Source organism: Amycolatopsis sp. NPDC004772, from assembly GCF_053601215.1.
Genome location: NZ_JBSGBK010000005.1, coordinates 110,850 through 210,092, shown reverse-complemented (window position 1 = coordinate 210,092; position 99,243 = coordinate 110,850). Strand labels below are relative to the sequence as shown.

General features: G+C 71.5%; 77 protein-coding genes and 1 tRNA gene (1 of these 78 cut by a window edge). 44 read left to right on the top strand and 34 right to left on the bottom strand.

Annotation, left to right across the window (positions count from 1 at the left end):
* Window positions 1-221: 221 nt before the first annotated feature.
* Both ACWEF6_RS05525 and ACWEF6_RS05520 read left to right on the top strand, forming a co-directional pair.
* Complete coding sequence (locus tag ACWEF6_RS05525; protein ID WP_449681796.1) at window positions 222-2,351, top strand: DUF6351 family protein; 2,130 nt, start codon at window positions 222-224, stop codon at window positions 2,349-2,351.
* Window positions 2,352-2,370: 19 nt separating this feature from the next.
* Entirely contained in the window at window positions 2,371-8,742 is a 6,372-nt protein-coding gene (locus tag ACWEF6_RS05520; RefSeq protein ID WP_449681795.1) for a beta-ketoacyl synthase N-terminal-like domain-containing protein, read from the top strand.
* Window positions 8,743-8,879: 137 nt separating this feature from the next.
* Here the strand turns inward: ACWEF6_RS05520 and ACWEF6_RS05515 are convergent, their stop codons facing one another.
* The 3 genes from ACWEF6_RS05515 to ACWEF6_RS05505 all read right to left on the bottom strand — a co-directional run bounded on the left by ACWEF6_RS05515 (window position 8,880) and on the right by ACWEF6_RS05505 (window position 12,327).
* The gene (locus tag ACWEF6_RS05515; RefSeq protein ID WP_449681794.1) at window positions 8,880-9,977 is read right to left on the bottom strand and encodes an ANTAR domain-containing protein; all 1,098 of its coding nucleotides are present in this window, start codon (window positions 9,975-9,977) and stop codon (window positions 8,880-8,882) included.
* A complete protein-coding gene (locus tag ACWEF6_RS05510) occupies window positions 9,974-10,741 on the bottom strand; it encodes an ATP-binding protein (protein WP_449681793.1) in 768 nt (255 codons plus the stop codon). Before ACWEF6_RS05510 ends, ACWEF6_RS05515 begins: the two co-directional genes overlap by 4 nt.
* Window positions 10,742-10,860: 119 nt before the next feature.
* Complete coding sequence (locus tag ACWEF6_RS05505; RefSeq protein ID WP_449681792.1) at window positions 10,861-12,327, bottom strand: multicopper oxidase family protein; 1,467 nt, start codon at window positions 12,325-12,327, stop codon at window positions 10,861-10,863.
* 1,114 nt (window positions 12,328-13,441) lie between these two features.
* Between ACWEF6_RS05505 and ACWEF6_RS05500 the strand changes: the two genes are divergently transcribed.
* From ACWEF6_RS05500 to ACWEF6_RS05435, 14 genes are all read left to right on the top strand, one after another.
* The gene (locus tag ACWEF6_RS05500; protein WP_449681791.1) at window positions 13,442-14,002 is read left to right on the top strand and encodes a hypothetical protein; all 561 of its coding nucleotides are present in this window, start codon (window positions 13,442-13,444) and stop codon (window positions 14,000-14,002) included.
* Window positions 13,999-14,634, top strand: coding sequence for a hypothetical protein (locus ACWEF6_RS05495; protein ID WP_449681790.1), 636 nt, complete (start codon window positions 13,999-14,001; stop codon window positions 14,632-14,634). Before ACWEF6_RS05500 ends, ACWEF6_RS05495 begins: the two co-directional genes overlap by 4 nt.
* A 79-nt stretch (window positions 14,635-14,713) precedes the next feature.
* Window positions 14,714-15,949, top strand: a complete 1,236-nt coding sequence (locus ACWEF6_RS05490) for a helix-turn-helix domain-containing protein (RefSeq protein WP_449681789.1) — start codon at window positions 14,714-14,716, stop codon at window positions 15,947-15,949.
* A gap of 4 nt (window positions 15,950-15,953) precedes the next feature.
* The gene (locus ACWEF6_RS05485; RefSeq protein WP_449681788.1) at window positions 15,954-16,511 is read left to right on the top strand and encodes a flavoprotein; all 558 of its coding nucleotides are present in this window, start codon (window positions 15,954-15,956) and stop codon (window positions 16,509-16,511) included.
* Window positions 16,512-16,614: 103 nt separating this feature from the next.
* Window positions 16,615-16,887 carry a hypothetical protein gene (locus tag ACWEF6_RS05480; RefSeq protein ID WP_449681787.1) on the top strand — a complete coding sequence of 91 codons (273 nt, stop codon included), beginning with the start codon at window positions 16,615-16,617 and terminating at the stop codon, window positions 16,885-16,887.
* A gap of 35 nt (window positions 16,888-16,922) precedes the next feature.
* Window positions 16,923-17,369, top strand: coding sequence for a hypothetical protein (locus ACWEF6_RS05475; protein WP_449681786.1), 447 nt, complete (start codon window positions 16,923-16,925; stop codon window positions 17,367-17,369).
* A 246-nt stretch (window positions 17,370-17,615) separates the two neighbouring features.
* The gene (locus tag ACWEF6_RS05470) at window positions 17,616-17,882 is read left to right on the top strand and encodes a hypothetical protein (protein WP_449681785.1); all 267 of its coding nucleotides are present in this window, start codon (window positions 17,616-17,618) and stop codon (window positions 17,880-17,882) included.
* Window positions 17,863-18,114, top strand: coding sequence for an AMED_5909 family protein (locus ACWEF6_RS05465; RefSeq protein ID WP_449681784.1), 252 nt, complete (start codon window positions 17,863-17,865; stop codon window positions 18,112-18,114). Before ACWEF6_RS05470 ends, ACWEF6_RS05465 begins: the two co-directional genes overlap by 20 nt.
* A 335-nt stretch (window positions 18,115-18,449) precedes the next feature.
* Window positions 18,450-20,003: an FtsK/SpoIIIE domain-containing protein gene (locus tag ACWEF6_RS05460; protein WP_449681783.1), complete on the top strand. Its 1,554-nt coding sequence runs from the start codon at window positions 18,450-18,452 to the stop codon at window positions 20,001-20,003.
* Window positions 20,000-20,386, top strand: a complete 387-nt coding sequence (locus ACWEF6_RS05455) for a hypothetical protein (protein ID WP_449681782.1) — start codon at window positions 20,000-20,002, stop codon at window positions 20,384-20,386. The genes ACWEF6_RS05460 and ACWEF6_RS05455 overlap by 4 nt, the downstream gene beginning before the upstream one ends.
* The gene (locus ACWEF6_RS05450; RefSeq protein ID WP_449681781.1) at window positions 20,386-21,981 is read left to right on the top strand and encodes a replication initiator; all 1,596 of its coding nucleotides are present in this window, start codon (window positions 20,386-20,388) and stop codon (window positions 21,979-21,981) included. Before ACWEF6_RS05455 ends, ACWEF6_RS05450 begins: the two co-directional genes overlap by 1 nt.
* A 13-nt stretch (window positions 21,982-21,994) precedes the next feature.
* On the top strand, window positions 21,995-22,213 hold the full coding sequence (locus ACWEF6_RS05445) for a helix-turn-helix transcriptional regulator (RefSeq protein WP_326949832.1): 219 nt from the start codon (window positions 21,995-21,997) through the stop codon (window positions 22,211-22,213).
* Window positions 22,214-22,302: 89 nt separating this feature from the next.
* Window positions 22,303-23,418 (top strand): tyrosine-type recombinase/integrase, encoded by a 1,116-nt coding sequence (locus ACWEF6_RS05440; RefSeq protein ID WP_449681780.1) that lies wholly within the window; start codon window positions 22,303-22,305, stop codon window positions 23,416-23,418.
* Between the two features lie 100 nt (window positions 23,419-23,518).
* Window positions 23,519-24,160 carry a hypothetical protein gene (locus ACWEF6_RS05435; RefSeq protein ID WP_449681779.1) on the top strand — a complete coding sequence of 214 codons (642 nt, stop codon included), beginning with the start codon at window positions 23,519-23,521 and terminating at the stop codon, window positions 24,158-24,160.
* Between the two features lie 638 nt (window positions 24,161-24,798).
* Here the strand turns inward: ACWEF6_RS05435 and ACWEF6_RS05430 are convergent.
* From ACWEF6_RS05430 to ACWEF6_RS05410, 5 genes are all read right to left on the bottom strand, one after another.
* A tRNA-Pro gene (locus ACWEF6_RS05430) sits at window positions 24,799-24,872 on the bottom strand.
* Window positions 24,873-24,982: 110 nt separating this feature from the next.
* Window positions 24,983-26,146 carry an alginate lyase family protein gene (locus ACWEF6_RS05425; RefSeq protein WP_449681778.1) on the bottom strand — a complete coding sequence of 388 codons (1,164 nt, stop codon included), beginning with the start codon at window positions 26,144-26,146 and terminating at the stop codon, window positions 24,983-24,985.
* Between the two features lie 144 nt (window positions 26,147-26,290).
* Window positions 26,291-28,504 carry a glycosyl hydrolase family 18 protein gene (locus tag ACWEF6_RS05420; RefSeq protein ID WP_449681803.1) on the bottom strand — a complete coding sequence of 738 codons (2,214 nt, stop codon included), beginning with the start codon at window positions 28,502-28,504 and terminating at the stop codon, window positions 26,291-26,293.
* A 160-nt stretch (window positions 28,505-28,664) separates the two neighbouring features.
* Window positions 28,665-29,444: an enoyl-CoA hydratase/isomerase family protein gene (locus ACWEF6_RS05415; RefSeq protein WP_449681777.1), complete on the bottom strand. Its 780-nt coding sequence runs from the start codon at window positions 29,442-29,444 to the stop codon at window positions 28,665-28,667.
* Between the two features lie 2 nt (window positions 29,445-29,446).
* Window positions 29,447-30,358, bottom strand: a complete 912-nt coding sequence (locus ACWEF6_RS05410; protein ID WP_449681776.1) for a PaaX family transcriptional regulator — start codon at window positions 30,356-30,358, stop codon at window positions 29,447-29,449.
* A 146-nt stretch (window positions 30,359-30,504) separates the two neighbouring features.
* Between ACWEF6_RS05410 and ACWEF6_RS05405 the strand changes: the two genes are divergently transcribed.
* Entirely contained in the window at window positions 30,505-32,142 is a 1,638-nt protein-coding gene (locus ACWEF6_RS05405) for an ABC-F family ATP-binding cassette domain-containing protein (RefSeq protein WP_449681775.1), read from the top strand.
* Window positions 32,143-32,904: 762 nt separating this feature from the next.
* Here the strand turns inward: ACWEF6_RS05405 and ACWEF6_RS05400 are convergent.
* The 5 genes from ACWEF6_RS05400 to ACWEF6_RS05380 form a co-directional block, all read right to left on the bottom strand.
* Window positions 32,905-33,732 (bottom strand): carbohydrate ABC transporter permease, encoded by an 828-nt coding sequence (locus tag ACWEF6_RS05400; protein WP_449681774.1) that lies wholly within the window; start codon window positions 33,730-33,732, stop codon window positions 32,905-32,907.
* A complete protein-coding gene (locus ACWEF6_RS05395) occupies window positions 33,729-34,694 on the bottom strand; it encodes a carbohydrate ABC transporter permease (RefSeq protein ID WP_449681773.1) in 966 nt (321 codons plus the stop codon). The genes ACWEF6_RS05400 and ACWEF6_RS05395 overlap by 4 nt, the downstream gene beginning before the upstream one ends.
* Entirely contained in the window at window positions 34,676-35,944 is a 1,269-nt protein-coding gene (locus tag ACWEF6_RS05390; protein ID WP_449681772.1) for an extracellular solute-binding protein, read from the bottom strand. The genes ACWEF6_RS05395 and ACWEF6_RS05390 overlap by 19 nt, the downstream gene beginning before the upstream one ends.
* Window positions 35,945-36,050: 106 nt before the next feature.
* Window positions 36,051-38,141, bottom strand: a complete 2,091-nt coding sequence (locus tag ACWEF6_RS05385; protein ID WP_449681771.1) for an alpha-galactosidase — start codon at window positions 38,139-38,141, stop codon at window positions 36,051-36,053.
* Between the two features lie 55 nt (window positions 38,142-38,196).
* Window positions 38,197-39,141: a methionyl-tRNA formyltransferase gene (locus tag ACWEF6_RS05380; protein ID WP_449681770.1), complete on the bottom strand. Its 945-nt coding sequence runs from the start codon at window positions 39,139-39,141 to the stop codon at window positions 38,197-38,199.
* 114 nt (window positions 39,142-39,255) lie between these two features.
* On the opposite strand from ACWEF6_RS05380, the gene ACWEF6_RS05375 reads away from it, so the two are divergent.
* Window positions 39,256-40,554, top strand: coding sequence for a lysine N(6)-hydroxylase/L-ornithine N(5)-oxygenase family protein (locus ACWEF6_RS05375; RefSeq protein WP_449681769.1), 1,299 nt, complete (start codon window positions 39,256-39,258; stop codon window positions 40,552-40,554).
* Here the strand turns inward: ACWEF6_RS05375 and ACWEF6_RS05370 are convergent.
* Genes ACWEF6_RS05370 through ACWEF6_RS05355 form a run of 4 tightly spaced genes read right to left on the bottom strand, consistent with a single transcriptional unit; the run spans window position 40,541 to window position 43,957 of the window.
* Window positions 40,541-41,026, bottom strand: a complete 486-nt coding sequence (locus ACWEF6_RS05370) for a DinB family protein (protein WP_449681768.1) — start codon at window positions 41,024-41,026, stop codon at window positions 40,541-40,543. The genes ACWEF6_RS05375 and ACWEF6_RS05370 overlap by 14 nt on opposite strands.
* A 21-nt stretch (window positions 41,027-41,047) precedes the next feature.
* Window positions 41,048-41,857: an ABC transporter ATP-binding protein gene (locus ACWEF6_RS05365; RefSeq protein WP_449681767.1), complete on the bottom strand. Its 810-nt coding sequence runs from the start codon at window positions 41,855-41,857 to the stop codon at window positions 41,048-41,050.
* 4 nt (window positions 41,858-41,861) lie between these two features.
* Window positions 41,862-42,920: a FecCD family ABC transporter permease gene (locus ACWEF6_RS05360; protein WP_449681766.1), complete on the bottom strand. Its 1,059-nt coding sequence runs from the start codon at window positions 42,918-42,920 to the stop codon at window positions 41,862-41,864.
* On the bottom strand, window positions 42,920-43,957 hold the full coding sequence (locus ACWEF6_RS05355; RefSeq protein ID WP_449681765.1) for a FecCD family ABC transporter permease: 1,038 nt from the start codon (window positions 43,955-43,957) through the stop codon (window positions 42,920-42,922). The genes ACWEF6_RS05360 and ACWEF6_RS05355 overlap by 1 nt, the downstream gene beginning before the upstream one ends.
* A gap of 154 nt (window positions 43,958-44,111) precedes the next feature.
* On the opposite strand from ACWEF6_RS05355, the gene ACWEF6_RS05350 reads away from it, so the two are divergent.
* The 5 genes from ACWEF6_RS05350 to ACWEF6_RS05330 all read left to right on the top strand — a co-directional run bounded on the left by ACWEF6_RS05350 (window position 44,112) and on the right by ACWEF6_RS05330 (window position 64,962).
* On the top strand, window positions 44,112-62,240 hold the full coding sequence (locus ACWEF6_RS05350; RefSeq protein WP_449681764.1) for an amino acid adenylation domain-containing protein: 18,129 nt from the start codon (window positions 44,112-44,114) through the stop codon (window positions 62,238-62,240).
* A 2-nt stretch (window positions 62,241-62,242) separates the two neighbouring features.
* Window positions 62,243-62,656, top strand: a complete 414-nt coding sequence (gene panD / locus ACWEF6_RS05345) for an aspartate 1-decarboxylase (RefSeq protein WP_449681763.1) — start codon at window positions 62,243-62,245, stop codon at window positions 62,654-62,656.
* A 67-nt stretch (window positions 62,657-62,723) separates the two neighbouring features.
* A complete protein-coding gene (locus ACWEF6_RS05340) occupies window positions 62,724-63,746 on the top strand; it encodes an ABC transporter substrate-binding protein (RefSeq protein ID WP_449681762.1) in 1,023 nt (340 codons plus the stop codon).
* A gap of 11 nt (window positions 63,747-63,757) precedes the next feature.
* Window positions 63,758-63,967 (top strand): MbtH family protein, encoded by a 210-nt coding sequence (locus ACWEF6_RS05335; RefSeq protein ID WP_191306322.1) that lies wholly within the window; start codon window positions 63,758-63,760, stop codon window positions 63,965-63,967.
* Between the two features lie 44 nt (window positions 63,968-64,011).
* Window positions 64,012-64,962, top strand: a complete 951-nt coding sequence (locus ACWEF6_RS05330) for an RICIN domain-containing protein (RefSeq protein ID WP_449681761.1) — start codon at window positions 64,012-64,014, stop codon at window positions 64,960-64,962.
* A gap of 40 nt (window positions 64,963-65,002) precedes the next feature.
* Here ACWEF6_RS05330 and ACWEF6_RS05325 read toward each other — a convergent pair whose 3' ends face one another.
* The 3 genes from ACWEF6_RS05325 to ACWEF6_RS05315 are packed head-to-tail and all read right to left on the bottom strand — an operon-like array spanning window position 65,003 to window position 69,335.
* Complete coding sequence (locus ACWEF6_RS05325) at window positions 65,003-66,754, bottom strand: ABC transporter ATP-binding protein (protein WP_449681760.1); 1,752 nt, start codon at window positions 66,752-66,754, stop codon at window positions 65,003-65,005.
* Window positions 66,751-68,421 (bottom strand): ABC transporter ATP-binding protein, encoded by a 1,671-nt coding sequence (locus tag ACWEF6_RS05320; protein ID WP_449681759.1) that lies wholly within the window; start codon window positions 68,419-68,421, stop codon window positions 66,751-66,753. Before ACWEF6_RS05320 ends, ACWEF6_RS05325 begins: the two co-directional genes overlap by 4 nt.
* Window positions 68,422-68,474: 53 nt before the next feature.
* Entirely contained in the window at window positions 68,475-69,335 is an 861-nt protein-coding gene (locus tag ACWEF6_RS05315) for a hypothetical protein (protein WP_449681758.1), read from the bottom strand.
* A gap of 44 nt (window positions 69,336-69,379) precedes the next feature.
* On the opposite strand from ACWEF6_RS05315, the gene ACWEF6_RS05310 reads away from it, so the two are divergent.
* Both ACWEF6_RS05310 and srmL read left to right on the top strand, forming a co-directional pair.
* Window positions 69,380-69,892 carry a DinB family protein gene (locus tag ACWEF6_RS05310; protein ID WP_449681757.1) on the top strand — a complete coding sequence of 171 codons (513 nt, stop codon included), beginning with the start codon at window positions 69,380-69,382 and terminating at the stop codon, window positions 69,890-69,892.
* 225 nt (window positions 69,893-70,117) lie between these two features.
* On the top strand, window positions 70,118-71,245 hold the full coding sequence (gene srmL / locus ACWEF6_RS05305; protein WP_449681756.1) for a PheS-related mystery ligase SrmL: 1,128 nt from the start codon (window positions 70,118-70,120) through the stop codon (window positions 71,243-71,245).
* Here srmL and ACWEF6_RS05300 read toward each other — a convergent pair.
* Window positions 71,214-71,825, bottom strand: coding sequence for a dihydrofolate reductase family protein (locus tag ACWEF6_RS05300; protein WP_449681755.1), 612 nt, complete (start codon window positions 71,823-71,825; stop codon window positions 71,214-71,216). The genes srmL and ACWEF6_RS05300 overlap by 32 nt on opposite strands.
* Window positions 71,826-71,929: 104 nt before the next feature.
* On the opposite strand from ACWEF6_RS05300, the gene ACWEF6_RS05295 reads away from it, so the two are divergent.
* The 6 genes from ACWEF6_RS05295 (at window position 71,930) to ACWEF6_RS05270 (ending at window position 77,297) form a co-directional block, all read left to right on the top strand.
* On the top strand, window positions 71,930-72,817 hold the full coding sequence (locus ACWEF6_RS05295) for a LysR family transcriptional regulator (protein WP_449681754.1): 888 nt from the start codon (window positions 71,930-71,932) through the stop codon (window positions 72,815-72,817).
* Entirely contained in the window at window positions 72,814-73,524 is a 711-nt protein-coding gene (locus ACWEF6_RS05290) for an MBL fold metallo-hydrolase (RefSeq protein ID WP_449681753.1), read from the top strand. The genes ACWEF6_RS05295 and ACWEF6_RS05290 overlap by 4 nt, the downstream gene beginning before the upstream one ends.
* Window positions 73,525-73,644: 120 nt before the next feature.
* Window positions 73,645-74,466, top strand: coding sequence for an ABC transporter permease (locus ACWEF6_RS05285; protein WP_449681752.1), 822 nt, complete (start codon window positions 73,645-73,647; stop codon window positions 74,464-74,466).
* Entirely contained in the window at window positions 74,451-75,155 is a 705-nt protein-coding gene (locus ACWEF6_RS05280) for an ABC transporter ATP-binding protein (protein ID WP_449681751.1), read from the top strand. The genes ACWEF6_RS05285 and ACWEF6_RS05280 overlap by 16 nt, the downstream gene beginning before the upstream one ends.
* Window positions 75,142-76,149, top strand: a complete 1,008-nt coding sequence (locus ACWEF6_RS05275) for an ABC transporter substrate-binding protein (RefSeq protein ID WP_449681750.1) — start codon at window positions 75,142-75,144, stop codon at window positions 76,147-76,149. Before ACWEF6_RS05280 ends, ACWEF6_RS05275 begins: the two co-directional genes overlap by 14 nt.
* Window positions 76,146-77,297: an LLM class flavin-dependent oxidoreductase gene (locus ACWEF6_RS05270; protein WP_449681749.1), complete on the top strand. Its 1,152-nt coding sequence runs from the start codon at window positions 76,146-76,148 to the stop codon at window positions 77,295-77,297. Before ACWEF6_RS05275 ends, ACWEF6_RS05270 begins: the two co-directional genes overlap by 4 nt.
* A 31-nt stretch (window positions 77,298-77,328) precedes the next feature.
* On the opposite strand, the gene ACWEF6_RS05265 is transcribed toward ACWEF6_RS05270, so the two are convergent.
* The 3 genes from ACWEF6_RS05265 to ACWEF6_RS05255 form a co-directional block, all read right to left on the bottom strand.
* Complete coding sequence (locus ACWEF6_RS05265) at window positions 77,329-79,377, bottom strand: glycosyl transferase (protein WP_449681748.1); 2,049 nt, start codon at window positions 79,375-79,377, stop codon at window positions 77,329-77,331.
* Between the two features lie 76 nt (window positions 79,378-79,453).
* Window positions 79,454-80,239, bottom strand: coding sequence for an IclR family transcriptional regulator (locus ACWEF6_RS05260; protein WP_310973052.1), 786 nt, complete (start codon window positions 80,237-80,239; stop codon window positions 79,454-79,456).
* A gap of 50 nt (window positions 80,240-80,289) precedes the next feature.
* Window positions 80,290-80,880: a TetR/AcrR family transcriptional regulator gene (locus ACWEF6_RS05255; protein WP_449681747.1), complete on the bottom strand. Its 591-nt coding sequence runs from the start codon at window positions 80,878-80,880 to the stop codon at window positions 80,290-80,292.
* A gap of 86 nt (window positions 80,881-80,966) precedes the next feature.
* Between ACWEF6_RS05255 and ACWEF6_RS05250 the strand changes: the two genes are divergently transcribed.
* From ACWEF6_RS05250 to ACWEF6_RS05230, 5 genes are all read left to right on the top strand, one after another.
* Entirely contained in the window at window positions 80,967-81,896 is a 930-nt protein-coding gene (locus tag ACWEF6_RS05250) for an oxygenase MpaB family protein (RefSeq protein ID WP_449681746.1), read from the top strand.
* Window positions 81,897-81,905: 9 nt separating this feature from the next.
* Window positions 81,906-82,931: an LLM class F420-dependent oxidoreductase gene (locus ACWEF6_RS05245; RefSeq protein WP_449681745.1), complete on the top strand. Its 1,026-nt coding sequence runs from the start codon at window positions 81,906-81,908 to the stop codon at window positions 82,929-82,931.
* A gap of 118 nt (window positions 82,932-83,049) precedes the next feature.
* The gene (locus ACWEF6_RS05240; protein WP_449681744.1) at window positions 83,050-84,363 is read left to right on the top strand and encodes an MFS transporter; all 1,314 of its coding nucleotides are present in this window, start codon (window positions 83,050-83,052) and stop codon (window positions 84,361-84,363) included.
* Window positions 84,350-85,765, top strand: a complete 1,416-nt coding sequence (locus ACWEF6_RS05235; protein WP_449681743.1) for a pyridoxal phosphate-dependent decarboxylase family protein — start codon at window positions 84,350-84,352, stop codon at window positions 85,763-85,765. Before ACWEF6_RS05240 ends, ACWEF6_RS05235 begins: the two co-directional genes overlap by 14 nt.
* Before the next feature lie 12 nt (window positions 85,766-85,777).
* Window positions 85,778-86,245, top strand: a complete 468-nt coding sequence (locus tag ACWEF6_RS05230) for a hypothetical protein (RefSeq protein WP_449681742.1) — start codon at window positions 85,778-85,780, stop codon at window positions 86,243-86,245.
* 9 nt (window positions 86,246-86,254) lie between these two features.
* Here the strand turns inward: ACWEF6_RS05230 and ACWEF6_RS05225 are convergent, their stop codons facing one another.
* Genes ACWEF6_RS05225 through ACWEF6_RS05210 form a run of 4 tightly spaced genes read right to left on the bottom strand, consistent with a single transcriptional unit; the run spans window position 86,255 to window position 89,379 of the window.
* Window positions 86,255-86,527: a DUF6295 family protein gene (locus ACWEF6_RS05225; RefSeq protein WP_013226838.1), complete on the bottom strand. Its 273-nt coding sequence runs from the start codon at window positions 86,525-86,527 to the stop codon at window positions 86,255-86,257.
* 13 nt (window positions 86,528-86,540) lie between these two features.
* The gene (locus ACWEF6_RS05220) at window positions 86,541-87,281 is read right to left on the bottom strand and encodes a dienelactone hydrolase family protein (RefSeq protein ID WP_449681741.1); all 741 of its coding nucleotides are present in this window, start codon (window positions 87,279-87,281) and stop codon (window positions 86,541-86,543) included.
* Window positions 87,278-88,948, bottom strand: coding sequence for an MFS transporter (locus tag ACWEF6_RS05215; protein ID WP_449681740.1), 1,671 nt, complete (start codon window positions 88,946-88,948; stop codon window positions 87,278-87,280). The genes ACWEF6_RS05220 and ACWEF6_RS05215 overlap by 4 nt, the downstream gene beginning before the upstream one ends.
* On the bottom strand, window positions 88,945-89,379 hold the full coding sequence (locus ACWEF6_RS05210) for a MarR family winged helix-turn-helix transcriptional regulator (RefSeq protein WP_310973044.1): 435 nt from the start codon (window positions 89,377-89,379) through the stop codon (window positions 88,945-88,947). The genes ACWEF6_RS05215 and ACWEF6_RS05210 overlap by 4 nt, the downstream gene beginning before the upstream one ends.
* A 131-nt stretch (window positions 89,380-89,510) precedes the next feature.
* Between ACWEF6_RS05210 and ACWEF6_RS05205 the strand changes: the two genes are divergently transcribed.
* A complete protein-coding gene (locus tag ACWEF6_RS05205; RefSeq protein ID WP_449681804.1) occupies window positions 89,511-89,660 on the top strand; it encodes a hypothetical protein in 150 nt (49 codons plus the stop codon).
* Between the two features lie 110 nt (window positions 89,661-89,770).
* Here ACWEF6_RS05205 and ACWEF6_RS05200 read toward each other — a convergent pair whose 3' ends face one another.
* Genes ACWEF6_RS05200 through mrf form a run of 4 tightly spaced genes read right to left on the bottom strand, consistent with a single transcriptional unit; the run spans window position 89,771 to window position 92,464 of the window.
* Window positions 89,771-90,820 (bottom strand): GTP-binding protein, encoded by a 1,050-nt coding sequence (locus ACWEF6_RS05200; RefSeq protein WP_449681739.1) that lies wholly within the window; start codon window positions 90,818-90,820, stop codon window positions 89,771-89,773.
* On the bottom strand, window positions 90,817-90,969 hold the full coding sequence (rpmF, locus tag ACWEF6_RS05195; protein ID WP_449681738.1) for a 50S ribosomal protein L32: 153 nt from the start codon (window positions 90,967-90,969) through the stop codon (window positions 90,817-90,819). The genes ACWEF6_RS05200 and rpmF overlap by 4 nt, the downstream gene beginning before the upstream one ends.
* Window positions 90,969-91,223 carry a type B 50S ribosomal protein L31 gene (locus ACWEF6_RS05190; protein WP_449681737.1) on the bottom strand — a complete coding sequence of 85 codons (255 nt, stop codon included), beginning with the start codon at window positions 91,221-91,223 and terminating at the stop codon, window positions 90,969-90,971. Before ACWEF6_RS05190 ends, rpmF begins: the two co-directional genes overlap by 1 nt.
* Complete coding sequence (mrf, locus tag ACWEF6_RS05185; RefSeq protein ID WP_449681736.1) at window positions 91,220-92,464, bottom strand: ribosome hibernation factor-recruiting GTPase MRF; 1,245 nt, start codon at window positions 92,462-92,464, stop codon at window positions 91,220-91,222. The genes ACWEF6_RS05190 and mrf overlap by 4 nt, the downstream gene beginning before the upstream one ends.
* A gap of 79 nt (window positions 92,465-92,543) precedes the next feature.
* Between mrf and rpmB the strand changes: the two genes are divergently transcribed.
* The 7 genes from rpmB (at window position 92,544) to cobA (ending at window position 97,791) form a co-directional block, all read left to right on the top strand.
* Window positions 92,544-92,780 carry a 50S ribosomal protein L28 gene (gene rpmB / locus ACWEF6_RS05180; protein WP_003091680.1) on the top strand — a complete coding sequence of 79 codons (237 nt, stop codon included), beginning with the start codon at window positions 92,544-92,546 and terminating at the stop codon, window positions 92,778-92,780.
* Window positions 92,780-92,947, top strand: a complete 168-nt coding sequence (gene rpmG / locus ACWEF6_RS05175) for a 50S ribosomal protein L33 (RefSeq protein WP_003091682.1) — start codon at window positions 92,780-92,782, stop codon at window positions 92,945-92,947. The genes rpmB and rpmG overlap by 1 nt, the downstream gene beginning before the upstream one ends.
* Window positions 92,947-93,252: a 30S ribosomal protein S14 gene (gene rpsN, locus ACWEF6_RS05170; RefSeq protein WP_449681735.1), complete on the top strand. Its 306-nt coding sequence runs from the start codon at window positions 92,947-92,949 to the stop codon at window positions 93,250-93,252. Before rpmG ends, rpsN begins: the two co-directional genes overlap by 1 nt.
* Complete coding sequence (rpsR, locus tag ACWEF6_RS05165) at window positions 93,249-93,503, top strand: 30S ribosomal protein S18 (RefSeq protein ID WP_449681734.1); 255 nt, start codon at window positions 93,249-93,251, stop codon at window positions 93,501-93,503. The genes rpsN and rpsR overlap by 4 nt, the downstream gene beginning before the upstream one ends.
* Before the next feature lie 90 nt (window positions 93,504-93,593).
* A complete protein-coding gene (locus ACWEF6_RS05160) occupies window positions 93,594-94,655 on the top strand; it encodes an ATP-binding protein (protein WP_449681733.1) in 1,062 nt (353 codons plus the stop codon).
* Window positions 94,652-96,523 (top strand): vWA domain-containing protein, encoded by a 1,872-nt coding sequence (locus ACWEF6_RS05155; protein ID WP_449681732.1) that lies wholly within the window; start codon window positions 94,652-94,654, stop codon window positions 96,521-96,523. Before ACWEF6_RS05160 ends, ACWEF6_RS05155 begins: the two co-directional genes overlap by 4 nt.
* A 47-nt stretch (window positions 96,524-96,570) precedes the next feature.
* On the top strand, window positions 96,571-97,791 hold the full coding sequence (gene cobA, locus ACWEF6_RS05150) for a uroporphyrinogen-III C-methyltransferase (protein ID WP_449681731.1): 1,221 nt from the start codon (window positions 96,571-96,573) through the stop codon (window positions 97,789-97,791).
* Window positions 97,792-97,944: 153 nt separating this feature from the next.
* Here the strand turns inward: cobA and ACWEF6_RS05145 are convergent, their stop codons facing one another.
* Together ACWEF6_RS05145 and ACWEF6_RS05140 are read right to left on the bottom strand one after the other, a co-directional pair.
* Window positions 97,945-98,472, bottom strand: a complete 528-nt coding sequence (locus ACWEF6_RS05145; RefSeq protein WP_449681730.1) for an AAA family ATPase — start codon at window positions 98,470-98,472, stop codon at window positions 97,945-97,947.
* 1 nt (window position 98,473) lies between these two features.
* A protein-coding gene (locus ACWEF6_RS05140) for an alpha/beta fold hydrolase (protein ID WP_449681729.1) crosses the window boundary here: on the bottom strand, window positions 98,474-99,243 show its 3' portion. It continues 106 nt past the right edge of the window; the window shows 770 of its 876 coding nt (coding positions 107-876); the start codon falls outside the window, past its right edge; the stop codon is at window positions 98,474-98,476.

Genomic DNA, 99,243 nt, shown 5'->3' with positions numbered 1-99,243 from the left:
GGGGACAACCTCGGCCCTTCCCCACAGGCGGGGGGGTGGGGGGACCCAGCGGGGGGGGAAGTGTGCTTGTGGTGGGGCGCCGGCGGGCGCGGCCCGCCGGCCGCGCCCCCCGCGCGCCGCCCCCCCCCCGCCGGCCGTTGTTCCGGCCGGGCCGCAGGTGCTATACCGGGCAGCAGCCCGGTGTCGCGACGACGCGATGCCACGAACGACCGGAGGGTCTGGTGGCACACCGTGCTGTGCGTTCGTCCGCCGTGGTCGCGGCCCTGACCGTGCCCGTCCTCCTGCTGGGGGCCGCCACCGCCGTGGCCGCTCCGCCGGGGCGGCAGCTGACGATCGAGACCGTGTCGAACCCGCGGCCCGCCCTCGTCAGCGGGGGACAGGTGCTGGTCAAGGTGGCCCCGGCGGACAAGCGGGTCACCGTCAGCCTCAACGGCCACGACGTCACCTCGAGCTTCCGCGCCCAGCCGGACGGCAGCCTGCTCGGCCTGGTCACCGGCCTGCGCGCCGGCGGCAACGACCTCAGCGCCCGGACGCGGGACCGGCGGGCGAACCTGCGCGTCACCGACCACCCGAGCACCGGGCCCGTCTTCTCCGGCGCGCAGCAGCTCCCGTTCTACTGCGAAACCCAGGCGTTCGGCCTCCCCGCGGCGCAGCAGCCGCTGTGCAGCGCGCCGACCCAGGTCAGCTACCAGTACCGGACCACCGCCGGGACGTTCGCGCCGCTCGCGGACCCGGCGGCCCGGCCCGCGGACCTCGCGACGGCCACGGTCGGCGGGCACACGCTGCCCTACGTCGTCCGCGTCGAGCGGGGCACGATCGACCGCGCCGTCTACGAGATCGCGGCGCTGTACGACGGCACGCCGTCGCCCGTCGCGCCGGAGGCCGGCTGGAACGGGAAGCTGGTCTACACCTTCGGCGGCGGCTGCAACGCGGGCTACCACCAGGGCACTTCGACCGGCGGGGTGGTCAACGACCTGTTCCTGGCCCGGGGCTACGCGGTCGCGTCCTCGACGCTCAACGTGCTCGACAACAACTGCAGCCCGATCATCTCGGCCGAGGCCGCGATGATGGTCAAGGAGCACTTCGCCGAGACCTACGGCCCGATCGCCCACACCATCGGCTGGGGCGGCTCGGGCGGGGCGATCCAGCAGTACGACATCGCGGAGAACTACCCCGGGATCGTCGACGGCATCATCCCCGGCGTCTCGTTCCCGGACCCGCTGAGCACCGGTGGCCCGGTGTCGGACTGCCGTCTGCTGGAGCGGTACTTCGCCGGGCCGGGCGCGTCGTTCACCGCGGCGCAGAAGCAGGCCGTCGCGGGCTTCGGCAGCTACGACACCTGCGTGTCCTGGGACAAGACGTTCGCCAGCCGCGCCACGGCAATCGGCAGCTGCAACGCGGCCATCCCGGTCGCGGCGCGGTGGGATCCGGTCACCAACCCGCGCGGGGTGAAGTGCAACTCGAATGAGCAGCTGGTCAACCAGCTCGGGCGGGATCCGCGGACCGGGTTCGTGCGCAGCCCGCTGGACACCGTCGGCGTGCAGTACGGCCTGAACGCGCTGAAGGCCGGCGCGATCACCGCGGCCCAGTTCGTGGACCTCAACGCGGCCATCGGCGGCCTCGATTTCACCGGAACACCGGTGCCGCAACGGATCGCGGCCGACCCGAAGGCCCTGGCCACGGTGTACGCCGAGGACATCCTGAACTCCGCGTCGCAAGGCCTGCGGGAGACGCCGATCATCGACCAGCGCACCGACCTCGACTTCGCCGGGTTCGGCAACGACATCCACACCACCGAGTGGTCCTACGTGCTGCGGCAACGGCTTCTGCGCGCCAACGGCACCGCGGGCAACCAGGTCATCATCGAAAACCACGCCACCCCGGCCGAAGCGGCGGCCGCCAGCGCCTACGAACTCGACGCCATGGACCGCTGGCTCACCGCGATCGACGCCGACGGCTCACACCGCAGCCGCCGGCAGAAGGTGCTGGCGAACCGCCCGGCCGACCTCGGCGACGGCTGCTACCTGGCACCCGCGTCGCGGATCACCGAGAAGCTGACCTACCCGGCGAGCGGTCAGTGCGGCGCGCAGTACCCGGTCGCGGCCAACACCCGGATGGTCGCGGGGGAGAGCCTGGCCCTCGACGTGCTGAAGTGCCGGCTGAAGCCCGTGGACTTCCGCGACTACCCGGTCACCTTCACCGCGGCGGAGCGGCAGCGGCTGCGGACGGCGTTCCCCGACGGCGTCTGCGACTACCGCCGTCCCGGCGTCGGGCAGCGCGCCCCGATCGGGACCTGGCTGAGCTACGGCGACGAACGGACCGGCACCACCCCGCCGACACAGCCGCGGTGATTGCGGTATACCCGAAGCGGTGGAGGAAATCCGGACCGAATTCATCCAGCCGCTGCTGACGTCGTTGTCCGCGCACCCCGCGGACCGCCCCGCCTACTCCGACGGGCGGCGGACGCTGACCCACGGCGAGCTGGCCCGCGCCAGTGCCGAGCTCGCCGCCGGGCTCGGCGTCTCCCGGGGCGATCGCGTGCTGATCCACGTCGGCAGCCGGGTCGAGTTCGTCGTCGCCCTGCTGGCGGTGCTGCGGGCGGCGGCGATCGGGGTGCCGGTGAGCGCGCGGTCGACCGAGGCCGAGCTCGCCCGCCTGGCCGACGACTCGGGGGCGACGCTCCTGATCACCGAGGCACGGCACGCCCCGGCGGCGGAACGGCTGGGGCTGCGGGTGCTCTTCGTCGAGGACCCGCCACCGGCGGAGGCGGGGCCGCCGCGCGACGACCTCGGGCTGGACGAGCCGGCTTGGCTGCTCTACACCTCCGGCACCACCGGCCGGCCGAAAGGCGTTCTCCTTTCGCAGCGGGCGATGCTGTGGTCGACGGCCGCCTGCTACGTCCCCGTCTTCGGGATCGAGGCCGCGGACACCGTGGTGTGGCCGCTGCCGCTCCACCACGCCTACGCCCTTTCGCTCGCCTTCACCGCGACGATCGCGCTCGGCGCCCACACCCGCCTCGCCGACGGCTGCTCGCCGGAGTTGCTCGCCGAGTACCCGGGCTGCGTGCTCGCGGGGGTGCCGGCCACCTACCACCGGCTCCACCAGGAGGCCGACGGCCCGGTCGTCCCGCCGAGGCTGTGCCTGACCGGCGGAGCGCCGTGCACGCCGGCGACCCGCGCCGCGGTCCGGGACCTGTTCGGCCTGCCCCTCGTCGACGGCTACGGGAGCACCGAAACGGGCGGCAAGGTCGCGGTGGAGCGACCGGGGGTACCGGGACTGGTCCCAGTACCCGGTATGGACGTCCGGATCGACGCGGGGGAGGTGCTCGTCCGCGGCCCGGGACTGCTGCTGGGCTACCACGGGCGAACCGGATCGCCGCTGCAGGACGGCTGGTACCGCACCGGCGACGCCGGCCGGTTCGAAGACGGCCGCCTGGTGCTGGCCGGCCGGGTCGACGACGTGATCGTCTGCGGCGGCCAGAACGTCCACCCGACCGAAATCGAAGCGGTGCTGGAGGAAGCGCCGTCGGTGCGGGAGGTCCTGGTGACCGGGCGCCCCGACGACGTCGTCGGGCAGGTGCCGGTGGCGTTCGTGGTCGCCGGGCTCGGCGGCTTCGACGCCGAGGAGCTGCGGCGCCTCTGCCTGAGCCGGCTGTCGCTGCACAAGGTTCCGGTGGCCTACCTCGAAATCGAAGCGATCCCGCGGACGGCGTCGGGCAAACCGAAGCGGAACGCGCTGAAGCAGCCGGATCTCGCCGCGGTGGTGCGGGCCGAGCTGACGGCCCTCTGCGGCCACGACGGCGGCGACGGGTGGCGGGACCGGCCGTTCACCGACCTCGGGTTGTCCTCCCTCGCGGGGGTGCAGTTCCGGCACCGGATCACCGCGCTGACCGGCGTGCCCGTCCCGCACTCGCTGATCTACGACTTCCCCACGCCGGGCGCGGTGATCGCCGAGCTGACCCGGCTCGGCTCGGCCCGCCCCGAGGAACCCGTGCGGACGGCCCCGCCGCCGTCCGCGGAGCCGATCGCCGTCGTGGCCATGGCCTGCCGGTTCCCCGGCGGGGTGCGCTCGCCGGAGGACCTGTGGCGGCTGGTGGCGGACCGGGTGGACGCGACCGGGGAGTTCCCCGCCGACCGCGGCTGGGACGTGGCCGGGTTGTACGACCCGGACCCGGACCGGATCGGCCACTCGGTGACCCGCCGCGGTGGGTTCCTCGACGGGTTCGCGGACTTCGACCCCGGGATGTTCGGCATCTCCCCGCGGGAGGCCCTGGCCACCGACCCGCAGCACCGGGTGCTCCTGGAGACGTCGTGGGAGGCGTTCGAGCGGGCCGGTCTCGACGTCCCGGCGCTGCGCGGCAGCGACACCGGCGTGTTCGTCGGCGTGATGAACGAGGACTACGCGAGCCGGTTCACCACCGCCCACGAACTCGAGGCGTGGCTGGGCATCGGCTCTTCGCACGCGGTGGCCTCGGGCCGGATCTCCTACACCTTCGGGCTCACCGGGCCGACGCTCACCGTCGACACGGCCTGCTCGTCTTCGCTGGTCGCCCTGCACCTGGCCGTGAAAGCGCTGCGCGAGGGGGAGTGTTCGCTCGCCCTTGCCGGCGGCGCCACGGTGATGGCCACCCCGCGGACGTTCCTGGCCTTCAGCCGGCAGCGCGGCCTCTCCCCGGACGGCCGCTGCCGGTCCTACGCGGCCGGAGCGGACGGCACGGCGTGGTCGGAGGGCGCCGGGGTGGTCCTGCTGGAACGGCTGTCCGACGCCCGCCGGCACGGGCACCCGGTGCTGGCCGTGCTGCGCGGCACCGCGGTGAACGCCGACGGCGCGTCGAACGGCCTGACCGCGCCCAGCGGCCGGGCCCAGCAGGCGCTGATCGCGGCGGCGCTCGCGGACGCGGGGCTGACCGCGGCGGACGTCGACGCCGTCGAAGGGCACGGGACGGGAACGCCGCTGGGCGACCCGATCGAGGCGGACGCGCTGATCGCGGCCTACGGGCGTGCCCCGCGCCGGGATCCGCTCCGGGAGCCGCTCCGGCTCGGCTCGGTGAAGTCGAACATCGGCCACACCCAGGCCGCGGCCGGGATCGCCGGCGTGATCAAGATGGTGACGGCGTTGCAGCACGGGGAATTGCCGCCGTCGCTGCACGCGGACGAGCCGAGCCCGCACGTCGACTGGTCGGCCGGCGGGGTGGCGCTGCTGGCGGAGGCCCGGCCGTGGCCGCGTTCGGACCGGGTGCGCCGGGCGGGGGTGTCGGCCTTCGGCATCGGCGGCACCAACGCGCACGTGATCGTCGAGGAGGCACCGCCGCCGGATTCTCCCGCCCGCCGGCCGTTTCCCGCGGCGCCCTGGCTGCTCAGCGCCGCGGACCCCGACGCACTCCGGCTCGTTGCGGCCGGTCTGGCCGACGCGCCCGACACCGTCGACGTCGCCTACACCCTCGCCCGGCGGACCCCCCTTGCCCACCGTGTACTGGTGCCCGCGGCGAACCGGGAGGCCTTGCGTGCCGTCGCCGACGGGCGCGTGCCCGGCCGGACCGTCCGGGCGGGAACCCGGCTGGCCGTCGTGTTCGGCGGGCAGGGCGCGCAGCGGGCCGGGATGGGCCGGGAGCTGGCCGGGCGGTTCCCGGTGTTCGCCGACGCCTTCGCCGAGGCGTGCGACGCCCTGAACGTCGACATCGCCTTCACCGGAGAAGCCCTGGACCGCACCGATCACGCGCAGGCCGCGCTGTTCGCCTTCGGCGTCGCGCAGTACCGCTTGTTCGAATCGTGGGGACTGCGCCCCGATGTCCTGCTGGGCCATTCGATCGGGGAGATCACCGCCGCGCACGTCGCCGGAGTGCTGTCGCTGGCGGACGCGGCGACGCTCGTGGCGGCGCGCGGCCGGCTCATGGCCGCGCTGCCCGGCGACGGGGTGATGATCGCCGTCGAGGCCACCGAAGCCGACGTGGCGCCCTTCGTGGGCGACACCGTTGCCATCGCCGCCGTCAACGGCCCGCGTTCGGTGGTGCTCTCCGGGGAAAGAGCCGCGACGACGGCGCTCGCCGATCGCTTCGGTGGCGGGACGCGGCTGCGCGTCAGCCACGCCTTCCATTCGCCGTTGCTGGAACCGATGCTGGCGGAGTTCCACGAGGTCGCGGCCGGGCTGCCGCACCGCCGCCCGGCCCTCCCGCTCGTCTCGTGCGTGACCGGGGAACCGGTCGAGGAGATCGAGCCCGGCCACTGGCGCCGGCACGCCCGTTCGACCGTGCGGTTCGCCGACGCGCTCGCCACGGCGGCGGCCCCCGGGCCGGCCGCCGGCCTCGAGATCGGGCCGGCGCCGACGCTCGGCCGCCTGGCCGCGGACGTCCTGCCGCTGGCGCCGGCGACGATGTCGGGCACCGGGGTGCTGGCCGCGGCGGGCGTGGTGCACACCGCGGGTGTCCGCGTGGACTGGCCCGCGGTGTTCGCCGGCTCGGGCGCGCGGATCACCCCGCTGCCCACCTACCCGTTCAAGCGCACGCGGTACTGGCTGGACCAGCCGTCCCCGGAGCAGGACAGCGGTGACCACGCGGTGCTCGGCCCGGCGCTGGAGGCGCCCGACTCGCCGCGGGTCGTGCACGGCGGCTCGCTCGGCGTCCGCCGCCACCGGTGGCTCGCCGACCACGTCGTCGGCGGATCCGTGCTGGTGCCCGGGACGGTGTTCGCTGAGCTGGCCCTGCACGCCGGCGGCGCGGGCGTCGAGGAACTCACCATCGAAGCCCCGCTGCGCCTGGACACCGAGGACGTCCACGTCCAGGTCGTCGTGGACGAGCCGAGGATCGACGTCTACGCCCGGGCCCGCGACGGCAAGCAGTGGCGGAAGCACGCCGGCGGGAAGCTGCGCCCTCGCGGCCCGCTCCCGCCCGCCTGGAGCGGGCCGTGGCCACCGGCCGGGGCCGCGGAAGCCGACGTCGCCGAGGCCTACCGCGCGCACGCCTACGGGCCCGCCTTCCAAGCGGTGCACCGGTTGTGGCTGCGCGATGCGGAGTTCTTCGCCGAGGTCGAGGTGCCGCCGGGCGTCGGGGGCCGGTTCGAGCTGCACCCGGTCCTGCTGGACGCGGCCGTGCACGCGACCGCGCTGGCCGAGGGACCGGCGGCCGAGCAGCGGGTGCCGTTCCTCTGGAACGGTGTCGAGGTCTACGCGCCGGGCATTCGCCGAGCCCGGGTGCACGGCGTCCGTCTCGGCGCCGGCTCCGTCCGCGTCACGCTGTACGACGAAGCCGGGAACCCGGCGGCCGGGATCGAATCGCTGACGACCCGGCCGATGGCGGCCCCCGACACGATGCTCTACCGTCCACAGTGGATTCCGATCCCGCCGGCGGCGGCGACGGAACCGGTCCGGACCGTCGAAATCGCCGGGACACCGGGTGACGTGCGGGCGGCGGCCGGACACGCCCTGTCGGTGCTCCACGACTGGCAGGGCAGCGGCGACCGGTTGCTGCTGGTCACCCGCAACGCGACCGGTCCCGATCCCGACCCGGCCGCCGCGGCGGCCTGGGGACTGGGCTGCGCGGCCGCGGCGGAACACCCGGGCCGGATCGGCCTGGTCGACCTCGAGCCGGGGTTCCCGGTGACGCGGGTGGCCGACCTCGTGGGCGGCAGCGCGGAACCGCAGATCGCCCTCCGCGACGGCGTGCCGCACGTCCTGCGCATCACCCGCGCCGCCCCGGCCCCGGCGCGGCCGATCGACCCGGCCGGGACGGTGCTGATCACCGGCGGGACGGGCGCGCTCGGCGCGCTGCTGGCCCGGCACCTGGTGGTCGCGCACGACGTCCGGCACCTCCTGCTGGTGAGCCGTCGCGGGCCGGAGGCGCCCGGCGCCTCGGAACTGCTCGCGTCCCTGCGGGACCTCGGCGCGCAGGTCCGGATCGTCGCGGCCGACGTCGCGGACCGCGCGACCGTGGCCGGCCTGGTCGCCGGCTGCGAGCCGCCGTTGACGGCGGTGGTGCACAGCGCGGCCGTGGTCGACGACGGGGTACTGGCGGCCCAGACCCCGGAGCGCCTCGACGTCGTGCTGCGCCCCAAGGCGGACGCGGCCCTGGTCCTCGACGAGGTGACCCGCGACCTGCCGCTGACGGCGTTCGTCCTGTTCTCCTCGGTCGCCGGCGTGTTCGGCAAGGCGGGCCAGGCCAACTACGCGGCGGCGAACCGGACGCTGGACGCCCTGGCCTGCCGCCGGCACGCGGCCGGGCGCCTGGCGTTGTCCCTGGCGTGGGGGCTGTGGGAGCTGGGCACCGGCCTCGGCGACCGCATCTCGGCCACGGCCCGGCGGCGCATCCAGGCGTCCGGCGTCGAAGGATTGACCGCCGAGCAGGGCCTGGCCCTGTTCGACGCGGCCCTCGGCTCGCCCGAACCCGTGCTGGTCCCGGTCCGCTTCGACCCGTCGGCGCCACTGGCCCCGCTCACCGGCGGTGCGGCCGCCCGCCCGGCGCCGGTGCGGTCGAGCTGGCCGGCGAACCCGGCCGAGCCGGAGTTGCGCGACCTGCTGCGCGCGGAGGTCGCGGCGGTCCTGGGCCACCCGGACGCCGCCGTGATCGCCGACGACCGCCCGTTCCCGGAGCTCGGGTTCGATTCGCTCACCGTGATCGAGCTGCGCACCCGCCTCACGGAATTGTCGGGCCTGGACTTGCCGGCCACGGTCGTCTTCGACCGGCCGACCGTCGCCGAGCTGGCGCGGTACCTGCTGGATGCCCGGGTCCCGGCGGAAGGAGCGCGGACGTGACACCGGTCGCGCTCGCCGGGAATCACCGACGAATGCGGCGGCGGCGTGATCTTCCGGCCGCCGACCTCTCGGCTCCGTTCTCCCGGTGAGCACCATGGCCGTCACCGGGCGCGCGAGTTTCCCGCGCCGGCCGATCGTCAAGGGCGCCGGTCTTCGGCCGACAGCGCGGAATGGTTGCCGACCAGGCCGGCCGCGATGTCGGCCAGCTTGACGTTGAGCTGCTGCGAGGTGCGCCGCAGCAGGTCGAACGCCGCGTCGGCGTCGAGGCCCTGCCGGGCCATCAGGATGCCCTTCGCCTGCCCGATGACGTCCCGGGAGGCGATGGCCCGCCGCAGGCTGGCCCGTTCCAGTTCGGCGACCTCGATGCTGCGTGCGTGCTGCAAGGCCAGGGAAGCGTGCGTGGCCAGCAGCAGGGCGCGGTGGCGGTCGGCGTCGGTGATGCCCCCGCGGTGGGCGTAGATGTTGAGCGCGCCGCTCACGGCGGCCGGGCCGGACGGAGGCAGGAGCGCGGTCGAGAGCACCGCGCCGAGGCCGTGTGCGGTGGCCACGGCCGCGAACTGCGGCCACGACGTCGTGCGGGCCAGGTCCTGTTCGAGCGCGAAGGCGGGGCCGTCCGGGGTGGCCGCGTCGAGGCACGGGCCCTCCCCGGTGCGGTACTGCACGTCATCGAGGTCGATGGCGACTTCGGGCGCCTCGATCGGGGTGAAGAACCGCCCACCCGGGTCACACAGGGTGATGCTGACCAGCCGTGCGTGCGGGACGACCACGGTGGTGGCCGCCACGACCTGGGACAGCGCCTGGCCGACGCTCCGGGCGTCCAGCAGGACGCGGGTCAGCGCGGCGAGCTGGTCGCCGAGCCGCTCGACCTCGGGGTGCTCGGGAAGCGCCGCGGTGATCGCCTCGTCCACACTCGTGTGCAGGGGCAGCGTGTCCGCGGGTGCCGCGGTGCGCAGGATGCGGGCGTTCACACTGGCCGGGTCGAGCAGCACCGCGGTCCGGACGCCGTGGCCGGCCCGCTCGAGGGCGAAGGACACGAGGACCCGCGCGCCGGCGGCCGACAGCAGTTCCAGGTCCCGCAGGTCCAGCACGATCAGCGACGGCGGGGGCAGCACCACGGTGGCGTCGGTCAGTTTGCCCGACGCGACCTCCGCCGTGCCCGAGTTCAGCGTCCCGGTCAGCCGCAGCACGAAGGCCTGCTCGGCGGTCACCGGCACGACTTCGATGGCACCGCTCATGATCCCGCCCTCCACGGAACCGGTTTCCGGGCCCGGGGCCGCCGGTCCAGGACCGCCCAGACGACCTTGCCACCCAGCCAGGAGCGGCTGCAGCCCCAGCGTCTCGCCGTCTGCGCGACCACCTGCAGCCCCAGGCCGGGTTCGGTCAGCGTCGAACGTTCGTGCAGCACCGCCGGCCGCGGGTCGTCGTCGGCGACGGCCACCCGGAACAGCTCGCGGCGCAGCTCCAGCCGCAGCCGGGCCGCCGATGCCGTGTGCACGACGGTGTTCTCGACCAGTTCGGTCGCGACGATCTGGGCGTCGCCGGCGAACTCCGGCACCGTCCACCGGGTGCAGACCTCGTTGACGAACCGCCGCGCCATGGTCGAGGCGAACGTCGACGGCGGGAATTCCCGCACGGCCCGCTGGCGGGGAGCCCGGTCGCCCGCCCGCTCGGCGCCGGCCACGTCCGGGTGCACGGCGACGAACTCGTCGATCGAGCGGGCATGCAGGCCGGCGAGGTGGTCGGCCCGGTCGGTCACCACCGCGAACGACACGCCCGGCCAGTCACCGATCCGCGTGGCGATCACCGAGAACAGGCTGAACAGGCGGTCGTGCTCGACGGCGAGGCCGCGGATGTCGGCGATCACGCAGCCGGGGGCGTCCGTGGCGACCTTGAGCACGCCGTCGCGCAGGCCGGACGCGCTCGCCGGGGTAAGCGCCCCGGTGGCGGTCACCACCGTGCAATCGGCCTGGAACACCGATTCGAGGTGCACCTCCGCCACCAGCTCCCACCTCCGTCATCCGCCGGCCGGGACAAGCCAAAAAGGATGACTACCCCACCTGCGGGTGGGCAAACGTGCACCGCCGGGCGGACCCGCTGCCCGCCCCGCGGCACCGTCCGTCAGGGCACGATCTCCATTTCCGCCATCATGCCGATGCTCGAGTGTTCCAGGAAGTGGCAGTGGTAGACGTACCGGCCGACGTAGTCGGTGAAGGTGGTCTGCACCCGGATCCACTCGCCCGGATCGAGGTTCACCGTGTCCTTGCGGCCCGCGTCGTCTGGTGCCGGCGGCCCGCCGTTGCGGTCGAGCACGCGGAACTGCTCGAGGTGAAGGTGGAACGAGTGGGGTATACCCCGGACGGTGTCGGTGTTGCGGACGGTCCAGATCTCGGTCGCGCCGCGCTTGACCTTCAGGTCCACCCGGTTGGGGTCGTAGGCCTGGTCGTTGACCAGACCGACGGTGCCCGTGTCGTCGAACCGCAGGGTGATTTCCCGCTGGACGGTCGCCGGGGCCAGCGCGGGCAGCGGCCGCAGGACGGCGGGCACGCGGCTGGTGTCGACCGCGAGGCGCGTCACGTCGAACCGCATCACCGGGCCGTAGATGTCCTGGAGCACCAGGTGCGAACCTAGGGGCACGCGCGAGAAGTCGACCACGATGTCCGCGCGTTCCGCGGACCCGAGCAGGATCTCCGTCCGCTGCACCGGCGCCGGCAGCAACCCGCCGTCGGAGCCGATCTGCGTCATCTGGAGGCCGCCCAGGGTGAGCCGGAACTGCCGATCGTTGGCGCTGTTGAGCAGCCGGAACCGGTACTTGCGGGCCGCGACCTGGAAGTAGGGGGTCTCGACGCCGTTGACGAGGGTGGTGGTGCGGTCCGGCGGGAAGTTCGGGTAGACCATGGCGCCGTTGGCGTCGAGCTGGATGTCGCGGATCATGAGCGGCACGTCGTACTGCCCCGAAGGCAGGTTCAGGCCGCGTTCCGCGTCGTCGTCGATGATGTAGAGGCCGTGCAGTCCCCGGTAGACGTTCTCGGCCTCGAGGTGGTGGGCGTGGTCGTGGTACCAGAGCGTCGCGCCCTGCTGGCGGTTCGGGTAGTGGTAGGTCCGGCTCTGCCCGGGGTTGAGCACGTCCATCGGGTAGCCGTCGTCGGCATGGGCGTTGTGCCCGCCGTGCAGGTGGACATTGGACGGCACGTCCAGCTGGTTGGTGAAGGTCACCTCCACCGGCGTGCCGGTCTTGGCGCGGATGGTGGGCCCGACGAACAGGCCGCCGAACGAGCGCACCGTCGTCGGCTTGCCGGGCTGGAACGCGTGCTGGGCCGTCTTGATCGGGATCTTGTAGACGTCGACGCCGTCGCGGCGGCGCACCGGCGTCAGCTGCTGCGGTATCGGCAAGCGTTGCGAGAACAAAGCCCCCAGCCCCGCCGCCGGACGGCCCCCGCCGGCCGCGGCACCGTCGGCCGGGGCGTGCCCGGTGTGGTCCGCCCCGCCGGGCGAAGGTTCCCGGGTCAGCACGGAAGGCAGCAGCGCCGCCCCGCCCACCACGCCCCCGGCCGTCGCCCACCCCAGCAGTCGTCTTCGGTTCAACATCACCCGCTCCTCGGAGCTCATTGTTTGTTTCCGGCACCGATTCCGGCGCCACTCCCCGCAGCGATACTCTGCCCGCCGGCGAGTGGGCGGACATCTCCGGAAATGCGAAATTCTTCAAAGCGGGAGCGGGTAACCCCAAAGAAGGAATAGTGATTTTCCACCAGTGCGATCCGTCACCGACCCGGTACGGCGGGTGGACCTACCACGCCTGATGATCGTCGAAAAGGGTAATTCATGCAAACAGGCAAAACGGATGAATGTCAACTCGGGACCTGATCCGGTATCCGGGCGGGCGACAACACAAAGGGCCCGTGAGCGGCGGTGGTGCCGCTCACGGGCCCTGCAAGTGTGTCCGTCGGGCTGACAGGATTTGAACCTGCGACCCCTTGACCCCCAGGACGGGGGAGTCGAGGTTTTCGCAGCTCAGGGTCCGTGCGCGTGATCAACTGGCGTGTCAGAAATGCCTGGTCGTTCACCGGCGCGCACGACGTGTGGTCCCCTGGTGGTCCCCACGGCTGGCCTGAGCGACCAGATCGAAGTGATCTGCTCCGGGCGTCTGCTTGACCTGGGCTTGGGTGCCTTATAGGTACGCTGAGCAGCGGTTTTGTCTGTCATCAGTTCTCGCGGGTGCTTGCCTCTTCCTGACCTCTGACGGCCTGGAGACGGCTTGGCGGACCCCGCCACACCCTGCCCTGCATCCCGATACGAAGCCTCCACGCGGCCGGTGGTGCCGGGTCAAGACACGCTTCATCGTCTTGACGCGGTGCTACCGGCCGTTGTCACGATCAGGCGTCGGGATGGAGGTTCCCAACGACGGTGCGTAACAGAGATCGACTCCCAAGCGACCCGATTGTCACCACCGCTCGTAGCTCGCCGAGGAGGCCGATGGCTCAGGGGACTCGTGTGCCGCCGCCGCGCGGCGCTGCGCCAGGTGACCCGCTGGCGGCCGCACCGCCCGGCCGGCGGGCGAAGCGGAGCGGCAGCCCGCCGTGTCGGAAGCGGATGCGGTCGCCCAGGCGAGGGGTTACGTAGGCGACACGCGCGCCGCCAGCGGCGGCGCGCCCTTGATCCAATAGAGCCAAGTTCGGCAAGCGGTAATTTGAGGAGTTGGCAAGTGACAGACGGCAGGAAGCGACGATGGATCTTCATTGTCGCCGCTTTTCTTAGTAGTGCTGTTGTAACCGTCGCCGTTTTACTTCAGCTTTTTTCGTTTGCTGATGCCGACAAAATTGCCTCTGTAAGTAGTATCCTTGCGGCTTTGGTCGGCCTCGTCGTTGCCTTCATTTCGGCAACTGCTGGAAGGCGTTCAAAGGAGCGCGAAAAGAATGCGCCACTTGCTCGAATAGAAAAAGTAGTCTCAGAAGAGCCGGACGGCAAGCATTTGGTTTACTACACCCCGGCGATTGTTTGGCGACGTGAAACGGATGATGAGAGATCGGGAAACCTGCATCTTCTCACGGCCGCCCAGGTTGAAATACTGAATGCCATGCCTAAGGGCGTAAAGCTTTCTATTCAGCAGATTGCCAGTCTTGCAATTGTTACGCTTGACGAGAGCGAAACCGCTTTGCGGTCTTTGATCGAAGAGGGAATCGTAAAAAGTGAAGTAGAAGAGAAGACTGGAGAGCGATTATTCGCAAAGAAGTATAGGATTGAGCTTCCGGGGGAGGAGTCGTGAGCACTGGTCTAGCTCTTGCATTGGCCGCAGTGCTGGCCTCCCTTCTGTCCTATGCGGAACTTGCAGCTTCGCATCGAAAACGCCTTTCTTTGAAGGCTTTTCACTATATCGCTGGCAAGATTTCTCTGGATGCGTTGATGGCAATCCTGGCATTCCCGTTGATCGCAAAAGCGTATCCGAACTTCCAGCTTACGCAGGAGCCGATAATGCAACTGCTTCTAGCTGCGGTCATAGGCCCTGGTTTCATACGTGCGAAGCTTACCTTAATGGCAAGCAAGGTTGAGCCGAAGAATTTTGGACCCGCAGAGGTCTTCAAATATTACACAAAATGGCTAGATGACTCAATTGATCAAATTAGTTCGATTGAGCAAACGCTTTGGTTTAGTCGACAAGTTACGCCCGTTCTTTCGCGGTATCCGATCGAGCGTTTGAAAGAAGATGCAACAGGATATATTGAAGGTCTCGAAAAGCTGGAAACAAAGACAAAAATTAGAATTCTGAAGGTTATCGAGGATGACGCAAGAGCTGCCAGTGTTGAGGGAGAGGAGAAGGCTAAAAAAGCAATACTTCAGCATGTTCTTGATAATCAAGGTAGAAGGTTCATTGAGAGGCTAATGCGCCAGGCCGGCTGATGGTGGGGCCAGTGTGATGGAATCAGTATCCAGTGCTGTTTGCAGTCGAGGCCTGGAGGCGGCCTGTTAACCTAAGATCATGCGTGGCGCGGGTGACCAGCTCAGCATCGGTGAGCGGATCGCGTTCTACCGGCGGCGGCGTGGGCTGTCGCAGGCAGTTCTTGCTGACCTGGTGGGCCGTACCGAGGACTGGTTGAGCAAGATTGAGCGCGGTGAGCGGGACATCCGCAGACTGGATGTCCTGGCTGACCTCGCGCGGGCGTTGCGGGTGACGCTGGGTGACCTGCTCGGCGAGCCCGTGCTGATGGAGGAGCAGGACAAGCATGATGACGTCCCGGCGATCCGGGACGCGTTGATGGCTCCCCGTCGGTTGTCGCGGACGCTGTTCTCCTCCGCCATGTCGCCCGAGTACATCGACCCGCAGCCTGTTCGGCAACTGGTGGAAGGTGCATGGTCGAGCTACCAGAAGGGCGACCTGGGACGGGTCGTCACCGCGCTGCCTGGGCTGATCAAGACCACGCAGGCGATGGAAGCAGCCTCGGCCGACGATGCCGGGTACAAGCGGGCCTGCGCGGCCATCTCGGCGCGAGTGCACCACCTGGCCGCGACCACGCTGAGCAAGATCGGTGAGGCTGACCTCGCCTGGATCGCGGCCGAACGTGCGATGCAGGCGGCGGACGACTCCGATGATCCGCTAGTTCTGGCCTCGGCCGCCCGCTCCGGCACGCATGCACTCCTGGCCGTAGGCCGGTTCGACGACGCGCTTGAGCTGGGCGACGTCGCGGCGAAGTGGCTGCTGCCGAGGATGGCCGAGGGCGATCCGGCCGCGCTGAGCCTTTACGGGATGCTCTACCTCCGTACTGCTGTCGCGGCGGCGCGACACCAGGACCGGACCACGGCGAACGACCTCCTTGGGCACGCGAAAACTGCCGCTGACCAGCTGGGCGTGGACGCGAACTACTGGCAGACCGGGTTCGGGCCGGCCAACGTGGAACTCCACCGGCTGTCGGCTGCCCTAGATCTCGGAGACGTGAGCCAGGTGATCGAGACCGCGCCGCGTGTCAACGTCGGCCACTTGCCCGTGGAACGCCAGGTCACGCACCTGATCGACTTCGCCCGCGCGCTGAGCCTGCTCGCGAAGGACGACGACGCGCTTCAAGTCCTCCTGGAGGCTGAGCAGAAGTCGCCCACGATCGTCCGGCACAACACCATGGTGCGGGAGGTCGTGCGGTCGATGTACCGGCGTGCCCCGGCGACGGCGGGCAAGTCCTCGGCGCTGCTCGCGCTGGCTGAGCGCTGCGGCGCGGTGAGGTAGTCGCATGTCGCGAGTTCTTGGGCTGGTCGCATCTGGGGCTGGCGGGGTCGAAGAGCTGCTTCCGCGCCTGATCAAGCCTGCACAGGACGCGGGCTGGACGGTCGCGGTCACTCTGACGCCCACCGCTGGCCGCTGGCTGGCCGAGACCGGGCAGCTCGACGAGATCGAGCAGGCCACCGGTTACCCGGTGCGGGTCGAGCCGCGCTCGCCGTCGCAGAAAAGTCCACACCGCCCGCCAAGCTGCTACCTGGTGGCGCCGGCCTCGGCGAACTTCGTCGCGAAGATGTCTCTCGGCATCGCCGACAACCAGGCATTGACGCAGGTCAACGAGGCAATCGGGACGCTCAACGTGCCGGTGATCGTGTTCCCGCGCGTCAACGCGGCCCACGCACGTCAACCGTTGTGGACCATGCACATCGAGAACCTGCGACGCGTCGGCGTGGACCTGCTCTACGGTGACGACGTCTGGCCGCTGCACGAACCGCGGTCCGCTCCTGGCCGGGATCTGCCCTGGTCAGCCTTGCTGGACGCGATCGAGAAGGCCGTTCCGGCCGACCGCTAGAACCGACCCGGACAATTTGTCCGGGTGATCTCTCCCACCCGGGCGTCTCCTGATAACAGCGCGCCCAATCGGACGCGCGGAAGCCGAGACATCGGGAGAGCACATGGGCATTCACGTGGTGATTCAGCCCCTCGTCGGATACGGCGCTGCCGTCGTATCGCCTTCCCCGGGAGTCCGCCAGCTGGTGGCCGGGGGCGATGAAACCGCGATCATGATCCAGGTACCGGCTCGGATCGGTGGCCTGATGGACACCGCGCGCTTCGCGCGGAGCCTCGCCGTGGCCGCGACCGAGTTCGGCGAGTGGTGCGAGACGCAGAACCGCACGCGCACCTACTCCTCTCCTCTCGGCGACCAGTGGTCGGAAGAGCGCGACTGAGCGCCAGAAACCCATACGAGCAAAGGGAATTCAGCATGGCTATCGACAAGGGACACCGGTTCGGCATCGACTTTGACGACGCGTTCACGCTGGGCCTGGTGATGGTGGGCGAAGTGTCGCCGGACAACGAGTACCAGTCGCGGGAGGACCGGGCCGCCAATCGCCCGGTGCGGCAGCGGGTCGACGAGGTGACGGGTAAGCGGCAGTGGAAGGTGATGGTCACTGACCCGGCCGAGACACGCGCGAAGCGGGCCTCGTTCGAGATCACCCTTCTCGCCGACGTCCAGCCTGTGCCGACGACGTCGGAGGCGTTGCCGGGGATGCGGCCGATCGAGCTGGACGGCCTGACGGCTGAGCCGCGCGTTGCTGGGCAGGGTGAGTTCAAGTACCAGTCCTACGTGTTCCGGGCGACCGGGTTCAAGCAGGCCGCGAGCAAGCCGTCTCGGTCCGGTGCGTCCGGTGAGACGGCGAAGGCCGCGTGACAGGCATGGGCTTCCGCGAGCGGGTCGAGGCGTGGGAGCAGGCGTATCGGGACTACATGGCCGCGTGGGAGCACGGCCGTGCGGTGCTGTCGCCGGTAAGTGCGACGAACACGGCGAACGCTGCTCGGCGGGTCTCCCGGGCTTGGCACGAGCTCGCGCAATCGCGCGGGTTGCCGTGGTGGTGCGTGGCGGCGCTGGAGTCGGCGGCCGAGGGGTTCGCCGACCTGGCCCGGGAATGGGAACGACATGACGGCGACGTGGGACGGGCTGGGGCTGCGCTGGACGGTGGGCGCGGGTACCGAGGTGACGGTGGAGGAGACCGGGACGGGCGCGTCACAGCCGCCGGTCCTGGTGCTGGCCGGTGGGCTGTGCGTGGTGACGCTGGTGCCGCCGGAGGACCAGGCAGCGTGGACGGGCTGCGCGGTGTTCCTTCGCCGGCTCGGCGACCACGCCGAGGAACTGGCGGCGCTGTTGGAAGCCCGCGCGGGGAGGCGTGACGGTGCGCACGGGTGAGCCGAAGACGCTGCGGGATGCCCACGAGGTCGTGATGGATCGCCGGCCACCCAACGACGCAAACCCGTCAGTGTGGCTGGCGTTCCGCCTCAGCAACGCGCGGCTGTATAAGGCTGTTGCGGACGTCGACCGGGGTCATCACCACGAGGCGCTGTACTGGGCAGGATACGAGGAACGGCAGGCGGGTGAGATCTCGGCGGAACTTCAAGCGGAAGGCAAGCCTGCTCACTAGTCGCATGTAGACGACGGAAAAGTCAACAGTATAAGCGAAAAACGCACGCGATGACGTGTGGCGCTGAAGCACGTCCTGTTGCGGGTGCGTGTGATCCGTTAAGGCGCAGAAGCGGTTCCTGGCTACCAACCTTGCCGCTCCTGCGCTGTCCACAACCAGCGGAAGTGAACAATGACAACGCTAAACGATGACAACGGGCGAGCGTCAACGGGGGTCACCCGAACGCGCTGCGCCTCGTGCAAACGATTCGCGAAACTGTTGCCCGGCGAGACCCAGTGTGCTCCCTGTTTGGGGATGCTGCCGCTGGACCTCGACGTGAAGCGGGGTGGTCGGTGATGTCTCCCGGCTTCGCGGTAGTGGCCCTGGCCGGGCTGGGGCTCGGTGTGTGGGTGCTGCACAAGATCGGTCGCGCTCTGGCTTCGGTGGTCGAAGGTCTGGCTGCGGCGGCCGTGGTGTTCGTGGCTTTGTGGTGGCTGTGCAAGGCCGTGGTCTGGATGCTTGCGCAGGTGGTGACGCGGTGGCGGACCAGCCTCGCCGTGGTCGCGGTCTACGCCTGGTGCGAACTGCTGGGCTGGCTGTCGCTCGCGCTGGTATTGGGCGGAGTCGCAATGGCCCTCACGACCTGGTGGTTGATCGACGCCGTCTCCTTCGACCAGTGGTGCTGGCGGTTCCTGCGTTCGTGGTGGGCCCGGTGGGTGGTCTACGGGCGGAAGCTGCCGGAGTGGCTGCACGCCTGCGGTCTGTCGGTGCGGGACGAGGCGCTGCCGGTCGTGGTGAACGTGAACCTCGTCGGCCGTCGACGTGCGCTGTCCCGGTCGACGTCGAACCGGCTGAACGCGCGGCTGCCGAAGGTGCTCGGTGTCCGTTCCGGTGCTTCGTGGGATGAGGTGCGAGTGGAGCTGGTGGCGGGCCAGAAGCCGGAGGACTTCGATGAGGCTGCCCGGGCGCTGGCTGTTGCGCGGAAGGTTGCTCGCTGCCAGGTTCGTGAGCTGGCCCCCAACGTTGTGTCGATCGACTTTCAGCGCCGTGACCTGCTCGGTGGCGGGGTGGCCGGCCCGCAGGTTCCCGACGGCGTCGACTCATCCGGTGTGGATCTGCGCAACGTCTGGGCGGGGCGGACCGAGTACGGGCGGGACTGGCGCGTCCCGCTGCTGGGCTCCGGCGCGCACTGCCTGACAGCCGGTGCCTCCGGGGCGGGCAAGAACTCGGTGATGTGGTGCCCTCTCGTCGCGGCCGCGTCGGCGATCCGGGCTGGGGTAGTACGGATGTCCGGGATCGACCCGAAGGGCATGGAACTCGCGTATGGGCGCGGGATCTTCGCCCGTTACGCGGTGGGTGGCAAGGACGCGGTCGAGCTGCTCGACGGCCTGGCGGAGGAGATGGAATCGCGCAAGCGCGCGTTCGCCGGTCGGCTCCGGACTATTCCGGTGTCGGCGGAGTATCCGTTGGAGCTGTTGGAGTTCGACGAGATCGGCGCGCTGACGAAGTACACCGACCGCAAGACCCGTGAGGCCATTGTGGAGCGCGTTGCGCTGCTCACCACCCAAGGCCGGGCACTAGGGATCTCGGTCCGTGGCTACGTCCAGGAGCCCACTAAGGACACCGTCCCGGTGCGGGAGCTGTTCACCCGGCGGGTGTGCCTGCGCGTCACCTCGAAGACGCACGTCGGGATGGTCCTCGGCGACGGCGCCTACGAACGCGGTGCGTGGGCGAACCGCATCGGCGACTCGGAGGCCGGCGTCGGGTACGTCTGGGGCGAAGGCATCCGCGAACCTCTGCGCATCCGCGCAGGCTGGGTCTCCGACAGCACGGTCAAGGCGCTGGAGGCGTACGTGACCAACGGTGGTGTCGCAGATCTGCGACACGGCGGTGAGGGGGTGGCCGCGTGAACCGTCTGATGATCTTCCTCGACGCCATCCGTGACCACCTGGACTCCCACCAGCTGCCGCCAGCCGCGTCGGTCGACGTCAACGCCTGGTCCAGCCCGATCACCGTTCAGCTCGACGTGGACGGGCTGCCGGAGGTCGCGCGCGCGTTGCTGGTGTGGACGCAGACGCTCGAGGACGTCTCGGCTCGGCTGTGGCGGCTGGTCGACGGGACGCAGGTGCACCTGTCGATCACCGGCCGGACGCCGTGCGGCATCCCCGTCGTGGTGTTCGGCTTGGTGCGGTTTGAGCCGAGCACGTTCCCGGATCTCCCGGCCGGAGCGAAGCAGGACATGCCGGTGTTCCTTCTGCGGGGTTGGTCCTCGCCGGGGGAGGTGGCGGCCTGATGGGTGAGACACGTGCAGAGCGGATGCGGACACCGCTGGCTGCTGATGTCATCCGGGCGACGGCGGAGAAGCACGGGGTCTGTGTCCGGCCGTTCACGATGGAGGTCGGGGACACCACGACTGGCGAACTTCGGTACGTCCCGGTGCCCTGCGGGGCCACTATCGAGTCGGTCTGTCTGCCCTGCGCCAGGAAGGCAAAGTCTCTTCGGCAGGTCCAATGCCGCGAAGGCTGGCACATGACCGAAGAACCGAGCCTCACCCCTGCTCCTCCGTCGGAGGACCACAAGGAGCTACTGACGTACCGGGCGGACTTGGTGGCGGCGTATCGGGAGGTGGTCGAGCACGACCAGGCGGAGGCCGAGGAGCTGCGGGAGGAGGTCGCCGGGGTTGATGCGGAACTTCGGCAACTCGGGATGCGGGGCCGACTGCCCGCCCTTGATGTCTCGGCCAAGAGGGCGGTGAAGCGGTCGACCAAGCGTAGGCAGGACACGCCGAACCTCCCTCGGCGAAAGGTCGCAAAGACCACTGTGGGCCGGGAGTACGCGGGGAAGTTCCGGCCGTCGATGTTCGTGACGCTGACCTGCGACACCTACGGGCCAGTCCGCGGTGACGGTGCTCCGGTCGACCCATCCCGGTACGACTACCGGCGGGCCGCCCGGGACGCGGTGCACTTCTCCGCGCTGGTGGACCGGTGGTGGCAGAACCTGCGGCGGGTTGTCGGCTGGGATGCGCAGTACTTCGCCACCGTCGAGCCGCAGCGCCGGGCCGCGCCGCACCTGCACGCCGCTATCCGGGGCTCGGTGCCGCACGACGTGATCCGCCAGGTCACCGAAGCCACCTACCATCAGGTCTGGTGGCCGACGCACGACGAGATCCTCTACACCGATCGCCTGCCGGTCTGGGATGGTCCGGAGGCTGGCTTCGTCGACCCGGAGACGCGTCGGCCGCTGACCCGGTGGGACGACGCGGTGGAGGCCGTCGAGCACCCGGCGCACGTCGTCACGTTCGGGCGGCAGGTGCACTCGAAGGGCATCCTCGGCGGCACCGAAGAAGCCGGCCGCCACATCGGCTACCTGACCAAGTATCTGACGAAGTCCACCGGGGAAGTGGTCGAGGCGGACAGCGCTGCCCAGGCCGATCATCACGACCGGCTTCACGCGGAGCTGTCGGTGACGCCGTGTTCGCCGCGCTGCGCGGTCTGGCTGCTTTACGGCGTTCAGCCCGCGGGCGTCACGGGCAAGACCACCCCGGGGCACTGCAAGGGTCGGGCTCACCGCCGGACCACGCTCGGGCTGCCCGGCCGCCGTGTCCTGGTGTCGCGGAAGTGGTCGGGCAAGACGCTCGTCGATCACAAAGCCGCCCGGCGGGCGTTCGTGCTCCAGGCGCTCGCGGCGGTCGGGATCGAGAAGCCGGAGGCCGACCGATCACAGCAGGTCTGGCGCAAGGTTGAGCCCGGAGACCCGCAGGTCCCGCCTCGGCCGCACCTGGTGATGCGCGCGATCGCGGAGCGGATCACGTGGAAGGCCGAGTACGACCGGGCGCTGCTGGCGGGGGAGAGACCTCCAGAAACTTCGGCAACTGAGCTCGCGGCCTAAGAGGGGAGTGGACATGGAACTGCGACTGGTGGATGGGCGGTGGCTCACGACTGAGGAGTTGGGTGCCCTGCTCGGCGTTGATCCGTCGACGGTGCGGAGGTGGCGAACGTCCCGGCCGCCGCAGGGACCGCCCTTCGTTCAGCTCTCCGAGCGGGTGACAGTGTACAGCGCGTCGGACATCGAAGCGTGGCTACGGAGTAGGCGCGTTGATCCAGGTCAGGCGGCTGCGTGATGGCTGGTGATGTGCGTCTGCCGCTCGGCGTCTCGTTGTCGTCTGATGTCGAGTACCGGCCTGGGCGGCCGAGTCCGTACCGCGCTCGGGTGCGGTGGATCGACCCAGTGACGAAGAGGCGTCCGAGCAAGTCGGAGGCGTTCGCGTCCGAGGATGAGGCTCGCGACTGGATTACCCGGATGGAGCGTGCCGCCGCTCAGGGCATCGACCCGAACACGGCGACGATGAAGCTGGCCGACTACGGGACGACGAACATGACGTTCGCCCTGCGGGGGCTGGAGGCCAAGACCACCGATCCGTACTTGGCCGGCTGGCGGAAGCGGGTCATCCCGACGCTTGGGCACCTGCCGGTCAGCATGATCACGAACGGGGCCGTCGATCGGGCTGTGCATGCCTGGATCGCGGATGAGTGCAGCCGGTCGACGGTGAAGAACAGCATCGCGGTGCTGGTCAGGGTGATGGAGCAGGCCCTTCGGGACGGCATCATCGACCGGAATCCGGCTCGGGTGACCGGCTGGCAGCAGGAGTACAAGCGCGCCGAGGATGAGTTGGACGATCCGCGGTCGTTGGCGCTGCCTGACTGGGTCTCGCTCACGACGCTGGCGGACGCCCTGGTGGCGCGGTCGTCGGGGGAGTACCGGGGTTGGGGTGACGTGGTTCTGTTCGCTGCTTGTACGGCGGCCCGGATTGGGGAAGTCTCGGGCTGCCGGGTGGGGGACATCGACACCTCGTCGTGGACTTGGACGGTTCGCCGGCAGACGACGCCGTCACCTGGCGGGCTGGTGGACAAGGGGACGAAGGGGAAGAGGGCTCGGACGGTCCCGCTGATCGAGGACATCCGAGAGTTGGTTCAGCGACGCATAGCGCTCGCTGGCAATGAGCCGGAAGACCGGCTTTTCAAGGGGCCTCGTGGGGGTCGGATCACGACAGCGGTACTTCGGGATGCGACCGTATGGGACGAAGTGGTGGCGAACCTCGGGCACGATCACCTGAGGCGGCACGACTTACGGCATACGGGCCTGACCTGGATGGCAGATGCGGGGGTACCAGTGCATCACCTTCGAAAGATCGCTGGCCATGGCTCATTGTCGACAACTCAACGTTATCTGCATCCAGATCGACGTTCGGTTACCGCGGCTGGTGAGCTTCTTACGAGACACCTGAGGTCGCCGAAAGTAGAGGGCGGCCAGTTCCGGGCCGTCTAGTGAAGATGCATAGCTTCAAGGGATGCAGTCGGGTCTAAGGGTCGTCTCGTTTTGGTAAATGAGTTGACACGATTGAGGGTGGTTGACCTACTGTGTAAAGATGGAGGAATCCGATTCAGTCGTCATAAGTCTTGACTATGCGTATATCCCGTCTGAATTCGCTATTAATGCGATAAGCGTTCAGATGTCCCCCTGGGGAACGCCTCTCAGGACGTCCTTTATTGGGAAGAGCGGCGGGGTCGATGCAAATCTTTTAATTCAAGAAGTTCCTTCATCCTTCTTTCCGATGCCAGCGCGTTTGCCTAAGAATTTCGTCGAATTACTTCAGTTGAACAAGTTTGATACCGATCATCGCTTCTTTTCAGGGCTGCCGTTCCTGGACTCCATAGGGGTCGGCTCTGATCCGCCAGACTTTGTGGCGATGATTGCAGGGCGACAAGTTGGCGTTGAATGCACTCTCCTCAATACGCCTGGCAGGCGAGAGGTCAACGCACTCTTCATGGCTGTTCGGGAAGCGATCCTGGCACAACCTTTGGACGCCTTCTCGGCTCTGCGCGGTCTCATGGTTACCGTGCAGTTTCATGACGAGAGCGGTCAGGCGGTGAAGCCGTTTAGGCGCAATGACTATCCGAGTATTGAACGACTGCTTGAGGCGCTGAACAACTTCAGCTTCTCGCAAGCTGCTCCGGTTCCGGGAAGCAGAGGTGAACGTCTGGATCTCACTAATGTTGTGGATGAGTAGGCGGGTCTAGCCAAAATCCACGCATCGCAGATGCTAGGCGCAGTCCCCGAGACTGCGTTCTTCGCTGCTCGAGGGTTTGAATTAACTGTGAGTTATCCGACTATAATTACGGTCGATGACGTTGAGCGCGAGTTGCTTCGCCTGGTCAAGTCGCACGATCAGCCAGGAGTCGACATCTTGCTTATTTCTTGCGGCGCCCCAGGGAGTGATGGATTTAGCTACCTCTCCGAAGAGAATATTGCAGAATTATACATCGAAAAGGGCTCCCCAATATCAAATGCCGAGCATATATCAAGTATATTAGTTCATTTCTGGTCTACCGGTGAGGCGTATGAGGTATTTAAGGAAAAAAAGCAAGTAATTGGTGGTCTTTACGAGGGTGTAGTTCCTAGGCATCGGGTCCTGCTGAGGCCGTCATGATCGTCGCTGGCACCTTCGGTACGTGGGATGCTCCTGTGGCGGCACGAGGTGTAGTCCGAAGCATCGGCCCGCTTCTAGTTAGAGTGCGTCGCGGTCGGCATCTGGTCCCCACGTGGTCCCCGAAGCTTTGGCTGCGGGGATTCACGAAGCTTCAAGTCTGTGCGCCAAAAAACCGCCTGACCTGGGCTTTCACCCAAGTCAAGCGGCTTCTGCGTCCGTCGGGCTGACAGGATTTGAACCTGCGACCCCTTGACCCCCAGTCAAGTGCGCTACCAAACTGCGCCACAGCCCGGACTCGCACTCCCTGAGTGCGTGAGAAGTACTCTAGCGTGCCCTCCGAACGGCCCCGCAAGCAGGGTCGGTAGTCGCCCTGACCTGGGGAAACAGGTCAGGGCGACCGGGTCACGCCGGGTTGGCGGCGTGGGTCAGGGTCTGCCACGCCACGAACAGGCCGTTCGAGCCCGCCGGGCGCTGGCGCTCGGTCAACGTCTGCGTGTTCGTCATCGCGATGCCCAAGCGCGTGTTCAGCGCGTTGAAGCCCACCTCCGTCACCGGGCCGAGGCCGAGGTTCAGGTGTCCCGAACACAACCAGGACGGCACCGCCGCGCCCAGCTGGTACTTCGCCTGGAAGCCCAGGGCCTGGCGCAGGCGCGTGCCGATCTCCGTCGGGTAGACGTCCTCGCCCTGGATGCGGAGCGTTTCCGCCACGTCCGCGATCGCCGCTATTCCGTAGCCCGTGTGGGTGAAATCGCGGCAGGTTTCCTGGGTCAGGCCGTCCACGAACGTCGACTGGCCCTGCCAGTAGCCGACGATCTGGTCGCGCGAAGACAGCCCGCTGCCCGGGACGGTCTTCGGGAGCGCGCCGTCGGACGACAAATACACGTAAGCCGCGACGCGGTTGCGGTAGCGGGTCACCGCCTTGTCGTAACTCGCCTTGTCCTCCAGGAACACCGAGATGCCGACCGCGGCCTCCATCATGGACAGTTCCCAGTTCCCGTTACTGTTGCTGCCGTTGATCACCTTGTTCAGGTACACGTTGCGCAGCATCGTCGCGAACCGGCCCGCATTCGGCCAGCTCGAATACGTGTACTTGATGATCTCCGCCGCGCGCGGCCACGACGAGCCCGCCCAGCCCGTCTGCAGCGGGGCGTTGCTGTTCGTGTGGCTCGTGATCACCGCCGACCACGCGTCCATCAGCGCGATCGACTTCTGCGCGTACCGCGCGTCGCCCGTGATGTACCAGATCAGCGCGTCCGTGTACGCCGCGATCGCGTCTTCGCGTTCGTCCGTGCAGCCGTAGTTCGGGTTGGAATACGAACCGCATTCGACCACCGCGCGCGGTTTCGGAGTCCGCGAGAGCGAGGCGTACGAGCTGGCCCGAGCCTGGTCGTACGCCGCCTTCCACGGCTGGGCGCCGGCGTTCACCTTGGCCTTGACGAAGTCCAGCTGCGGACGGCTCACCAGCACGCCCGGATGGGTGAACGCCGCCGGGGCGGCCGGAGCCGGGGTGGCCAGCACCCCCAGGAGCAGGGGGACCAGCGCGAGGACCTTGCGAAAGCGGGACATGGCTCTCCTCGAGACGACGGTGTCTTGGGGGCGCGCGCCGGCTCAGTGTCATGGTCCAGACCACCGCGGGTCAAGCTTTTCTTTGTGTCCCAAAGAAAGTGTTCAGCCCGCTGAACAGGAGTGTTCAGCGGGCTGAACGGAACCTCAGCCGAGCCCGGCGCTCACCGCGTTCAGCAACGCGCCGGTGTCGCCCGACATCTCCCACGCCATCACGCCGAGCAGCCCGCGCGACTTGAGCCACGTCGTCTTCAGCCCGATCGACCAGGCGTCGTCGAACGTCCACCACTGCCCGCCGTTGCCCGTGTAGCACGACGTCGCGACGGCGGCCGTGTCGTGGTGGACCGTGCAGCCCGGCACGCTCGCCACCAGGTTTGCGTACCCGCGGGTGCCCGCTTCCTCGGCGAACTGGCCCGGCGCCGCGCCGGTCGCGGACTGCCACTCGCCGCTCTTGCCGCCGTCGGCGACGCCCTGCCAGCCGCGGCCGTAGAAGGCCAGGCCGAGCGTCAGCCGCCGCGGATCGACCCCCGCGTTCGTGTACGCATTGATCGCGCTTTCCGCACTGAAGTGGAAGTTGTACGGGTCGTCCGCGTCGGCGTACAGGTTGCCCTGGTGGCCGGTGCGGTTCGGCTCCCACGAATTGTCGCTGCCCGACCCGTGGAAGTCGTAACCCTGCACGTTCGCGACATCCAGGTAATTGAAGATCTTGGAAACGTCCCAGCCCGAAGCGACCTTCGCCGGGTCGGCCGGCGTGAACGCGTGCAGCTGGTACCGCTTGCCGGTGGTCGCGCCGTAGGCGTCCATCTGCGTGCGGAATTCCGCCAGCAACGCGGTCAGATTCGCTTTGTCGTTCGGGCTCCAGTGGTTCCCGGGGTGACCGTCGGCGCTGCCGGGCCATTCCCAGTCGACGTCGATGCCGTCGAAGATGCCCGCCGCGGTGCCCGGCCCGCCCGCGCCGCCGTAGGGCGCGATGTTGCCCTTGAGCCAGGTGTCCACACAGGACGAGACGAACTTCTTGCGCGACGCGTCGGTGGCCGCGACGTCCGAGAAGTACTTCGAATACGTCCAGCCGCCGAGCGAAACCAGCACCTTCAGGTTCGGGTGCTTCGCCTTGAGCTTCTTGAGCTGGTTGAAGTTGCCGCGCAGCGACTCCCAGCCGGTGTCGGCCACGCCGTCGACGGACTGCGCCGCCGCGAACGGCCGCGAGTAGTCGGCCTCGGCGTCACCGGCGCCGTCACCCTGGTTGGGGTCCTGCGGATTGGCCGTCGTGCCCTTCGTGACCCCGGACAGGCAGGTCAGGTTCACCGGATCGATGTTCTCGAACGCGTACAGCAGGTGCGTCAGCTTCGAAGCCGCGCCCGAAGTTTCCAGGTTCTTCACGAAGTACTGGCGCCCGTAGATGCCCCACTGCACGAAGTACCCGACCTTCGCATAACCCGAGACGATGTCGCCGGTCCGGGCGGTCACCGCGGCACTCGGCGCCGACACGTTGTCGTAGCCGTCGCGAGCGCGGACGGTGAACGTGTACGAAGTGGACGGTGCCAGCCCGGTCACGACGGCCGCCGTGGTGGTCACCGTCGTGGCCAACGCAGAACCGCGGTAGACGTCGTAGCTGACCACGCCGGTGTTGTCCGTCGACGCCGTCCAGGCCAGGGAGATGCTTCCGGAGTCGGCGGCCGTCGAGCGCACCCCGCTCGGCGTGGACGGCGCTTGCGTGTCGTCGGCCGGGTTGTTCGTCGTCACGGCCAGCGGCGCGCTCGCCGGGGACGTGTTCCCCTTGGCGTCCTTGGCTTTCACCGTGAACGAATACGCGGTGCCCGGGGTGAGCCCGGAGATCGTGGCGCTCGTCCCGGTCACCGACGCGGCCAGGGAGGCCCCCTGGTAGACGTCGTACCCGGTCACCGGGAGGGAGCCGGCCGCGGAAGCGTTCCACGCCAGCGCGACGGTTTTGGTCGTCTTCGCGACCAGCCGCAGGTTCGCCGGCGCGCCCGGCGGGGTGTCCGGTGAACCGTCGCAGTTGGCGTTGTCGACGCGGCACTGCGTGGGCGTTGCGGCGGCACTGAGCCGGAACGTCGGGCTGTACGGGTAGGTGTTGCGGCCCGGCGCCAGCGTGGCGATGTAGTACGCCGGCGTCAGCGTGACCTGGGTGCCGTTCTGGGTCACCGTGCCGTTTTCGCCGGTCGAGGCGGTGATCCCGGCGGGCAGCGTGAAGGTGATCGCCCAGTTGCTCACCGACGCGGTACCGGTGTTCGCGACGGTGTACGTGCCGGTGGTGCCGCTCATCGCCAGGGTGGCGGTGAGCGAACCGGCTGCGGCGGCGGGTGGCGCGAGCGCCGCGGTGCCGCCGAGCGCGATGAGCAAGGCGGCGAGTGCGGAGCGTAGTCGTGCGGGAGTGCGTCTCATGGCGGTTCTCCAAGCGGCACGAGGCGGGGACGACGTGGTCTAGACCACATCGAATGTAACCCGGTGCAAGGGGAACCGCGCACGCCCGAACGGCGGCAACCGCTGTCCGAACGGACGGTTAACGCCCGGAGAAGGTCGCTTTCCCCGGTCCGTCGGCGAGGAACGACTTCACGGCGTTGCGGAGGTCCTCGGTCTCGAACAGTTCGGCCGCGATCGTGGTGATGTGCGCGTTCGCCTCGGGGACACCGCCGGCGGAGAAGTGGTCGAGGACGCGCTTGGTCGCTGCGTGGGCGCGCGTCGGTCCGTCGGCCAGCCGCCGGGCGAACGCCCGCGCCGCGTCGTCGAAGCCCTCGCTCGGCAGGACGCGGTTGACGACGTTCCAACGCTCCAGCGTCGCGGCGTCGTAGGTGTCACCGGTCATCACGAACTCCTTGGCGCGCCCGACGCCGGCCCGCGCGGCGAGCCGCTGGGTGCCGCCCATGGTCGGCGTCAGGCCGACGACCTTCTCGACCAGCCCGAACTTCGCGCGATCGGCGGCGAGGACGATGTCGCAGGCCACGGCCACCTCGAACGCCCAGGTCAGGCACAGGCCGTGCGCGGCGAAGACGGTCGGGAACGGCAGCGCCGCGATCCGGTCCGGCACCGCGAGCATCTCGTCGAAGAGGACCTTCGCCTCGGCGGGCGAGCCCTGGGCGTCGAACAGCGAGACGTCGACCCCGCCGCTGACGATCTTGCCTTCGGCGCGGATCAGCAGGGCCCGCGCGGGCGCGGCCTCCAGCTCGCCGATCATCGAGGAGAGTTCGGACTGCAGCGAAGCCGTGTAGAGGTTCAACGGCGGAGCGTCGACGGTCAGGACGGCGAGCCCGCCGTCACGATCGAGGCGGACCTGCTGAGTCATGTTCACCCTGCTTCTTCGGCTTCGACGATGTCGTCCCAATACTGCTGGGCCTCGGGACGCCAGTCGACGTGTTTGTGATGGAACAGTTCCGCCGCTTTCGTCCCGCTCCACTTCGCCGGCAGCAGCTCGGCCGGCAGCTGCGGGTCGAGGAAGGGGAACCGCCGCCACTCGTGGACGAGCTCGGTCTGCGCGCGCAGCACCGCGCGGCCGCCGGTCGGGTGGAGGCCGGTGAAGCGGTCGATGAAGTCCTCGTAGCGGTCCTTCAGCTCGGTCAGGTCCCAGGAACGGGCGACCATCGACTCCTGCTCGCCGACCTCGCCGTACGCGGCGGTGAACGACATCGCCTGCGCGTCGAGGCCGAGGTCGTTGACGATCTGCTGGGCCTCCCGCTGGCGGGTCAGGTCCGGGCTGACCCACACGCCGGCGACCGGCGAGCCGAAGCCCGCCCAGGTCAGCCGCGTGCGCAGCCGGTGCCGCAGGTCGCGCTTGGCCTCCGGGACGGAGACGATCAGCATCAGCCACTGGCTGTTCCAGGGGCGTTCCTCGCGGCCGAACGCGTAGATCCGGTCGGCGCCCTCGGTCAGCAGACGGCGGCCCGGCGGCGTCAGCGACCAGCGCACGCGGCGCCCGACGCGCTCGGAGACCACCCAGCCCTCGGCGGCGGAGCGGGCCAGCGCCTGCCGCGCCGACTTCTCCTCGATGTCAAGGATGCCCAGGACCTCGACGAGCATCGACGTCCAGACCGGCTTGTCGCGCGGCAGCGCGTACTCGCCGAGGACGGTCATCAGCAGCGACCGCGCGCTGGCGTGACTGACCTCGCGCCGCCGGCTCACCGTGGGCCGGGGCGCGGACGGACGGCCTTCCCTCGGCTTCGGCCTGCGGCCGAGGGTGACCGGGGGAGCGGGCTCGCCCATGCTGTTCACCGACCTCACTGCGCTGGGGGACTGACAACCGAACAGGGTACCCACAGTGAGTGATCAAAGCGCCACGGGACACACACTGTCGGTGGTTTTGACCTTGATCTGACAGTTCACCACGAGGTCGTAGACTCGGCTACCTCATGAGCGCAACTCTCGTCGCGAAGGACCTGGCCGCGGGCCACGGTGACCGCATCCTCTTTTCCGGCCTCGATCTCGTGGTGGCCCCCGGCGACGTCGTCGGCCTGGTCGGGGTCAACGGCGCCGGCAAGTCGACGCTCCTGCGGACCCTCGCCGGCCTCGCGAAGCCGGACAGCGGTGAAGTCCGCCTGAACCCGCCGACCGCGACGGTCGGCCACCTGCCGCAGGAGCCGGAACGGCGCGAAGGCGAGTCGGTGCGGGCCTTCCTGGCGCGCCGCACCGGCGTCTCGGCGGCCCAAGCGGACCTCGACGCGGCGACGTCGGCCCTCACCGACGGCGCGGCGGGCGCGGACGACCTGTACGCGGCGGCGCTGGACCGCTGGCTGGCTCTCGGCGGCGCCGACCTCGACGACCGGGCGGCCGAAGTGGCCGCCGACCTCGGCCTGGCCGTGGACCTGGACCAGCCGATGACGTCCCTGTCGGGCGGCCAGGCGGCCCGCGCGGGGCTGGCGTCGCTGCTGCTCAGCCGCTACGACGTCTTCCTGCTCGACGAGCCGACGAACGACCTCGACCTCGACGGCCTGGCCCGCCTGGAGCAGTTCGTGTCCGGCCTCCGGGCGGCGACGGTGCTGGTGAGCCACGACCGCGAGTTCCTGGCCCGCACGGTCGACCGCGTCGTCGAGCTGGACCTGGCCCAGCAGCAGGTGAACGTCTACGGCGGCGGGTACGAGGCGTACCTGGAGGAGCGCGAGGTCGCGCGCCGGCACGCGCGTGAGGAGTACGAGGAGTACGCCGACACGAAGGCGTCCTTGGAGGCACGCGGGCGGATGCAGCGGGCGTGGATGGAGAAGGGCGTGAAGAACGCCCGCCGGAAGCAGCCCGACAACGACAAGGCGGCGCGCAAGTTCCGCACCGAGGCCACGGAGAAGCAGGCGTCCAAGGCGCGGCAGACCGACCGCATGATCGAGCGGCTGGAGGTCGTCGAGGAGCCGCGCAAGGAGTGGGAGTTGCGGATGGAGATCGCCGCGGCCCCGCGGGCGGGAGCGGTGGTCGCAACGCTGCGGGGCGCGGTGGTCCAGCGCGGCGGATTCACCCTCGGCCCGGTCGACCTGCAGATCGACTGGGCGGACAAGGTCGCCATCACGGGCGCGAACGGATCCGGCAAGTCCACGCTCCTGGCGGCAATGCTGGGCCGGGTGGCGTTGTCCGAAGGCGCCGCGTCCCTGGGTCCGGGTGTGGTGGTCGGCGAGGTCGACCAGGCCCGGCGGTTGTTCCTGGGCGATGTGCCGCTGGCTTCGGCGTTCGCCCGCGAGGTGCCCGAGTTCGCCGACGCCGAGGTCCGGACGCTGCTGGCCAAATACGGCCTTAAGGCCGCGCACGTGCTTCGATCCGCCGCAACGCTTTCGCCGGGCGAACGGACACGGGCCGCGCTGGCGTTGTTGCAAGCCCGTGGGGTGAACCTCCTGGTCCTGGACGAGCCGACCAACCACCTGGACCTCCCCGCCATCGAGCAACTCGAGGCGGCGCTGGACAAGTACCCGGGAACGCTGCTCCTGGTGACACACGACCGCCGCATGCTCGACGCGGTGCACGTGACGCGCCGGCTGGTGGTCGAGGAGGGCAAGGTCGGCGAGCAGTAATCTGCGGCGCTGCTAGTGCTCTCGTTTGAGAGCAGTGCTCTCGCTTCGGGGCACTGCTCTGGTCGCGGTGGTGAGCGGTGCTCTCGTTTTGGAGCGCCGCTTCGGTGCTGGGCGTGAGCAGTGCTCTCACGCGTGAGCAGTGCTCTCTTATAGAGGAGAGCGCCTGCCGTTGCGTGAGCAGTGCTCTCGAATCTGAGCGGTGCTCTTGCGTCGTGTGTGAGCAGTGCTCTCGAACGTGAGTACCGCTTTGCCCCTACCTGTGAGCGGTGCTCTCGACGTGAGCAGTGCTCTTGTTGTGTGTCGCCAGCGCCCTCGAACTCGAGTGTGGCGTGAGATGGTTTCGGGGTCGCCGCCTCCTGATCGGGCTGCTGCGGAGATGGTTGACGCCCCGCTCTCAACCGTGGGCACCGCTCCTTTCTTTAAGGCGATCACCGCTCTTTAAGGTGAGCATCGCTCTTCAAGGTGGGCACCGCTCTCGAATGAGAGCACTGCTCTCGAATGAGGGCGCCGTCGTTGCCGGATCGAGAGCGGTGTTCTCGAACCGGAGCTGTGCCCGCGTTTGTGAGTGAGTGGTGCTCTCATTGGTGAGCGGTGTTGTCGCGACCTCGGTGCGGTGCGGTGCGATGTGGGGTGCGAGCCGGGCCCTCATTGGCGATCGGTGCTCTTGATGGTGAGCGGCGCTCACATCCGAGAGCGGTGCTCTCGGATGTGAGCAGGCGTCACACCTTGGATGTGAGCGGTGCTCTCGTGCGAGAGCGGTGCTCACCCCTTCGTTGCCCCGCCGGTCAGGCCCTTGACGAACTGTTTCTGCAACGTCAGGTAAAAAAACAGCACCGGCAGCGTCGCCAGGAACATCAGGGCGAACACGCTCCCGAGGTCCGCCTGGTACTGGCCGATCGAACGGTAGATGCCCGTCGTGATCGTGGTGCCCTGGCTGGGGCCGAGGATGATCAGCGGGTCGATGAAGTCGTTCCAGATCCAGACGCCCAGGAAGATCAAGACCGAAGCCGTGGCCGGGCGTAGCAGCGGGAATACCACCCGCCAGAACACCTGCATGCGGCTTGCTCCGTCGAGCCGGGCCGCCTCCTCCAGTTCCACCGGGACGCCGCGGATGAAACCCGTGAACACGAACACCCCGAAGGGCACGTAGTACCCGACGTTGAACAGGATCAAGCCCTGCAGGGTCGCCATCAGGTGGGTCACGCGCAGGACGTCGGTGATCGGGATCAGGATCACCTGGGGCGGGATCATCAAGCCGGCCAGCAGAACCAGCGTCAGGACCTTTGTCCAGCGCTTGACCGAGCGGGCCAGGTAGTGACCCAGCATGGCCGACAGCACCGTCAGGACCAGGATCGACAGCACCGTCACCACGATGCTGTTCGTCAAGCTGACCCAGAACAGGCCGTCCGGTCGGGTCAGGACCGCGTGGATGTTCGACAGCGTCGGCGGGACCGGCAGGGACGCCGGCTCCTTGGCGATCAGGTCGCCCTGCTTGAACACGTTCGCCAGCACCAAGTACAACGGGATGAAGAACACCGCGCTGACGAGCAAGGCCACCGTGGGGCGCACCAACGACCGGGAGCGGGTCACAGGTCCACCTCCCGGCGGCGCAGGAAGTTCAGCACCACCGTCGTCACGAGGGCCACGATCACCAGCATCAGCACGGCCATCGCGGACGCGTAACCGACGTGGTTCGAATCGAAACCCGTCTGCAGGACGTCGAAGGCGATCGTTGCCGTGGCGCCGGAACCCGGGCCGCCGTTGGTGATCACCTTGACGTAGTCGTACGTCTTGAACGCCGAAATCAACAGCACCACCGTGTTGATCGTCAACGACGGGGCCAACAGCGGCCAGGTGACCGCGCGGAAGCGACGTACCGGCCCCGCGCCGTCGATCTCCGCCGCCTCCAGCAGTTCCGCCGGCACGCCCTGGAGACCCGCCAAATACACCACGACGCAGAACCCGAGCATCTGCCAGCACACGATCGACGCCACCGAATACAGGGCCACGTCCGGGTCGGACAGCCAGCCCGGCGGGTGCGCGACACCCAGCGCGCGCAGCAGGGAATTCAGCGGGCCGCGGTCGTCGAGCAAGCGGGACCAGACGATCGACACCACCACCGAACTGAGGATCACCGGTGTGAAGAACACGCTGCGCAAAGCGTTGTACAGCCAGCCCTTCCGGTCCAGCAGCAACGCCACGCCCAACCCCAGCACGTTGGGCACGATCACCACGACCAGCGTCAGGATCGTGGTCACCTGCAGCGCCGTGAGGAATTGCGAATCGGTGAACAACAGGCGGTAATTGTCGAAACCGACGAACTTCACCGGGGGGTTGAACGGGTTGTAGTTCGTCAGGCTGTAGCCGAAGCTGATCAGGATCGGCGCCATCACGAAACACAAGTACACGAGCACACCCGGCGCGCCGAACGACGCGAAGTGCGCCAGCCGCGGCAGGACCGGGCGGCGCCGGCGGCGGGGCCGGGCCGTAGCCGAGGGCGGGGACGGGCGGGAAATGACGGCGGTCAAGGACGTCAGCCCGCCTTCGCCCACTCGGTGTCCAGGAACGCGCACGCGTCGGCCACCGGCTTGCGGCCGGTGATGACGTCCTGGGCGGCCTGGTCGACCTTGTCCTTCATCCCGGGCAGCAACCCGTCGTCGGCGGTCTCCCAGCGGAACGCGTGCACCACGGCGTTCTGCTGCACCGCCTGCGCGTACAGGTCGTAGCCGGCCTTGAACGTCGGCCCGACGCCGGGCGGCGGCGTGTAGCCCTTGACCGCCGGGAACAGGCCGTCGGCCTTCACCGAGGCGTCCAGCTGGTCCTTGTCGAGCTGAAAACCCAGCGCGAACTTGCGGGCGGCGTCGAGGTTCGCGGCCTTGGCGTTGACGATCATCCCGCCGCCGGTGTACGCCGGGACGACGAGCTTGCCGTCCTCGGTGGGGAAGTTGAACACCCCTACCTCGAAGTCGTGCTTCTTCGAGTCGGCGTTGGCGGCGAACCAGTTGCCCATCGGGTACATCGCGCTCTGGCCGTCCAGGAACGCCTGCTCGGTCGCCGCGTAGTCGCGGGACACGCTCGTCTTGTCCACATACCCCTTCGCCGCGAGGTCGGCGAGCTTCGCGAACGCGTGCTGGAACACGGGATCGGCGAACTCCACCTTGTCCTGACGCCGCTGGGCGAGCCAGTCCGGCAGCGTGTTGTAGACCTCGGTGCTGACCAGCCCGGACAGGATCATCGACGACGGGAAGCCGTCCTTGCCGCCGCCGATGGTGAACGGCGAGAAGCCCTTCTTCTTGAGCTTGCCGGCGTCGGCGACGAGTTCGTCCCACGTCTTCGGCGGCGCCGCGATGCCCGCGTCGGCGAACATCTTCTTGTTGTAGTAGATCGGCGGGATGGTCTGGGTGTTCGCCGGCAGCTGGTAGTACTTGCCGTTCACCGGGTTGGCCTGCGGGAACTGGAAGTCCTTCAGCTCCTCGGGCGTCCACGCGTAGAGGTTGCCCGCTTCGGCGAAGCCGGCCGAGTCGACGGCGATCATCACGTCCGGGAACTGGCCCGACTGCAGCAGCTGCTTCGCGTACGACGTCCGCCCGTCGGCGGTCGGCGCGACGAGCTTCTTGACCTTGATGCCCGGGTTCTTGTCCGTGACGCGCTTGATCGCCGCGTCCCAGTAGGCCGGCGTGAGGTTCGGGGTCTCGAACGTCAGGAAGGTGATCTCCGCGTCGCCGCCGCCGCTGTTCGAGCCGACCGAGCACGCGCTCACCGCCAGGAGCACCGCCGCGCCCAGCGCCAGGGACCTTCTCATGTCCAAGCCACCTTCCACCATATGTGATGTATGACGCATTTGATCGGATGTATTCGACGATGTCAAGCGTCAGACGGCCCCGAAACCGCAAGAAAGCCGAGAAAGATCAGATCTTTACGCGATCGAGTCGGAGTAGCGTGCTGGCGAAGTCGCCGGCCGGCAACGCCAGCGGGAGCCCGTGGGAGAGCAGCACCGCGCCGCTGTGCGTCCGGCCCGAATCCGGGTCGAGGTACCGCGCGGCCGGGTCGAGGCCGCCCAGCCGCAGCGGCCGCTCCGGCGCGTTGAAGTGCGCGGACTGCCGGTAGGCGAACACGACCGTGCGATCGCCGTGGACGTACTGCAGGGCGGTGACGCCGTCGTCGACCGGCGGCCGCAGCCGGTACAGCGCGCCGTGCTGCACCACCGGCCGGATGTCCTTGTACCGCGCGACGAGATCGCGGGCGAGCTCGAGGTCGTCCGCGGGCCAGTGCACGATGTCGCCGCCGAGGCCGAGCACACCGGCCATGGCGACGTGGAACCGGAACCGCAGCGGCACTGACCGGGCCGTCACGAAGCCGGGGTTGTCGGTGACCCACGCCGACATCGCGCGGGCCGGGTAGAGCTGCCCGTAGCCGTGCTGGATCCGCAGCCGGTCGAGCGCGTCGGTGTTGTCGGAGGTCCAGACCTGGTCGGTGCGGGCGAGCACGCCGAGGTCGATCCGGCCGCCGCCGCCCGCGCACGACTCGATCCGCAGGCCCGGGTGGTCCGCGCGCAGCCGGTCGAGCAGCGCGTACACCGCGTGGGTGTGCTCCACCCACAGCCGGTCCTGGTCGGGTTCGCCCGGCCAGCCCGCTTCGCTGAACGGCCGGTTCATGTCCCACTTGAGGAAGTCGATGCCGTGCGAGCCGACGAGCCGGTCCAGCCACTCGTGCGCCCACGCGGCGACGTCCGGGCGGGCGAAGTTGAGCACCAGCTGCCGTCGCAGCTCCGAGCGGCGCCGGTGCGGGTGGTGCAGGACCCAGTCCGGGTGGGTGCGGTAGAGGTCGCTGTCCGGGTTGACCATCTCGGGCTCGACCCACACGCCGAACCGCATGCCGAGCCCGTGCACGGCGTCGACCAGCGGCTTGAGCCCGTCGGGGAAACGGGTGCGGTTGACCTCCCAGTCGCCGAGGCCGGCGTGGTCGCCGGTGCGGGCGCCGAACCAGCCGTCGTCCATCACGAACAGCTCGACGCCGAGCGCCGCCGCCCGCTCGGCGAGGGCGCGCTGGCCCGCCTCGGTGACGTCGAATCCCGTGGCCTCCCACGAGTTGTAGAGCACCGGGCGCAGTTCCTCCGGGTGCGGCAGGACGTGCGCGAGGACGTAGGCGTGCCACGCCCGGCTCGCCGCGCCGAACCCGCCGTCGGTGTACAGCCCGGCGGACACCGGGGTGGTCAGCGGCCGTCCGGGCCCGACGCGGTGGACCACGCCGTCCTGGCCGAAGCCGCCGCTCACCGTCAGCCGCCCGGTCGACGAGCGGGTGGTGGTCAGCCGCCACGACCCGCTCCACGCCAGCGCGACGCCGTAGACCTCGCCGTGGCGCTCGGTGGCCGTGCCGTCGTCGACCATCACCCAGGGATTCGCGTGGTGCCCGGTGATCCCGCGCCGGCTGGCGAAGACGGTTTCGCCGTGGGGCGCGAACCCGCGCTGCAGCTGGGTTTCCGCGGCCCAGCGGCCAGTCACGTGGCTGAGCCGGTAGTCCTCGAAGACCGGCAGCGCCCAGGTGGCCGAGTCGGCCCGGACGACCTCGACGTCGGTGTCCGCGCTCAGCTCGGTCCAGCGTTCGAGGACGTCCCCGCGCAGCCGGTAGTGCAGGGTGATCCGCAGCGGGTAGTGCCGGTCGGCGAAAACCAGCCGCAGGTGATCGGCGGTGGCTTCGTGGGAGGAGAACCGCCATTCGAGGGCTCGTGTCCCGTCGGCGAAGCGGACCTGCAGGGCCGGTGTCCAGTACCGCGTCCCGCCGTCGGCGGCGAGTTCGGCGAGGCCCTCGTTCGGGTCGTTGAAGCCGTCCCACCAGGGCAGCGTTTCCCCGGTCAGCTCGACGACGTCGGCGTCGGTCAGCGCCGGGCCCCAATACACGTGCGCCGGGACGTCGTCCTCGTCGAGCCGCAGCGCGTACGTGCTCGATTCCCCGGTGAGCACCCAGGTGCGGTGCCCGTCGAGGACGCTGATCCCGGCCATGCGGGACATCCTGCTCACCGGCGCGGCCGCCGCCAAGGGATGTCCCGCTCACCGGTCACGGGCGGTCGGTGAGGTACCCGCCCATCGTCTTGAAGTACTCCGACGCCGGCAGCTCGGTCCCGTCGGCGGTGCGGACCCGCTCGACGAGCAGGCCGGGGGACCGGCCGCGGCGGGCGTCCGGCCCGGCCACGATCACCACGCCGTCGCCCTCGCGGATGAAGATGCGGCCCGGCGTGCCGCCGTAGTGGCCCTGCGACACCGACGCCTTGAGGATCCGCAGCTCCTCGCCGCGGTGGTAGGCGAAAGCGTTCGGGTACGGGTCCGACAGCGCGCGCACGAACCGCTCGAGGTCCGCGGGCGGCAGCGTCCAGTCGATCAGGCTGTCCCGCTTGGCGCGCTTGTGGAAGAAGCTCGCCTTCGACCGGTCCTGCGGCACCGGCGTGTACCCGGTCTCGATCAGCGAGATGGCTTCGGCGGTGATCGGCGCGATGAGGTCGACCGTGCGGTGGAAGAGGTCGGTCGTGGTGTCGGACGGCCCGACCGGGATCGCGCGCTGCAGCACGACGTCGCCGGCGTCGAGCTCGCCGTCCATCATGTGGGCGGTGACGCCGACCTCGGGCTCGCCGTTGATCATGGCCCAGATGAGCGGCGAGAAGCCCGCGTACGCCGGCAGCAGCGAGTCGTGGATGTTCAGCGTGCCGTGCCGCGGCAGCTCGAAGATCTCCGGCGGCAGCCAGGTGCGCCAGTTGTTCGCCACGATCAGGTCGAGGTCCGCGGCCTTGAGCTCGGTCAGCAGTTCGGCGTCGTCCGGGCGGGTGCGCAGCAGTACCCGGATGCCGTGCTCCGCGGCCAGGTCGGCGACCGAGTCGGCCCAGATCCGCTCGTAGGCGTGGTCGCTCTTCGGGTGGGTGACCACGACGGCGACCTCGTGGCCGGCGTCGATGAGCGCCTGGAGGGTCCGGTGCCCCCAGGTCTGGTAGCCGAACATCGCCACGCGCATTCGAGAGTGCCTTCCTTGGTCGGGGGACGAACATCACCACGAACGTACTAGGCGAGGCTCGCCTAAGTTAGGTTAGGGTTCCCTGAACCGTACCGGAGCGCGCGAGGGAGCAACATGACTGCAGAGGTCCCGATCTACGACGTCGTCGGCGTGGGCTTCGGACCGTCGAACCTGGCCCTCGCGATCGCCCTCGCCGAGCACAACGCGGGCGCCGGCGAGCCGGTGACCGCGCACTTCCTCGAGCGGCAGCCGCGGTTCGGCTGGCACCGCGGGATGCTCATCGACACCGCGACCATGCAGGTGTCGTTCCTCAAGGACCTGGTCACCATGCGGAACCCGACCAGCGAGTTCAGCTTCCTCAACTACCTGCACGCCGCCGGCCGGCTGGTCGACTTCATCAACCACAAGAACCTCTTCCCGCTGCGCGTGGAGTTCCACGACTACTTCGAGTGGGCGGCCGCGAAGGTCGACGACGTCGTCTCCTACGGCACCGAGGTCGTCGCGGTGAAGCCGGTGTACGACGGTTCCGAAGTGGCCTACTTCGACGTCGAGGCCTCCGACGGCTCGTCGCTGCGCGCCCGGAACCTGGTCGTGGGGACCGGTCTGCGCCCCCAGCTGCCCGAGGGCGTCACCGCCGGGCCGCGGATCTGGCACAACAGCGAGCTGCTGTTCCGCGTGGACGCCTTGCGCGGCGCCGACCCGAAGCGGTTCGTCGTGGTGGGCGCCGGGCAGAGCGCGGCCGAGGTCGCCGCGTTGCTGCACGACGAGTTCCCGCGCGCCGAGGTGTGCGCGGTGTTCGCCCGCTACGGCTACAGCCCGGCCGACGACAGCTCGTTCGCCAACCGCATCTTCGACCCCGAGGCCGTCGACCAGTTCTACCGCGCGGGCGAGCCGGTGAAGGACCGCCTGATGCGCTACCACGGCGCGACGAACTACTCGGCCGTCGACATCGACCTGATCGACGAGCTCTACCGGCGCGTCTACCGCGAGAAGGTGCTGGGCGTGGAACGGCTGCGGCTGTTCAACGTCTCGCGCCCGGTCGAGGTCACCGACGCGGGCACGGTGACGGTCGAGTCCCTGACGACCGGCGCGCAGACGGTGCTCGAAGCCGACGCGGTCGTGTACGCCACGGGCTACCGGCCCGCGGACCCGACGCCGCTGCTCGGCGAGCTGGGCGCGCGCTGCCTGCGCGACGGGTCCGGGCGCCTGCGCGTCGAGCGCGACTACCGGCTCACGACGGACTTCCCGCTGCGCGGCGGGATCTACTTGCAGGGCGGCACCGAGCACACGCACGGCATCACGTCGTCGCTGCTGTCGAACACCGCGGTGCGGGTGGGGGAGATCCTGCAGTCGGTCGTGGACCGGCGGGTGGTCGCGGAGCCGGCGGGGGAGCTCGCGGTCAGCGCGCGGTGATCTGTTCCCGCAGGATGTCGGCGTGGCCGGTGTGGCGGGCGTACTCCTCGATCAGGAACAGGTAGACGAAGCGGAGGGTGACCTCGCCGACGACCGGGTGGGTCCACCGGTCGTCGAGCGAGAAGCCCGCCGCGATCTCACGGGAACGCCGGGCGGTCCGCCCGTGCTCGGCGATCACGCCCTCGACCGTTTCGTCGTCGGCGACGGTGAAACTGACGTCCCCGGGCGTCGAGGGGCCGTCGATCTCGGCCTCGCCGAGCCCGGCGATCAGCCACTGGAACCACCGGCGCTCGGCGACGGCGGCGTGCTTGACCAGCGCGATCGGCGTGGTCAGCGACGGGACCAGCCGGCGCCGGGCGTCGGTTTCCGACAGGCCGCGTACGTTCTCGACGAGCGCGAGGCGGCCGCGGTCGAGCATGGCCTCCAGCAGTTCTCGCTCGGCGCCGATGGTCTTTTCGGGCAGCGCATACATGGGCCCCAGCTTGCCCGAGAATCAGCCCTGGTGCACCGGTGCCGGGTGGTGGCGGCCGATCGGGATGACCATCGGCGTCCCGCTCACCGGGTCCGGGCGCACCTGGCAGCGGACGTCGAAGACCTCCTCGACGAGCTCCTCCGTGATGACCGCCGCCGGTTCGCCGGAGGCGACCACGCGGCCGGCCTTCATCGCGATCACGTGGTCGGCGTAGCGGCACGCCTGCGGCAGGTCGTGCAGCACCATCACCACCGTGCGGCCCTCCGCGCGGTTGAGGTCGACGACCAGGTCGAGCACGTCGATCTGGTGCGCCAGGTCCAGGTACGTGGTCGGCTCGTCGAGCAGCAGCACCGGCGTGCCCTGCGCGACCGCCATCGCGATCCACGCGCGCTGGCGCTGGCCTCCGGACAGCTCGTCCACCGGGCGGTCGGCGAGGTCGGTCATCCCGGTGGCCGCGAGCGCCGACGCGACCGCCCCTTCGTCCGAAGTGGACCATTGCCGCCACCAGCTCTGGTGCGGGGCGCGGCCGCGGGCGACGAGGTCGGCCACCGTCATGCCCTCCGGCGCCACCGGGGACTGCGGCAGGATGCCGAGCCGCTGGGCGACCTGGCGGGTCGGGAGGTCCTGGATCGACCGGCCGTCCAGGTAGACCCCGCCCGACTTCGGCGTGAGCAGCCGGGCCATCGTGCGCAGCAGGGTCGACTTCCCGCACGCGTTGGCGCCGACGATCGCGGTGATCTTCCCGGGCGGGATGTCGAGGTCGAGGCCGTCGATGACGACCCGGTCGTCGTAGGCGACGCGCAGGTCCTGCACGCGCAGGGACGGTGTCATCTTCTCAGCCTCCGGAGCCGGATCGGTTGGCCCTGGCCAGCAGCCAGAGCAGCAGCGGGGCGCCGAGCGCGCCGGTCACGATGCCCACCGGCAGCGGCGACGCCGTGATCGTGCGGGCCAGGATGTCGCTGCCCAGCACCACGACCGCGCCGGTGAGCGCGGACGCCGTCAGCGGCGGGGACGCCTGGCGCGCCAGGCGTTGCGCGATCTGCGGCGCGGTCAGCGCCACGAAGGAAACCGGGCCGGCGGACGCCGTCGCGAAGGCCACCAGACCGGCGCCGGACAGCAGCAGCCCGAGCCGCACCGGCTGGACCGGCGTGCCGAGCCCGGCCGCCACGTCGTCGCCGAGCTGCAGCGTCCGCATCCAGCGGGACAGGGCCAGCACGAGCGGCAGCAGCACCGCCAGCGCGCCGGCCAGCGGGACGACGTGCTCCCAGCCGCGGTTGTTCAGGTTCCCGACGAGCCAGCCGATCGAGGCCTGGGCTTCGGTGATCTGCGCGCGGCTGAGCAGGTAGTCGGTCAGGCTGGTGCACATCGCGAAGATGCCGATGCCCACCAGGATGATCCGGTAGCCGGTGGTGCCGCGCCGCCACGCGAGGGCGTACACGAGCAACCCGGTCAGCAGGCCGCCCAGCAGGCCGAGCGTGGTGGTGCCGAGGCCGCCGCCGAAACCGAAGGAGATGCCGGCGACGACGGCGGTGGCCGCGCCCGCGTTGATGCCGATCATGTCCGGGCTGGCCAGGGGGTTGCGCGTGATGGTCTGGAACACCGCGCCGGACGCGCCGAACGCGAGCCCGGCGAGCAGGCCGGTGAGCGCCCGCGGCAGCCGCAGTTCCTGCACGATGTAGGCGGTGCCGCTGTCGCCGCCGCCGAACACCGCGGACAGGACGTCGGACACGCCGAGCGGGACGTCGCCGATCGTCATGCCCCAGCAGAACAACGCGAACGCCACCACGGCGAGCACCAGCGAGACGGCGACGAGCCGGAGCCGGACCCGGCCGGACACGGGGGGTTTGGCGAGGCGGAAGGTGACGCGGTCGCGCCGCACCTGCAGCAGGCTCATCAGGACTCCACCAGCTTGCGGCGGCGGACCAGCCAGATGAAGAACGGCGCACCGAGGAAGGCGACGATCACCCCGGCCCGGACCTCGCCGGGCCGCGCCATCACGCGGCCGAGGATGTCCGCGGCCAGCAGCAGGCAGGGCGCGAGGACCGCGGTGTAGGGCAGCAGCCAGCGGTGGTCGGGCCCGATCACGAACCGCACGGCGTGCGGGACGATCAGGCCGAGGAACACGATCGGGCCGGCGACCGCGACGGACGCGCCGGTCAGGAGCGTGACGGCCAGGGCGCCGCGCAGCCGCAGCGGGCCCAGCCGCCGTCCGAGCGCGACCGCGACGTCGTCGCCGAGCGCGAGGCTGTTCAACGCCGGCCCGGTGGCGATCGCCAGCACCGCCCCGACCAGGAGGAACGGCAGCACCCGCAGCAGCGAGCCGCTGTCGACGCCGGCGAGCGACCCGGCCGACCAGAACCGGAAACGGTTGAGCGCCACCGGGTCCGACAGCACCATCGCGCTGGTGAACGAGCCGAGCAGCGCCGTGACGGCGGCCCCGGCGAGGGCAAGCTTGACTGGGCTCGAGCCGCTGCGGCCGCGGGTGCCGAGGAAGTAGACGACCACGGTCGCGGCCAGCGCGCCGGCGAAGGCGAACCAGATGTAGCCGTAGAGCGAGCTGACGCCGAGCACGGTGATGGAGAAGACGATGGCGAACGCGGCGCCGGCGCTGATGCCGAGCAGGCCCGGCTCGGCCAGCGGGTTGCGGGTCAGCGCCTGCATGAGCGTGCCGGACAGGCCCAGCGCGGCACCCACCAGCACCGCCAGCAGTGTCCGCGGCATCCGGACACTGTGGATGATCACCGCGTCGGCCGAACCGTCGTCGTGCCAGAGCACCTGCCAGACGGCGCCGAACGAAATCTCCTTCGACCCCAGCCAGACGCTCAGCAGGCACAGGAAAACCAGCACACCGAGAGCGGCCAGCAGACCGAGCGCGCGGCCCGTGTGTGGCGGGCGTCGCTTGAGAGCGATCCCTCCGGGGTCTGTTCGCACCGCACCTCCGACTGGTACTGATTTTAGGTAAGGCTAACCGATGGTACAGGAGTGCATCCTCACCATCCGTTTGTTAGGGTCACCTAAGTTTGCGCCTCGTTCGGGGCGCCGTGAGCAGCGGGAGGCTGGTCTACCGGTGAGCAACGGTGACGCTGTGCAGCAGCAGGGGTCGAGGCTCGGGTTCTGGCGTGACCGCCTCGCCTCGGCGCCGAAGGAGCTGCCGCTGCCGGTCGACCGGCCGCACCTCGCGGAGCCCGTCTTCGCCCGGCTGGACCGGCCGCTGCCCGCCGCCGACGAGCTGACCCTCCTCGCGGCGTTCACAGTGCTGGTGTCCCGATATGCGGGAACGACGGACGTCGTGGTCGGGATCGGCGCACTGGTGCCCCTGCGGGTGGATCTCGGCGGCTCGCCCGGGTTCGCCGACGTCGTGACCCGGGTGCGCGAGGCGCGCGAGGAAGCGCTGGCGCACGAGGTGCCGTTCGCCGACCTGGTCGCCGAGCTGGGGCCCGAGCCGGGGCGCGGGGGCTCGGTGCTGGTCAACGTCGGTTTCGAGGCCGAAACGGACTTGGCCCTCGACCTGAACCTGACCCGCGACGGCGTGGCCTACCGCGCCGACGTCCTCGACGAATCCACTGTGGACCGGATGCTGGACCACCTCGGCACCCTCCTCGCCGACGCGCAGGAGGGTCCACAGTGGCCGGTGGTCCGGCTGGACCTCATGACGGCACCGGAACTGCGCCGGATCCTCGAAGAGTGGAACGACACGGACCTCGCGGCACCCCTGGCGACGCTGCCCGAGCTGTTCGCCGCCCGCGTCCGCGAGACGCCGGACGCCGTGGCCCTCGTCTTCGAAGACGAGGAACTCACCTACGCCGAGCTCGACGCCCGCGCGAACCGGCTCGCCCACGTCCTCATCGGGCGCGGCGCTGGGCCGGAAGAGGTCGTCGCGCTCGCCGTGCCGCGTTCGATCGGGATGATCGTCGCCGAGCTGGCCGTCCTCAAGGCCGGCGCCGCCTACCTGCCGCTGGACCAGGACTACCCGGCCGAGCGGATCGCGTTCATGGTGTCCGACGCCCGCCCGGTCTGCGTGGTCACCACCGGCGAGCTCGCCGGGCTCTTCGACGGCGACGTCCTGCTGCTCGACGAGGTCGGCCTGGACGGCGTCCCGGCGACGGACCCGGCCGCCGCGATCGTCCCGGCCAACGCCGCCTACGTCATCTACACCTCGGGCTCCACCGGGCGTCCCAAGGGTGTCGTGGTCTCCCACGCGGGGGTCGCGAAGCTCGTCGCGACGCAGTCCGAGCGGTTCGGCGTCGGCCCGCACAGCCGGGTGCTGCAGTTCGCCTCGCCGAGTTTCGACGTCGCTTTCTGGGACCTGTGCCTCGGGCTGCTTTCGGGCGGCCGCCTGGTGATCACGCCGGCCGAGCGCCGGGTGCCCGGCCCCGAACTGGCCGAGTACGCGCACGCCCACGGCGTCGACTTCATGATCCTGCCGCCCGCCCTGCTCGCCGAATTCCCCGAGGACTGCGACCTGCCGCGCAACAGCGTCCTGCTGGCCGGGACCGAACGCGTGTCGCCGGAGCTGGTCCGCCGCTGGGCGCCCGGGCGGCGGATGTTCAACGCCTACGGCCCGACCGAAGCCACGACCAACTCGACGCTCGGGCTCTGCGACCCGCAGATCGCACCCGGCTCGGCCGTGCCGATCGGCGTGCCGGACCCCGGCACCCGCGCGTACGTCCTCGACGCGGCTCTCGCGCCGGTCCCGGTCGGGGTGGTCGGGGAGCTGTACCTCGCCGGAAGCGGCCTCGCGCGCGGCTACCTCGGGCGGCCGGGCTTGACGGCGGAGCGGTTCGTCGCCGACCCGTTCGGTTCCGGCGGACGTCTCTACCGGACCGGTGACCTGGTGAAATGGCTGCCGGACGGGCGGCTCGTGTTCTTGGGCCGGGCCGACGACCAGGTCAAGATCCGCGGCTACCGCATCGAGCTCGGCGAGATCGAGTCGGTGCTCGCCGACCACCCGCGGGTCGGCCAGTCGGTCGTCGTCGCGCAGGACGGGCAGCTGATCGCCTACGCCGTCCCGGTGCCCGACCGCGACCAGGCGGCCGAGCAGGGGCACGTCGACGAATGGCACGACGTGCACGAGGAGATGCTCGCCGGCTCCCACGGCATCGAGGAGAACTTCGCGGGCTGGAACTCCAGCTACGACGGCTCCGAGATCCCCCTCGGCGAAATGCGCGAGTGGCACGCGGCGACGATCGAGCGGATCCGGTCTTTGCGGCCGAAGCGGGTGCTGGAGATCGGCGTCGGCAGCGGCCTGATCCTCTCGCGGATCGCCCCGGACGCCGAAACCTACTGGGGCGTCGACCTTTCCGAGAGCGCCGTCGAGAACGTCCGGCGCGAGGTCGCCGCGACGCCCTTCGCCGACCGGGTGCACCTGGCGGCCCGGCCCGCCCACGACCTGGGCGAGCTGCCGGAGTTCGACACGGTGATCATCAACTCCGTCGCGCAGTACTTCCCGAGCGCGGACTACCTCGCCGAAGTCGTCAAGACCGCCGCCGCGCACCTGGCTCCCGGTGGGACGATCTTCCTCGGCGACCTCCGCAACCTGCGTTCGCTGCGGGCCTTCCGGACCGCCGTCGAACTGCACCGCGGCCGGACCGACGTCGCCGCGGTGGACCAGGCGATCGCGCGCGAGGGCGAGCTCGTCCTCGACCCGGACTTCTTCCCGGCGCTGGCCCGCGGCCTCGACGGCTTCGGCGACGTCGACCTGTGGGTCAAGCGCGGCACCGCGCACAACGAGCTGACCCGGCACCGCTACGACGTCGTCCTGCGGAAGGCCGACCGGGCCGAGCCGGTCGCCGAGCAGGTCGTCGCCTTCGGCGACCTCGGTGCGGTGGAACGGTTCCTGGCCGCCGAGACGCCGGAGCGGCTGCGGGTCACCGCCATCCCGGACGCGCGGCTGGCCGGCGAGCTCGCCGCGGTCCGTGCCCTGGACACCGGCGACACCGAGGCCGCCCTGGCCGCCCTCGACGGCCGGGACGGCGTCGACCCGGAAGCCCTGCACACCCTCGGCGAGCGGGCCGGCTACCGCGTGGCCGTCACCCTGGCGGCCGAGGGCGGTGAGCTGGAGGCGGTCTTCACGCGCCCCAATGTGGCGTTCGGTGCGCTGGACGCACCCAATGTGGCGTTCGGTGCGTTGGACGCACCCAACGCCACATTGGGGCGTTCGGGCGGCCCCGCCTACCGGCCCGTGCGGCAGGCGGGCACGCCCGGCTCGTACGCCAACAACCCCGCCGCCCGGCGCGAAACCGGTGCGCTCGTCGCCTCGCTGCGCGCGCACGTGCGGGACCGGCTGCCGCTGTACATGGTGCCTTCGGCGTTCGTCGTGCTCGACAAGCTCCCGGTGCTCGCCTCCGGCAAGCTGGACCGCAAGGCCCTGCCCAGCCCGGAGCGGTTCACCGCCGGGCCGGGTCGCGCGCCGCACAACCCGGTCGAGCAGCTGCTGTGCGAGATGTTCGCCGACGTCCTCGGCGTGCCGCAGGCGGGCCCGGACGACGACTTCTTCGCCCTGGGCGGGCATTCCCTGCTCGCCACCCGGCTGATCCAGCGGATCCGCACGGCCGTCGGCGCCGAGGTGCCGGTGCGGGCCGTGTTCGACGCCCCGACGCCGGCCGCGCTCGCGGACCACCTCGCCGGGGCCGTCACCGGGACCGAGCGTCGTCCGCTCACCCGCGTCACCGAGCGGCCGGAACGGCTGCCGCTGTCGTTCGCCCAACAGCGGCTGTGGTTCCTGCACGGCCTCGAAGGCGGCTCGGCGACCTACAACGTCCCGCTCATCATGCGGCTGGCCGGGGAACTCGACGTCGACTCGCTGCGCGAAGCGCTCAACGACGTCGTGGCCCGGCACGAGGCCCTGCGGACGGTCTTCCCGGTCGCCGACGGTGTCCCGTACCAGGAGATCCTGCCCGAGCCGACAGTGGAGCTCGCCGTCCGCGAAGTGTCCGATGTGGACTCCGAAGTGGACGTTCTGGTGCGGGGCGTGTTCGACCTCGGCGCCGGGGTCCCGGTGCGCGCGGAACTGCTCACCGACGGCCCGCGGCGGCACGTGCTGGTCCTGGTCGTGCACCACATCGCCGCCGACGGCTGGTCGCTGTCCCCGCTCTGGCGGGACATCGCCGCGGCCTACCGCGCCCGCCGGCACGGCGAAGCTCCACAGTGGACACCGCTGCCGGTCCAGTACGCGGACTACACGCTCTGGCAGCGCGATCTCCTGGCCGTCGAAGAGGAAGCCCAGCTCGCCTACTGGCGGGAGACCCTGGACGGCCTGCCCGAGCGGATCGCGCTCCCGCTCGACCGGCCGCACCCGCCGGTGTCGGCCTACCGCGGCGGGTTCTTCACCTTCACCTGGGACGCCGGGCTCCAGGCCGCCGTCACCGACCTCGCCCGCACCTGCGGGGCCAGCCCGTTCATGGTCGTGCACGCGGGCCTGACCGCACTGCTGTCGCGCCTCGGCGCGGGCACCGACCTCCCGATCGGCACCCCGATCGCCGGCCGCACCGACCCGGCCCTCGACGACCTCGTCGGCTTCTTCGTCAACACCCTGGTCCTGCGCGTGGACACCGGCGGCGACCCGACGTTCCGCGACCTCGTGGCCCGGGTCCGCGAGCGCAGCCTCGACGCCTACGCCCACCAGGACGTCCCCTTCGAGCGCCTGGTCGAGGCGCTCAACCCGGCCCGGTCGCTGGCGCACCACCCGCTGTTCCAGACCATGCTCGCCTGGCAGAACACCCCCGGCACCGGCGTCGAACTGCCCGGCCTGACCGTCACCGAACAACCCGTCGGCACCGGCACGGCCAAGTTCGACCTCTGGTTCTCCTTCACCGAGCGCGCCGACGGCCTGCACGGGCAGGCCGAGTTCAACGCCGAGGTGTTCGACCGCGCGACCGTGACCGGCCTGCTCGACCGCCTGGAGACCCTGCTCCGGCAGGTCGCCGCCGCCCCGGACCGCCGCCTCGGCTCCCTGGACGTGCTCACCGCGGCCGAGCGTGACGGCCTCGAACCGACCTGGTCGGGGGCCGTCGCGGACGTCCCCGCGGTCACCGTGCCCGAACTGTTCGCCGCCCAGGTCGCGCGGACCCCCGGCCACCCCGCGCTGGTCTTCGAGGACGAAGAACTCACCTACGCCGAGCTCGACGCCGTTTCGACCCGCCTCGCCCGTGTGCTCGCCGCGCGGGGAGCCGGGCCCGAGCGCGTGGTCGCCCTGGCGCTGCCCCGCTCGACGCACCTGGTCACGGCGATCCTGGCCGTGCTCAAGACGGGTGCGGCCTACCTGCCGCTCGACCCCGGCTACCCGGCCGACCGCATCGCGTTCATGCTGGAAGACGCCGACCCGGCGCTCGTGCTGGCCGTCGCGGAGACCGCCGTCGAGGGCGCTCTGCTCCTGGACGACCCGGACACCCTGGCCGGAGTCGCGGCCGAGCCCCTCGAAGTCGTCCTCCGCCCCGAGAACCCGGCGTACGTCATCTACACCTCAGGGTCGACCGGCCGGCCGAAGGGGGTCGTCGTCCCGCACGCCGGGATCGTCAACCGGCTGCTCTGGATGCAGGACGCATACGGCCTCACCGCCGAAGACCGGGTGCTGCAGAAGACGCCGTCGAGCTTCGACGTCTCGGTGTGGGAGTTCCTCTGGCCGCTGCTCACCGGCGCCACCGAGGTGCTCGCCCGGCCGGACGGCCACAAGGACCCCGCTTACCTCGCCCGGCTGATCCGCGACCGCGGGATCACGACCGTCCACTTCGTCCCGTCGATGCTCCAGGTCTTCCTCCAGGAACCGGCGGCGCGGGAATGCCCGAGCCTGCGCCGGGTGCTGTGCAGCGGCGAAGCCCTGCCGACGGACGCCATCACGCAGTTCGGGCAGGTCCTCGACGCCGAACTGCACAACCTCTACGGCCCGACCGAAGCCTCGGTCGACGTCACGGCCTGGCACACGTCCACTGAGGACACTTCCGTCCCCATCGGACGTCCGGTGTGGAACACCCGCACCTACGTCCTCGACGCCGCCCTGCGCCCGGTCCCGCCGGGCACGCCCGGCGAGCTGTACCTGGCCGGCGTCCAGCTCGCCCGCGGCTACCTCGGCCGGGCCGGGCTCACCGCCGAACGGTTCGTCGCCGACCCGTTCGGCGCACCCGGCACCCGGATGTACCGCACCGGCGACCTCGCGCGCTTCCGCCCCGACGGCGTCCTCGAGTTCCTCGGCCGCGGCGACGAGCAGATCAAGATCCGCGGCTTCCGCGTCGAACCGGGCGAGATCGCGGCGACCCTGTCCGCGCACGACGACGTCGCCCACGCCGTCGTCGTCGCCCGCGAAGACCGGCCCGGCGACGTCCGGCTGGTCGGGTACGTCGTCCCCGCCGACACCTCCGGGTCCGCCGAGGAGGAGACCGAGCAGGTCGGCGAGTGGCGCGAGCTGTACGACTCGATGTACTCCGGCGACCGCGACGAGTTCGCCGGCTGGAACTCCAGCTACACCGGTGAGCCGATCCCGCGCGCAGAGATGCGGGAGTGGCGCGACGCGATCGTCGGCCGGATCCGCTCACTCCGGCCGAAGCGGGTCCTGGAGATCGGCGTCGGCAGCGGCCTGCTGCTGACCGAACTGGCTCCGGACTGCGAGACCTATTGGGGCACGGACTTCTCCGCCGAGGTCATCGCCGCGCTGGGGGAGCGGGTCGCGGCCGACCCCGCGCTCGCCGGGCGCGTCGAACTGCGCACCGGCGACGCCGCCGACCTCGGCGGCCTGCCGTCCGGGTTCTTCGACACCATCGTGCTCAACTCCGTCGTCCAGTACTTCCCGAGCGGCACGTACCTCCTCGACGTCGTGCGCACGGCACTCGGCCTCCTGGCGCCGGGCGGGGCGCTGTTCGTCGGCGACGTCCGGGACCTGCGGCAGGTCCGGGCGTTCCACACCGCCGTGGCCCGGGCGCGCGGCGGCGACGTCGAACAGCGGCTGCTGCGGGAGAAGGAACTCCTGGTGGCACCGGAGTTCTTCGCCGGTCTCGACGGGGTGGCGGCGGACATCCGGGTCAAGCGCGGCCGGGCGGTCAACGAACTCACCCAGTACCGCTACGACGTCGTCCTGCGCCCCGGCGCGGCCGAGCCGCCGCCGGGGGAGACGCTGATCTGGGACACCGATGTGTCCACAGTGGACGAAGTGATCGTCCGCCGAGCCGACGGCCTGCGCGTCGAAGGCGTCCCGAACGGCCGCACCACCGACGGCGTGGACCCCGAAGACTGGTTCGAGCTGGGTGCGGTCGTCACCTGGTCCGCGACCGGCGACGGCTCGGTCGACGTCCTGTTCACCGGCGACGCGGCCGGGGCGTTCCGGCCCGGCCCGGACCCGGTCCTGAGCTACATCGGCAACCCGCGGCGCTCGCGCCGGAGCACCGCGCTCCCGGCGGACCTGCGGACCTTCGCCGCCGGACGGCTGCCCGAGCACATGGTGCCGTCGGCGATCGTCGTCCTCGACGCGCTGCCGGTGACGGCGAACGGCAAGCTCGACCGCCGCGCCCTGCCCGCCCCGGACGTGAGCGCGCCGGTCTCGGACCGCGAGCCGCGCACCCTCCTCGAACGGCAGCTGTGCGAGCTGTTTGCCGACGTCCTCGGCCTGCCGCGGGTCGGCCCGGACGACAGCTTCTTCGCCCTCGGCGGCCATTCGCTGCTGGCCACCCGGCTGATCGCCCGCGTCCGCACCACTCTCCAGGCCGAGCTCGAGGTGCGGGCGGTGTTCGAGACGCCGACGCCGGCGGGCCTGGCCGGGGTGCTCGCCACCGCCCAGGGGACCGCGCGGCCGCCGCTGGTCGCCACCCGGCGACCGGACCTCGTCCCGCTGTCGGGCGCCCAGCAGCGGCTGTGGTTCCTGCACCACCTCGAAGGACCGTCGGCCACCTACAACGTCCCGCTGATCATGCGCCTGGACGGCGACCTCGACGTCGCCGCGCTGCGCCGGGCGCTCTCGGACGTGGTCGCCCGCCACGAGGCCCTGCGCACCCGGTTCCCCCAGCGCGACGGCGTCCCGTACCAGGACATCCTCCCGGCCGGGGACGTCGAGCTGCCCGTCCGCGAGGTCACCGACCTCGGCGAGGCCCTGACCGGCCTGGTCCGCGGCTCGTTCGACCTGGAACGGCACGCGCCGATGCGCGCCGAACTGCTGCGGATCCATGCCCGCGAGCACGTCTTCGCGCTGGTGTTCCACCACATCGCCTCCGACGGCTGGTCGATGGCCCCGCTGTGGCGCGACATCGCCACGGCCTACGCCGCCCGCCGGGCCGGTGACGTTCCACAGTGGACGCCGTTGCCGGTGCAGTACGCGGACTACACGCTGTGGCAGCAGGATCTCCTCGGCCGCGAAGACGACCCGGACAGCGTGCTGTGCGCCCAGCTCGGCTACTGGCGGGACGCCCTGGCCGGCCTCCCGGACCGGATCGAGCTGCCCCTGGACCGGCCGCACCCGGCGACCGCGACCTTCCGCGGCGAGCTGCACACCTTCACCTGGGACGCCGCACTCCACACCGGCCTGGCCGGCCTGGCCCGCGAGAGCGGCGCGAGCGTGTTCATGGTCGTGCACGCGGCCCTCGCCGCCCTGCTCACCCGGCTCGGCGCCGGGACCGACGTGCCGATCGGCTCGCCCATCGCCGGCCGCACCGACCCGGCCCTGGACGACCTCGTCGGGTTCTTCGTCAACACCCTCGTGCTGCGCGTCGACACCGGCGGCGAGCCGACGTTCCGCGAGCTCCTCGCCCGCGTCCGCGAGCGCAACCTCGACGCTTACGCCCACCAGGACGTGCCGTTCGAGCGCCTGGTCGAGGTGCTCAACCCGGCGCGGTCGCTGTCCTACCACCCGCTGTTCCAGGTGATGATCGCCGGGCAGAACAACGCCCGCGCCGAGGTGACCCTGCCCGGCCTCGCCGTCACCGAGCTCCCGGTGACCACCGGGACGTCGAAGTTCGATCTGTCGATCTCGCTGACCGAACGCGACGCCGGGATCGCCGGCGTCCTGGAGTTCAACGCCGACGTCTTCGACCACGCGAGCGCGGACACGATCCTGCGGCGCCTCGAAGTCCTGCTGCGTGCGGCCCTGGCCGAGCCCGACCGCCCGGTCGGCGCCCTCGACCTCCTCGACGGGGACGAGCGGGACCGGGTGCTCACCGAGTGGGCCGGGTCCCTCGACCCGGCGGGCACCGAGACGTTCCCGGGGATGTTCGCCCGCCGCGTCGCCGAGGCCCCCGATGCGGTGGCGCTGGTATTCGAGGACGTCGAACTCACCTACGCCGAGGTGAACGCCCGCGCGAACCGGCTCGCGCACCTGCTGCTCGACCGCGGCGCCGGGCCGGAGCAGGTGGTCGCGCTGGCCGTGCCGCGGTCGGTGGAGATGATCATCGCCGAGTTGGCGGTGCTCAAGGCCGGGGCCGCTTACCTGCCGATCGACGTCGACTACCCCGGTGACCGGATCGCCTACATGGTCGAGGACGCGGCCCCGGTCTGCGTCGTGACGACCCGGGACGTCGAGGCGAAGCTGCCCGCGTCCCTGCCGCGAATCCTCCTCGACGCGGCGCTCGCCGCAATGTCCACACAGGACCCAAAGGTCACGATCACGCCGGAGAACGCCGCCTACGTGATCTACACGTCCGGCTCGTCCGGGCGGCCCAAGGGCGTCGTCCTCCAGCACTCGGGGGTCGCGAAGCTGGTCGCCACCCAGGTCGAACGGTTCGGCGTCGGCCCGCACAGCCGGGTGCTGCAGTTCGCTTCGCCGAGTTTCGACGTCGCGTTCTGGGACCTCTGCCTCGGCCTGCTCTCGGGCGGCCGCCTGGTGGTCGTCCCGGCCGAGCGGCGGGTCGCGGGGCCGGCGCTCACCGAGTACGCGCACGCCCACGGCGTCGACTTCATGATCCTGCCGCCCGCCCTGCTCGACGCGATGCCGGCGGACCTCGACCTGCCGCGCGACAGCGTGCTGCTCGCCGGCACCGAACGCGTGTCGCCGGAGCTGGTCCGCCGCTGGGCGCCGGGCCGCCGGATGTTCAACGCCTACGGCCCCACCGAGGCGACCACCAACTCGACGCTCGGCGAGAGCGACCCGGCCGAGCTGGCGGACGCGACCGCCGTGCCGATCGGCATCCCCGACCCCGGCACCCGCGCCTACGTGCTCGACGCCGGGCTGCGGCCGGTCCCGCCCGGCGTGGTGGGGGAGTTGTACCTCGCGGGCTCCGGTCTGGCGCGCGGGTACCTCGGGCGGCCGGGGCTGACGGCGGAGCGGTTCGTCGCGGACCCGTTCGGTTCCGGCGGACGTCTCTACCGCACGGGTGACCTGGTGAAATGGCTGCCGGATGGGCGGCTGGTGTTCCTCGGCCGGGCCGACGACCAGGTCAAGATCCGCGGCTACCGGATCGAGCTCGGCGAGATCGAGTCCGTGCTCGCCGAGCACCCGGCCGTCGGGCAGACCGTCGTCGTCGCCCAGGACGGGCGGCTCATCGCCTACGCCGTGCCCTCGGCCGGGCGGGACGAAGACGCCGAACGGGAGCACGTCGGCGAGTGGCGCGAGCTGCACGAGAACGTCTTCACCGAAGCCGCGTCCGGCGGCCTCGAAGAGAACTTCACCGGCTGGAACTCCAGCTACGACGGCTCCGAAATCCCGCTCGGCGAGATGCGCGAGTGGCACGCGGCCACGATCGAGCGGATCCGCTCGCTGCGGCCGAAGCGGGTGCTGGAGATCGGCGTCGGCAGCGGCCTGATCCTGTCCCGGATCGCGCCGGACGCCGAAGAGTACTGGGGCGTCGACCTGTCCGAGAAGGCCATCGCCAACCTGCGGCGCGAACTCGCGGCGACACCTTTCGCGAGCAAGGTCCACCTGGCCGCGCGGCCCGCCCACGACCTCGGCGAGCTGCCGGAGTTCGACACGGTGATCATCAACTCGGTCGCCCAGTACTTCCCGAGCGTCGGCTACCTCGCCGAAGTCCTTCGCACGGCCGCGGCGCACGTCCGGCCGGGCGGGGTGATCTTCCTCGGCGACATCCGGAACCTGCGCTCGCTGCGGGCGTTCCGGACGGCGACCGAGCTGCGCCACGGCCGCCGCGACGTCGCCGCGGTGGACCAGGCGATCGCCCGGGAAGGTGAGCTGGTCCTGGACCCGGACTTCTTCACGGCCCTGGACCTCGACGGCTTCGACGACGTCGACCTGTGGGTCAAGCGCGGTCACGCTCACAACGAGCTGACCCGCCACCGCTACGACGTCGTCCTGCGGAGGGTCCCGCGGCCCGACGCGCCCGAAGAGCTGGTCGTCGGATTCGACGAGCTGGAGCAGGCCTTGGCGGCCCGTCCGGCCCGGCTGCGCGTGACCGGTGTGCCGAACGCCCGGCTGTCCGGGGAACTCGCCGCCGTCGCCGCGCTGGCCGCGGGCGACGCCGGGACCGCACTGTCCTCTTTGGAGCGGCGAGATGGCGTGGACCCCGAAATGCTGCACGAACTCGGCGAGCGGCACGGCTACCGCGTGGACGCGACCCTCACCGCGGACGAGGGCGCGCTGGAAGCCGTGTTCACGACCGGGTCGCCGCAGCGGGTTTACCGCGGCCGCCCGACCCGGGTCCCCCTGGAAGCGCTGGGCAACCACCCGGCCGGGCAGCGGGACACGAACGCGCTGGTGACGGCCCTGCGGGCGCACGTCCGCGACCGGCTGCCGCAGTACATGGTGCCGTCGGCGTTCGTGCTCCTCGACCGGCTCCCGCTGCTGGCCTCCGGCAAACTCGACCGGCGCGCCCTGCCGAGCCCGGACCAGCAGGCGGCCACCACCGGCCGGGCCCCGCGGACACCGGTCGAAGAAGTCCTGTGCGGGCTGTTCGCCGAGGTCCTCGACACGGCGTCGATCGGCGTCGACGACGACTTCTTCGCCCTCGGCGGGCATTCGCTGATGGCGACCCGCCTGGTCGCCCGGCTGCGCGCGGTCTTCGGCGTCGAACTGCAGGTGCGGTCGGTGTTCGAGACACCGACGGTCGCCGGGCTCGCTGCCCTGCTGGCCGGCGCGGACGCCGGACAAGCCCGGCCCGCCCTGGTGCGCGCCGACCCGCGGCCGGACGTGCTGCCGCTGTCGTTCGCCCAGCAGCGGCTGTGGTTCCTGCACCGCCTGGAAGGCCCGTCGGCGACGTACAACATGCCGGCGGCGGTCCGGCTGACCGGCGACCTCGACGTCGACGCGCTGCGCACGGCGCTGTCCGACGTCGTCGAGCGCCACGAAGCCCTCCGCACGGTCTTCCCGGAGATCGACGGAGAAGCCCGGCAGCTCGTCCTCGCCGACGTCTCAGTCCCGCTGCCGGTCCGTGCGGTCACCGAAGCCACGCTCGCCGACGCGGTGTCCGAAGCGGCGGGCACGGTCTTCGAGCTGGAGTCGGAGCTTCCGCTGCGGGCGCAGCTGCTGCGCCTGGGGGCCCGGGAGCACGTCCTGGTGCTGGTGTTCCACCACATCGCCTCCGACGGCTGGTCGACCGCGCCGCTGTGGCGGGACCTCGCGACGGCCTACACCGCCCGGTGCGCCGGCGGACGTCCACAATGGACGCCGTTGCCGGTGCAGTACGCGGACTACACGCTCTGGCAGCGGGACGTCCTCGGCGAGCCGGTGATCGAACCCCAGCTGGCCTACTGGCGCGAAGCCCTCGCGGGCCTGCCCGAACGGATCGAACTGCCCACCGACCGGCCGCACCCGGCGGAAGCGTCCTACCGGGGCGAGCAGTTCGCCTTCGGCTGGGACGCCGGGCTCCACAGCGGACTGGTCGAGCTGGCCCGCGCCTGCGGGGCCAGCGTGTTCATGGTCGTGCACGCCGGGCTCACCGCGGTGCTCACCCGGCTCGGCGCGGGCACCGACATCCCGCTCGGCACGTCCATCGCCGGGCGCACCGACGCCGCCCTCGACGACCTCGTCGGGTTCTTCGTCAACACCCTGGTCCTGCGCGTGGACACGAGCGGCGACCCGTCGTTCCGCGACCTCGTGGCCCGGGTGCGGGACCGCAGCCTCGACGCCTACGCCCACCAGGACGTGCCGTTCGAACGCCTGGTCGAGACGCTCAACCCGGTCCGGTCCCTCGCCTACCACCCGCTGTTCCAGACGATGCTGGCCTGGCAGAACAACGCCGTCGCCGACCTCGCGCTGCCGGGTCTGGCCGTCGCGGAAGAACCGGTCCGGACCGGTACCGCGCGCGCCGACCTGACGTTCTTCGTCGGCGAGCGGCCCGGGCACCAGGCCGGCATCCGCGGCACGGCGGAGTACAACAGCGACGTCTTCGACCGCGCGAGCGTCGAGGCGCTCCTGGAACGGCTGCGGACGCTCCTGACGGCGGTGGTGGCCGACCCGGACACCCGGATCGGCGCTGTCGACCTGCTCACCGCCGCCGAACACGACCAGCTCGCCGCCGACCCCGCGACCCCGCTGCCCGCGGAGACGACCGCCGAGCTGTTCGCCGCCCAGGTCGCCCGGACGCCGGACGCCCTCGCCTTGACGTTCGGCCCTGAGCGGCTCAGCTATGCCGAGCTGGATACGCGGGCCACGACCCTCGCCCGGGCGCTGCTCGCGCGGGGCGCGGGGCCGGAACGCGTGGTGGCGGTCGCGCTGCCGCGCTCGGTGGACCTGGTCGTCGCACTCCTGGCGGTGCTCAAGACCGGCGCCGCCTACCTGCCCTTGGACCTCAACCACCCGGCCGAGCGCATCGAGCTGATGCTCACCGACGCGGCCCCGCACCTGGTCGTCGCCGAAGACGGCCTCCGCTCAGGGGTCGTGAGTGATAATGAGGGTTCTAACCCGACTTACCACTCACGACCAGCCACGGCAGACAACCTGGCGTACGTGATCTTCACCTCCGGCTCCACCGGACGCCCGAAGGCCGTCGCCGGAACCCAGCGGGCGCTGGCCAACCGGCTGCACTGGGGCCGGGACCTCGTGCGGGGCGTGCGCGTGGCCAAGAGTGCGCTGACGTTCATCGACGGTTCCACCGAGCTGCTCGGCGGCCTCGTCGCGGGCGATCCGGTGGTCCTCGCCGACGACACCACCGCCACCGACCCCCTGGCACTGGCCGGCTTCGTCCGCGAGTCCGGTTCGCAGGTGCTCACCGTCGTCTCGAGCCTCCTCGACACCTTCGCCGAGGACGCCCCGGCGGGCGCGTTCGACACGGTGACCACCTGGATCACCAGCGGCGAACCGCTGTCCGACGCCCTGGCCGCGAAGGTCGCGGCCCGGTGGCCGTCGGCGAAACTGGTCAACCTCTACGGCTGCTCGGAAGTCGCCGGCGACAGCCTGGCCCAGGTCTGCGGCCCGGTGGCCATCGGGCGGCCGGTCGCGAACACCCGCGCGTACGTCCTCGACGCGGCGTTGCGGCCGGTGCCGCCGGGTGTCCGTGGCGAGCTGTACCTCGCCGGCGCCGGCGTCGCGCGGGGCTACCTCGGCCGGCCCGCGCTCACCGCCGAACGGTTCGTCGCCTCGCCGTTCGAACCGGGGGAGCGGATGTACCGCACCGGCGACCTGGTCCGCCGCCGCGCCGACGGGGCCCTGGACTTCCTCGGCCGCGCCGATCAGCAGATCAAGATCCGCGGCTTCCGCGTCGAACCCGGCGAAGTCGAGGCCGTGCTGACGACCGACGCCGCGGTGGCGCGCGCGGTCGTGATCGCCCGGGAGAACCGGCTGATCGCCTACGTTTCGCCCTCGGGTGACCCGGTCGCGCTGCGGGCGCTGCTCGCCGGGCGGCTGCCGGAGCACCTGGTGCCGTCGGCGATCGTCGTCCTGCCCGAACTGCCGGTGAACGCCAACGGCAAGCTCGACCGCGCCGCGCTGCCCGACCCGGAGGTCCGCGCGTCCGGACGGCTCGCCCGGACCCCGGCCGAGCAGGCGCTGTGCGAGCTGTTCGCCGACGTCCTCGGCGTGCCGTCGGTCGGCCCGGACGACGGGTTCTTCACTCTCGGCGGCCATTCGCTGCTGGCGACCCGGCTGGTCAGCCGGATCCGCGCGCTGCTCGGCGTCGAAGTGCCGATCCGGGCGGTGTTCGACGCGTCGACCCCGGCTCGGCTCGCCGAAGCCTTGGACCCCGGGCGGGGCCGTCGCCCGGCGCTGGTCCCGGCCGCGCGCCCGGACGTCCTGCCGCTCTCGTTCGCGCAGCAGCGGCTGTGGTTCCTCGACCGCCTCGACGGGCCGTCCGCGACCTACAACATCCCGTGGGCGTGGGACCTGACCGGCCCGGTCGACGTCGACGCGCTGCGGGCCGCGCTGGGTGACGTCGTGGCGCGTCACGAGGTCCTCCGGACGCTCCTGGTCGAAGAGCAGGGCACGCCCCGGCAGGTCGTCCTCGGCGAGGCCGTCCCGGTGCTGGTCACCGAGACGGCGGCCGACCTCGGCGAGCGCGTCGCCGCGGCGGCGTCGTACTGCTTCACCCTGGACGCCGAAATCCCGATCCGGGCCACGCTCGTCTCGGCCGGACCGGACCGGCACGTGCTGGTGCTGCTGGTGCACCACATCGCGGGTGACGGCTGGTCGCTGCCGCCGCTGAAGCGGGACCTCGACACCGCCTACGCGGCCCGGCTGCGCGGTGAGCGTCCACAGTGGACGCCGTTGCCGGTGCAGTACGCCGACTACACGCTGTGGCAGCGGGAGATGTTCGGCCGCGCCGACGACCCGGACAGCCTCCTCGGCCGGCAGGCCGCGTTCTGGCGGGACACCCTCGCAGGCATCCCCGACGAGCTGCCCCTCCCGGCCGACCGGCCACGCCCGGCGCGGTCGACCAACCGCGGTGCCGCCGTGCCGTTCACCGTGCCCGCGTCCGTCCACAAGGGACTGCGGGAACTGGCCCACCGCAGCGACACGAGCACGTTCATGGTCCTGCAAGCGGTGCTGGCCGCGTTGCTGACCCGGCTCGGCGCGGGCACCGACATCCCCCTGGGGACGCCGGTGGCCGGCCGGTCCGACCACGCCCTGGAGGAGCTCGCCGGGTTCTTCGTCAACACCCTCGTGCTGCGGACCGACACCGGCGGCGACCCGACGTTCCGGCAGCTGCTGGACCGCGTCCGGGAGGCCGACCTGGCGGCCTACGCCCACCAGGACCTGCCGTTCGAGCACCTCGTCGAGCTGCTCAACCCGCCGCGGTCGCTGTCCCGGCACCCGCTGTTCCAGGTCATGCTCGCGGTCTACCACGCGGGTGCGGAGCCGGAACGGCTGCTCGGGCTGCCCGCGGCCCACCGGGACACCGGGCTGCGGCAGGCCAAGTTCGACCTGTCGTTCGACCTGGTCGAGACGCCCGAGGGCATCGACGGCGACCTCGAATACAGCCTCGACCTCTTCGACGAGCCGACCGCCCGGACGCTCACCGAGCGCCTGGTGCGGGTGATGGCGGCGGTCGTCGCCGACCCGGACCGGCCGCTGAGCCGCCTCGACGTCCTCGACGCTCCGGAGCGGGACCGCATCCTGCGGGACTGGGGTGCCGGGGCGCCGCTGACCCTCTCCGCGCCGACGGTCGTCGACCGGCTGGCGGCCCAGGTGGCGGCGACCCCGGACGCGACCGCGCTGAGCGACGCGTCGTCGAGCGTGACGTTCGCGGAGTTCGCCGCGCGGACCGACCGCCTCGCCCGGTGGCTCGCGTCGCAGGGCGCGGGGCCGGAGAAGGTCGTGGCGCTCGTGCTGCCGCGGTCGGCGGCGGTGGTCGAGGCGATCTTCGGCGTGTTCAAGACGGGCGCGGCCTACCTGCCGGTGGACCCGGACCAGCCGGCCGACCGGATCTCGGCGATCCTCGCCGACGCGGCTCCCGCACTGGTCCTCACCAGCCGTTCGCTTGCTTCGGCCGTCCCCGGTGCGCTGTGCGTCGAGGACATTGTGGACAGTGACGCCGCGCTCACCCCGCCGTCGCCCGCGAACCCGGCGTACGTGCTCTACACGTCCGGCTCGACGGGCAAGCCCAAGGGCGTGGTCATCCCGCATTCGGGGCTGGTCAACCTGTTCCACAGCCACCGCGAGACGCTCTACCGCCCGGCCGTCGCCGCGGCGGGGGGACGGCGGCTGCGCATCGGGCACGCGTGGGCGTTCTTCTTCGACGCCTCCTGGCAGCCGCAGCTGTGGCTGCTCGACGGGCACGAAGTGCACGTCGTCGACGACGACACCCGCCGCGACCCCGCGCGGCTGGCGGCGGTGGTGCGCGAGCGCGCGCTCGACTTCCTCGAACTCACGCCGTCGCACTTCGCGCAGCTGGCCGCGGCCGGGGTGATCGCGGACGGCCGGTGCGCGCTCGGCGTGGTCGGCGTCGGCGGTGAAGCGGTCTCGCAGACGTTGTGGGAGACGCTGTCGTCGATGCCGGGCACGGAGGCGTACAACCTCTACGGCCCCACCGAGGCCACGGTGGACGCGCTGGTCGGCCGCTTCGGCGACGCCGACCGGCCGGTGGTCGGCCGTCCGGTGCACAACACCCGCGCGTACGTCCTCGACGGCGGCCTCGCGCCGGTGCCCGCCGGGGTGCCCGGCGAGCTGTACCTCGCCGGCGCCGGGCTGGCCCGCGGCTACCACGGGCGTCCCGGGCTCACCGCCGAACGGTTCGTCGCCTCGCCGTTCCGGCCGGGGGAGCGGATGTACCGCACCGGCGACCTGGTGCGCTGGCGGCCGGACGGGCAGCTGGAGTACCTCGGCCGCACCGACGACCAGGTCAAGCTCCGCGGGTTCCGGATCGAGCCCGGCGAGATCGAGACGGCCCTGACCCGGCACGAGGACGTCTCGCAGGCCCTGGTTCTCGTCCGCGACGAACGGCTGATCGCCTACACGACCCCGGGGACCGCGGATCCGGTGCGGTTGCGGGAGTTCCTCGCCCGGACGCTGCCGGAGTACATGGTGCCCGCGGCGATCGTCCCCCTCGACGCGTTCCCCGTGACCCCCAACGGGAAGCTGGACCGGGCGGCCTTGCCGGTGCCCGAGTTCGAAACCCGCGGCCGGGCCCCCGAAACGGCCACGGAGAAGGCGCTCTGCGAGATCTTCGCGGAGGTCCTGGACGTCGCCGCCGTCGGCGCCGACGACGACCTGTTCACCCTCGGCGGCCACTCGATGCTGCTGGTGGTCCTGCGCAACCGGATCACCGAGCGGCTCGGGACCGATCTGCCGATCGCCGAGTTCTTCCGCACCCCCACCGCGGCCGGACTGGCCGCGCTGGTGCATCCGGGGCTTCGCCCCGGGCCGGGGGCTCCGCCACCCGGAACCCCCGAAAAGAAGCTGTTGACCTACGACACGGAGTAAATGTGCACCGCACCCTGATGAACGCCAAGATCCACCGCGCCACCGTCACCCAGGCCGACCTGCACTACGTCGGCTCGCTGACCATCGACGCGGACCTGATGGCCGCCGCGGACATCGTCGAGGGGGAGCAGGTCCAGGTCGTCGACATCACCAACGGCGCCCGGCTGGAGACCTACGCCATCACCGGCGAGCCCGGGTCCGGGGTGATCGGCGTCAACGGCGCCGCGGCGCACCTCGTGCACCCCGGCGACCTCGTCATCATCATCACCTACGCGCAGGTGGAGGAGGCCGAGCGCGCCGGGCACCGGCCGCGGGTGGTGCACGTCGACGCGGACAACCGGCAGGTCCACCTCGGACACGACCCCGCCGAACCGGTGCCGGGAGCGGAAGCGCAGCTTTCGGGCCGTGGGCGCTGACACAGTTGCTTTTGCGAGGCTTACCTAAATAAGGTATGCCTAAGTTACTGGTCTGCGAGAGGTGCTCATGTCCTTGTTCCCAGCCGCCGGGCTCAGCCGGCGTGGTTTCCTGATCGGCGCGGGCGGCGTCGCGGCTGCCGCGGCCCTCACCGCGTGCGGCAGCGGCGACGACAAGCAGGCGGCCGGCGCCTCCGGCCCGTGGGAGTTCACCGACGACCGCGGCCAGAAGGCCGCGCGCGACCAGCGTCCGGCGCGGGTGGTGGCCTACGCCAGCTCGGCCGCCGCGCTGTGGGACTACGGCGTCCGCCCGGTCGGCGTGTTCGGCCCGCAGAAGAAGGCCGACGGCGGCAAGGAGATCCAGGCCGGCAACATCGACCTCAACGCCGTCACCTCGATCGGCAACGCCTGGGACGACTTCAGCATGGAGAAGTTCGCCGCGCTGAAGCCGGACCTGGTCGTCACCGGCCTGACCGGCACCAAGCCGACGGACATGTGGGTGCTCACCGACGACCTCGGCCCCAAGGTGCAGCAGGTCGCGCCGATCGTCGCGCTCTCGGAGTACAAGGTCACGCTGCCCAAGGTGATCGAGCGCTACTCGCAGCTGGCCGTTGCGCTGGGCGGCGACGCGAACTCGGAAACCATGAAGAAGGCCAAGGAGGACTTCGACAAGGCGTCCGAAGACCTGCGCGCGGCGGCCAAGGAAAAGGCCGGCCTCAAGGTCCTGGTGCTCTACGGCGACAAGGACGGCCTGTACATCGCGAAGCCGGACTTCTTCGCCGACCTCGCGTACTACCGCGAGCTCGGCCTGGACATCGTCTCCGGCGGCGGCAGCGAGGACTACTGGGAGCAGCTGTCCTGGGAGCAGGCGGGCAAGTACCCGGCCGACCTGATCCTGACCGACTCGCGTTCGTACGCGCTGCCGCGGGCCCAGATGACGCAGTTCCCCACCTGGAACCAGCTGCCCGCGGTCAAGGCGAACCAGCTCGGCGACTGGTCGGCCGAGCCGCGCTTCAACCACCTGCTCGCCACGCCGGTCATCCAGCAGCTGACCGCGCTGGTGAAGGGTGCCCGCACGGACATCACCGCCTGAGGAGGCCCGCGATGACCAACCCGTTCGAAGACCCGTCGGCGACGTACCTGGTCCTGGTGAACGCCGAGAACCAGCACAGCCTGTGGCCGGAGTTCGCGGACGTCCCGGCCGGCTGGACGGTCGCCTTCGGCCCGTCGTCCCGCCAGGAGTGCCTGGACCACGTGGAAGCGAACTGGACGGACATGCGCCCGAAGTCCCTGGCCGACGCCATGGACGCCTGACCACCCTCCAGCACGGCACGCCGGAAGCCCATTCGGCTTCCGGCGTGCCGTCCATTCAGCCCTGGCGCATTCAATTCGGTATCCCCCGGTCTGTCCGGATCGCTATCGTCCGCCGGGTGAAAATCACTTCGCGCATCTTCGCCGTCATCGCGGCCGCAGCGGCACTGGGATGGGGAGTCACCGCTCCCGCGATGGCCGAAACCAATCAGACGCTCGAAATCAAGAACGTCGCCCTGGGCAAATGCCTCGGTGTCGGGGCGCCGACCTATGCCTGGCTGACGGTGGAAACCTGCACCGGGGCGCAAACCCAGCAGTGGGAGCGGATTCCGGTGGACGGGGACAAGGTGATCCTCCGCAACCTCGGTGACCGCACCTGCGTCAAGGGGATGAACAATGTCGTCCGCTTCGAATGCGACGACGAGGACGAAGACCAGTACTGGGTGCTCGGCGGCGAGAAGCTGACGCACGCCAAGACGGGCCGGGTGGCCGACACCGTCCTGTACGACAACTTCGGCGTGTTCCTGAACGACGCGGGCCGCAGCGACTACCAGCGGTGGCAGGTCAGGGTCACCGGGACCGCGCCGGCCCCGCCGCCGGACACCACCGGCCAGGTCGTCCAGGTCAAGAGCGTGTCGGAGCGCAAGTGCGCCGAGGCCAGTGGCACCGCCGTGAAGCAGGCCGACTGCGCCGCCGCGGTGGCACAGAAGTTCCAGCGGGTCGAGCTCGGCGAAGGCGTGACCCAGCTGCGCAACCTCGCGACCGGCACCTGCCTGCGCACCGGGTCGTCCGGATCGCCCCGCGTCGACCTGGTGAGTGCCTGTGCCGCGGACGACCCGGCGCAGCAGTGGCGGATCGAGCCGGACCTGATCGGCACGGTCCGGGTGCGCAACGTCGCCAGCGGCAATTACCTCATTCCGAGCGGAAGCGGCACCATCTCGACCTCCGCGCGCACGTCCCTGGCGAACTGGCAGAAGTGGAGCCTGACCGCCGCCTGATCCGACCCGCGGTGCCGGCCGGGGCCGGCCGGCACCGGCGTCAGGCGCGCTGCCCGGACCAGGCCGCCCACAGCTTCGCGTACCGGCCGCCGGCGGCGACCAGGTCGTCGTGGGTTCCGGACTCCACGACCGCACCCTCGTCGAGGACCACGATCCGGTCGGACGCCGCCGCCTGGGTGAGGCGGTGGGCCACCACCAGCGCCGTGCGTCCCTCCAGGGCCGCCGCGGCCGCCGACTCCAGGACCTTCGAGCCCGCGCTGCCCGCCTCCGCCGTGGCCTCGTCGAGGATCGCGATCGGCGGGTCCGCCAGCACCAGCCGTACCAGCGCCAATTGCTGCGCCTGCGTCACCGTCAGCTGGTGACCGCCTTCGCCGACGACCGTCGCCAGCCCGTCCGGCAGCGACGAGACCCACGTCAGCGCCCCCACCTTGGCCAGCGCCTCCCGCAGTTCGGCGTCCGTCGCCTCCGGGCGGGCCAGCCGCAGGTCGTCGGCCAGCGTCCCCGCGAAGACGTGGACCTCCTGGCTGATCAGCCCGACGGTCCGCCGGGTGGCTTCCGGCCCCAGCTCGTCCAAGGACACGCCGCCGAGCGTCACCGAGCCCGCGTCCGGGCGGTGGATGCCGGCGATCAGCTTGGCCAGCGTCGTCTTCCCGGCTCCGCTCGCGCCGACCAGCGCCACCCGTTCCCCGGGCGCGACGCCGAGGTCGACGTCGCGCAGCACCGGGTGTCCGTCCACATAGGAGTAACCGATCCCCGCCGTCTTCACCGAAGCGTCGACCGGCCGGGACGGCTGCGCGGGGGAGGCTTCGGCGGGCAGATCCGCGACGCCGATCAGCCGCGCGAGGCTGGCCGCGGCCGCCTGCGCGTCGTCGACCAGCGCCAGCGCCGTCGTGATCGGCCCGAACAGGCTGTGGAAGTACAGGGCCGCGGCCGTCGCGACACCGACGGTCACCGCGTCCGCGCCCACCAGCACGAACCCGAGCGCCAGCACGGCCGACAGCCCGATGAACTCCGCCAGGTTGAGCCGCGCGTAGAACCGCGTGACCAGGCGGATGCCCTGCAGCGCCAGCGACACCGCCGCGTCGGACCGCTCGCGGACCCGGTTCAGGTGCGTGTCCGCGAGCCGGAACGCCCGGACCGTCTTCGCGCCGCCGATGGTGTCCAGCAGCTGCTGCTGTTGCGTCCCGACCGCCTCGCGCTGCGCGGCGTACAACGGCTTCGCGCGCGGCACGTACCAGCGCACGGTCCACAGCTGGACCGGCACGGCCAGGAGCGCGGCCAGCAGGAACCGCCAGTCCAGCACGGCCAGCGCCCCGAGGGTCAGCACGACCGTCAGCACCGACCGGCCCAGCTCGGGCAGGGCCTGCCGGACGCCCTCGGCGACCACCGAGACGTCGTTCGTCACGCGGGCGGTGAGGTCGCCGGACCCGGCGCGTTCGAGCTGTTCGAGCGGCAGGCCGAGGGCGCGTTCGACGAACCGTTCGCGCAGCTCGGCCAGGATCGTCTCGCCCAGCCGCGCCACCAGCGACACGCCGATCGCCGTCGCCACTGCCTGCGCCACCGCGACGAGCACCAGCCCCACCACCGGCGTGACGAGTTCCGCGGCCGGGCGGTGCGTCGCGACCAGGTCGACGACCCGGCCGAGCAGCGGCGCGGTCAGCAGGCCGATCGCCGTGGCCGCGAACAGCATCGTGAACGCGGCCGCCGCGTGGCCCTTCGCCCGGCCGATGAGCTCGCCGAGGACGGCGCGGATCCGCCGTCCGTCGGCCACGGGCAGGAGTTCGCGGGTCATGACAGCACCGCCGCTCGGTAGTCGGGACGGCCGGCCAGCTCGGCGTGACTGCCTTCGCCCGCGACCCGCCCGTCGTCGAGCAGGACGACGCGGTCGGTGGCGGCCAGCAGCGCCGGGCTGGTGGTGACGAGGATGGTGGTGCGGCCGCGCCGCAGGCCGGCGAGCCCCGCGGCGATCCGGGCCTCGGTGACGGTGTCGACGGCGGTCGTCGGGTCGTGCAGCACCAGCACCGGCGCGTCGGCGGCGAGCGCCCGGGCGAGCGCGACCCGCTGCCGCTGCCCGCCCGAGAGCGACCGCCCGCGTTCGGTGACGGCGGTCGCGACGCCGTCGGGCAGCGCGCTCGCCACCTCGTCCACGGCGGCCGCGGTCATCGCTTCGGCGGTCTTCGGGCCGGTCTCGATGTTCTCGGCGACCGTGCCGGCGAACAGGTCCGCGTCGTGCGCGGCGACCAGCACCACCTCGCGCACCCGACTCGGGTCCACAGTGGACAGGTCCACCGAGTCGACCGAGACCGAGCCGCCCGCGGGATCGGCGGCGCGGCCCAGGCAGTCGAGGAGGTCCGTCGCGGCGGCCGGGTCGGTGGCCACCACGCCGAGCAGCTCGCCCGGCCGTACTTCGAAGCCGACGTCCCGCAGGGCACCGCGGTTCAGCGCGGACAGCTTGACGTGCCCGGCCGCCGGCACCGGCAGCGTCGCGTCCCCGGCGCCGACGGCGGGCGGCGCGTTCAGCACGTCGGCGATGCGGGCGGCCGACGCGCGGCCCTGCGCGAGTTCGCCGTTGACCCACGAGAAGATCGAGAACGGCGTGATCAGGTACTGCGCGAGCCCGACCGCGGCGACCAGGTCGCCGACGCTGATCTCACCCGCCGCGGCGAGGTTGCCGCCGACCAGGGCGACCACGGCGATGAAGATGCCGGTGAGCGCCAGCAGCGCGCCGTTGTGCCAGGCCTGGGCGCGGGCCGCGCGCAGGGTCGCCCGCAGCGAGTCCTGGCTGGTCCGGCGGTAGCGGTCGACGGCGGCGCGTTCGGCGCCGACGCCCTTCAGCACCCGCAGCCCGGCGACGAGGTCGGTGGCGACGCCCGAGGCGAACGCCGAGCGCTCCTGCTCGGCTTCGCTGCGGCGCTCCAGGGGCTTGCCGATGAGGTGCGCGAGATACAGCATCGGCGGCGTGCCCAGCAGCACGAGCAGGCCGAGCGGCAGCGACATGGTGAGCAGCGCGACGGCGCTGACCAGCAGCCCGGCCAGGCCGGCGACGCCGAAGGGGAGGACGCCGTTGACGGTGCCGACGCGCTTGGCGTCCGACGTCCCGATGCTCACCAGCTCCCCGGCGAGCGTGCCGGAATCGGCGACGCCGCCGGGGTGCAGCACGCGGCGACCGACGTCGAGGCGCAGGTCGTGGGCCGCGCGCTCGGCGGCCCGTTCGCCGAAGCGGGCTCCGAGCCGGTAGCTGGTGGACAGCGCGGCGAAGAGCACGCCCAGGACGGCCAGCCAGCTCAGCAGCGTGCCGATCGAGCCGCCCGCGACGGCCTGGTCGATGACCACGCCGATCACCACCGGGACCAGTGCTTCGCCGCCTTGGTGGGCCGCGGTCAGCAGCGCGGCGAGCGCCACCGATCGTCGTTGCCCGGCGATCGACCGGCGGAGGACCTGCCGTCCCGTCGTGCGCACCCGCGCCTCCCTCTCCAGAGCTGGGATAGGTAAGGCTAGTCTAAGTAAAGGAGTTACGGGAAAACGGTCGGCTTCGTCTCATTGCGCGATTCGGTCGCCGGTTCGCCGAACCGGGCCAGCGCGAGCGCGGCCGGCACGGCGAGGGCGAACCCGGCGACGGCGACGAGCGCGAAGCCGGGCCGGGTGCGGTCGCCGAGGGCGAGCACGCCGACCAGGGACGGGAAGACCGTCTCGCCGAGCACCATCATCGCGGTCGAAGTCGTGACGCTGCCGCGCTGCAACGCCGTCGCGTAGAACAGCATCGCCATCCCGCCGGCGATCGCGACGGTGTAGGTGGCCAGGTCGGTGAGCAGGTCGAGCGGGGCGAGGCTGGGGATGATCCGGCCGGCGATGGCGACGACGCCGAAGCACAGGCCGGCGACGAGTCCGAGCGCCGGGGTCCGGATCCGGCGGCTCGCCTTGCCCGCGGCGATCCCGGCCACGGCGAGCACGGCGACCGCGCCCACCAGGCCGAGGCGGAAGCCGAGCCCGACGGGGTCCGAGCCCTCGCTTTCGGCGGCGGTGCCGAGCAGGGCAAGCCCGGCGCACACGACCACGACGGCCGCCCACTCCTTCTTGCCGAGCCGCACGCCGAGGAACCGCGCGGCGACGGCGGTCACGGCGAGGCTCGCGGCCAGCGCGGCCTGAACGACGAACAGGGGCAGGACGTGCAGGGCCGCGATCTGCGCGACGAACCCGAGGACGTCGAGGGAGAGGCCGAGCACGAACTTCCACTGGCCGAGCACGCGGACCAGCAGTTTGGGGTCGACGCCGTCGGCCCCGGTGTCGGTCGCGCGGGCGGCGACCGACTGCATCACCGAAGCCACGCCGTACGCGCATGCCGCGCCGAGGGCGCAGAGCAGTCCCCACCACATGCCGGTCACTCTATTTTGTCGGACCCGTGGGGTACGGTGCGGCTATGTCGAACACGAGTTCGAAGACGCACCGCCAGTGGCCCGCCCCGCTGGCGGCCGACGAGCTGCGTCTGCTGCTGGACTTCCTGCAGTTCCTCCGCGCGACGGCGGTGAACAAGCTGGCGGGGCTGACGGCGGTGCAGGCCTCGGCGACCCCGTTGCCCGCGTCGCCCCGGATGAGTGCGCTGGGGGTGGTGAAGCACCTGACGGCGGTCGAGCGCTGGTGGCTGGCGATCGAGGCGGGCGGGGCGGACCTGCCCTCGCTGTGGGCGGGCAGCCCGGACCCGAGCTGGGACGTCGGCCCGGACGACACGCCGGCCGCGGTGGTGGCGGCGTACAAGGCGGAGTGGGCACGGGTGGAGAAGGCGCTACGCGGGCTGGGCCCGGACGACCGGACACGGCGGCGGTCGGAGTTCACGGTGCGCTGGGTGGTGGCGCACGTCGTGCAGGAGACGGCGCGGCACGTGGGGCACCTGGACGTGCTGCGCGAACTGGCCGACGGAGAGGTGGGGGAGTGATCCGACGGTGAGGTGGCGGAGCGATCCGCGCGGGAAATCCGGGTGACAGGCGCGGCTATCCTGGACCCGTGGCCGTCGTTGCGGAATACCGCCGATTTACCGGCCCCCTGGCCCGTTCCGGGCGCCAGCGGGGGTCCGGTGCCATGACCGCAGCCTGAACCGCCGCCGGGTGTCCGGGCCAGGGGGACCCACGTCCTCAGCCGTCCCGAGCCCGGAGGTTCCGTCATGCCCGAAACACTCACCCCCGCCCAGCTCGCGCGCGATCTCGCCGTCCGCGACCTCACCGACCCGGCCGGCGGCCCCCATGCCGTCCGGCTCGTCGTCGACCAGGCCGTCGAGGCGCTCGCCGGCCGGTGGCCGTGCGCTGTCCGGCGATGGCCGGGCGAGCGCATCGTCACCGTGGCCGACAACTACGACAACCTCGGCTACGACCCGGCCGACGTCACGCGCGACGCCCGTTACACCCGGTACGTCGACACCGAGCACGTCCTGCGCAGCCACGCCACCGCCCTCGTCCCCGCCGCGCTGCGAGACCTGGCCGCGAACCCGGCCGACGACGTCCTGCTCGTGTGTCCCGGCCTCGTCTACCGCCGCGACAGCATCGACCGGCTGCACAGCGGCACGCCGCACCAGCTCGACCTCTGGCGGATCGTCCGCGGGACCGTCACCCGGGCCGACCTCGAGGACATGGTCGCCGCCCTCGTGCCGGGCCTGCGGTGGCGGCTCGAACCGCGCCGCCATCCGTACACAGTGGACGGTGCGCAGCTCGACGTCGAGCACGACGGGCGCTGGGTCGAGGTCGCCGAGTGCGGCCTCGCCCACCCCGCCGTCCTCGCGCGGGCGGGGCTCAGGGACGGCTGGTCCGGCCTGGCACTCGGCCTGGGTCTCGACCGGATGGTCATGCTGCGCAAGGGCATCCCGGACATCCGGCTGCTGCGCTCCACCGAGCCGGCCGTCGCCGCCCAGCTGACGGACCTCGCGCCCTACCGGCCGGTCTCCGCGCTGCCGCCGGTGCGCCGCGACCTGTCGATCGCGGTCCCGGCCGACGACCGCGCCGAAGACCTCGGCGACCGCGTCCGCGACGCCCTCGGCGAAGACGCCGACGTCGTCGAGTCGGTCGAGATCCGGCAGGAGACGCCGTACGCCCGGCTGCCGGCGCAGGCCCGGGCCCGCCTCGGCGCGACGCCGGACCAGAAGAACCTGCTCGTCCGCCTGGTGCTCCGACCGCTGGACCGGACGCTGTCCGACCACGAGGCGAACGTCCTCCGGGATCGGGCCTACGCCGCCCTGCACCGGGGGAGCGGCCACCAGTGGGCCGGGCTCACCGGAGGACGCGATAGCGCAGGTGCGTGATCGAGGCCGTGGCCCGCGCGTCGATCTGCTCGAGGTTCAGCCGCGGGACGCCGTCGAAGAGCCGGACGCCGTCGCCGAGGGTGTACGGCGCGACGTGCAGCCGGAGCTCGTCGATCAAGCCGGCGGCGAGGTACTGGTTGACGGTGGTCGCGCCGCCGTGGACGGAGATCCCGCCGTCGCCGGCCGCCTCGCGGGCGCGGGCCATCGCGGCCTCGATGCCGTCGGTGACGAAGTGGAACGTGGTGCCGCCCGCCATCGGCTGCGGCTCGCGCGGGTGGTGGGTGAGCACGAACACCGGGCCGTGGTACGGCGGGTTGTCGCCCCACCACCCCGTCCACGGCCGGTCCCACTCGCCGCGCACCGGGCCGAACATGTTGCGCCCCATGATGAACGCCTTCGCCGTCAGCATCCGGTCGAACTCGGCGGGGTGCTGGTCGCGGCCTTCGCCGTACCAGGCGTGCAGCTTGTCGCCCCAGCCGTCGCCGCCGTCGTCGCCGAAGGGGCGCTGCTCGGTCTGGTGGTGCCCGGCGGCGTAGCCGTCGAGGGTGATCGTGAGGTCGCAGGTCACCTTGCCGGTCATGTCCGTGTCCTCCTCGGTCGGCTGTTCCGGCGCCCAGGATGGCGCAGGGCGTCACATGACGTCCAATGCCAATCGAGCCGACGAACCATTGATATTCTCGATGAATGCTGAACCTGGTCCAGCTCAAGGTCCTGGCCGCGGTGGCCCGTCACGGGTCGGTGACCGAAGCGGCCCGGGAACTCCACTATTCGCAGCCGTCGGTCAGCCACCACCTGGCCCGCCTGGAAGCGGCCACCGGCGCCCGGCTCGTGCAGCGGGCCGGCCGCGGGATCCGCCTGACGCCGGAAGGCCGCCTGCTGGCCGACCGCGCCGCCGAAATCGCCGGACGCGTGGCCGCGGCGGCCGAAGAACTGGCCGCGCAGGTCGGCCTGCGGTCCGGGCGCGTCCGGCTGGCCGCCAACGCCTCGGCGCTGTGCACCCTCGTGCCGCGGGCGGCCGCGTCGCTGGCGGAGGCGCACCCGGGGCTCGAGCTGAGCCTGTTCGACCGGCATCCCGTCGAAGCACTGGACATGCTGCGCCGGGGAGAACTCGACGTCGCCCTCGTCTTCCAGCTCGCGGACGCCCCGGCCGAGGAGGACGGGGTCCGGTTCCGCCACCTCGCCGACGACCCGATCCACCTGATCAGCCGCCGGCCCGACGACAGCCTCGCCAGCCACCGCGACGCGGCCTGGATCGGCGGCTGCGACCGGTGCCGCGCGGAGCTGACGGCCGTCTGCGCGCAGGTGGGGTTCGTCCCGCGCCTCGGCACGTCCAGCGACGACATGGTCGTGGTGCAGTCCTTGGTCGCGGCTGGTCTCGGAGTCGCGATCCTGCCCGGGCTGGCGTTGCAGGCGCACCGCAATCCGGAAATCCACGCGACCGCAATCCCGGGCGTCCACCGAGGCATCCACGCGGCCACCTACGGCGACCCGCCGGACCCGCCCGCGGTGGCCGCCGTCCTGGCCGCTCTCACCCAGGCCGCCGCTGCGGGGCCCGTAGGGTGTCCGGCATGACTGATCGGCTCTACTTCCGGCAGCTGCTCGCCGGCCGTGACTTCGCCGTCGGGGATCCCGTGGCGACGCAGATGGTGAACTTCGCCTACCTCATCGGCGACCGCGAGACCCAGGACGCCGTCATCGTCGATCCCGCCTACGCCGTGCGGGATCTGCTCGACGTCCTGGCGCAGGACGGGATGCGGCTCACCGGGGTGCTGGCCACCCACCACCACCCCGACCACGTCGGCGGCGAGATGCTCGGCTTCTCCCTGCCCGGCATCGCCGAACTGCTCGCCGTCGAGCAGGTGCCGATCCACGTCAACGGCGCCGAAACCGAATGGGTCAAGCGGGTCACCGGTGTCTCCGGCACCGATCTGCGCGCCCACGACCACGACGACGTCCTCGAGGTCGGGGCGATCCCGATCCGGTTGCTGCACACGCCCGGGCACACGCCGGGCAGCCAGTGCTTCCTGGTCGAGGACAAGCTCGTCTCCGGCGACACGCTCTTCCTGGAAGGCTGTGGCCGCACCGACTTCCCCGGCGGTGACGCCGAGGAGATCTACCGCAGCCTGCAAGCGCTCGCCGGCCTGGCCGGTGACCCGGTCGTCTACCCCGGGCACCAGTACTCGGCCGAGCCGTCCGCCGCGCTGTCCGAAGTCAAGCGCAGCAACTTCGTCTACCGGCCGCGGTCGCTCGACGAATGGAAGGTCATGTTCGGCGGCTGAGCCAAGTCGTTCCACGGGCTGAAACACCGGGAGTTCACGGAGTGGGCGCCGATTGACTTCCCCTCCCGGGGACCCGATGGTCGGGACCACGCAACCCCGACCGTCCCCCGGGAGAAATCCGTGTCGATTTCCACCACGGGCGTGCTCGCGCACGCCCGGAAGCGCGCCGCCGGGCCGCCGCGCACCGCCGTGCGGCGGCGGCCCGATCTGCGGCGCTGGATCAGCCCGGTGGTGCTGCTCGCCGCCTGGCAGCTCGCCAGCGCCACCGGTGTCCTGCCCTCCGACAAACTCAGTGCACCGTGGACGGTCGTGCAGGCCGGCGTCGAGGCCGCCCGCAGCGGCGAACTCGGTGACGCCTTCGCCGTTTCGCTCGGCCGGGTCGGCGCCGGCTTCGCGCTCGGCGCCGTCGCCGGTGTCCTGCTCGGCATCGTCTCCGGGTTGTCGCGCTGGGGTGAAGCCCTGGTCGACCCGCCGGTCCAGATGCTGCGCACGCTGCCGTTCCTCGGCCTGATCCCGCTGTTCATCCTGTGGTTCGGGATCGGCGAAGAGACGAAGATCGTGCTGGTCGCCCTCGGCGTGGCCTTCCCGCTCTACCTCAACGTCCATTCGGGAATCCGCGGCGCCGATCCGGCGCTGGTCGAAGCCTCCCGGGCGCTCGGGTTCAGCCGCCCGGAACGGCTGTGGCACGTCGTCCTGCCCGGCGCGCTGCCCCAAACCCTCGTCGGGCTGCGGCAGTCGCTCGGCCTGGCCTGGCTCGCGCTGATCGTCGGCGAGACCGTCAACGCCGATGCCGGGGTCGGTTACCTCATCAACAACGCCCGGGAATTCCTGCGCACCGACGTCGTGGTCGTGGGGCTGGTCCTGTACGCCCTGCTCGGCCTGGTCACCGACGCGCTGGTCCGGCTGCTGGAACGGAAGGTGCTGCGGTGGCGAACCCGGTAGCGCAGGTCCGCGGTCTGACCAAGCGGTTCGGCGACCGGACCGTCCTCTCCGGCCTCGACCTGACCGTCGGCCGCGGCGAGTTCGTCGCCCTGCTCGGCCGCAGCGGGTCCGGCAAGTCGACGCTGCTGCGGGTGCTCGCCGGCCTGGATTCCGACGTCGAAGGCGGCGTGGACGTCACCGGCACCGTTTCGGTCGCGTTCCAGCAGCCGAGATTGCTGCCGTGGCGGAAGGTCTGGCGCAACGTCGTGCTCGGACTGCGCCAGGACGGCGTCACGAAGTCCCGCAACCGGGCGCTCGCCGAGAAGGCGCTGGCCGAGGTGCACCTGGCCGAGCACGCCGACGACTGGCCGCTCACGCTGTCCGGCGGCGAGGCCCAGCGCGTTTCGCTGGCCCGCGCGCTCGTGCGGGAGCCGGACTTGCTGCTGCTCGACGAGCCGTTCGGCGCCCTCGACGCACTCACCCGGATCTCCATGCACGGCCTCGTCCAGGACCTCTGGCGGCGGCACCGGCCGGGTGTGCTGCTGGTGACCCACGACGTCGACGAAGCCCTGCGGCTCGCCGACCGCGTCCTGGTGCTCGACGGCGGCCGGATCGTGGCCGCGCACCGGCCGCGCGAAGCCGCCGACCACGACACCCTCCGCCGCCGCGTGCTGGCCGACCTGGGAGTGACCGAAGATGCTGTGGCGTAAGGGAATCATCGTGGTCGCGGCGGCCCTCGTGGTCTCCGCCTGCGGGACGGCGACCAGCGGGGAAGCGCCCGTGCCCGCCTCGGTGAGCGCGGCCGACCTGGCGAAGGTGACGCTCAAGGTCGGCGACCAGAAGGGCGGCGTCAAGTCCCTGCTCACCGCCGCGAACCTGCTGCAGGGGGCGCCGTACCAGATCGAGTGGGCCACGTTCACCTCCGGCCCGCCGCTGCTCGAAGCCGCCTCGGCCGGCGCGATCGACACCGGGCGCGTCGGCAACACGCCGCCGATCTTCGCCGCCGCCGCGAAGGCGAAGATCAAGGTGATCAGCGTCTCGCGCAGCAATGTCGAGCGGGAAGCCCTCCTCGTCCCGCCGGACTCGCCGCTGCAGAACGTCGCTTCGCTGAAGGGCAAGACGATCGGCGTCGCCAAGGGCTCCTCGGCGCACGGGCAGCTCCTGAACACCCTGCACAACAACGGATTGTCCACAAAGGACGTCAAACTGAGCTTCCTGCAGCCGTCGGAGGCCTACGCCGCGTTCACGCAGCACACCATCGACGCCTGGGCGATCTGGGACCCCTACACCGCCCAGGCGCAGATCGAAGCCCACGCGCGGGTGCTGGCCGACGGCCGGGGCGCGTCGAACGGCCTCGGCTTCCTGACCGCGAGCACCGCCGCGCTCGGCGATCCCGGCAAGAACTCCGCCCTGCGGGACTTCGCCGTGCGCGTGGTCAAGGCGCAGAAGTGGGCCGACACGCACCGCGAAGTGTGGGCGCAGGCGTGGGCCAAGGAGACCGGGCTGAAGCTCGAAGTCGCGCGGAAGGCCGTCGAAGCGGGCCGTGACCTGCCGATCGTGCTGGACGACTCGGTGGTGGCGTCCGAACAGCAGCTCGCGGACGCCTTCACCGACGAGAAGACTCTGCCGGGCAAGGTGGACTTCGCCGCCTTCGTCGACCGGCGGTTCGGTCCCGACCTGGACCAGGCGAGGAGCAACGGATGAGCATCAGGCTGCACTGGTTCCTGCCCACCAGCGGCGACGGCCGCACGATCGTGGAACGCTTCCACGCCAACCGGTCCGCGGGCCCGGCCGCCCAGCGCGACCCGGACCTCGACTACCTGGCCCAGGTCGCCCGCGCGGCCGAGCGGCAGGGCTTCGAAGGCGTCCTGACGCCGACGGGCACGTGGTGCGAGGACGCGTGGCTCACCACGGCCGCGCTGATCCGGGAGACGACCCGGCTGAAGTTCCTGGTCGCCTTCCGCCCGGGCGTCATCTCGCCGACGCTCGCCGCGCAGATGGCGGGGACGTTCCAGCGCCTGTCCGGCGGACGCGTGCTGCTCAACATCGTCACCGGCGGCGACGCGGTCGAGCAGCGCCGCTTCGGCGACTGGCACGACCACGACGCCCGGTACGCCCGCACCGACGAGTTCCTGACCATCGTCCGCGGCGTCTGGTCCGGCGAGCCGTTCAGCTTCGCCGGCGAGCACCTGCGGGTCGAAGGCGCGACGACGCCGGCCGCACCGGACCCGGTGCCGCCGATCTACTTCGGCGGCTCGTCCCCGGCCGCGCTGCCGGTCGCGGCGCGCCACGCCGACGTCTACCTGACCTGGGGCGAGCCGCCCGCGCAGGTCGCCGAGAAGATCGGCAAGGTGCGCGAACTGGCCGGGGACCGGCCGATCCGGTTCGGCGTCCGGCTGCACACGATCTCGCGCGACACCTCGGCCGAGGCCTGGGCGGAGGCGCAGAAGCTGCTCGACGCGCTGAGCCCCGAGCAGGTCGCCAAGGCGCAGGCCCAGCTGGCGGCGAGCGAGTCGGTCGGGCAGCAGCGGATGGTCGCGCTGCACGGCGGCCGGACCGACGGCGGCGTCCGCGGGCTGGAGATCCACCCGCACCTGTGGGCCGGCGTCGGCCTGGTCCGCGGCGGCGCGGGGACCGCGCTGGTCGGCAGCCACGAAGAGGTCGCGGACCTGATCGAGGAGTACCACAGCGTCGGCGTGACCGAGTTCGTGCTGTCGGGCTACCCGCACCTGGAGGAGGCGTACTGGTTCGGCGACGGCGTCCGCCCGGTGCTGGCCCGCCGCGGCCTGCTGGCCGACGTCCCGGCCCTGCATCGGCCGGCGCACCCGGAGCGCAACGTCGCGGCGCTGTAGCTCCTTGGACACGACGCCCCATGCCCGGAACCTACCGGGTCTGGGGGAGGAGCCCGGGCGGTGCGAACAGCGGGTAGGTGACGAGCACGCCGCCGGCGGTGCGGACGACCGAGGCGGGCCGGAAGAGGTCGCGCTGGCCGGCGTAGAAGGCGGCGGTTTCGTCTTCGCGGTTCTGGAGGAGGACCCGGCGGCGCGGCTGCCCGGCAGCGTCCTCACCGGGGATCTCGGGGAAGGCCGCGATGTCGACGGGCTGGATGGCGGCGAGCGCGGCGATCGTCGCGATGAGCCGCGGATCGGCACAGCCGTCCCGCAACACGGCGGCGGCCCCGGGGGAGGAGGTGACCCGGGCGGACGCGGCCAGCGCTTCGCCGGCGTGGGCCCGGGCGGACGTTTCCGGCGGAGCGGCGGGATCGGGCGGCGGCAGGCCCAGCCGCCAGACGGTGACCCGCGTGCCACCGTCGCCGAAGACGGCGGTGGGGCCGGCGCCGACGAGGGCGCCGTCCAGGGCGGGGAAGTGGTGCCGGAGGGAGGGGGCATCGCTGCCGAAGACGGCCCACTCGGCGGGCGGGCAGGCGACGGAGCAGGAGGCGGGCGGGGCGAGCAGCCCGGTCGGCCAGCCGGTGTCGGCGAGTTCGGCCCAGGCGGCGTCGTCGACGAGGAGCCGGGAGCCGGAAGCGTTGGCGTGCAACCACTCCCGGGCGGAGGAGAGGGGACTGCCCCGGTCGACGCTGGGCCGGAGGGCAGGATAGCCGAGGCCCCAGCTGACGCCGAGCGCGATGACGAGGACGGCGCCGGCGAGGACGGGAACGGCCCGCCGCCGGGTGGCACGGCCGTGCCGGGGGACGGCAGCGGGGGAGGTTTCGGGCCGGCTCGGGTGGGCGTGAGTGGCTGGTGGGGTGTCGGCTTGGCCGGGCCAGTCGGCGGCCTTGAGGTGCGGTGCGGGGGTTGCCGGTGGGGTGTCGGTTTGGCCGGGCCAGTCCGCGGCCTCGCGGTGCGGCGTCGGGGTGGCCGGTGCGGTCTCCGGCGGTCGGCCTGCGCTGCCGTGGCGGGCCCGGATGAGCGCGTGGGCGAGGCCTCCCAGCGTTGTTGTGGCATGGTTTCGGGTGGCGGCCCGGCCGTGGCGGGCCGGAGAACGGCGGCGGGTTGCTGCCTGGGCCACTCCCGCCAGCAGCACCGGGGTCACCGGCACCAGCAACGCCAGCACCGCCGTGTCCGGCACCCCCGGCACGAGCAGCGTCGCCGCCAGCATCGACCCCGTTGCCGCCAGCGGGCGCACCGAGCGGACCGCCAGCGCCGCCGCCAGGCCGGCCAGCGACAGGGCCGCCCACACCGGGTCCAACGCCGCCCAGTCGGCCACCGAGGGGCGGGTCGCCGCCGCCAGGTGGGGGCGCAGCGCCGAGGCCGCCGGGCCGAACGCGATGCCCAGCCCCAAGTTCAGCAGCACCACCACCAGTGCCGCCCGCACCGGTGCGCGCCGCACCAGGAGCCAGCCCGCCGCCGGCAGGAAGAACAGGGCCAGCGGGGACGTCAGCACCGCCGCCAGCAGGCACACCGCCGCCGCGATGTCGTGGCGGATGCGGGCGCGGCGGCGGGTGATCAGGACCAGCGCCCCCAGTGCCCACACGACCGCCAGGTGCTCCACCACGACCAGCCGCTGCAACCCCAGCGCCAGCGGGGAGGCCGCCGGCAGCAGGACCGCCGCCGCCGCGGCCCAGCGGGTCAAGCCGAGGCGGCGGGCCAGCAGCCACGTCAGCACCGCGATGGCCAGCGCCGCGACCAGCACCGTCTCGCGGACCGCGGCCAGCGCCGTGGCCGAGCGGCCGAAGGCGTCCGAGACCATCGTGGCCGCCGCCAGCTGCAGCCAGCCGAAGGGACTCACCCCCGCGCCACCCGCGTCCGCGAACGACGTCAGGTTGCCGAGCGCGTAGGCGTGGGCGACCGTCGCCGCCTCCGTGGGCAGGGCCGGCTCGGGCGCGGCGAGGTAGAGGACGCGCAGCCCGCCGGCCAGCGCCAGCAGCGCGAGCACGATGTCGAGCGACAGCAACCGGTGCGCGGCGGGGACCGGGCGGTGCTGGACCATTGCACGGATCGTAGCGGGTGCCGCGAACCCGGGACCACGGACCGGTCGGTCGCCGGAAAACCGTTGCCCGGCAAAGTTATCTTCGACTGTCCGCAGTGGAGCCGGAGAGCGTCCGGGTCAGCGCGAGCGCGACCGTCCGGACGGCCGGGGCGACCCGTTCGGTCCGCATCCGGTTGGCCCAGCCGGAGATCGACACCGCCGCCACCGCGACCCCGCCGGCGTCCAGCAGCGGACTGGCCGCGCACACCACGCCGACGCCGGATTCCTCGCGCTCCAAGGCGATCCCGTCCTCGCGGACGCGGGTGAGCTGACGGCGGAGCAGGCCGGGTGCGGTGATCGTCCGCGCGCTCATCCGCGGCAGCCCGGCCTCGATCACCTGGTTCACCACCGCTTCCGGGGAAAACGCCAGGATCGCCTTGCCGACGCCGGTGGCGTGCGCGGGGAACCGGCCGCCGATGCGCGAGGGCAGCGTCGGCGCGTCCGGGCCGCGGAGCACGTCGAGGTACACCACTTCGGTGCCTTCGAGGATCGCCAGGTGCACCGTGTTTCGGGTGGCTTCGCGCAGGTCGGCCAGGTACGGCCGGGCGGCCTCGACCAGCCCGCGCCGCGGCGAGGCGAGCTGGCCGATCTCGAACAGGCGCAGCCCGAGCCGCACCGCGCCGGCGTCGCGTTCGAGCAGCCCGGTCTCGGTCAGGTGCCCGACGAGCCGGTGCACGGTCGTCTTCGCCAGCCCGGTCCGGCGGGCCAGCTCGGAGACGCCGAGCGTCTCGTCACCCGGCCGGAAGGCTTCCAGGAGCGCGGCGAGCCGGGCCGCGACCAGGCCGTCGCCGCTCACGCCGTCGTTCCGCCCAGCGGTACGCATGGGTTGAGTGTGCCCGATCGGCCACGCGAGTGTCAGCAGCAGGAGGTGGGTCAGTGACCGTCGGCGCCGAGGACGAGTTTCACGCAGTGGGCGACGAGCCGCTCGCGCGAAACCTTCAGCGAGCCGTCGAGGTAGGCGATGAACACGTTGCTCAGCGCGCCGACCAGCCCGACGGCGACCATCCGGCGTTCGGTCTCGTCGCCGTGGGACAGCTGCTCGCCGACGAGGGCGGCGAATACCGGCAGCAGGTGCAGGCCGCGGCGGGTCAGCGCGGGGTCGGTCAGCGGTGCGAGCAGCAGGACCCGGCCCTTGCGGGGGTCGTCGACGATCAGCTCGACGAACGCGCGCACGGCGTGCTCCGCGCGCGACACCGGCGTGGGCGCGTCCCGCACCGCGTCGACGAGCGCCTGCCGCGCCTCTTCGCCGACGTGCTCGTACACGGCCGCGACGAGCTCTTCGCGGTCGGCGAAGCTTTCGTAGAAGTAGCGCTCGGTCAACTTCGCGTGCCGGCACACCGCTCGGACGCTCGTGCCGGTCGAGCCTTCGGTGCCCAGCAGCTCCAGGCCCGCGGCCACCAGCTGCTCGCGCCGGAGCGCCTTCCGGTCGTCCAGCGTCGTGCCCGCCCAGGTCCGGCCCGGCATCACAGCTCCTCGGTTGACTACAACTGTTGTCAGATCCTAGCCTGACAACAGCCGTAGTCAGTTTCGACGCGACGAGGAGTGTGCCGATGACCCCCGAGCCACTGGGCCCCGACTCGCTGACCTGGAAGTACTTCGGCGACTGGCGCGGCCTGCTCATCGGCCTGTGGGCCGGCTCCATGCAGAACATGCACCCCGGCCTCGGTGCCGGCGTCGAGCAGCACTCGCGGTTCTTCGAAGAGCGCTGGCAGCGGCTGTTCCGCTCGCTCTACCCGATCGGCGGCGTGGTCTACGACGGCCCGCGTGCCCACGCGACCGCCCTCGAAGTCCGCGGCTACCACGACCGCATCAAGGGCGTCGACGCGCAGGGCCGCCGCTACCACGCGCTCGACCCCGGCACCTACTACTGGGCGCACGCGACCTTCTTCGTCAGCACCATCCTCATCGCCGACCACTTCATGGGCGGCATCGGCGAAACCGAGAAGCGGCAGCTGTTCGACGAGCACGTCCGCTGGTGGCGGATGTACGACCTGACCATGCGGCCGGTGCCGGAGAGCTGGGAGGACTTCCAGCGCTACTGGAAGCACATGTGCACCGAGGTCCTCGAGTACAACAAGGCCACCCGGGACGTCCTCGACATCCGCGGGCTCGGCAAACCGCCGTTCCTGCCGTGGCTGCCGGACGCGCTGTGGCGGCCGGCCCAGCGGGTGATCGCCCGCAGCTTCGTCTGGCTCACGATCGGCCTCTACGACCGCGAGATCCGCGACCTGCTCGGCTTCCGCTGGACCGAGCGCGACGCCCGGCGGCACCGGCGGTTCGGCCGGCTCGTCAACGCCGTCTTCAAGCTCGTCCCGCACGACCGCCGCTACCACCCGCGAGCCCGCGCCGGGTGGCGCCGCGAGCGCGGACAGGTGGCTCCGGACGCGCCCTTGGTCGAAACTCCACCCAGGAACCTGCCGCCGCTGTCCGAGCGGGGCAAGCCCGAGCACTACGCGCCGAACGTCCGTCGAAACACCTAGGAGGCATTCGTGAAGCTGGGATTCCACGTCGGGTACTGGCAGAGCGGCCCGACGCCGGGTGCGCTGGAAGCCGTCCTCAAGGCCGAGGCGCTCGGCTTCGACTCGGTGTGGACGGCGGAGGCGTACGGCTCGGACGCCTTCACGCCGCTGGCCTGGTACGGCGCTTCCACCAGCCGCATCCGGCTGGGCACGAACATCGTCCAGATGGCCGCGCGGACGCCGACGGCGACGGCGATGAGCGCGCTGACCCTCGACCACCTCTCCGGCGGCCGGATGGTGCTCGGGCTCGGCGCGTCCGGCCCGCAGGTCGTCGAGGGCTGGTACGGCCAGCCGTACCCGAAACCCCTGGCGAGGACGCGCGAGTACGTCGACATCGTCCGGCAGGTGATCGCCCGCGAGGCACCGGTGACCCTCGACGGCGAGCACTTCCAGCTGCCCTATCAGGGCGGCACCGGGCTCGGCAAGCCGCTGAAGCCGACCGTGCACCCGCTGCGCAAGGACATCCCGATCCACCTGGCCGCCGAAGGCCCCAAGAACGTGGCGCTGGCGGCGGAGATCGCCGACGGCTGGCTGCCGCTGTTCTTCTCGCCCAAGAGCAACGACTTCTACAAGGCCGCGCTCGAAGAAGGCTTCTCGCGGCCGGGCGCGCGGCACACCTTCGCCACGTTCGAGGTGCCCTGCTCGCTGCCGGTGATCGTGCACGACGACGTCGAGGAGGCGGCGGGCTGGATCAAGCCCTCGCTGGCGTTGTACATCGGCGGGATGGGCGCCAAGAGCGTCAACTTCCACCACGACGTCTACGCGCGGCTCGGCTACGGCGACGTCGCCGACGAGGTCCAGGAGCTCTTCCTGGCCGGCAAGAAGGCGGAGGCGGCCGCCGCCATCCCGACCTCGCTGGTCGAGGACACCTCGCTGATCGGTCCGCCGGAGAAGATCCGCGACGAGCTGAAGGCCTGGGAGGACACCGTGGTCACCCAGCTGCTGCTGCGCGGGGACGCCGCGACGCTGGAGAAGATCGCCCGCGCCCTGGGCTGACCGGCGGGTCGCTCCGTGCGCCAGGTCACGACGATGGCACGATTCCCCTCGACCCCTACCGGGTGTCCGCCGAGATCGAATACTCATGCGGGCACCCGGTAAGCCTTCGAGGAGGACCATGGCGACGCTGTCCGGCCGGACGAGGTTCCGCTATTCGCTCGGCTCCTTCGTCACCGGGTCCTTCGGCACGGTCCCGGGCCTGGTCCTGGTGAAGTACCTGACCGACACGATGGCCGTGCCCGCGGGCTGGGCGGCGGCGATCGTGTTCGTGCCCAAGGCCTGGGACGTGCTGTTCAACCCGATCGCGGGCCGGCTGTCGGACGCCGACCTGCTCAAGACCGGCAGCCGGCGGCGCTTCCTGCTGATCGGCGGCATCGGCGTGGCGATCCTGTTCGCGGCGATGTTCGCCCACCCCGGCTTCGGCGACCCGCTGCCGGACGCGCTGTACGTGGCGATCACGTTCGCCGCCTGCGCCACGGCGTACGCGCTGTTCCAGGTGCCGTTCAACGCGCTGCCCGCCGAGCTGACCGAGTCGGCGGCCGAGCGCACGAAGCTCACCAGCGTCCGGATCGGCGTGCTGGCCGTGACGATCCTGGTCTGCGGCGGGGGCGCCCCGGCGATCACCGCCGGGATCGAGGGGGTCGCCGGGTACCGGATCATGGCCGTGGTGATCGGGCTGATCGTGCTGGCCGCGACGCTGCTGGTCTACTTCGGCCTCAAGGACGCGCCGGTTGGCTCGCTGCGGCCGAACACGGTGAACCTGAAGGAGCTCGTCCGCACGCTCGCCGGCTGGCGGCCGTTCCGCTGGCTGCTCGGCACGTACTTCATCCAGGCGCTCGGCATCGGCACGGTGCTCGCCGCGATCCCGTTCTTCGCCGAGCGCATCCTCGGCGACGACGCCTACGGCACGATCCTGTTCGTCATCTTCGTCGGCCCGGCGCTGGTCACCATGCCGCTGTGGCCGCGGCTGGGCGAGCGGGTCGGCAAGCTCAACGGCTTCCGCCTGGCGACGGCGGCGTTCGCGGTCGGGCTGCTGGGGCTGGTGTTCGCCCAGTCGATCCCGCTGGTCGTCTCGTTCGTCTTCGTGGCCCTCTGCGGCGTCGGGTACGCCGGGATCTCGGTGTTCCCGCTGGCGATCCTGCCGGACCTGATCACCGCCGAAGAGGACCGCACCGGGGAGACCCGCGCGGGGATCGCGGCGGGGGTGTGGACCGCGGGGGAGACGCTCGGGCTGGCCTTCGGCGGCGGGCTCTGGGCGCTGATCCTGGCGTTCGGCGGGTACGTGTCCAGCACGGACGCCACGGCGTTCCAGCCGCACAGCGCGATCGTGGCGATCCTCGTCGGGGCGTCGGTCATCCCGGGCGTGCTGATCGCGCTGGCCCTGCCGCTGCTGCGGCGCTCGGTCCTGGAGCCGCGCCATGAGCCGGCCTGAGGACGTCCTCGCGCGGTTGCGCGAGCTGCGCGCGGGCGACCTGCCGACGCACGGCGGCCGGACCCTGGCCTACGTCTACGACAGCGGGCTGTCCGAAGTGGACTCCCTGGGCGCGGCGGCGCACGCGCTGGCGTCGTCGGCCAACGGCCTGGACCCGACGGCGTTCCCGAGCCTGCTGAAGATGGAGAACGACCTCGTCGCCGCGGCGGCCGCGTTGCTCGGCTCGGTGCCGGGAGTGGTCGGCTCGGTGACCTCCGGCGGGACCGAATCGTGCCTGCTGGCGGTGCTGGCGGCCCGGGACGCGCACCCCTCGGTGGCCGCGCCCTCGATCGTGCTCCCGACCACCGCGCACGCGGCGTTCCACAAGGCGGCCCACCTGTTCGGGCTGCGGCGCGTCGACGTCCCGGTCGACCCGGTGACCTTCCGCGCCGACCCGGCGGCGATGGCCGCGGCGATCGACGACTCGACGGTCCTGGTCGTGGCGAGTGCGCCGTCGTACGCCCACGGCGTGCTCGACCCGATCGCCCCGATCGCGGCCGCGGCGCTCGAGCGCGGCGTCCGGATGCACGTCGACGCGTGCATCGGCGGCTGGGTCCTGCCGTACTTCGCCCGGCTCGGCGCGGACGTCCCGCCGTTCGACTTCCGCGTCCCCGGCGTCACGAGCATCTCGGTGGACCTGCACAAGTACGCGTACTGCCCGAAGGGGACATCGGTGCTGCTGCACGCTTCGGCGGAGCTGCGGCGCACGCACTACTTCGCGAGCGCGGCCTGGCCGGGGTACACGATGCTGAACACGACGATCCAGAGCACCCGCTCGGGCGGCCCGCCGGCGGCGGCGTGGGCGGTGGTGCACCACCTCGGTGCCGAGGGCTACCTCGAGCTGGCGTCCGCCGCGCGCGAGGCGACTGCGCGGATCCGCTCGGGTATCGCGGAGGTACCGGGCCTGCGGGTCCTGGGCAACCCGGTGTCGACCCTGATCGCGTTCACCGGCGACGACGGCTTCGACCTGTTCACGGTGGCCGACGAGATGAAGGTGCGCGGCTGGTACGTGCAGCCGCAGTTCGCTCACCTGGCGTCGCCGCCGAACCTGCACCTGACGGTGACGGCGGCCAACCGCGGCAGCGAGAAGGAGTTCCTGACCGACCTGGCGGCATCGGTGGCCGCGGCGCGCGCCGCCGGGCCGGTGGTCGTGGACCCCGCCGTGGCCGAGTTCGTCGCGGCCCTCGACCCGGCGACGCTGACGTCGGAGCAGTTCGCGGGCCTCCTCGCCGCGGCCGGCCTCGGCGGTGGTGCGGGTCTGCCGGACCGGATGGCGCCGATCAACGCGCTCCTCGCCACGGCACCGGCGCCGTTGCGGGAGCGGCTGCTGCTGGAGTTCCTGGGCGCGCTCTACACCCCGTAGGAGGCTTTCGGCATGAACGCCGTGCTCGCCAGCCTCATCGCGGTCGGCGGGACGCTGGCCGGATCGGGTCTCACCTACCTGTTCGGCCGGCTCACCGCGCGGCGGGCGGAGAGAACAGCCCGCGAAGAACGTCTCCGCCAGGAACGGATCGCGGCCTGCGCGGCGTTCGCGGGATCGATGACCGAGCTCCGGCAGAAGGTGATCTCCCTCTGGCTGCTGCGGCAGCGGGACCCGGACGGCACGGACACCAGGGCCGCCTACACGGAAGCGGACCGGAGCGGGGCCGCGGCCGACCACGCCCGGTTCGCGCTCCGGCTGCTCACCGAGGATCCCGACCTCCTCCGCCTCGCCGACTCGGCGTTCGAACCGATCAGTGCCCTCCGCCACAGCGCGGAGCGCGCCGCGCTGAGGGAACACGAGGACCGCCTCGAGGACATCCTGAACGCGTTCGTCCAGGCCGCCGGGCGCCGGTTCCGGTGACCCGCGGCCTCACTGGTTCCGCGAAGCCAGCCCGGCGGGTGCCGACTTGACCGCCGCGTGAATGGCGTCGGCCAGCGCCAAGGCGTCCTCTTCGGTCAGTTCCACGGCCACCCGTGCCGAGGCACCCAAGGCCGGGTTGCGGAAGTCGATGTTCACCGTGTGCGCGTACGGGGCGTGGACCGGGTGGTCGACGTACACCGTGCCCTCGTTCAACCGGAACCAGCCGCGGGCGCCCTTGCCGCTGCCTTCGAGCGCGAACTTCTCCGTCAGGTAAGTGCACATTTGGGGGTTCCTCTCAGGCGGTCAGCGTGCGGGCGTAGAAGTCGAGAATCCGTTCCCAGCCGTCCTTGGCGGCTTCGGGGCGGTAGCTCGGGCGGTCGACGGCGAAGAACGCGTGGCCGGCGTCCGCGTACGTGTGGAACTCGTGCTTCTTGCCGTGCTTCTCCAGCTCCGCGGCCAGCACCGCCACCTCGTCGGAACTCGGGAACTGGTCGTCCGCACCGAAGATGCCCAGCAGCGGGCAGGACAGCTGCGGCGTCAGGCCGAGCAGCGGCTTCATCTGCTTCAGCGTCTCCGGCGGGTCGTTGACGACGAACGCGCCGTAGCAGTCCACCGCCGCGTCGAGGTCGAGGGAGCAGGCCGACAGGAACGCGTGGCGGCCACCCGAACAGTGCCCGATGACGCCGATGCGGCCGTTCGCGTTCTCCAGCGCGCGCAGGTAGTCCGCCGCGCCCGAGACGTCGCCGACCAGGCGGTCGTCGGGGACGCCGCCCGCCGCGCGGACCGTGGCCGCCGCGTCGTCGGGGTCCGCGCCCGGCGCCTCTCGCGTGTACAGGTTCGGGCAGAGCGCGTTGTAGCCCTCGACGGCGAAGCGGCGCACCATCTCCTTCGTCGGTCCGTCGTAGCCGGGCAGGTGGTGGATCACCACGACGCCGCCGCGCGGGGTGTCGTCGGTCGGTTTGGCCAGGTACGCCTCGAGTTCGTCGCCGCCGTGGCCGGTGATGGTGACGGTTCCGGCGATGATCTCGTCGGTCATCGGGTCTCCTTCGCTCGTTCGGGGGTGTGGACGAACTTCGCGCCGCGGGAGGCGGAAGCGATCGCGGCGACGACGGCCATCGCCGCGGCCGCGGTGAACACGACCACCAGGCCGTGGTGGAACGGGCCGGACACCAGCTGCGGGAAGAACGAGCCGCCGGTGAGGGTGGCCCGGTCGGCCGGGGCGAGCCCGGCCAGGACGTCCGGGCCGAGCAGGTGCCCGACCGGGTTGCTGCCGAGGAACGCGGCGAACAGCGTGCTCACCGGCGGCAGCTGGGCGACGCCGTCGGCGACCGGGGCCGGGACGCCGTGGGCCTGCAGCCCGCCGGTCAGCGTCTGCGGCAGCGACGCCGCCAGCCCGGCGATCATCAGCGAGAAGAACACGCCGATCGACAGCGACGTCCCGGAGTTCTGGAACGTCGCCCGCATGCCGGAGGCGACGCCGCGCTGCTCGGTCGGGACGCTGCTCATGATCGCCGAGGTGTTGGGCGCGGCGAACATGCCCTGGCCGATGCCGCTCAGCACGAGCAGCGCCGCGAACGCCGGGTACGGGAAGTCCACCGGCAGGGCCAGCAGGCCGAGGAACGCCGCGGCGACCAGGAGCAGGCCGCCGGTGGCCAGCGGCCGGGCGCCGAAGCGGTCGGACAGGTACCCGGACACCGGCCCGGCGATCAGGAACCCGACGGTCAGCGGCAACATGTGGATGCCCGCCCACAGCGGCGTCTGCTCGTAGTCGTAGCCGTGCAGCGGCAGCCAGATCCCCTGCAGCCAGATGATGAGCATGAACTGCATGCCACCACGCGCGACCGAAGTCAGCAACGCGGCGATGTTGCCGGCGGCGAACGCGCGGATCCGGAACAGGCCGAGCTGGAACATCGGCGCGGCGACACGCGTCTCGATGACGCCGAACAGCAGGAGCAGCAGCACGCCGGCGCCGATCCCGCCGAGCACCCACGGGTTGCCCCAGCCCGTGGCCGCGCCGCCGTGGGGCTGGATGCCGTAGGTGATCGCGGCCAGCACCAGCGCGGTCCCGGCCGCGAAGGTGACGTTGCCGCCCCAGTCGACCTTCGCCCGCTGCGGCGTCCCGACCTCGCGGAGGCTGCGGATCGACCAGATCGTGCCGAGCAGGCCGAACGGGACGCTGACCCAGAACACCGCGCGCCAGTCGATCTCGGCCAGGAGCCCGCCGACGACCAGGCCGAGGAACTGCCCGGCGAGTGCGGTGATCTGGTTGACGCCCAGCGCCATCCCGCGCTGCTCGGCGGGGAAGGCGTCGGTGAGGATGGCCGCCGAGTTCGCCGTCAGCATCGAGCCGCCGACGGCCTGCACGACCCGCCAGCCGATCAGCCAGAGCGCCCCGGCACCGGCGTGGAACGGGTCGAAGGACAGGGCGACCGACGCGGCGCTGAACACGACGAAGCCGATGTTGTACATCTTGACCCGGCCGAACATGTCGCCGAGCCGCCCCAGCGTCACCACCAGCACGGCCTGCACCAGCAGGTAGCCGAGGATCATCCAGAGCAGGTAGCCGATGTTGCCCGCGGCGAGCGGGTCGAGCCCGATGCCGCGGAAGATGGCCGGCAGCGAGATGATGACGATCGAGCCGTCGAGCGCGGACATCAGCACGCCGAGCGTGGTGTTCGACAGCGCGACCCACTTGTAGCTCACAGCTCGTCCGCCAGCCGCTCGATCAGCGGGATGGCCGCGATCAGCTCGCGCTGCTCGGCCGCGGTGAACTTCCCGGCGAGCGCGGCCGCCATCCGCCGGGTGGTCTGCGACCGCCGGTCGGTGAGCAGCTTGACGCCGGTTTCGGTGACCGACATGAGGACCTTTCGGCCGTCGGAGTCGTCCTTGCGCCGCTCGACCAGCCCGCGCTCGACCAGCCCGGCCAGGGTGACGCCCATGGCCTGCGGTTTGACGCGTTCGAGGTCGGCCAGGCAGCCCGGGGTGGCCGGGCCGTCGCGGTCGAGCCGGGACAGGACCGAGCGTTCGGGCAGGGTCGGTTCGCCGGCGACGTAGCTCTGGCGCAGCCGCCGGACCAGCCGCCCGAGCGCGACGCGCAGGTCGGCGCTCGCCTGGAGGAGCTCCTCGTCCGTCACGATCGTCAACCTAGACTGATAAACCTGGGTTGATCAACTCGGACTTCGGTGCCGCTATCGGGTGAGCCGGGAGGTTTCGCCGCGATTCCGGTGTTACCGTCCGAAATGGACACACCCCGGAAGGACCGCCGATGACCACCCTGCACGTCGAGCACGCCGGCCACGACCACGTCCACCGCGAAGGCTGCGGCCACGCGACGATCCCGCACGGCGACCACGTCGACTACGTGCACGACGGCCACCTGCACCGCGCCCACGACGGCCACTTCGACGAGCACTAGCCAGGCGGAACTCGCGTGATCGAGCCCGGAACTCGCGTGATTGAAGCCGGAACTCGCGAGTTACGGCTCTGATCACGCGAGTTACGGCTCTGATCACGCGAGTTCCGGGTTCAGTGCACGTGGACCGGGTCCCACTCCGGGAACGGGTCCGGGCCGGTCGCGTCGCCGAGGCAGCTGTCCAGAGCGGCGAGCAGCGCGTCGCCGGCGAGGTCGACGCCGATGAACACCAGCTCCTGCCGCGGCTCGGCCGCGACGCCCTGGGGCTCGAAGCGTGCCACCGTGCCCGCCTGGGACCACAGCCCGGTCACCCCGGGCCGGGACGCCAGCGTGAAGAACCCCTTCGACCGCAGCACCGTCCCGAACTCGCCGGAGTCCAGCCGCCGGGTCACGAAGTCCCACAGCGCCGCCGGGTCGAACGGCCGCGCGGCGCGGAACACCACGCTGGAGATCCCGTACTCCTCCGTCTCCGGGACGTGGTCGCCGTTCAGCTCGGCCACCCAGCCCGGGGCCTCCTGCGCCCGGACGGCGTCGTACCGGCCCGTCCCGAACACCCGCTCCGGCGGCACCTGCGCGAAGGCACCCGTGACGACGTCGGCGGCCGGGTTCAGCCGCCGCAGCACCGCCACGAGCCGATCGACGTCGGGGGCCAGGTCGGTCTTGTTCAGCAGCAGGACGTCGGCGAACTCGATCTGGTCCACCAGCAGGTCGCTCACCGTCCGCTCGTCACCGGCGTACTGGTCGAGCCGGCGCTCCGCCAGGGAGTCGCCGGCCGCCAGCTCGCGGGCGAAGTTCGCCGCGTCCACCACCGTCACCATCGTGTCGAGGTGGGCGACCGCCTCCAGGAAGGTGAACGTCGCCGCCACCGGCATCGGCTCGGAGATGCCGCTCGACTCGATGAGCACGTGGTCGAAGCGGCCGCCGGAGCACAGCGCCGCGACCTCCTCCAGGAGGTCCTCCCGCAGGGTGCAGCAGATGCACCCGTTGGTCAGCTCGACCAGCCGCTCCTGCGAGCGGACCAGCGCGGCGTCGATGTTCACTTCGCTCATGTCGTTGACGATCACCGCGACCCGCAGGCCGGCCCGGTTGCCCAGGATGTGGTTGAGCAGCGTCGTCTTGCCCGCGCCGAGGAAGCCGGACAGGACGGTGACCGGGACGCTCACCGCGTGTGGAAGTGCTTCATCAGCCGGCGTGGGACCAGCTGTACCTTGCCGTCGACCGTGATCGGCACCAGGTCCGGCACGGCGGCCTTCCACTGCGACCGCCGGGACCGCGTGTTGCTGCGCGAGGTCTTCCGTTTGGGCACGGCCATCAGCGGGTGCCTCGCTTCCCGTAGCGGCGGTGGAACTTCTCGACCTGGCCGGCGCTGTCCATGATCCGCTGGGTGCCGGTCCAGAACGGGTGCGACCACGCGCTGATGTCGACCACGACCAGCGGGTAGGTGCGGCCGTCGGACCATTCGATCGTCTTGTCGGAGGTGATCGTGGAGCGGGTCAGGAACGCGTCCCCGGTGGCCGAGTCCTTGAACACCACGGGGTGGTAGCCGGGGTGGATTCCGGTCTTCATCGTTCTTCCTTTCGGTTCGCCGCGGAGTGCCGCGCCGGGTCGGGTTCGGTGTCCTCGCACGGTTCCTCGTGCCAGTCGCCGAACGGGTCGGGGTAGTGCGCCCAGGCTTCCGGTCCGGCCGCGAGCTCTTCGTCGGTCAGTAGAGCGCCGCGCAGGGCCGCGTCGATCTCGTCCGGCGTTGTCTGGTCGGTCACCACGACGAGTTCCTGAGCGCGGTCACCGTGCACCGGGTCCCAGCGCAGGGACGCCAGCGTCCGCCGCTCGGGGGAGACGTCCGTCCACTTCGGACCGTCAGGCGACGCGAGCCACGGTCCGGCGTGGCCGAGGCCCAGCCCGCCGCCGGCCGACTCGATCCAGAACGCGACGTCGGGCCGGCTGGCCACCCACGCGCGCCCGCGGGTGCGCACGACGCCGTCGAGCAGCACGTCGAGGGCGTCGTGCAGGCGCGCGGGGTGGAACGGCCGCCGCGCGGTGAAGGTCAGCAGGGCGATGCCGCAGTCGTCGTGCCACGGCGGTTCGCCGCGCAGCAGCGCGCCGTGCATGTCGGTCACCTCGCCGCGGCGGGCGTTCGCCGGGACGGCGTCGAGCACGCCCGCGCCGTCGATCCGGGCCAGCTCGACCCGGGGGATCGACGGCGCCACCCGGTCGAGCACCGCGGACGCCTTCGCGGCGCTCCACGCGTCGGTGGCCGCGCCGGCCAGCACCAGGACGTCGGCGAACTCCACCTGGGCCAGCGCGACCTGGGCGACCGTCCGCTCGTCCTCGGGGCTGCCCTGCAGGTTCCGGTCGGCCAGCTCGTCGTCACCGGTCGCGTCGGCCAGCCAGGTCGCGCAGTCGACCACGGTCAGGACGGCCCGCAGGTCGACGTCCTCGCTCACCGGCCGGTCGCCGACCAGGACGTTCCGGATCGCCCAGCTCACCGGCTCCGGCTCCATCGCTTCGTCGAGCCGGACGACGATCCGGGTCACCTCCGGGCGCCGGGCCAGCCGCCGCAGCAGCGGGAGCAGGTCCTCCCGCAGGGTGCAGGACACGCAGCCGTGGGCCAGTTCGAGCACGGTCAGCTCGTCGCGCTCGCCCAGCCGCAGCCGGCGGCGGACGACGCCGGAGTGGATCTCGCGCAGGTCGTGGTGGACGACGGCGGTGCCGGGCCCGGCCGCGCGCAGCAGCTCGGCGAGCGCGGCGTTCGGTCCGGCGACCAGACCGCTCACGAGGACGAGCGGGACGCGGGGGTGGTGGGTCACAGGTGCTCCAGGAATGCGGGCGGGGTACGGTGCGCTACAGTAACTGAAAACGAAAACCACTATCAACTCGGGAGGGCCTTTGTCCGCCGTGTGCCAGGTCACCGGCCGCAAGCCGGGCTACGGCAAGCAGGTCTCGCACTCCCACCGCCGCACGTCCCGGCGGTGGGAGCCGAACCTGCAGAACCGGCGCTACTTCGTGCCGAGCGAAGGCCGCTGGGTGCGGCTGCGCGTGTCCGCCAAGGGCATGAAGACGATCGACAAGCGCGGCATCGAGGCCGTCGTCGCCGAATTGAAGGCGAAGGGGGTGAAGCTGTAATGGCGAAGAGCACCGACGTCCGGCCGATCATCAAGCTGCGGTCCACCGCGGGCACCGGCTACACGTACGTCACCAAGAAGAACCGCCGCAACGACCCGGACCGGATGGTCCTGCGCAAGTACGACCCGGTCGCGCGCAAGCACGTCGAGTTCAAGGAAGAGCGCTGATGGCCAAGAAGTCGAAGATCGCGAAGAACGAGCAGCGGAAGGTGATCGCCGCGCGGTACGTCGAACGCCGCCGCGCGCTGAAGGCCGTCATCGCCTCGCCCGCGTCGCCGCCGGAGGAGAAGGCGAACGCGGTCGTCGCGCTGCAGAAGCTGCCGCGCGACGCGAGCCCGACGCGGATCCGCAACCGGGACGCCGCGGACGGCCGTCCGCGGGGGTACCTGCGGAAGTTCGGGCTGTCGCGGGTGAAGATGCGCGACGCCGCGCACCGCGGTGAGCTGCCCGGCGTCGCGAAGTCGAGCTGGTGAGCCGGATGCCGAAGCCGCCCCGCGACCGCCCGGGCAAGCGCAAGGTGAACCTGTTGCACGCCAACAAGATCACCCACGTCGACTGGAAGGACGTCGACCTGCTGCGGAAGTTCGTCTCCGACCGCGGCAAGATCCGCGCCCGCCGGGTGACGGGATTGACGCCGCAGCAACAGAAACAGGTCGCCACGGCGATCAAGAACGCGCGCGAAATGGCCCTGTTGCCGTATCCGTCCGCGGGCCGCGCGAGCTAAATCGGATGCGCGAAGCCGGGTGGCGCGCGATCATGGGCGTAAGAAAGGGGGCGTCGCAGGAGGATGTCCTGACGCACAGGAGGTCCACGCTTGCACGCCCAGCTCACGGTCACGCCCGCCCGGCTGCCCGAGCTCCTGCTCACCACCGCCGTCGTGCGGCCGGTGTTCCTCTGGGGCGCGCCCGGGATCGGGAAGTCCTCGCTGGTGCGCGACTTCGCCGCGTCGCTGGGCCTGGACTGCGTTTCGCTGCTGGGCACCCAGCTCGCCCCCGAAGACCTGATCGGCGTCCCGCAGATCACCGGCGGCCGCAGCCGGTTCTGCCCGCCGGAGCAGATCGCCCGCGACGAGCCGTACTGCCTGTTCCTCGACGAGCTGAACGCCGCCGCACCCGACGTCCAGAAGGCGTTCTACTCGCTCATCCTCGACCGCCGCATCGGCTCCTACGAGCTGCCGGCGGGCTCGGTCGTGATCGGCGCCGGCAACCGCGCCACCGACCAGGCCCTGGCCCGGCCGATGGCCTCGGCCCTGGTCAACCGCCTGGTGCACGTCCACCTGCGGGCCGCGCCGGGCGACTGGCTCGCCTGGGCCGCCGGGAACGGCATCCACCCGTGGGTGATCGAGTACCTGACCCAGCGCCCGGACCACCTGTGGAGCCCGCCGCCGAAGACCGAGGAGCCGTTCTCCACGCCGCGGTCCTGGCACATGCTCTCGGACCTCCTGCACTCCGCGGGCGACCCGGCCGACGACGAGACGATCGCGCTGCTGGCGTACGCGACCCTCACCCCGGCCCACGCCGGCGCCTTCCGCGCGTACCTCAAGGTCGCCCGGCACGCCTTCGACCTCGAGGCGATCCTCAAGGGCGACGCGCGCTGGCCCGCCGAGCCGGCCGACCGCGACCTGCTCTACTTCCTCGCCGAGACGTTCCGCGCGCGGCTGGTCAAGGACCTGCCCGCGGACAAGCGGCACGCCTCGGCCGCCGTGCGCCAGTTCGCCTTCCGCGCGAAGAGCCTCCTGGTCGAGCTGGCCGAAGTCTCCCTCGAGATGGCCCAGCTGGTCATCGCCGACGACGAAGCCGGGAACCCGCGGCTGCCGTCGTGGTTCCTGGTCGAGGCGGCCCGTGACCTGCCGCGGCTGGTGGCGGCGCGGGCATGAGCAACGCCCGCGCCGAGGCCCAGCGCCGCGAACGCCGGAACAAGGCGATCGCCGACGGCTGGGCGCAGGTCCGCTCGCACACCGTCCTCGAGCACCTCGGCCGGGGTGCGAGCCTGAGCACCGAGAGCACCGGCGCCGGCTGGGCCGTCGTCAGCGACCGCGGGACGATCACGCCGAACCGCGCCCGCGACGCCGAGGCGGGCGAGTGGGCGTGGGTGTTCGCGCACCTGCTGCTGCACCTCGGCCTCGGCCACCTCGACGAAGACCGGCTCGCCGAGGCGGAAGCGGTCACGCCGGGCCGCGAAGTCGACCCGGTCTACGCCGCCGCGTGCTGCGTCGCCGTCCACCGGTTCGCGGAGGCGGTGCGGGTCGGGACCGCGGTGCTGGACCTGCCCGAACTCCCGGGCACCGAGGAGGCGGCCCTGACCCGCGCCTGGCGGGAAACCGGCGTCCCGGCGCCGTTCGCCGACCTGGGCACCGGCCGGCCGTGCCTGGTGCTCGGCGAGCCGATGTCCCGCTGGCAGCGGCAGTACCAGGGCAAGCCGACGCCCTGGACCGAGCGGTTCGCCCGCGGCCTGATCGCCTCGGCCACCGAGGCCATGGAACGCGCCGCCGACGCGCGCGGCCGGACCCGCCACCGGCGGGCCACGGGGGAGTGGGACCGCGCGCTGTCCTGGTTCGTCTCGTCGTTCCCGCTGCTCGGCGCGGTCGCGGCCGGGTTCACCCTGGTCGTCGACGCCGAGGTGGTCCGTGCCTGGGACATCTCCCTGGCCGCGGTCGACGCCGAGCACGGCGAGATCTACGTCAACCCGGCCGCCGACCTGACCGCCGAGGAGTGGCGGTTCGTGCTGGCCCACGAGATGCTGCACGCGGCGCTGCGGCACGACCGGCGGGCCCTGGGCCGCGAGCCCTACCTCTGGAACGTCGCCTGCGACTACGTCGTCAACGGCTGGCTCGTCGCGATGGGCGTGGGCGAGCTGCCCCACGGCAGCCTGCACGACCAGCAGCTCACCGGGATGTCCGCGGAATCGGTGTACGACACGCTGACCACCGACATCCGGCGGGCCCGGAAGCTGGTGACCCTGGGCTCGCGCGAGGCCGGGGACGTGCTCGGCGACTGGCTGTCCGCACCGGACGCGGTCCGGCGCCGCTCCTCCCGCCGGGACGCGCGGCCGGCGCCGTGGGACGACCGCACCCGGGGCGTCGACCTCGACGAGTTCTACCGCCGGGCGCTCACCCAGGGCCTGGAGTACCACCGCGCGCAGGGTCGCGGGCTGCTGCCGGCCGGGCTGGAGCAGGAGATCCGGGCTCTCGACCACCCGCCGCTGCCGTGGGACGCGCAGCTGGCCCGCTGGTTCGACGAGCACGTCCGGGTGGAGCTGCCGGTGCGCAGCTACGCGCGGGCGTCGCGCCGCCAGTCCTCGACGCCGGACATCCCACGCCCGGGCCGCGTCCGGCCGGACCGCCTCGACCGGCGCGTCACCTTCGGCGTGGTGCTGGACACCTCGGGGTCGATGAACGCGGAGCTGCTCGGCAAGGCGCTGGGCGCGATCGCGTCGTACGCGCTGGCCCGGGACGTCCCGGCGGCGCGCGTGGTGTTCTGCGACGCCGTCGCCTACGACGCCGGCTACCTCGCGGTCGAGGACATCGCGGGCCGGGTCAAGGTCCGCGGGCGCGGCGGGACGATCCTGCAGCCCGGCGTCGACCTCCTGCAGCGGGCCGCGGACTTCCCGGCGGACGGGCCGATCCTGATCATCACCGACGCGCAGTGCGACCACGTCCGGCCGCGGCGGGAGCACGCCTACCTGGTGCCGCGGGGTGCGCGGCTGCCGTTCGCAGCCCGCGGGCCGGTCTTCCGCGTGGCATGACCCACGCTGGGCTGGCGCGCGGCTCCCGGCCCAATAAACTCCGGCGCATGGACGACCCGCACTACCTCTCCGGCCTGCAGCTGAGCGGCCGCCGCGTCGTGCTGATCGGCGGCGGTTCCGTGGCCCAGCGCCGGCTGCCCCGGCTGATCAGCGCGGGCGCCCGCGTCGAACTGGTGTCGCCGCACACGACGCCGTCGGTGCAGGGGATGGTGGACGCGGGCGAGCTCGTCTGGCACGAACGGCGTTACGAGGAAGGCGACCTCCGCGACGCCTGGTACGCGCTGGCCTGCACGGACGACCCCGACGTGAACGCCGCCGTCTGCGCCGAAGCCGAGCGGGAGCGGGTGTTCTGCGTCCGCGCCGACGAAGGCGAGTCCGGTTCGGCCGTGACTCCGGCGTCCGGACGGCACGGCGGCCTGCTGTTCGGGGTGCTCTCCGGCGGCGAGCCGCTGCGCTCGGCGGCGGTCCGCGACTCGATGCTCGACGGCCTGCACAACGGCACGATCGAAGACGGCCGCCGTCCGCACCCCGAGGGCACCCTGCCCGGCGTGGCGCTGGTCGGCGGCGGCCCGGGCGACCCGGAGCTGATCACGGTCCGCGGCCGGCGGCTGCTTTCGCGCGCGGACGTCGTCGTGGTGGACCGGTTGGCGCCCCGCGAGCTGCTCGACGAGCTCGCGCCCGAGGTCGAGATCGTCGACGCCGCGAAGATCCCCTACGGCCGCGCGGCCAGCCAGGACGTCATCAACAGCACGCTGATCGAGCGCGCCAAGGAGGGCAAGTTCGTCGTCCGCCTCAAGGGCGGCGACCCGTACCTGTTCGGCCGCGGCTTCGAAGAGGTGCTGGCCTGCGCCGAGGCGGGCGTCCCGGTCACGATGGTCCCGGGCATCACGAGCGCGTTCGCGGTCCCGGCGGTCGCGGACGTCCCGGTCACCCACCGCGGCGTCGCGCACGAAGTCGTGGTGGTCTCCGGTCACGTCGCCCCCGGCGACGACCGGTCCCTGGTGGACTGGGAGCTCCTGGCCCGTATGCGCGGCACGATCGTCCTGATGATGGGCGTCGAGCGCCTCCCGCAGTTCGCGAAGGCGTTGTTGGACGGCGGCCGCCCGGCCGACACCCCGGTCGCGATCATCGAGGACGGCACGATGCGCACCCAGCGCTCTCTCCGCTCCACTTTGGACACGGTGGTCACCGACGCGGCCGCCTCCGCAGTCCGCCCGCCCGCGGTCATCGTGATCGGCCCGGTGGCCGGCCTCGCCCCGGTGTCCTGACGCCACTTCCGCGTGACTGGGGCCGGAACTCGCGTGACTGGGGCCGTGACTCGTGTGATCGGGGCCGGAACTCGCGTGATTGAAGCCGGAACCCGCGAGTTACGCGCCCAATCACGCGAGTTACGTGCTCAATCACGCGAGATCCGGCTTTGATCACGTGAGATCGGGGGAACGCAACCGGCGGGCGGCGGTGAGGATTGCGTCGGCGACGTCGGGGAGGGGGCGGGTGGCGTCGATGATCGTGGCGCCGGGGTGGTGGTAGGCGTTGTCGGCGAGGGCCGCGGCCAGCTCCTCGGGGTGCTTGCCGAAGCTGTTCGACGTGCGGGTGAGGAGCCGGTGGCGGAGCGTGTCTTCGTCGATCACCAGGCAGATCACGAGGTCGAACAGGTCCCGCACGTCCTGGTGGTTCTCGGGGCAGCCGCAGAAGAACGCGACCCCGCCGGCCGTCCGGGCCGCCAGGGCCTCGACCTTCGCACGGCTGATCCGCCACCCGAAGCGGTCGAGCCAGCCCGCCGGCACCGGGTCGGGCGGGTCGGTGACGACTTCGCCGCTCGCCCGGTCCGCCCAGTGGTGATAACCCTCGTTGTCCGCGTCGACCGCGAGCTCGCCGCGCTCCTTCAGGAGCGCGCAGACCGCCGACTTGCCGGCCCCCGCGTTGCCGGTCACCCACACCAGAGGCATGTCAGTTCTCGTAGCAGCTCGCGGCGAAATCCCGGATCGCGTCCGACAACCGGGTCGGGTCGAACCGCAGCTCGACCGGGCTGCGGGCCTGGACGAACTCCGCGTCCGGCATGTCGACGGCCAAGGTGTCCGCGTCGCCGAACGGGTGGATCGGATCGCCCTGGTGACCGATCACCAGCGCGCGCGTCGAGATCTTGCGGCGCACCGACTTCGGCGGCGCGATCCGGCCGAACAGCACCCCGTGCAGCAGTGCCGCCATCGGGGCCGGACGCTGGGAGAGCGTGTCCGTGACGACGTCGACCCACTGGTTTCCGTGCGGGACCGCCGACGCCGCCAGCGCCACCGCCTGCACGGTGAACGGCAGGAACCGGGCCGCCATCAGCAGCGGTGCGAAGGTGACCAGCCCGGCGACGATCGCGTTGTCCAGCACCGGCATCTCGACGATCAGCCCCCGCGCCCGCGCGGGTGCCTGCACCGCCACCTCCAGGGAGACGTTCGCGCCCAGTGACGTCCCGCCGATGACGGCGGAGTCCACCTCGAGGTGATCGAGCAGGGCCAGGGTCTGCTCGGCGAAGGACGGCATCGAGTACAGCCACGACTCGGTCGGCCGGTCGGAGTCGCCGTGGCCGAGCAGGTCGAGGGTGATCACCCGGAAGCCCGCGCGGGCCAGCCGGCGGGCGAGCGGCGCGTGCATCCGGCGGGTCAGCATGATCCCGTGGGTGAGCACGACGACCTTGTCGCCGCTGCCGAACTCGGTGTACCAGAGCCGGT

What these genes read in the sequence shown, in the direction of transcription:
- ACWEF6_RS05220 (WP_449681741.1), bottom strand. Translation starts at nt 87,281, where the DNA reads ATGACCGACGAGATCATCGCCGGAACCGTCACCATCACCGGCCACGGC.
- ACWEF6_RS05225 (WP_013226838.1), bottom strand. Translation starts at nt 86,527, where the DNA reads ATGTGCACTTACCTGACGGAGAAGTTCGCGCTCGAAGGCAGCGGCAAG.
- ACWEF6_RS05375 (WP_449681769.1), top strand. Translation starts at nt 39,256, where the DNA reads ATGACTGCAGAGGTCCCGATCTACGACGTCGTCGGCGTGGGCTTCGGA.
- ACWEF6_RS05270 (WP_449681749.1), top strand. Translation starts at nt 76,146, where the DNA reads ATGAGCATCAGGCTGCACTGGTTCCTGCCCACCAGCGGCGACGGCCGC.
- ACWEF6_RS05445 (WP_326949832.1), top strand. Translation starts at nt 21,995, where the DNA reads ATGGAACTGCGACTGGTGGATGGGCGGTGGCTCACGACTGAGGAGTTG.
- ACWEF6_RS05485 (WP_449681788.1), top strand. Translation starts at nt 15,954, where the DNA reads ATGTCGCGAGTTCTTGGGCTGGTCGCATCTGGGGCTGGCGGGGTCGAA.
- ACWEF6_RS05255 (WP_449681747.1), bottom strand. Translation starts at nt 80,880, where the DNA reads ATGCCGGGCCGGACCTGGGCGGGCACGACGCTGGACGACCGGAAGGCG.
- ACWEF6_RS05385 (WP_449681771.1), bottom strand. Translation starts at nt 38,141, where the DNA reads ATGGCCGGGATCAGCGTCCTCGACGGGCACCGCACCTGGGTGCTCACC.
- ACWEF6_RS05410 (WP_449681776.1), bottom strand. Translation starts at nt 30,358, where the DNA reads ATGGGCGAGCCCGCTCCCCCGGTCACCCTCGGCCGCAGGCCGAAGCCG.
- ACWEF6_RS05240 (WP_449681744.1), top strand. Translation starts at nt 83,050, where the DNA reads ATGGCGACGCTGTCCGGCCGGACGAGGTTCCGCTATTCGCTCGGCTCC.
- ACWEF6_RS05415 (WP_449681777.1), bottom strand. Translation starts at nt 29,444, where the DNA reads ATGACTCAGCAGGTCCGCCTCGATCGTGACGGCGGGCTCGCCGTCCTG.
- ACWEF6_RS05235 (WP_449681743.1), top strand. Translation starts at nt 84,350, where the DNA reads ATGAGCCGGCCTGAGGACGTCCTCGCGCGGTTGCGCGAGCTGCGCGCG.
- ACWEF6_RS05340 (WP_449681762.1), top strand. Translation starts at nt 62,724, where the DNA reads ATGTCCTTGTTCCCAGCCGCCGGGCTCAGCCGGCGTGGTTTCCTGATC.
- ACWEF6_RS05360 (WP_449681766.1), bottom strand. Translation starts at nt 42,920, where the DNA reads ATGAGCCTGCTGCAGGTGCGGCGCGACCGCGTCACCTTCCGCCTCGCC.
- ACWEF6_RS05435 (WP_449681779.1), top strand. Translation starts at nt 23,519, where the DNA reads ATGGAGGAATCCGATTCAGTCGTCATAAGTCTTGACTATGCGTATATC.
- ACWEF6_RS05480 (WP_449681787.1), top strand. Translation starts at nt 16,615, where the DNA reads ATGGGCATTCACGTGGTGATTCAGCCCCTCGTCGGATACGGCGCTGCC.
- rpmF (WP_449681738.1), bottom strand. Translation starts at nt 90,969, where the DNA reads ATGGCCGTGCCCAAACGGAAGACCTCGCGCAGCAACACGCGGTCCCGG.
- ACWEF6_RS05405 (WP_449681775.1), top strand. Translation starts at nt 30,505, where the DNA reads ATGAGCGCAACTCTCGTCGCGAAGGACCTGGCCGCGGGCCACGGTGAC.
- rpsN (WP_449681735.1), top strand. Translation starts at nt 92,947, where the DNA reads ATGGCCAAGAAGTCGAAGATCGCGAAGAACGAGCAGCGGAAGGTGATC.
- ACWEF6_RS05450 (WP_449681781.1), top strand. Translation starts at nt 20,386, where the DNA reads ATGGGTGAGACACGTGCAGAGCGGATGCGGACACCGCTGGCTGCTGAT.
- ACWEF6_RS05460 (WP_449681783.1), top strand. Translation starts at nt 18,450, where the DNA reads ATGTCTCCCGGCTTCGCGGTAGTGGCCCTGGCCGGGCTGGGGCTCGGT.
- ACWEF6_RS05365 (WP_449681767.1), bottom strand. Translation starts at nt 41,857, where the DNA reads ATGACACCGTCCCTGCGCGTGCAGGACCTGCGCGTCGCCTACGACGAC.
- ACWEF6_RS05325 (WP_449681760.1), bottom strand. Translation starts at nt 66,754, where the DNA reads ATGACCCGCGAACTCCTGCCCGTGGCCGACGGACGGCGGATCCGCGCC.
- srmL (WP_449681756.1), top strand. Translation starts at nt 70,118, where the DNA reads ATGCCCGAAACACTCACCCCCGCCCAGCTCGCGCGCGATCTCGCCGTC.
- ACWEF6_RS05380 (WP_449681770.1), bottom strand. Translation starts at nt 39,141, where the DNA reads ATGCGCGTGGCGATGTTCGGCTACCAGACCTGGGGGCACCGGACCCTC.
- ACWEF6_RS05335 (WP_191306322.1), top strand. Translation starts at nt 63,758, where the DNA reads ATGACCAACCCGTTCGAAGACCCGTCGGCGACGTACCTGGTCCTGGTG.
- ACWEF6_RS05230 (WP_449681742.1), top strand. Translation starts at nt 85,778, where the DNA reads ATGAACGCCGTGCTCGCCAGCCTCATCGCGGTCGGCGGGACGCTGGCC.
- rpmG (WP_003091682.1), top strand. Translation starts at nt 92,780, where the DNA reads ATGGCGAAGAGCACCGACGTCCGGCCGATCATCAAGCTGCGGTCCACC.
- ACWEF6_RS05390 (WP_449681772.1), bottom strand. Translation starts at nt 35,944, where the DNA reads ATGAGAAGGTCCCTGGCGCTGGGCGCGGCGGTGCTCCTGGCGGTGAGC.
- ACWEF6_RS05475 (WP_449681786.1), top strand. Translation starts at nt 16,923, where the DNA reads ATGGCTATCGACAAGGGACACCGGTTCGGCATCGACTTTGACGACGCG.
- ACWEF6_RS05145 (WP_449681730.1), bottom strand. Translation starts at nt 98,472, where the DNA reads ATGCCTCTGGTGTGGGTGACCGGCAACGCGGGGGCCGGCAAGTCGGCG.
- ACWEF6_RS05505 (WP_449681792.1), bottom strand. Translation starts at nt 12,327, where the DNA reads ATGTTGAACCGAAGACGACTGCTGGGGTGGGCGACGGCCGGGGGCGTG.
- ACWEF6_RS05470 (WP_449681785.1), top strand. Translation starts at nt 17,616, where the DNA reads ATGACGGCGACGTGGGACGGGCTGGGGCTGCGCTGGACGGTGGGCGCG.
- ACWEF6_RS05290 (WP_449681753.1), top strand. Translation starts at nt 72,814, where the DNA reads ATGACTGATCGGCTCTACTTCCGGCAGCTGCTCGCCGGCCGTGACTTC.
- ACWEF6_RS05155 (WP_449681732.1), top strand. Translation starts at nt 94,652, where the DNA reads ATGAGCAACGCCCGCGCCGAGGCCCAGCGCCGCGAACGCCGGAACAAG.
- ACWEF6_RS05310 (WP_449681757.1), top strand. Translation starts at nt 69,380, where the DNA reads ATGTCGAACACGAGTTCGAAGACGCACCGCCAGTGGCCCGCCCCGCTG.
- ACWEF6_RS05315 (WP_449681758.1), bottom strand. Translation starts at nt 69,335, where the DNA reads ATGTGGTGGGGACTGCTCTGCGCCCTCGGCGCGGCATGCGCGTACGGC.
- ACWEF6_RS05490 (WP_449681789.1), top strand. Translation starts at nt 14,714, where the DNA reads ATGCGTGGCGCGGGTGACCAGCTCAGCATCGGTGAGCGGATCGCGTTC.
- ACWEF6_RS05515 (WP_449681794.1), bottom strand. Translation starts at nt 9,977, where the DNA reads ATGAGCGGTGCCATCGAAGTCGTGCCGGTGACCGCCGAGCAGGCCTTC.
- ACWEF6_RS05295 (WP_449681754.1), top strand. Translation starts at nt 71,930, where the DNA reads ATGCTGAACCTGGTCCAGCTCAAGGTCCTGGCCGCGGTGGCCCGTCAC.
- ACWEF6_RS05250 (WP_449681746.1), top strand. Translation starts at nt 80,967, where the DNA reads ATGACCCCCGAGCCACTGGGCCCCGACTCGCTGACCTGGAAGTACTTC.
- ACWEF6_RS05275 (WP_449681750.1), top strand. Translation starts at nt 75,142, where the DNA reads ATGCTGTGGCGTAAGGGAATCATCGTGGTCGCGGCGGCCCTCGTGGTC.
- ACWEF6_RS05260 (WP_310973052.1), bottom strand. Translation starts at nt 80,239, where the DNA reads ATGCGTACCGCTGGGCGGAACGACGGCGTGAGCGGCGACGGCCTGGTC.
- ACWEF6_RS05190 (WP_449681737.1), bottom strand. Translation starts at nt 91,223, where the DNA reads ATGAAGACCGGAATCCACCCCGGCTACCACCCCGTGGTGTTCAAGGAC.
- ACWEF6_RS05425 (WP_449681778.1), bottom strand. Translation starts at nt 26,146, where the DNA reads ATGTCCCGCTTTCGCAAGGTCCTCGCGCTGGTCCCCCTGCTCCTGGGG.
- ACWEF6_RS05265 (WP_449681748.1), bottom strand. Translation starts at nt 79,377, where the DNA reads ATGGTCCAGCACCGCCCGGTCCCCGCCGCGCACCGGTTGCTGTCGCTC.
- cobA (WP_449681731.1), top strand. Translation starts at nt 96,571, where the DNA reads ATGGACGACCCGCACTACCTCTCCGGCCTGCAGCTGAGCGGCCGCCGC.
- ACWEF6_RS05370 (WP_449681768.1), bottom strand. Translation starts at nt 41,026, where the DNA reads ATGTATGCGCTGCCCGAAAAGACCATCGGCGCCGAGCGAGAACTGCTG.
- ACWEF6_RS05205 (WP_449681804.1), top strand. Translation starts at nt 89,511, where the DNA reads ATGACCACCCTGCACGTCGAGCACGCCGGCCACGACCACGTCCACCGC.
- ACWEF6_RS05300 (WP_449681755.1), bottom strand. Translation starts at nt 71,825, where the DNA reads ATGACCGGCAAGGTGACCTGCGACCTCACGATCACCCTCGACGGCTAC.